The 114,258-nt window shown below is 67.2% G+C and carries 100 protein-coding genes and 1 tRNA gene (2 of these 101 cut by a window edge); 52 read left to right on the top strand and 49 right to left on the bottom strand.

Translation table 11 applies throughout. From position 1 onward, the window contains the following. The 6 genes from ybgC to A37E_RS0117905 form a co-directional block, all read left to right on the top strand. Positions 1–498 carry the 3' portion of a tol-pal system-associated acyl-CoA thioesterase gene (gene ybgC, locus A37E_RS0117930; protein WP_029557870.1) on the top strand. Its footprint begins 12 nt before the window's first position, so the window shows 498 of its 510 coding nt (coding positions 13–510); its start codon lies off the left edge, out of view; its stop codon occupies positions 496–498. Positions 499–796: 298 nt separating this feature from the next. Beyond that, positions 797–1,603 carry a protein TolQ gene (gene tolQ / locus A37E_RS0117925; protein ID WP_024279748.1) on the top strand — a complete coding sequence of 269 codons (807 nt, stop codon included), beginning with the start codon at positions 797–799 and terminating at the stop codon, positions 1,601–1,603. Positions 1,604–1,606: 3 nt separating this feature from the next. Further along, complete coding sequence (gene tolR / locus A37E_RS0117920) at positions 1,607–2,065, top strand: protein TolR (RefSeq protein WP_029557868.1); 459 nt, start codon at positions 1,607–1,609, stop codon at positions 2,063–2,065. 12 nt (positions 2,066–2,077) lie between these two features. Continuing rightward, the gene (locus A37E_RS0117915; protein ID WP_024279750.1) at positions 2,078–3,025 is read left to right on the top strand and encodes a hypothetical protein; all 948 of its coding nucleotides are present in this window, start codon (positions 2,078–2,080) and stop codon (positions 3,023–3,025) included. Between the two features lie 181 nt (positions 3,026–3,206). Next, positions 3,207–4,499: a Tol-Pal system beta propeller repeat protein TolB gene (gene tolB / locus A37E_RS0117910; RefSeq protein ID WP_029557867.1), complete on the top strand. Its 1,293-nt coding sequence runs from the start codon at positions 3,207–3,209 to the stop codon at positions 4,497–4,499. Between the two features lie 151 nt (positions 4,500–4,650). Then, a complete protein-coding gene (locus tag A37E_RS0117905; RefSeq protein ID WP_024279752.1) occupies positions 4,651–5,439 on the top strand; it encodes an inositol monophosphatase family protein in 789 nt (262 codons plus the stop codon). Between the two features lie 94 nt (positions 5,440–5,533). Here the strand turns inward: A37E_RS0117905 and A37E_RS26560 are convergent, their stop codons facing one another. After that, positions 5,534–5,854, bottom strand: coding sequence for a YciI family protein (locus A37E_RS26560; RefSeq protein WP_081837660.1), 321 nt, complete (start codon positions 5,852–5,854; stop codon positions 5,534–5,536). A 117-nt stretch (positions 5,855–5,971) separates the two neighbouring features. Here A37E_RS26560 and A37E_RS0117900 point away from each other — a divergent pair, with 117 nt between their 5' ends. After that, on the top strand, positions 5,972–6,580 hold the full coding sequence (locus A37E_RS0117900; protein WP_029557866.1) for a TetR/AcrR family transcriptional regulator: 609 nt from the start codon (positions 5,972–5,974) through the stop codon (positions 6,578–6,580). A gap of 66 nt (positions 6,581–6,646) precedes the next feature. Here the strand turns inward: A37E_RS0117900 and mutL are convergent, their stop codons facing one another. Beyond that, the gene (gene mutL, locus A37E_RS0117895; protein ID WP_029557865.1) at positions 6,647–8,494 is read right to left on the bottom strand and encodes a DNA mismatch repair endonuclease MutL; all 1,848 of its coding nucleotides are present in this window, start codon (positions 8,492–8,494) and stop codon (positions 6,647–6,649) included. 198 nt (positions 8,495–8,692) lie between these two features. Between mutL and map the strand changes: the two genes are divergently transcribed. Continuing rightward, complete coding sequence (map, locus tag A37E_RS0117890; RefSeq protein ID WP_024279754.1) at positions 8,693–9,520, top strand: type I methionyl aminopeptidase; 828 nt, start codon at positions 8,693–8,695, stop codon at positions 9,518–9,520. Between the two features lie 9 nt (positions 9,521–9,529). Next, complete coding sequence (gene radC / locus A37E_RS0117885) at positions 9,530–10,234, top strand: DNA repair protein RadC (RefSeq protein ID WP_024279755.1); 705 nt, start codon at positions 9,530–9,532, stop codon at positions 10,232–10,234. A 23-nt stretch (positions 10,235–10,257) separates the two neighbouring features. Here the strand turns inward: radC and A37E_RS0117880 are convergent, their stop codons facing one another. The 4 genes from A37E_RS0117880 to petA all read right to left on the bottom strand — a co-directional run bounded on the left by A37E_RS0117880 (position 10,258) and on the right by petA (position 13,670). Further along, a complete protein-coding gene (locus A37E_RS0117880) occupies positions 10,258–10,794 on the bottom strand; it encodes an adenine phosphoribosyltransferase (RefSeq protein ID WP_024279756.1) in 537 nt (178 codons plus the stop codon). Between the two features lie 170 nt (positions 10,795–10,964). Then, entirely contained in the window at positions 10,965–11,810 is an 846-nt protein-coding gene (locus A37E_RS0117875) for a cytochrome c1 (RefSeq protein WP_029557864.1), read from the bottom strand. 20 nt (positions 11,811–11,830) lie between these two features. After that, positions 11,831–13,105 (bottom strand): cytochrome b/b6, encoded by a 1,275-nt coding sequence (locus A37E_RS0117870; RefSeq protein WP_029557863.1) that lies wholly within the window; start codon positions 13,103–13,105, stop codon positions 11,831–11,833. A gap of 37 nt (positions 13,106–13,142) precedes the next feature. Then, complete coding sequence (gene petA / locus A37E_RS0117865; RefSeq protein WP_024279759.1) at positions 13,143–13,670, bottom strand: ubiquinol-cytochrome c reductase iron-sulfur subunit; 528 nt, start codon at positions 13,668–13,670, stop codon at positions 13,143–13,145. Between the two features lie 448 nt (positions 13,671–14,118). On the opposite strand from petA, the gene A37E_RS0117860 reads away from it, so the two are divergent. The 4 genes from A37E_RS0117860 (at position 14,119) to A37E_RS0117845 (ending at position 17,126) form a co-directional block, all read left to right on the top strand. Further along, a complete protein-coding gene (locus A37E_RS0117860; RefSeq protein WP_029557862.1) occupies positions 14,119–15,330 on the top strand; it encodes a beta-1,3-glucanase family protein in 1,212 nt (403 codons plus the stop codon). A 42-nt stretch (positions 15,331–15,372) separates the two neighbouring features. Continuing rightward, entirely contained in the window at positions 15,373–15,837 is a 465-nt protein-coding gene (locus A37E_RS0117855) for a tRNA (cytidine(34)-2'-O)-methyltransferase (RefSeq protein ID WP_029557861.1), read from the top strand. Positions 15,838–15,917: 80 nt separating this feature from the next. Beyond that, positions 15,918–16,844, top strand: coding sequence for an oxygen-dependent coproporphyrinogen oxidase (gene hemF / locus A37E_RS0117850; protein ID WP_029557860.1), 927 nt, complete (start codon positions 15,918–15,920; stop codon positions 16,842–16,844). Positions 16,845–16,916: 72 nt separating this feature from the next. Continuing rightward, the gene (locus A37E_RS0117845; RefSeq protein WP_024279764.1) at positions 16,917–17,126 is read left to right on the top strand and encodes a DUF2158 domain-containing protein; all 210 of its coding nucleotides are present in this window, start codon (positions 16,917–16,919) and stop codon (positions 17,124–17,126) included. A gap of 3 nt (positions 17,127–17,129) precedes the next feature. On the opposite strand, the gene A37E_RS0117840 is transcribed toward A37E_RS0117845, so the two are convergent. The 4 genes from A37E_RS0117840 to A37E_RS0117825 are packed head-to-tail and all read right to left on the bottom strand — an operon-like array spanning position 17,130 to position 19,880. Beyond that, positions 17,130–18,368 (bottom strand): CCA tRNA nucleotidyltransferase, encoded by a 1,239-nt coding sequence (locus A37E_RS0117840; RefSeq protein WP_029557859.1) that lies wholly within the window; start codon positions 18,366–18,368, stop codon positions 17,130–17,132. Then, positions 18,365–18,625, bottom strand: coding sequence for a DUF6111 family protein (locus A37E_RS0117835; protein WP_029557858.1), 261 nt, complete (start codon positions 18,623–18,625; stop codon positions 18,365–18,367). Before A37E_RS0117835 ends, A37E_RS0117840 begins: the two co-directional genes overlap by 4 nt. Then, complete coding sequence (locus A37E_RS0117830) at positions 18,625–19,302, bottom strand: CoA pyrophosphatase (RefSeq protein ID WP_029557857.1); 678 nt, start codon at positions 19,300–19,302, stop codon at positions 18,625–18,627. The genes A37E_RS0117835 and A37E_RS0117830 overlap by 1 nt, the downstream gene beginning before the upstream one ends. Next, positions 19,302–19,880, bottom strand: a complete 579-nt coding sequence (locus tag A37E_RS0117825; RefSeq protein ID WP_051679141.1) for a DUF1285 domain-containing protein — start codon at positions 19,878–19,880, stop codon at positions 19,302–19,304. Before A37E_RS0117825 ends, A37E_RS0117830 begins: the two co-directional genes overlap by 1 nt. 458 nt (positions 19,881–20,338) lie before the next feature. Here A37E_RS0117825 and A37E_RS0117820 point away from each other — a divergent pair, with 458 nt between their 5' ends. The 5 genes from A37E_RS0117820 to A37E_RS27650 all read left to right on the top strand — a co-directional run bounded on the left by A37E_RS0117820 (position 20,339) and on the right by A37E_RS27650 (position 27,487). Then, positions 20,339–21,340 (top strand): MoxR family ATPase, encoded by a 1,002-nt coding sequence (locus tag A37E_RS0117820; protein WP_024279769.1) that lies wholly within the window; start codon positions 20,339–20,341, stop codon positions 21,338–21,340. A gap of 20 nt (positions 21,341–21,360) precedes the next feature. Further along, entirely contained in the window at positions 21,361–22,338 is a 978-nt protein-coding gene (locus A37E_RS0117815) for a DUF58 domain-containing protein (RefSeq protein WP_029557855.1), read from the top strand. Then, the gene (locus A37E_RS0117810; RefSeq protein WP_029557854.1) at positions 22,338–25,169 is read left to right on the top strand and encodes a DUF4159 domain-containing protein; all 2,832 of its coding nucleotides are present in this window, start codon (positions 22,338–22,340) and stop codon (positions 25,167–25,169) included. Before A37E_RS0117815 ends, A37E_RS0117810 begins: the two co-directional genes overlap by 1 nt. 16 nt (positions 25,170–25,185) lie before the next feature. After that, on the top strand, positions 25,186–27,252 hold the full coding sequence (locus A37E_RS0117805; RefSeq protein ID WP_029557853.1) for a membrane protein: 2,067 nt from the start codon (positions 25,186–25,188) through the stop codon (positions 27,250–27,252). Positions 27,253–27,352: 100 nt separating this feature from the next. After that, the gene (locus A37E_RS27650) at positions 27,353–27,487 is read left to right on the top strand and encodes a hypothetical protein (RefSeq protein ID WP_280938448.1); all 135 of its coding nucleotides are present in this window, start codon (positions 27,353–27,355) and stop codon (positions 27,485–27,487) included. Positions 27,488–27,534: 47 nt separating this feature from the next. Here the strand turns inward: A37E_RS27650 and A37E_RS0117795 are convergent, their stop codons facing one another. From A37E_RS0117795 to A37E_RS0117785, 3 genes are read right to left on the bottom strand one after another with little or no spacing between them, the layout of a single operon-like run. After that, positions 27,535–28,350, bottom strand: a complete 816-nt coding sequence (locus A37E_RS0117795) for an ABC transporter permease (protein WP_024279773.1) — start codon at positions 28,348–28,350, stop codon at positions 27,535–27,537. Beyond that, complete coding sequence (locus tag A37E_RS0117790; protein ID WP_051679140.1) at positions 28,347–29,264, bottom strand: ABC transporter permease subunit; 918 nt, start codon at positions 29,262–29,264, stop codon at positions 28,347–28,349. Before A37E_RS0117790 ends, A37E_RS0117795 begins: the two co-directional genes overlap by 4 nt. A gap of 9 nt (positions 29,265–29,273) precedes the next feature. Continuing rightward, on the bottom strand, positions 29,274–30,440 hold the full coding sequence (locus A37E_RS0117785) for an ABC transporter ATP-binding protein (RefSeq protein ID WP_029557851.1): 1,167 nt from the start codon (positions 30,438–30,440) through the stop codon (positions 29,274–29,276). Between the two features lie 243 nt (positions 30,441–30,683). Between A37E_RS0117785 and A37E_RS0117780 the strand changes: the two genes are divergently transcribed. The 5 genes from A37E_RS0117780 to A37E_RS0117760 all read left to right on the top strand — a co-directional run bounded on the left by A37E_RS0117780 (position 30,684) and on the right by A37E_RS0117760 (position 35,092). After that, positions 30,684–30,758, top strand: a tRNA-Thr gene (locus tag A37E_RS0117780). A gap of 89 nt (positions 30,759–30,847) precedes the next feature. Then, on the top strand, positions 30,848–31,483 hold the full coding sequence (locus tag A37E_RS0117775) for a DUF6538 domain-containing protein (RefSeq protein WP_029557850.1): 636 nt from the start codon (positions 30,848–30,850) through the stop codon (positions 31,481–31,483). After that, entirely contained in the window at positions 31,480–31,824 is a 345-nt protein-coding gene (locus tag A37E_RS0117770; protein ID WP_029557849.1) for a hypothetical protein, read from the top strand. Before A37E_RS0117775 ends, A37E_RS0117770 begins: the two co-directional genes overlap by 4 nt. Next, complete coding sequence (locus A37E_RS0117765; protein ID WP_029557848.1) at positions 31,821–33,620, top strand: hypothetical protein; 1,800 nt, start codon at positions 31,821–31,823, stop codon at positions 33,618–33,620. Before A37E_RS0117770 ends, A37E_RS0117765 begins: the two co-directional genes overlap by 4 nt. Continuing rightward, positions 33,620–35,092 carry a DEAD/DEAH box helicase family protein gene (locus A37E_RS0117760; RefSeq protein WP_029557847.1) on the top strand — a complete coding sequence of 491 codons (1,473 nt, stop codon included), beginning with the start codon at positions 33,620–33,622 and terminating at the stop codon, positions 35,090–35,092. Before A37E_RS0117765 ends, A37E_RS0117760 begins: the two co-directional genes overlap by 1 nt. Before the next feature lie 69 nt (positions 35,093–35,161). Here the strand turns inward: A37E_RS0117760 and A37E_RS0117755 are convergent, their stop codons facing one another. The 4 genes from A37E_RS0117755 to A37E_RS0117740 all read right to left on the bottom strand — a co-directional run bounded on the left by A37E_RS0117755 (position 35,162) and on the right by A37E_RS0117740 (position 40,809). Then, positions 35,162–37,132, bottom strand: a complete 1,971-nt coding sequence (locus A37E_RS0117755) for an ABC transporter ATP-binding protein/permease (protein WP_029557846.1) — start codon at positions 37,130–37,132, stop codon at positions 35,162–35,164. Positions 37,133–37,405: 273 nt separating this feature from the next. Next, on the bottom strand, positions 37,406–37,717 hold the full coding sequence (locus A37E_RS0117750; RefSeq protein ID WP_029557845.1) for a 2Fe-2S iron-sulfur cluster-binding protein: 312 nt from the start codon (positions 37,715–37,717) through the stop codon (positions 37,406–37,408). A gap of 15 nt (positions 37,718–37,732) precedes the next feature. After that, positions 37,733–38,770 (bottom strand): NAD(P)/FAD-dependent oxidoreductase, encoded by a 1,038-nt coding sequence (locus A37E_RS0117745; RefSeq protein WP_029557844.1) that lies wholly within the window; start codon positions 38,768–38,770, stop codon positions 37,733–37,735. Then, positions 38,767–40,809 carry a molybdopterin-dependent oxidoreductase gene (locus A37E_RS0117740; protein ID WP_029557843.1) on the bottom strand — a complete coding sequence of 681 codons (2,043 nt, stop codon included), beginning with the start codon at positions 40,807–40,809 and terminating at the stop codon, positions 38,767–38,769. Before A37E_RS0117740 ends, A37E_RS0117745 begins: the two co-directional genes overlap by 4 nt. 210 nt (positions 40,810–41,019) lie before the next feature. Between A37E_RS0117740 and A37E_RS0117735 the strand changes: the two genes are divergently transcribed. From A37E_RS0117735 to A37E_RS0117705, 7 genes are all read left to right on the top strand, one after another. Continuing rightward, positions 41,020–41,904 carry a dihydrodipicolinate synthase family protein gene (locus A37E_RS0117735; protein ID WP_197023007.1) on the top strand — a complete coding sequence of 295 codons (885 nt, stop codon included), beginning with the start codon at positions 41,020–41,022 and terminating at the stop codon, positions 41,902–41,904. A gap of 92 nt (positions 41,905–41,996) precedes the next feature. Next, on the top strand, positions 41,997–43,304 hold the full coding sequence (locus tag A37E_RS0117730; protein ID WP_245279371.1) for an ABC transporter substrate-binding protein: 1,308 nt from the start codon (positions 41,997–41,999) through the stop codon (positions 43,302–43,304). Between the two features lie 23 nt (positions 43,305–43,327). Continuing rightward, entirely contained in the window at positions 43,328–44,206 is an 879-nt protein-coding gene (locus A37E_RS0117725; protein ID WP_029557840.1) for a branched-chain amino acid ABC transporter permease, read from the top strand. Continuing rightward, complete coding sequence (locus A37E_RS0117720) at positions 44,203–45,153, top strand: branched-chain amino acid ABC transporter permease (RefSeq protein ID WP_051679139.1); 951 nt, start codon at positions 44,203–44,205, stop codon at positions 45,151–45,153. Before A37E_RS0117725 ends, A37E_RS0117720 begins: the two co-directional genes overlap by 4 nt. Then, complete coding sequence (locus tag A37E_RS0117715; protein ID WP_029557838.1) at positions 45,150–45,923, top strand: ATP-binding cassette domain-containing protein; 774 nt, start codon at positions 45,150–45,152, stop codon at positions 45,921–45,923. Before A37E_RS0117720 ends, A37E_RS0117715 begins: the two co-directional genes overlap by 4 nt. Next, positions 45,910–46,620 (top strand): ATP-binding cassette domain-containing protein, encoded by a 711-nt coding sequence (locus tag A37E_RS0117710; RefSeq protein WP_029557837.1) that lies wholly within the window; start codon positions 45,910–45,912, stop codon positions 46,618–46,620. Before A37E_RS0117715 ends, A37E_RS0117710 begins: the two co-directional genes overlap by 14 nt. A 71-nt stretch (positions 46,621–46,691) precedes the next feature. Continuing rightward, positions 46,692–48,245: a PLP-dependent aminotransferase family protein gene (locus A37E_RS0117705; RefSeq protein WP_029557836.1), complete on the top strand. Its 1,554-nt coding sequence runs from the start codon at positions 46,692–46,694 to the stop codon at positions 48,243–48,245. Between the two features lie 64 nt (positions 48,246–48,309). Here the strand turns inward: A37E_RS0117705 and A37E_RS0117700 are convergent, their stop codons facing one another. The 7 genes from A37E_RS0117700 to A37E_RS0117670 form a co-directional block, all read right to left on the bottom strand. Further along, positions 48,310–49,488 (bottom strand): iron-containing alcohol dehydrogenase, encoded by a 1,179-nt coding sequence (locus A37E_RS0117700; protein WP_029557835.1) that lies wholly within the window; start codon positions 49,486–49,488, stop codon positions 48,310–48,312. A 10-nt stretch (positions 49,489–49,498) separates the two neighbouring features. After that, positions 49,499–50,968, bottom strand: coding sequence for an aldehyde dehydrogenase (locus tag A37E_RS0117695; RefSeq protein WP_029557834.1), 1,470 nt, complete (start codon positions 50,966–50,968; stop codon positions 49,499–49,501). A 5-nt stretch (positions 50,969–50,973) separates the two neighbouring features. After that, positions 50,974–51,843, bottom strand: a complete 870-nt coding sequence (locus A37E_RS0117690) for an alpha/beta fold hydrolase (RefSeq protein ID WP_029557833.1) — start codon at positions 51,841–51,843, stop codon at positions 50,974–50,976. After that, on the bottom strand, positions 51,836–52,423 hold the full coding sequence (locus A37E_RS0117685; RefSeq protein ID WP_029557832.1) for an amino acid synthesis family protein: 588 nt from the start codon (positions 52,421–52,423) through the stop codon (positions 51,836–51,838). The genes A37E_RS0117690 and A37E_RS0117685 overlap by 8 nt, the downstream gene beginning before the upstream one ends. A 74-nt stretch (positions 52,424–52,497) precedes the next feature. Then, the gene (locus A37E_RS0117680; RefSeq protein ID WP_029557831.1) at positions 52,498–53,226 is read right to left on the bottom strand and encodes an amino acid ABC transporter ATP-binding protein; all 729 of its coding nucleotides are present in this window, start codon (positions 53,224–53,226) and stop codon (positions 52,498–52,500) included. A 49-nt stretch (positions 53,227–53,275) separates the two neighbouring features. Next, positions 53,276–53,971 (bottom strand): amino acid ABC transporter permease, encoded by a 696-nt coding sequence (locus A37E_RS0117675; protein WP_024279790.1) that lies wholly within the window; start codon positions 53,969–53,971, stop codon positions 53,276–53,278. Between the two features lie 93 nt (positions 53,972–54,064). Further along, the gene (locus A37E_RS0117670; RefSeq protein ID WP_051679137.1) at positions 54,065–54,931 is read right to left on the bottom strand and encodes an ABC transporter substrate-binding protein; all 867 of its coding nucleotides are present in this window, start codon (positions 54,929–54,931) and stop codon (positions 54,065–54,067) included. 164 nt (positions 54,932–55,095) lie between these two features. Between A37E_RS0117670 and A37E_RS0117665 the strand changes: the two genes are divergently transcribed. After that, the gene (locus A37E_RS0117665) at positions 55,096–55,782 is read left to right on the top strand and encodes a GntR family transcriptional regulator (protein ID WP_029557829.1); all 687 of its coding nucleotides are present in this window, start codon (positions 55,096–55,098) and stop codon (positions 55,780–55,782) included. A gap of 261 nt (positions 55,783–56,043) precedes the next feature. On the opposite strand, the gene A37E_RS0117660 is transcribed toward A37E_RS0117665, so the two are convergent. After that, a complete protein-coding gene (locus tag A37E_RS0117660; protein ID WP_029557828.1) occupies positions 56,044–57,006 on the bottom strand; it encodes a LysR family transcriptional regulator in 963 nt (320 codons plus the stop codon). Between the two features lie 456 nt (positions 57,007–57,462). Between A37E_RS0117660 and glsA the strand changes: the two genes are divergently transcribed. The 15 genes from glsA (at position 57,463) to A37E_RS0117590 (ending at position 75,327) form a co-directional block, all read left to right on the top strand. Continuing rightward, on the top strand, positions 57,463–58,458 hold the full coding sequence (glsA, locus tag A37E_RS0117655) for a glutaminase A (protein ID WP_029557827.1): 996 nt from the start codon (positions 57,463–57,465) through the stop codon (positions 58,456–58,458). A gap of 41 nt (positions 58,459–58,499) precedes the next feature. Beyond that, complete coding sequence (locus tag A37E_RS0117650; RefSeq protein ID WP_156026370.1) at positions 58,500–60,155, top strand: MFS transporter; 1,656 nt, start codon at positions 58,500–58,502, stop codon at positions 60,153–60,155. A gap of 766 nt (positions 60,156–60,921) precedes the next feature. Then, positions 60,922–62,241, top strand: a complete 1,320-nt coding sequence (locus tag A37E_RS0117645) for a TROVE domain-containing protein (protein ID WP_029557825.1) — start codon at positions 60,922–60,924, stop codon at positions 62,239–62,241. Next, complete coding sequence (locus A37E_RS27015; RefSeq protein WP_156026369.1) at positions 62,238–62,441, top strand: helix-turn-helix transcriptional regulator; 204 nt, start codon at positions 62,238–62,240, stop codon at positions 62,439–62,441. The genes A37E_RS0117645 and A37E_RS27015 overlap by 4 nt, the downstream gene beginning before the upstream one ends. 788 nt (positions 62,442–63,229) lie before the next feature. Continuing rightward, positions 63,230–64,150: a LysR family transcriptional regulator gene (locus A37E_RS0117640; protein ID WP_024279796.1), complete on the top strand. Its 921-nt coding sequence runs from the start codon at positions 63,230–63,232 to the stop codon at positions 64,148–64,150. Positions 64,151–64,267: 117 nt separating this feature from the next. Further along, positions 64,268–65,074, top strand: coding sequence for a carbon-nitrogen hydrolase family protein (locus A37E_RS0117635; protein WP_029557823.1), 807 nt, complete (start codon positions 64,268–64,270; stop codon positions 65,072–65,074). A gap of 14 nt (positions 65,075–65,088) precedes the next feature. Next, on the top strand, positions 65,089–65,757 hold the full coding sequence (locus A37E_RS0117630; RefSeq protein ID WP_029557822.1) for an RraA family protein: 669 nt from the start codon (positions 65,089–65,091) through the stop codon (positions 65,755–65,757). A gap of 77 nt (positions 65,758–65,834) precedes the next feature. Then, entirely contained in the window at positions 65,835–66,881 is a 1,047-nt protein-coding gene (locus A37E_RS0117625) for an ABC transporter substrate-binding protein (protein WP_029557821.1), read from the top strand. A gap of 8 nt (positions 66,882–66,889) precedes the next feature. Continuing rightward, positions 66,890–67,984 (top strand): ABC transporter ATP-binding protein, encoded by a 1,095-nt coding sequence (locus A37E_RS0117620; protein ID WP_081837847.1) that lies wholly within the window; start codon positions 66,890–66,892, stop codon positions 67,982–67,984. Then, the gene (locus tag A37E_RS0117615) at positions 67,981–68,856 is read left to right on the top strand and encodes an ABC transporter permease (RefSeq protein WP_029557819.1); all 876 of its coding nucleotides are present in this window, start codon (positions 67,981–67,983) and stop codon (positions 68,854–68,856) included. Before A37E_RS0117620 ends, A37E_RS0117615 begins: the two co-directional genes overlap by 4 nt. An 11-nt stretch (positions 68,857–68,867) precedes the next feature. Then, positions 68,868–69,662 (top strand): ABC transporter permease, encoded by a 795-nt coding sequence (locus A37E_RS0117610; protein ID WP_024279802.1) that lies wholly within the window; start codon positions 68,868–68,870, stop codon positions 69,660–69,662. A 99-nt stretch (positions 69,663–69,761) separates the two neighbouring features. Next, positions 69,762–70,505: an aldolase/citrate lyase family protein gene (locus A37E_RS0117605; RefSeq protein WP_029557818.1), complete on the top strand. Its 744-nt coding sequence runs from the start codon at positions 69,762–69,764 to the stop codon at positions 70,503–70,505. A 32-nt stretch (positions 70,506–70,537) separates the two neighbouring features. Further along, positions 70,538–72,583, top strand: a complete 2,046-nt coding sequence (locus A37E_RS0117600) for a hydantoinase/oxoprolinase family protein (RefSeq protein ID WP_029557817.1) — start codon at positions 70,538–70,540, stop codon at positions 72,581–72,583. A gap of 21 nt (positions 72,584–72,604) precedes the next feature. Continuing rightward, the gene (locus A37E_RS0117595; RefSeq protein ID WP_038193314.1) at positions 72,605–74,299 is read left to right on the top strand and encodes a hydantoinase B/oxoprolinase family protein; all 1,695 of its coding nucleotides are present in this window, start codon (positions 72,605–72,607) and stop codon (positions 74,297–74,299) included. Next, entirely contained in the window at positions 74,296–75,327 is a 1,032-nt protein-coding gene (locus A37E_RS0117590) for an Ldh family oxidoreductase (RefSeq protein WP_245279370.1), read from the top strand. The genes A37E_RS0117595 and A37E_RS0117590 overlap by 4 nt, the downstream gene beginning before the upstream one ends. Positions 75,328–75,388: 61 nt before the next feature. Here the strand turns inward: A37E_RS0117590 and bktB are convergent, their stop codons facing one another. The 5 genes from bktB to A37E_RS0117565 form a co-directional block, all read right to left on the bottom strand. Further along, positions 75,389–76,573 carry a beta-ketothiolase BktB gene (bktB, locus tag A37E_RS0117585; RefSeq protein WP_029557814.1) on the bottom strand — a complete coding sequence of 395 codons (1,185 nt, stop codon included), beginning with the start codon at positions 76,571–76,573 and terminating at the stop codon, positions 75,389–75,391. A gap of 127 nt (positions 76,574–76,700) precedes the next feature. Then, on the bottom strand, positions 76,701–78,413 hold the full coding sequence (locus tag A37E_RS0117580; RefSeq protein ID WP_029557813.1) for a thiamine pyrophosphate-binding protein: 1,713 nt from the start codon (positions 78,411–78,413) through the stop codon (positions 76,701–76,703). 64 nt (positions 78,414–78,477) lie between these two features. Further along, positions 78,478–80,040 (bottom strand): AMP-binding protein, encoded by a 1,563-nt coding sequence (locus tag A37E_RS0117575; RefSeq protein ID WP_029557812.1) that lies wholly within the window; start codon positions 80,038–80,040, stop codon positions 78,478–78,480. A 37-nt stretch (positions 80,041–80,077) separates the two neighbouring features. Further along, complete coding sequence (locus tag A37E_RS0117570; RefSeq protein ID WP_029557811.1) at positions 80,078–81,937, bottom strand: TRAP transporter large permease subunit; 1,860 nt, start codon at positions 81,935–81,937, stop codon at positions 80,078–80,080. Positions 81,938–81,962: 25 nt separating this feature from the next. Next, positions 81,963–82,991, bottom strand: coding sequence for a TRAP transporter substrate-binding protein (locus A37E_RS0117565; protein WP_029557810.1), 1,029 nt, complete (start codon positions 82,989–82,991; stop codon positions 81,963–81,965). Between the two features lie 140 nt (positions 82,992–83,131). Here A37E_RS0117565 and A37E_RS0117560 point away from each other — a divergent pair, with 140 nt between their 5' ends. Further along, on the top strand, positions 83,132–83,860 hold the full coding sequence (locus A37E_RS0117560) for a GntR family transcriptional regulator (protein ID WP_029557809.1): 729 nt from the start codon (positions 83,132–83,134) through the stop codon (positions 83,858–83,860). Between the two features lie 66 nt (positions 83,861–83,926). Here the strand turns inward: A37E_RS0117560 and A37E_RS0117555 are convergent, their stop codons facing one another. The 5 genes from A37E_RS0117555 to A37E_RS0117535 all read right to left on the bottom strand — a co-directional run bounded on the left by A37E_RS0117555 (position 83,927) and on the right by A37E_RS0117535 (position 89,150). After that, a complete protein-coding gene (locus A37E_RS0117555) occupies positions 83,927–84,670 on the bottom strand; it encodes an enoyl-CoA hydratase/isomerase family protein (RefSeq protein ID WP_038193311.1) in 744 nt (247 codons plus the stop codon). Further along, positions 84,637–85,839, bottom strand: coding sequence for a CoA transferase (locus tag A37E_RS0117550; protein WP_029557807.1), 1,203 nt, complete (start codon positions 85,837–85,839; stop codon positions 84,637–84,639). Before A37E_RS0117550 ends, A37E_RS0117555 begins: the two co-directional genes overlap by 34 nt. Further along, on the bottom strand, positions 85,836–86,351 hold the full coding sequence (locus A37E_RS0117545; RefSeq protein WP_051679136.1) for a flavin reductase family protein: 516 nt from the start codon (positions 86,349–86,351) through the stop codon (positions 85,836–85,838). The genes A37E_RS0117550 and A37E_RS0117545 overlap by 4 nt, the downstream gene beginning before the upstream one ends. Positions 86,352–86,380: 29 nt before the next feature. Then, positions 86,381–87,544, bottom strand: a complete 1,164-nt coding sequence (locus tag A37E_RS0117540; protein WP_029557805.1) for an LLM class flavin-dependent oxidoreductase — start codon at positions 87,542–87,544, stop codon at positions 86,381–86,383. Positions 87,545–87,743: 199 nt separating this feature from the next. Beyond that, complete coding sequence (locus A37E_RS0117535; RefSeq protein ID WP_081837656.1) at positions 87,744–89,150, bottom strand: MFS transporter; 1,407 nt, start codon at positions 89,148–89,150, stop codon at positions 87,744–87,746. A 262-nt stretch (positions 89,151–89,412) separates the two neighbouring features. Between A37E_RS0117535 and A37E_RS0117530 the strand changes: the two genes are divergently transcribed. Continuing rightward, positions 89,413–90,315, top strand: a complete 903-nt coding sequence (locus tag A37E_RS0117530; protein WP_029557803.1) for a LysR family transcriptional regulator — start codon at positions 89,413–89,415, stop codon at positions 90,313–90,315. 255 nt (positions 90,316–90,570) lie between these two features. Beyond that, on the top strand, positions 90,571–90,987 hold the full coding sequence (gene rnk / locus A37E_RS0117525) for a nucleoside diphosphate kinase regulator (RefSeq protein ID WP_051679135.1): 417 nt from the start codon (positions 90,571–90,573) through the stop codon (positions 90,985–90,987). A gap of 82 nt (positions 90,988–91,069) precedes the next feature. Here rnk and A37E_RS25455 read toward each other — a convergent pair whose 3' ends face one another. Then, positions 91,070–91,483 carry a hypothetical protein gene (locus tag A37E_RS25455; RefSeq protein WP_038193309.1) on the bottom strand — a complete coding sequence of 138 codons (414 nt, stop codon included), beginning with the start codon at positions 91,481–91,483 and terminating at the stop codon, positions 91,070–91,072. A 267-nt stretch (positions 91,484–91,750) separates the two neighbouring features. Between A37E_RS25455 and A37E_RS0117515 the strand changes: the two genes are divergently transcribed. Together A37E_RS0117515 and A37E_RS0117510 are read left to right on the top strand one after the other, a co-directional pair. Further along, positions 91,751–93,568 (top strand): amidohydrolase, encoded by a 1,818-nt coding sequence (locus A37E_RS0117515; protein WP_029557800.1) that lies wholly within the window; start codon positions 91,751–91,753, stop codon positions 93,566–93,568. Between the two features lie 84 nt (positions 93,569–93,652). Next, complete coding sequence (locus A37E_RS0117510) at positions 93,653–93,955, top strand: hypothetical protein (RefSeq protein ID WP_245279369.1); 303 nt, start codon at positions 93,653–93,655, stop codon at positions 93,953–93,955. Positions 93,956–94,003: 48 nt separating this feature from the next. Here the strand turns inward: A37E_RS0117510 and A37E_RS0117505 are convergent, their stop codons facing one another. The 3 genes from A37E_RS0117505 to A37E_RS0117495 all read right to left on the bottom strand — a co-directional run bounded on the left by A37E_RS0117505 (position 94,004) and on the right by A37E_RS0117495 (position 96,804). Next, positions 94,004–95,158 (bottom strand): FUSC family protein, encoded by a 1,155-nt coding sequence (locus tag A37E_RS0117505; RefSeq protein WP_029557798.1) that lies wholly within the window; start codon positions 95,156–95,158, stop codon positions 94,004–94,006. Then, positions 95,155–95,628 (bottom strand): MarR family transcriptional regulator, encoded by a 474-nt coding sequence (locus tag A37E_RS0117500; protein ID WP_029557797.1) that lies wholly within the window; start codon positions 95,626–95,628, stop codon positions 95,155–95,157. Before A37E_RS0117500 ends, A37E_RS0117505 begins: the two co-directional genes overlap by 4 nt. 153 nt (positions 95,629–95,781) lie before the next feature. Then, entirely contained in the window at positions 95,782–96,804 is a 1,023-nt protein-coding gene (locus A37E_RS0117495; RefSeq protein ID WP_029557796.1) for an LLM class flavin-dependent oxidoreductase, read from the bottom strand. Positions 96,805–97,063: 259 nt separating this feature from the next. On the opposite strand from A37E_RS0117495, the gene A37E_RS0117490 reads away from it, so the two are divergent. Further along, entirely contained in the window at positions 97,064–99,013 is a 1,950-nt protein-coding gene (locus A37E_RS0117490) for a YgiQ family radical SAM protein (RefSeq protein ID WP_245279464.1), read from the top strand. A 6-nt stretch (positions 99,014–99,019) separates the two neighbouring features. Here A37E_RS0117490 and A37E_RS0117485 read toward each other — a convergent pair whose 3' ends face one another. The 10 genes from A37E_RS0117485 to nusG form a co-directional block, all read right to left on the bottom strand. After that, complete coding sequence (locus A37E_RS0117485) at positions 99,020–100,309, bottom strand: RsmB/NOP family class I SAM-dependent RNA methyltransferase (protein ID WP_245279368.1); 1,290 nt, start codon at positions 100,307–100,309, stop codon at positions 99,020–99,022. A gap of 109 nt (positions 100,310–100,418) precedes the next feature. Beyond that, entirely contained in the window at positions 100,419–100,904 is a 486-nt protein-coding gene (locus tag A37E_RS0117480) for a J domain-containing protein (RefSeq protein WP_029557793.1), read from the bottom strand. Between the two features lie 145 nt (positions 100,905–101,049). Beyond that, positions 101,050–102,396 (bottom strand): APC family permease, encoded by a 1,347-nt coding sequence (locus tag A37E_RS0117475; RefSeq protein ID WP_029557792.1) that lies wholly within the window; start codon positions 102,394–102,396, stop codon positions 101,050–101,052. Positions 102,397–102,569: 173 nt separating this feature from the next. Then, positions 102,570–106,754, bottom strand: a complete 4,185-nt coding sequence (gene rpoC / locus A37E_RS0117470; RefSeq protein ID WP_024279830.1) for a DNA-directed RNA polymerase subunit beta' — start codon at positions 106,752–106,754, stop codon at positions 102,570–102,572. Between the two features lie 102 nt (positions 106,755–106,856). After that, the gene (gene rpoB, locus A37E_RS0117465; RefSeq protein ID WP_029557791.1) at positions 106,857–110,933 is read right to left on the bottom strand and encodes a DNA-directed RNA polymerase subunit beta; all 4,077 of its coding nucleotides are present in this window, start codon (positions 110,931–110,933) and stop codon (positions 106,857–106,859) included. Between the two features lie 274 nt (positions 110,934–111,207). Further along, positions 111,208–111,582 (bottom strand): 50S ribosomal protein L7/L12, encoded by a 375-nt coding sequence (rplL, locus tag A37E_RS0117460; protein WP_029557790.1) that lies wholly within the window; start codon positions 111,580–111,582, stop codon positions 111,208–111,210. Positions 111,583–111,650: 68 nt separating this feature from the next. After that, positions 111,651–112,169: a 50S ribosomal protein L10 gene (gene rplJ, locus A37E_RS0117455; RefSeq protein ID WP_024279833.1), complete on the bottom strand. Its 519-nt coding sequence runs from the start codon at positions 112,167–112,169 to the stop codon at positions 111,651–111,653. A 735-nt stretch (positions 112,170–112,904) separates the two neighbouring features. Next, positions 112,905–113,603 (bottom strand): 50S ribosomal protein L1, encoded by a 699-nt coding sequence (gene rplA, locus A37E_RS0117450; protein WP_024279834.1) that lies wholly within the window; start codon positions 113,601–113,603, stop codon positions 112,905–112,907. A gap of 5 nt (positions 113,604–113,608) precedes the next feature. Next, positions 113,609–114,058, bottom strand: coding sequence for a 50S ribosomal protein L11 (rplK, locus tag A37E_RS0117445; RefSeq protein WP_024279835.1), 450 nt, complete (start codon positions 114,056–114,058; stop codon positions 113,609–113,611). Between the two features lie 179 nt (positions 114,059–114,237). Further along, positions 114,238–114,258, bottom strand: the 3' portion of a protein-coding gene (gene nusG, locus A37E_RS0117440; RefSeq protein WP_029557789.1) for a transcription termination/antitermination protein NusG. The gene runs 510 nt beyond the window's last position; 21 of the gene's 531 nt are visible here — the last part of the coding sequence; the start codon falls outside the window, past its right edge — the gene reads right to left on this strand; its stop codon occupies positions 114,238–114,240.

Genomic DNA, 114,258 nt, shown 5'->3' with positions numbered 1-114,258 from the left:
CCGACTCCCTCCCCGTCCGACAAGAACCTCCACCTCGCCGGCCGTCTCATTCCCGGCGGCCATGCGCTGGACGTGCGCGTCTATTACGAGGACACGGATTTCTCCGGCATCGTCTATCACGCCAACTATCTGCGCTTCATGGAGCGCGGCCGTTCCGACTACATGCGGCTTCTGGGCGTGGTGCAGGGCGAACTCTTCGCGCAGGCAGCGGAGGAAGCGCCCGGCTTCCATTTCGTCGTCCGCGCCATGCAGATCGACTTCCTGAAGCCCGCGCGCATCGACGACGTGCTCCAGATCGTCACCCTATCCAAAGATGTGGCCGGTGCCTCCATCACCCTGCTTCAGCAGGTGAAGCGCGGCGACGAGTTGCTGGTGTCTGCCACGGTGCGGGTGGCCTTCGTCTCCGAGGGTCGCGCCAAGCGCATCCCTGATTCCCTGCGCCAGGCGACCCTCGCGGATGCCCGTGAGGCGGAGGCGCTCGGCGAAATCCGCCGTTGACGCTTGGGAAGGCACGACTTTCGTTACCGTCACGGCGCTGCGCTAACGCAGCATTAAGCGTGTTCATGCACAGCTTCATCCGGCTGCGGCGCTTTCGCACCGCAGCGCAGACCGGCACGCCCGTCAAAGTTTGGACAGTTTCGCCCGGTCAAAGGGCCGCCAAACTTTGAATGCGACGTCCGGCGCTCGAAACCCGCGCGGCCTCAAGCCGGGGCGGGAGCCGGATGCTCCGGGCGGGCACGCCCCCTCCCGAGCGCAGAAGCGGTCCCTCCTCAAGGAGCGCACCGCGGAGCCGAGGATGATTGATGTGACGAGCCGCACCGGCACCGTTTCCCGCCTGACGCCGGCGATCGCCACGGCGGCGGGCCTCCTCCTTCTTGGCACCCTGCCCGCGCTCGCCCAGGATCCGATCGGCAGCGCCGTGGCGCCGCCCGCCGCGGACTTCTCCTTCCTCGGCCTGTTCCTGCAGGCCCACATCGTCGTCAAGCTGGTGATGATCGGCCTGATCGTGTCCTCGATCTGGGTCTGGGCCATCATCATCAACAAATGGATGCTGTTCTCCCGCAACAAGCGCGAGATGGACCGCTTCGAGCAGGTGTTCTGGTCCGGCCAGAGCCTCGAAGACCTCTACCGCACCCTCGCGGGTCGCTCCAACCACGGCATGGCCGCCATCTTCGTCGCCGCCATGCGCGAGTGGAAGCGCACCTATGAGGGGGGCGCGCGCTCCCTCGCCGGCCTCAACCAGCGGATCGACAAGGTGATGAACGTCACCATCGCCCGCGAGGTGGAGCGGCTGGAGACGGGTCTGCTGGTGCTGGCGACCGTGGGCTCGGCCGGCCCCTTCGTCGGCCTGTTCGGCACGGTCTGGGGCATCATGACCTCGTTCCAGTCCATCGCCGCATCCAAGAACACATCGCTCGCCGTGGTGGCGCCGGGCATTGCGGAGGCGCTGTTCGCGACCGCGATGGGCCTCATTGCCGCCATCCCCGCGACGATTTTCTACAACAAGTTCATTTCCCAGACCGGGCGTCAGGCCCAGCGGCTGGAGGGTTTCGCGGACGAGTTCTCCGCCATCCTCTCGCGCCAGATCGACGAGCGGGGCTGAACCATGGGCATGTCGGGCGGAGGGGCGGCAGGATGGCAGAGCCGGCGCTCGCGCCGGCGCGCCGCCCCGGTCATGGCCGAAATCAACGTGACGCCCATGGTGGACGTCATGCTGGTGCTGCTCATCATCTTCATGGTGGCGGCGCCGCTGCTGACGGTGGGCGTGCCCATCGACCTGCCGCAGACGCAGGCGAGCGCGGTGAACCAGGACAACAAGGAGCCGATCACCCTCTCGGTGCGGCCCAACGGCCAGATCTATCTCGGCGACAGCGAGATCAAGTACGAGGATCTGGTCTCGAAGTTGCAAGCGGTGACGCAGGCGCGCGGCGGTTTCGAGGAGCGCATCTTCGTCCGCGGCGACAAGAACGCCAATTACGGGCAGATCATGCGGGTCATGGGCCGCCTCTCGGGGGCGGGCTTCAAGAAGGTGGCGCTGGTCACCGAGGTCGAGCAGGGAGGCTGAGCCATCAATCCCATGCGCAGCAGCCTCGCGGCATCGACGGCGCTCCATGTGGGCGTTCTCGTCCTGACCCTGGTGAGTTTCTCCGGGGCGAAGCCGCTTGACCCGACGTTGCAGGACATCCCCGTCGACGTCATCACCTCCTCCGAGTACACCAAGCTCACCCGGGGCGCGCTGACGGGCAAAAAGACCGAAAAGCCGAAGCAGGTGGCCGAGAAGGTCGCCGACCCCACTCCCATCGAGGATCCCAAGCTCAAGGCCAGCGAGAAGCCGCCGGTGGAGGCGACCACCCCTCCCCCGCCGCCGCCTCCCCCGCCGCCGCAGAAGGCCGAGCAGCCGACCCAGCAGAAGGCCGAGCCTGCGCCGCCGCCCAAGGAAACGGCGGAAGTCGCGCTGAAGAACGAGCCGAAGAAGCAGGAGCAGCCGCAGGAACAGGCCAAGGCCGAGGCCGCCCCGCCCCTGCCGCCGCGCAAGCCGGCGCCGCCGCGTGAGCAGCCCAAGCCCATCGAGGCCAATGCGCAGTCGCGCGAGTTCAACACCGACCAGATCAAGGAACTGATCGACAAGCGCACCCCCACCCGGCAGGTGGCGAGCGCGGGCGAGATTTCGAACACCTCCTCCATCGGCGCGCCGAGCGGTCAGGCGGCGACCCTGAGCGTGAACGAGATCGACGCCTTCAAGCGCCGCCTGAAGACGTGCTGGGGCACCATGCCGGGCAACCTCACCGCGCCGCCGCCCGTCGACGTGGACATCTTCTTCAACAAGGACGGCACCCTTTCGGCGCAGCCGCGGATCGTTCCCGGACAGGCGAACGCCGGCAACCCGGCCTTCCAGGCGGTGGCGAGCATCGGCATCCGGGCCATCATCCAGTGCCAGCCCTACACGATGTTCCAACCCGAGAAATACGCCTCTTCGTGGAAGACGCTCGGCATCACCCTCAGCGACAAGCTCTTCACCCAATAGCAGGCCGGCGCCCGCGGCGGCACGCGCCGCCGGCCCCTCGGGCGCGGCGTGACCCGAAAGAACGAGGACGAAAATGACGCGGTCCGGACGCCCGGAAGCCTTCCAGCGCCCACACGATGATGGTCACGCCGGCTCGCCGGCGGGCGGGCCCGCGCAGGGCCTTGGCCGTCGCGCCTTCCTGATGACGGGCATGGCCGCCGGCGCCGCGGGGATCCTCCATGGCGGCCTCGGCGCGGCCCAAGCCCAGGCCGCGCGCATCGAGATCACCCCCGGCGCCTTCAAGCCGATCCCCATCGCCATCACCGACCTCCTGGGCGAGCCGGAACTCGGGCGCAACATTTCCGGGGTCATCACCTCGGACCTGCGCCGCTGCGGGCTGTTCGCGCCCATCGATCCGAAGGCGTTCGTCGAGCAGATCACAAATCCCGACACCCCGCGCTTCCAGGACTGGCGTGTTATCAACGCCCAGGCGCTGCTCACCGGCCGTGTGACGCGGCAGGCGGACGGGCGGGTGCAGGTGGTGTTCCGCCTGTGGGACGTGTTCGCCGGCCAGCAACTGGCCGCCCAGCAGTTCGTGGCTCAGCCGGAGAACTGGCGGCGCATCGCCCACATCGTCGCCGACGCCATCTATGAGAAGATGACCGGCGAGAAGGGCTATTTCGACACCCGCATCGTCTTCGTGGACGAGAGCGGGCCGAAGGAGCGCCGCATCAAGCGCCTCGCCATCATGGACCAGGACGGCGCCAATGTGAGCTATCTCACCCGCGGCGACAGCCTGGTGCTGACCCCGCGCTTCTCGCCCACCAGCCAGGAAATCACCTACATGTCCTACGGGCAGGGTGATCCCAAGGTGTTCCTGCTCAACATCGAGACCGGCCAGCGGGAGATCGTCGGCAATTTCCCCGGCATGAGCTTCGCGCCCCGCTTCGCGCCGGACGGCCAGAAGGTCATCATGAGCCTTCAGCAGGGCGGCAACTCGAACATCTTCGTCATGGACCTGCGCTCGCGCGCCACCACCCGCCTGACCGACACGGCGGCCATTGATACCGCCCCCTGCTATTCGCCGGACGGGCGGCAGATCTGCTTCGAGAGCGACCGTGGCGGTACCTCGCAGATCTATGTGATGAATGCGGACGGCTCCGGCGCCAAGCGCATCTCCTTCGGCAATGCCCGCTACTCGACGCCGGTGTGGTCGCCCAAGGGCGACTGGATCGCCTACACCCGGCAGGCGGAAGGCCGCTTCGCCATCGGCGTCATGCGCACCGATGGCTCGGGAGAGCGTGTGCTGACAGAGGGTTATCACAACGAGGGGCCGACCTTCTGCCCCAACGGCCGCGTGCTCATGTTCTTCCGCGATCCGGGCGGCGCCTCCGGCCCCTCCCTCTATACCGTGGACGTGACGGGCTACAACGAGCAGCGCCTGCCGACCCCGAGCTACGGCTCGGACCCGGCCTGGTCTCCGCTGCGGTCCTGAGCTTAGCTGGCTACCTCCCATTTCTGTTGGGGCGCGGCTGAACGCGCCTTGACGGGGGCAGCCAAGGCAGGCAAACGCAGGTTCAATCGCTTTCCCTGCCCGCTGCCCCGGCGCCGGGCGCGCCGGCTTTCGGCCACACGTCAGGTACTTCATGATCCGCTCGCCCCTCATCACCGTCATGGTCCAGGCTGTCCGCAAGGCTGGGCGCACGCTCGCCCGCGATTTCGGCGAGGTGGAGCAGCTTCAGGTCTCCATGAAAGGCCCCGGAGACTTCGTCTCTGCCGCCGACCGCAAGGCCGAGGACACCCTCTTCGCCGAGCTGTCCCGCGCCCGGCCGAACTACGGCTTCCTCATGGAGGAGCGCGGCGCGGTGGAAGGCACCGACCCCGCCAACACGTGGGTGGTGGACCCCCTCGACGGCACCACCAACTTCCTGCACGGCATCCCGATCTTCTCCATCTCGCTGGCGCTGGTGCGCAACGGCGTGCCGGTGGCGGGCGTCGTCTACAATCCGGTGAGCGACGAGCTCTATGTGGCCGAGAGCGGCCAGGGCGCCTATCTCAACGAGCGGCGCATCCGTGTCGCCGCACGGCGCAAGCTCGCCGAATGCGTCGTGTGCTGCGGCGTGCCCCACATGGGCCGCGGCGACCATGCCCAGTTCAACCGCGAGCTTGAACTCGTCCAGCCGCAGGTCTCGGGCATCCGCCGCACCGGCTCCGCCGCCATCGACCTCGCCTGGACCGCCGCCGGACGCTTCGACGCCTTCTGGGAGCGCAACCTCTCGCCCTGGGACATGGCGGCCGGCATCGTCCTCGTGCGCGAGGCGGGCGGCTATGTCTCCGACATGGACGATGGCGAGAAGATGCTGGAGCGCGGCCACATCATGGCCGGCAACGAACTGATCCGCCGCGACCTGCAGAAGCTGCTGAAGAAGGCCTGAGGCGGGCGGGCTGGAAATGATCGCTCCCAAAAAAGAGCTGGCCGCCCACGGGTGCCAGCTCATTGAGGGACCGCCTCACACGGCCTGCCTTTGACTATGCTTGGCTCGCAGAGCCGGTAGCCGCGCTGAACCAATGTTCAGCCCAGCCTTGGCGCTTGACGGGCTGGAATTCCGTGAATGTGAAGGTCGCAAGTTTGGCGACATGAAACGGCTCGCTGTCGAAGAATGCTTCCAGATCAGCCTTTGATTTTGCGCGCGCGAGCAGAAACCCACCTGTCGGTGGTTCTTTAGGCCCAGAACACAAAAACAGTCCGAGTTCGTAGCCTTTCTGAAGGAAGGCACGATGATGCGGTATTGTTTCTCTTATGTCCTCAAAGGGCACGAGATACTTCGCCTCGACAACGAAGTGCTTCATTTGCAACACTCCCCTTGATAGCGACCGAGCAGGTCTGCGACTTGAGCCGATCGCGCCGACCGTTTAATTTTGATACGAACCGGTCGGTCACATTGTCAAGTGTCAAGGAGGCATGCGATGCCCCGTTCTGGTAAACTTGAGGTTCCCGAGCGCAAGGCGCCGCGGGCGCGAGACAAGATTTTCGCGGTCGCGGCGGATCTGTTCTATCGGGAAGGAATCCGCGCTGTCGGCGTTGAAACCATCGTCAAGAAGGCGGGTGTCACCAAGATCAGTCTCTATCGGAGTTTTCCGTCGAAGGACGATCTCGTCGTCGCCTATCTCGAAGACCGAAGCCGGAGCTTCCTTGAGAACTGGGACGAGATGTTTGCCGCCTACCAAGATGACCCGCACGCTCAGCTCCGAGCCATCATGACCTATCTCTCCGACCGAACGACCTCGGAGGGGTACCGCGGCTGTCCCTTCATAAACTTCTGCGCCGAGTTTCCCGATCCTCAACATCCAGGGCGAAGGGTCGCGACAGCAACCAAGGCCGCGCTTCGAGAGCGCTTCCTGAGCATTGCCCAGGCGCTGGAAGTCCCAAGCCCGCAACAGCTCGCCGATGGCCTCCTGCTCTTGGTCGAAGGCGCTTATGCGATGAGCCAGACCTTCGGCGGCAAAAACGGTCCGGGCCAAGCTCTGGCCTTCGCTGCCGACGCGCTCGTCGCGTCTCAACTGCAGCGGGCATGACGCGCACCTCTGATATAAAAGCGCTGTTGCGGACATGTGGACAATCCGCACCACACGAGGGACGTACTACCGCCGCGCGAACAGCTTCTCCACGTCCTTCAATGAGAGCGTGACGAAGGTTGGCCGGCCGTGGTTGCACTCGCCGGCGTTGGGCGTCTGCTCCATCTCCCGCAGCAGGGCGTTCATCTCCTCCACCCTGAGCCGTCGTCCGGCCCGAACAGAGCCGTGGCAGGCCATGGTGGCGGCGACGTGCAGCAGGCGCCGCTCCAGCGGCAGCGCATCGTCCCATTCGGCGGCATGCTCGGCGAGGTCGGTGACGAGGCGGGTCACGTCCGCGTCCTTCAGCAGAGCCGGCACCTCGCGCACCAGCACCGCGCCAGGTCCGAAGGGCTCCAGGACGAGCCCCAGAGCGGCGAGGTCGGACGCCCGCTCGGTGAGTCGATCCGCATCGGCCGGATCGAGATCAACCACGGCCGGGATCAGCAGCCCCTGCCGCGCCACGCCATCCCGCTCCATGGCCGCCTTGAGCTTCTCGTAGACCAGCCGCTCATGGGCCGCGTGCTGGTCGATGAGGACCAGCCCCTCGCGGGTCTGGGCGACGATATAGGTCTCGTGCAGCTGCGCGCGGGCCGCCCCCAGAGGCCGGTCGAGATCGACGGCAGAGACCGGAGCGGCGTCGGCGCGGGCATCGGCCGAAGGCTCGGCGATCTCGAGACGCACCTGCTCCTCGCCCGACCGGAAGGGCTCGGGGCGCGTAGGCGACTGCCGCCAGTCGTAATCGAGCCGTGGCGCCGGGCGGAAGCCGGCGAAGGCGCCGCCGCGCTCCGGCTCCCCAAGGCCCGAAGAGGTGCGGGACGGAAGACTGGGCGTCTGCGCCAACGCCACGAGGCGATCCGCCATGCTGGCGGCGGTGGACGGGATGCGGGCGGCGAGCGCATCGGAAAGCGTGCGCACGATGAGCGCCCGCACATTGCCCCCGTCGCGGAAGCGCACCTCGGTCTTGGCGGGATGGACGTTCACGTCCACGTCGCGGGGATCAAGGGTGAAGAACAGCGCCAGCACGGGATAGCGATCGGACGGCAGAAGGTCCGCATAGGCCGCGCGCACCGCGCCCATCAGCAGCTTGTCGCGCACGGGACGGCCGTTCACGAACAGGTACTGGCTCAACGAATTGGCCTTGGAAAAGGTCGGCAGGCCGGCAAGGCCATCGAGCCGAACGCCTTCCCGGATGCCGGAGACGGCGATGACATTGCGCCCCGCATCGGCGCCCAGCACATCCGCGAGCCGCTGCGCCCGGCCGGCTTCATCGTCCGCTCGCGCGGGAAACGTGACCGGCGCGCGCTCGTCGGTGGCGAGGGTGAAGGCCACGTCCGGGCGGGCGAGCGCCAGACGGCGCACCACGTCCGCCGCGGCCGTGCCCTCCGCGCGGTCGGACTTCAGGAACTTGAGACGCGCGGGCGTCGCGTAGAAGAGATCGCGCACCTCCACCCGCGTTCCGCGCCCGAGCGCCGCCGGCCGGGGCGGCGTCACCACGCCGCCATCCACACGCACCTCGAAGGCATGGGCGGCCTCCGGCGGACGGCTGGCGATGGCAAGGTGCGCCACCGCGCCGATGGAGGGCAGCGCCTCGCCGCGAAAGCCGAGGGTGGCGATGGCGAGCAGGTCCTCGCCGGACAGCTTGGACGTGGCGTGGCGCTCCACGCACAAGGCAAGATCGTCCGGCCCCATGCCCGAGCCGTCGTCGCTCACGCGCACGAGGCGCCGGCCTCCGCCCTGAATCACCACCTCGATGGAGCGCGCGCCGGCGTCCAGCGCGTTCTCCACCAGCTCCTTCACCACGGCAGCCGGCCGCTCCACCACCTCGCCGGCGGCGATGCGGTCGATGAGCACGGGCGGTAGGCGGCGGATGGACATGGCACTCATCGCGATTCGGATGGGGCGATCTTATCGGCTCCCGCCAGCCGCACGAAATCGCCGCAAACCCGCCCAAGGCCGCGCTTCTACGAGGCCGGGATGACGACCAAGCTTGCTTTGACGCCGGCAAGGACTAATTGTGTAGATTGAATTCCGAGATTGAGGACGGCTCCGCGCGTCGTCCGTGAAGGCAGCGTCATGAACTATGTTGAGGCGGCAAACGCGCCGCTGCGCAAGACCGGCCATATCAAGCTCTACGGGCCGGAAGGCTTCGAGGGCATGCGGCGGGCCGGCGCGCTGACCGCCAAGGCGCTCGACGCCGTGGCGGAAATGATCGGGCCGGGGGTGACCACCACCGCCATCGACCAGCTCATCTTTGACTTCGCCATGGACCATGGCGCCTACCCCGCCACGCTGATGTACCGCGGCTACCGCTACTCGGTCTGTACTTCGGTGAACCACGTGGTGTGCCACGGCATGCCAAACGCCCGCCCTCTGCGCGATGGCGACATCGTGAACGTAGATGTCACCCTGGTGCTCGACGGCTGGTATGGCGATTCGAGCCGCATGTTTCCGGTGGGCGCCATTCCGCGCCGGGCGGAGCGGCTGCTGGACGTGACCTATGAGTCGATGATGCGGGGCATCCGCGCCATTCGTCCGGGCGCGCATGTGGGCGACATCGGCGCCGCCATCCAGGAGTTCGTGGAGCCGCAGCACATGAGCGTGGTGCGCGACTTCTGCGGCCACGGCGTTGGGCAGGTGTTCCACGACGAGCCGAATATCGTGCATGTGGGCCGCCGCGGCGAGGGGCCGAAGCTGGTGCCGGGCATGATCTTCACCGTGGAGCCGATGATCAACCTCGGCCGCCCGCATGTGAAGGTGCTGTCCGACGGCTGGACCGCGGTGACGCGGGACCGCTCGCTCTCCGCGCAGTTCGAGCATGCCGTTGGCGTGACGGAAACCGGCGTCGAGATCTTCACCCTGAGCCCCAAGGGCTATCACAAGCCGCCTTACATCACCGCCTGAGGGAGCCGGATGGCCGAAGCGCCGGAAGACGGCCTGAACGAGGCGCCCCACTTTCACGGGCATCGCGACCGGCTTCGCGCGCGCTTCCGCTCGGCCGGGTCGCAGGCGCTGGCCGACTACGAGCTGCTGGAGCTGGTGCTGTTCCGCGCCGTACCGCGGCGAGATGTGAAGCCGCTTGCCAAGGCGCTGGTTGACCGCTTCGGCTCCTTCGCCGAGGTGGTGGCCGCGCCGGTGCAGTTGCTGGCCGAGGTGCCCGGCGTCAAGGACGCCATCATCACCGAGCTGAAGGTGGTGGAGGCGGCCGCCCAGCGCCTCGCCAAGGGGCAGGTGAAGCGGCGGCCGGCGCTGTCGTCCTGGAGCGCGGTGATCGACTATTGCCGCACCGCCATGGCCTATGCCGACCGCGAGCAGGTGCGGGTGCTGTTCCTCGACAAGCGCAACCAGCTGATCGCCGACGAGGTGCTGCAGACGGGTACCGTGGACCACGCGCCGGTCTATCCCCGCGAGGTGGTGAAACGGGCGCTGGAGGTGTCCGCCTCCGCGCTCATCCTCTGCCACAACCACCCCTCGGGCGATCCCACCCCCTCGCGCGCCGACATCGACATGACCCGCCGCATCATCGATGTGGCGAAGCCGCTGGGCATCGAGGTCCACGACCACATCATTGTCGGCAAGGACGGGCACGCGAGCCTGAAGGGCCTGCGGCTGATCTGAAGGCTTCCGGGTCCTCCCCCGGATCAATGGCCCTCGAAGGCCACCAGCGTACGGACCGCCACGCCCATCCCCCGCAGCTTCTCGGAGCCCCCGAGGTCCGGCAGGTCGACGATGAAGCAGGCCGCCTCCACCACGGCGCCGCAGGTCTGAAGGAGCTTCACCGCGCCGGTGGCAGTGCCGCCGGTGGCGATCAGGTCATCCACCAGCAGCACCCTTTGGCCGGGGGTGATGGCGTCCACATGCATCTCGATCTCGTCCTCGCCGTATTCGAGGGCGTAGGCCATGCGCACGGTCTGGTGGGGCAGCTTGCCCTTCTTGCGGATGGGCACGAAGCCGGCGGAAAGCTGATGCGCCACCGCGCCGCCGAGGATGAAGCCCCGCGCCTCGATGCCGGCCACCTTGTCGATCTTCGCGCCGGCCCAGGGCTGCACCAGCTCGTCCACCGCCCGGCGGAAGGCGCGGGCGTCGCCGAGCAGGGTGGTGATGTCGCGAAACAGGATGCCGGGCTTGGGGTAATTCTCGATGGTACGGATGGAGGCGGCGAAATCGGCAGGGGTCATGACAGGCTCCGGTTTGGCGGAGAAGCTAAGGCGGCGGCAGCGCGGGGGAAAGCAGCACAGCGGCCAAAAGCGCCGATGCCGCGCAGTCGTGATCGGCGGGGAGCCCACATGAAAAAGGGCCCCTGACGGGGCCCTTGATCGTTCTGCGGACTTACGGTCAGCGCACCTGATCAGTGCGCCACGTTCGACCAGACCTTCTTCTTGGTGAAGTAGAGCAGGCCGCTGAGCACGATCAGGAAGATCATGACCTGAAACCCGATGCGCTTGCGCTGGTCGAGGTGCGGCTCTGCCACCCACATCATGAAGGCCGCCACATCCTGGGAATACTGGTCGACGGTCTGGGGCGAGCCGTCCGTGTATTCCACCTGGCCGTCGCTGAGGGGCTTCGGCATGGCGATCTGGTGACCGGGGAAATACTCGTTGTAGTTCAGACCCGGCTGCACATGGACACCGGCGGGGGCATCCTCATAGCCAGTGAGCAGAGCGTGGATGTAGTCCACGCCGTGCTCCTGATACTGGATGAAGGCGTCGGTGATGAAGCCGGGGAAGCCGACGTGGTAGGAGCGGGCCTTGGCCAGCACCGAGAAGTCCGGCGGCAGGGCGCCGCCGTTGGCGGCGCGGGCGGCGTTGTCGTTCGGGAACGGCGCCGGCCAGTGATCTGACAGGCGACCCGGACGCTGGAACATGTCGCCGGCGTCGTTGGGGCCGTCGGTGATCTGGTACTCGCCCGCAACCTGCTTGGCCTGCGCTTCAGTGAAGTGCGGGCCGCCTTCCTGGGCGAGGTTGCGGAAGTACAGGTAGTTGGCCGAGTGGCAGGCGGCGCAGACTTCCTTGAACACCTTGAAGCCGCGCTGCAGCTGCGCCGGATCATACATGCCGAAGGGACCCGCGAAGGACCACGACATGCGATGCGGACGCGGCTGGGCGTGCGCATCCTCGGCACGGGCGCCGGAGGCGCCCGCCGTCAGGAGCAGTGCCGCCGCGACGGCACCGAAGAGAGAGCTACGAATGGTCATTGCTGTTCTCTCCGCGCCGATCACTTGGTCTCGGGACCGGCCGCCCCGGCGACCACCACCGCTCCGCCCTTCGACTTCGCGAGCACGGCATCCGCGATGGAGGCCGGCACGGGCTTGGGGCGCTCGAACAGGCCGAGCAGCGGCAGGATGACGAGGAAGTGGATGAAATAGTAGGCCGTCAGGATGCGCGAGACGATGAGCGCGCCGCCCTCGGCGGGCTGGGAGCCCATGTAACCGAGGAGGACCGCCACCACCGCGAACACCCAGAAGAACTGGCGGAACAGCGGACGATACTTCGCCGAGCGCACCTTGGAGGTGTCGAGCCAGGGCAGGAAGGCCAGCACCGCGATCGCCGCGAACATGGCGAGCACGCCGCCGAGCTTGTCCGGGATGGAGCGCAGGATCGCGTAGAACGGCAGGAAGTACCATTCGGGCACGATATGCGCCGGCGTGGCGAGCGGGTTGGCCGGGATGTAGTTGTCCGAGTGGCCGAGATAGTTCGGAATGTAGAAGATGAACCAGGAGAAGAAGATCAGGAACACCACCATCGCGAACGTGTCCTTGATCGTCGCGTAGGGGGTGAAGGGCACCGTATCCTTCGCCACGCTCTTGATGTCCACGCCGTCCGGGTTGTTCTGGCCCACGTGGTGGAGCGCCCAGATGTGGAGGCCGACCACGCCGGCGATCATGAAGGGCAGCAGGTAGTGCAGCGAGAAGAAGCGGTTCAGCGTGGGATCACCCACCGAATAGCCGCCCCACAGCCACTGCACGATGGTGTTGCCGACCCACGGAATGGCCGAGAACAGGTTCGTGATGACGGTGGCGCCCCAGAACGACATCTGGCCCCAGGGGAGCACGTAGCCCATGAAGGCGGTGGCCATCATGAGGAGATAGATGATGACGCCGAGGATCCACAGCACCTCGCGGGGGGCCTTGTAGGACCCGTAGTACATGCCGCGGAAGATGTGGATGTACACCGCGATGAAGAACATCGAGGCGCCGTTGGCGTGGATGTAGCGGATCAGCCAGCCATAGTTCACGTCGCGCATGATGTGCTCGACGCGGGCGAACGAGACCGGGGCATAGGCCACGTAGTGCATGGCCAGAACCACGCCGGAGACGATCTGGCAGACGAGCATGAAGCTCAGGATCGCGCCGAAGGTCCACATGTAATTGAGATTCTTCGGCACCGGATAGGCGATGGCCGAGGAATGGATCAGCCCGACGATCGGCAAGCGGCTCTCGAACCACTGCGCGACCTTCCCCTTGGGCTGGTAGGTGGAATGTCCTTCCATGAGTCCAACCTTTTTGAAAGCGGCGACGATGCGCGCGTCAGCCGATCACGATCTTGGTGTCGGTGGTGAAGGCGTAGGGCGGCAATTCGAGATTGAGCGGCGCCGGTCCCTGCCGGATGCGGCCGGAGGTGTCGTACACCGAGCCGTGGCAGGGGCAGAACCAGCCGTTGTACTGGCCCTGGTGGCCAAGCGGCACGCAGCCGAGATGGGTGCAGATGCCGATCACCACCAGCCACTGGTCCTTGCCGGCCTTCACACGCGCCGAATCGGGCTGCGGGTCTTTCAGGTCAGACAGGGGGGTGTCCACCGCCGACTTGATCTCCGCCGGCGTGCGGTGGGAGATGAAGATCGGCTTGCCGCGCCACTGCACCGTGACGATCTGGCCTTCAGCGATGGGGGAGAGGTCCACCTCGGTGGTGGACAGCGCGAGCACGGACGCATCGGGCTGGAGCTGGGAGATGAAGGGCCACGCCATGGCGGCGGCACCGACGGCGCCCACGGCACCGGTTGCGATGTAGAGGAAGTCCCGACGCGTCGTCGTGTCCGACGTCTCCGTATGTGCCACGGCGCAGTCCCCGATAGTGTTGTCGTCCCGACGCACGTCCCGCAACCGCCGGCCGCGCGCAATGCTGCGGCCGCACGGACCTGCGAGCCGCCAATTTCAAGCGCCTCTAATTGCACCCTAGCCCCATCTTGTCCAGATCATGGCGATGCGGCACGCGGTCCTGCACTGCGACAGATCCATGTCGTTGCGCAAGGTCACGTGGGGAACGACGCCGGGCAGCCCGCCGGCCGGTCGCGCTCGGGGGTCGGCAGGCGGATATAAAGCGGCCCCGCCGCCCGACTTATGGCTAAGATCAAGCATTGCGCGACGTTCGGCCGACCGGTAGCTTGGCAGTGCTTTCCGTTTGCGCACTCTGCCTCGTCCCGCCCGCGTCGGCCCCACCCGCCCGGACCGCGAAAGCGAGTGTGCCCTGCGCACCGCACAACCATATGATCCGGGGGAGAAACTCATGACGAAACGTATTCTGGCTTGCCTCGCGGCAGTGGCCGGCATCGGCGCGGCGGGGGCCGCCCATGCCCAGACGGTCCCGGTGACGATCGTCAACAACACCGGCATTACCGGCAAGATGTACATCACGGTCTATGGCCAGGACCCGGCCAACCCGACCTCCTATTTGGTCAGCGACGCGACGGGAAAGACCAAGCCGCTGAACACCCAGAACAACACGCCGACCGACTATGGCTTCAATACTGCATCGACCAGCACATATACGTTCAACGTTCCGCGCCTGAATTCCGGGCGGATCTATATTTCCTTCTGCCAGCCCTCCTATCTCACGGTCACGCCGACGGGCAACGGCAGCGGCCCTCTGGCGCCCAATTCGCCGGCGCCCTGGAACACGTCCAGCAAGAACCACACCTCGGTGATCGACTTCGCCGAATACACCTGGGGGCCCGACAACAATTTCAACGTCAACACGACGCAGGTGGACTCGCTGGGCATCCCCATGAAGATGGTCCTGCAGAACGCGTCGCAGACGGTGACGGCCGGCTTCACGGACTCCAACTCGTCGCAAACGGTCGTCAAGACGCTCGTCGCCACCCCGCCATGGAGCACGCTTCTCATCACGGACAGCAAGGGGCGCCCGACCCAGGTGCTCAGCCCCAACCATGGCATGGAAGCAGGGTACAAATTCCCCACCAATTACTGGGACAGCTACGTCAACCTGGTCCTCGCCACCTATTCCAAGGCCGGGAAGAGCTTCACCCTGAACAACCAGATCGGGAGCGTCACGACCCCGTACACTGGAACGACCTCCGCCACCCAGATCACGCTGACGCCCACGGGGGGCACCAACAAGACGGTCTTCAACAAGCCGACGTCCAAGGACCTCTGGCAGAATGGTCCCACATTCGCCAGCGGCGATGCGGGGCCGGTTCCGAGCCTGCAGCGGTGGATGCAGGCGGCGTTCCTCCGCTCGACCTTCATCAACAGCACCAACAGCATCTCGAACTGCTCTGTGAAGCCGTACCAGGGGCTGCCGCAGAACCTCTATTCCCAGACCATCCACGCCGCATCGCTCAACGGAAAGGCCTATACCTTCCCTTATGACGATGTGTGCGAGCAGAGCAGCTACAACTCGGTCCCCGCGCCGACCAAGCTGACGCTCACCCTGTTCCCGCTCAATTCGACGTGGAACAAGATGACCTGCAGCAACTGACCTGACGACCCGCTCCGGCGGCGTCCCCGCCGGAGCCACTCCTTGACCCTGCGCATCGCCCTCTATTGCCCGGACATCGCGCAGAATGCCGGTGCCATCCTGCGCACCGGCGCCTGCCTCGGGGCAGAGGTGCATATCATCGAGCCCGCAGGCTTCCCGGTGGGCGACGCCGGCTTCCGGCGCGCGGGGATGGACTATATCGACCAGGTGGTCTGGCGGCGGCACGCCTCTTTCGCTGTCTTCGATGCGGAGCGGCGCGCCGAGGGCCGGCGCCTCGTCCTCCTCACCACCACCGGTGCCGAGCCGCTGTTCGGCTTTCCCTTCCAGAGCGACGACGTGATCCTGTTCGGCCGCGAGTCCGCCGGCGTGCCGCCCGAGGTTCATGCCGCGGCGGATGCGCGCGTGCGCATTCCCATGCGGCCGGGCGTGCGCTCGCTCAATGTCGCTGTCAGCGCCGGCATAGTCCTCGCCGAGGCGCTGCGGCAGACCGGCGGCCTGCCCGCCTGAGCTTTCTTCCGCCGCGGGGAGGCGATAGAAGCGCCGCCAGCCAGAAGAACATCGGAGGCGGAACGCCCATGGAAAACCCCGTGCCCCCCGTTTCCGCCCCCGCCGAGGCCGGCAACGCGCTCCTCGATGCCCGCCGTGCCGAGGCCCGCGCCTGGTTCGAGGACTTGCAGGGCCGCATCATCGCCGCCTTCGAGGCGCTGGAGGACGCCGCCGATCCCGCGCTCTACGGCCCCTCCCCTGCCCGCTTCGTCCGTACCCCCTGGGTGCGCACCGATCACACCGGCGCGCCGGGCGGCGGCGGCACCATGGCCCTCATGCGCGGGCGGCTGTTCGAGAAGGTGGGCGTGCATACCTCCACCGTATTCGGGGAGTTCGCCCCCGAGTTCCGCGCCCAGATCCCCGGCGCGGCGGAGGACCCGCGCTTCTGGGCCTCGGGCATTTCGCTCATCGCCCACATGGCGAACCCGCACGTGCCGGCCGTGCACATGAACACGCGCTTTGTCGTCACCACCAAGGCGTGGTTCGGCGGCGGGGCGGACCTGACCCCGGTGCTCGCCCGCCGGCGCACGCAGCAGGATGAAGACACCATCGCCTTCCACAAGGCCATGGAAGCGGCGTGTACCGCCCACAAGGTGGCGGACTATGCCCGCTACAAGGCTTGGTGCGACGACTATTTCTTCCTCAAGCATCGCAACGAGATGCGCGGCATCGGCGGCATCTTCTACGATTATCTCGATTCCGCCGCCGCCGGCACCGGCCGCTGGGAGGACGATCTCGCCTTCACCCGCGACGTGGGCCTCGCCTTCCTCGACGTCTATCCCCGCCTCGTGCGCGCCAACATGGCGACACCGTGGACTGAGGAGGACCGCGAGGAGCAGCTCATCCGCCGCGGGCGGTACGTGGAATTCAACCTGCTCTACGACCGCGGCACCATCTTCGGCCTCCGCACGGGCGGCAATGTGGATTCGATCCTCTCCTCCATGCCACCGGTGGTGAAGTGGCCGTGATCCGCCCGTCATGAATGCGCATTAAGGCTGCTGCTGCGCTGGCCCCTTCGCGGCCGGCCCGGAGAAACAGCCATGGCGTTCGCCCCCGGAGATATCGTCCAGCTCAAGTCCGGCAGCCCCGCCCTTACCGTCGTCACCGCCTCCGAGACGGAGATTTCGGTGGTGTGGTTCGCCGAGGACGTGAGCGAGTTCCGCAAGGACACCCTTCCCGCCATCGCGGTTGAGAAGCTCGAGATCGCCGATTTCGAGGAAGAGGACGAGGAAGAAGACGACGAGGACTGAGCCTCACGAAGGCCCTTCATCCACGGCGATCGCCGCCCGCAGCAGGGCGGCGATGAGGCCGGGCTCCTCGGGGAAGCCGGCGTCGATCCAGTCCGCCTCCGCCCGCCGCAGGGCGGCCCCGAGCGCCCGTCCCGGCTTGAGGCCCAGCGCCATCAGGTCAGCCGAACCGAACGGCGGACGCGGCACCGCCCATTCAGCTGCGAGCCGGCCGATCCGTTCCATACCCGACCGTCCGTGCGCCGCCGCCAGCAGCGCGCGGTCGCGCGCCGCTTCCGCCCCTGTCCGGTAGATGAAGGCCTGCGCCGCCGCGTCGTCGGCAATGTCCGGCACAGGGCCGGCCATGAGGGCGAGGCGCCGCCCCTCAGCATTGGACAGGCGCAGCTTTCCGCGCAGCCGCTCGGCATCGTCCGGCACCCGCACCGCAAGGACGGCGAGACGGCGGATGGCATCGGCCGGCACGTCCCAGCCCTCCGCGCGCCACAGCGCCTCGATCTCCACCAGCCGCGCGAACGCCCGGGCATCGGCGATGCCGCCGATCAGCGGCTGGATCAGGCCCGCGTCGCTCATGACGGCAAGGGTCGCCGCCGCGCCCGGCGCGAGGAGCAGCTTCAGCAGTTCCGCCCGCACCCGTTCGTGGGAAAGGGCGAGCAGGCCCTGACGCAGACGCACGGCACCGGAGAATGCCGCCTTGTCCACCGCGCCGGTGCCATAGGCCGCGTGAAAGCGGAACAGACGCAGGATGCGCAGGTAATCCTCGCGGATGCGCGCGTCCGGCGAGCCAATGAAGCGGATTTTCCGCGCCTCAAGGTCCGCAAGGCCGCCCACGAGGTCCACCACCGTGCCGTCTGGCGCCGCATAGAGCGCGTTCAGGGTGAAGTCCCGCCGCTCGGCATCGTGCTGCCAGCTCCGGCCGAAGCGCACCACCGCCCGCCTGCCGTCCGTCTCCACGTCCTCGCGCAGGGTGGTGACCTCGTATCCGTGATGGCCGGACACCACGGTGACAGTGCCATGCTCGATACCGGTGGGCACTGCCTTGAGGCCGGCGCGGGTGGCGCGGGCGGCGACCTCCTGCGGCAAGGCGGTGGTCGCGATGTCCACGTCGATCACCGGCAGGCCGAGGAGGGCGTTGCGCACCGCACCTCCAACCACCCGCGCCTCCTCCCCGCCGCCATTCAGCACGGCGAGCAGGGGCGAAAGGCCCGGTGTGGTCCAGAACGGCGCGCCGGCAACGCTGACAGTCATTCGAAATGCCCCGGCACGAACGCGCCATCCTTGGTCTGGGCGGGAACGTAGTGGGCGCCCGGCGGGGCCACGCGATCATGCTCGAATAGGAACAGGCCCAGCGCCACCAGCCCGACAGCCGCGACCGCGGCCACCGCAAGGGCGCGCGGCGACCAGTTGGCCGGCACGACCGACCCCTTGGTCGCGAGCAGCAGGGCGCCGTAGAGCAGAAACGGCGTGAGAAAGAGAGCGAGTTCGATGAGCAGGCTGCGCGCCATCAGGCGTAGACCTTCTCGTAGAGATTGCGCAGCATGCCCGCGGTTGCGCCCCAGATGTTATGCCCCTCGAACGGCATCACATAGAAGTGCCGCAGCGTGCCCTTCCATTCCCGCGACTGGCGCTCGTGGTTGCGCGGGCTCATGAGAAAGCCGAGCGGCACCTCGAACGCCTCGTCCACCTCGGCGGGATTGAGCGTGAGCGTGTAGGCCGGGTCCACCAGCCCCACCACCGGAACGATCCAGAAGCCGGTACCGGAGAGGTAGCCGTCCAGAAATCCCAGGGGCCGCACCAGCGCCGAATCGAGCCCCACCTCCTCGCGCGCCTCCCGCAGGGCCGCGTCGATCTCGTCCTTGTCACCGGGGTCGATACGCCCGCCGGGAAAGGCCACCTGCCCCGCATGCTGTGAGAGGTGCGACGATCTGAGCGTGAGCAGGATGGTCGGCTCCGGCCGGGCGATGACCGGCACGAGGACGGCGGCGTGCCGCGGGCGATCCTGCGGAATGAGGCTCACCTTCTCCGGCTGCAAGGCATGGTCGCCGTTCAGCGCGAGAAAGTCGCTTTCCGAATAGAAGGGAGGCGGCTCCCGCGACAGGCGCTCACCCGCACGGCGCAGGAAATCGGCGAGGCTGTCACCGGCGCTGTTGGCCTCGGAAAATGCATCATCGGACACCCGCATCAGTCCAGTCCCAGTTCGGCTGCCGGAAGAATGGGGAAGAAGAGCCCGCCCGACGCCACGCCGAACATGGGGACGCCGCCCTCCTCCCGCACCTCCCCGAGATCCATGAGGTCGAGATGGACGGCGCGCGACAACCGCGCCTCCAGCCCCCGCCGGACATGCAGGTAGGGGACCACCTCGCCCACCCCGTCGCCGCGGGCGAACCGCAGCTCGTGGCCCGGCCCGCAGCGCACCACGTCGTCCAGATTGGTGCGGAAGACGAGGGTGCGATTCGGGTCGCGGCCCCCGGCCGCATCCGGCTCTGGCGCCGATTCCACCGCCAGATCCACGGCAAGAAACGGAGCATCCTCGACCCGAATGCCCACCTTCTCCACCGGCGTCTTCAGCACGAAGCGCTCGCCCTCCCGTGCCAGCACGGAGGCGAACAGCTTCACCAGCGCCGGGCGGGTGATGGGGGTGCCCATGTAGGTCCAGCTTCCATCGGCGCGGATCACCATGTCCATGCCGCCGCAATCGGGCGGGTTCCACAGCTCCACCGGGGCCGGACCTTTCCCGCCGCCGGCGCGCGCAGCCGCCATCAGCGCCTCCAGCCGGCCCGACGCAGATGGCGCCTCGGAAGTGGAGGGCGTGAGAGCTGGCGTGTCTGGCGTTGGGGCAGGCATCTGGTCTCCTTGGACCCTGTCACGCCGCAAAAGGCGGAAGCCTCGCGATGACGTGAGTGCGCCGCACCCCCACCACCTCCGCGGGGGCTCGACGGGCGCGCATCATATCGTAAGCTCTCTGTCCGGGTGGCGCGACGTTTGCAAGACTTCGCGAGACGGGCGTGTTCCGCTCCGTCCCAGACCGACGCGTGGACCGGCCCGCCCGATGCCCGTTAAACAGGCAAAGGGTGGATCAGACCAGCGGATGGGAGCTGGAGGCGTTTTGTTGCCGCTTTTGGCAGCAAGCTTGCGGTGCGTGTCCGGCGTGCAGGCAATTATGGCGTGCGGTTCGTGTTTGGCGTGCGGTTCGTACTTGGCGTGTAGGAGATGAGCATATGTCGGCTGCCGGCGAGACCTTTGACCTCGACCAGATGATCATCCGCAATGCGGAAGCCGCCGCCGCCCATGTGAAGGCTGCCCGCGCGGCCATCTCGAACGTCATCTTCGGCCAGGAAACGGTGGTGGAGCGCGCGCTCATCACCATCCTCGCCGGCGGCCATGCGCTGCTCGTCGGCGTGCCGGGCCTCGCCAAGACCAAGCTCGTGGACACCATGGGCACCGTGCTGGGCCTCGATGCCCGCCGCGTGCAGTTCACGCCGGACCTTATGCCCTCCGACATCCTCGGCGCCGAAGTGCTGGAGGAATCGGCCGGCGGCCGCCGCGCTTTCCGCTTCATCAAGGGGCCGATCTTCGCCCAGCTCCTGATGGCGGACGAGATCAACCGCGCCTCGCCGCGCACCCAGTCGGCCTTGCTGCAGGCCATGCAGGAATACCATGTCACCGTCGCCGGCGAGCGGCACGATCTGCCCAAGCCCTTCCATGTGCTCGCGACCCAGAACCCGCTGGAGCAGGAAGGCACCTATCCCCTCCCCGAGGCGCAGCTCGACCGCTTCCTGATGGAAATCGACGTCGATTATCCCGATCGCGACGCCGAGCGGCGCATCCTGTTCGAGACCACCTCGGCGGAGGAGCAGAAGCCTCGCGCCGCCATGACGGTGGACGATCTCGTGGCCGCCCAGCGCCTCGTCCGCCGCCTGCCCGTCGGCGAATCGGTGGTGGAAGCCATCCTCACCCTCGTCCGCTCGGCCCGTCCCGGCGCCGAAGGGCCGGAGCAGGCCTATATCGCATGGGGCCCCGGCCCGCGCGCCAGCCAGGCGCTGATGCTGGCGGTGCGCGCCCGCGCCCTGCTGGACGGGCGCTATGCCCCCTCCCTCGACGACGTGGTGGCCCTCGCCGAGCCGGTGCTGAAGCACCGCATGGCGCTGACCTTCGCCGCCCGCGCCGAGCGCCAGAGCGTCACCGGTATCATCCGCCGCCTCACCGAGCGGCTCGGGTGAGCGCGGACCGGCCCGCGCCCATGGCCGCTCCCATGGCCAACGCCCCACAAAAAGGCGCGCCCGAGGACGCGCAGCGTCACGCCGTAGAGACGTCCGCCCTCGCCGCCGCAGACCTCGCGGCAGCCATGCCGCGCCTCGTCCTGGAGGCGCGCCGCATCGCCATGAGCGTGCAGCACGGCCTGCACGGGCGTCGGCGCTCGGGCACGGGTGAGAATTTCTGGCAGTACCGCCGTTTCGTGGACGGCGAGCCGGCCAATCGCGTGGACTGGCGCCGCTCCGCCCGCGACGATCATCTTTATGTCCGCGAGCGCGAGTGGGAGGCGAGCCACACGGTGTGGATCTGGCCGGATCTCTCGGCGTCCATGGACTATGCCTCCCGCGGACAGCCGCCGAAGCGCGAGCGGGCGCTGGTGGTGGCGTTCGCCCTCGCGGAGCTTCTGGTGAAGGGCGGCGAGCGCGTGGGCATTCCCGAATTGATGCGCCCCTCCGCCAACCGCCGCATCGTCGAGCGGATGGCCGAGGCCGTGGTGCTGGCGCCGCGCCTGCCTGCGAGCCTGCCGCCCGAGTTCGGCCCCTCGCCGCTCTCCGAGATCGTGCTGCTGAGCGATTTCTGGAGCCCGGCCGAAGAGGTCTCGGCCCGGCTTCACATGCTGGCCGCCTCGGGCGCCCACGGCCATCTGGTGCAGATCGTGGACCCGGCGGAGGAGACGTTTCCCTTCTCCGGCCGCATCGAGTTTCGCGAACCGGAGGGCGGCGACCGTCTCACCGTCGGCCGGGCCGAGAGCTGGAAGGCAGACTATGACGTGAAGCTGGCGGACCACCGTGCCCGTCTCCGCGCCGCCGCGGAACGGCTCGGCTGGAGCTTCGCCATCCACCGCACCGACCGGCCGGCGAGCGAAATGCTGCTTGCCCTGCACCAGCGCATGAGTGTGGGGGGCGGCCCGTCCGCCTTCCCCAAGGACGGCGGCCATGCCTTCGTCTCTGGAGGACCGGCCTGATGTTCGGTCTTCCCCTCGCCTTTTCCGCGCCGCTGCTGCTCACCGCCTTCCTGGCGCTGCCGCTGCTGTGGTTCCTGCTGCGCGTGGTGCCGCCGAAGCCGCGCGAGGTCAGCTTTCCCCCGTTGCGCCTGCTCCTGGGCATCACGCCCAAGGAGGAGAGCGCGGCGCGCACGCCGTGGTGGCTCACCGCGCTGCGGATGCTGCTGGCGGCCCTCGTCATCCTCGCCGCCGCCGGCCCCATCTGGAACCCACCAGCGACGGCGCCGACCGGCTCGGGGCCGCTTCTCATCGTCATCGATCAGGGCTGGCCCGCCGCCGCGAGCTGGGAGGCCCGCCGGAGCGCCGCGGCCGCCCTCATCGACGAGGCGGAGACCAACGGACGCGGGGTCGCCCTCATTCCCACCGGCGACGTGCCGCGCGAGGCGACCCTCTCCACTCCCGCAGCCGCGCGTGACCACCTGCGCTCGCTGGAGCCGGTGCCCTATGCGCCCGCCCGCAAGGAGGCGCTGGCGCTGGCCGGGCGCCTCCTCGGCACCGAGCCCAGCGCCGGCATCGTCTACATTTCCGATGGCGTGGACCTTGGCGCCGATCCCGACACCGCCCGCGCCTTCACCGATCTCGGCGCCGGCGCACGCCTGCTCGTGGTGGGCGGCGGCGTCGCCGCGCCGCTTGCCTTGGCCGGCGCGGAAAACGCTGCCGAGGCGCTCACGGTGAAGGTGCTGCGGCCGGCCTCCGGCGCCCCGCGCTCCGGCCGGGTGACGGCCCGCGACATGCGCGGCCTCGTGCTCGCCGAAGCCCCCTTCACCCTGCCCGAGGGCGCGAGCGAGGTGGACGCCCGCTTCGACCTGCCGGTGGAATTGCGCAACGAGGTGGCACGGCTGGAGATTGCCGGCGAGCACTCGGCCGGCGCCGTGCAGCTTCTCGACAAGCGCTGGCGGCGGCGCTCCGTGGGCGTCGTCTCCGGCACCTCCACCGACACCGGGCAGCCGCTCCTTGCGCCGACCTATTACCTCTCCCGCGCCCTCGGCCCGTTCGCCGACCTGCGCGTGGCGGAGACGGGATCGGCCACCGAGAACATCAACCGCTTCCTCGACCAGCGCCTGCCCGTGCTGGCGCTAACGGACGTGGGCACCATCCCGCCCGCCACCCGCAACCGCCTCGCCAAGTTCGTGGAAGACGGCGGCGTGCTGATCCGCTTCGCCGGGCCGCGCCTCGCCAATGCGCAGGACGATCTCCTGCCGGTGCGCCTGCGCCGGGGCGGCCGTGTGCTCGGCGGCTCCCTCTCGTGGGAAACGCCGCAGAAGCTCGGCTCCCTCACGCCGGAAGGTCCCTTCCGCGACATCAAGCCCGCCGACGACGTGACAGTGAACCGGCAGGTGCTCGCCGAGCCGGACGGCACGCTGGGCGACCGCACCTGGGCGACGCTCGCCGACGGCACACCCCTCGTCACCGGCACCCGTCGGGGCAAGGGCGCGCTGGTGCTGTTCCATGTCACCGGCGACACATCCTGGTCGAACCTCCCCCTTTCCGGCACATTCGTTGAGATGCTGCGCCACGTGGTTGCCCTGTCCGATGCCCCGCCCCCGCCCGAGACGGCGCCGGCGGACACCGCCATTCATCCCGCCGGCCGGCCGGATGTGGCGGCGCTGCCGCCCGCCCGCGTCCTCGACGGCTTCGGCGCCTTCCGCCCCGCCGGCCCCACCGCCCGCGCTTTGCCCGCCGACTATCGCGGCCGTTCCACTGCCGACCATCCGCCCGGCTTCTACGGCCCGCCGGACGGCCTCGTGGCGGTCAACACCCTGCTCCCCGCCGACCGGCCCAAGGCCCTCGACCTCGCGGCGCTGGGCGGGCGCACGGAGCCGTTGCAGGAGAGCGCGCCGCGCGACATGCGCGGGCCTATCCTCATCGGCGCCATGCTGCTGCTGCTGCTCGACGCTCTGGCGGTTCTGTTCCTCGCCGGCGGGCTCTCCCGCATGGGCGGAACGCGGCCGCGCCCAGGGGCCGCCGCCATCCTGCTCGCCGCCGTGATGCTGGGCGCCGCCGCCGGCGCCTTCCTGCCCGTCCCGGCTCGGGCCGACGACAGCTTCGCCTTGAAGGCCACCACGCAGACCCGCTTCGCCTATGTGGTGACGGGCGACAGCGAGGTGGACGACATTTCCCGCGCCGGCCTCGACGGGCTCGCCACCTTTCTCGCCCAGCGCACCGCGCTGCAGGCCGGCGAAGCCATGGGGGTGGATATCGCAAAGGACGAGCTCGCCTTCTTTCCCGTGCTCTACTGGCCCATCCTCGCCAATACGCCGGTGCCCGCGCAGCCGGTTCTGGCGCGCATCGACGCCTACATGAAGCAGGGCGGCACGGTGATCTTCGATACCCGCGACGCCATCGAATCCCCCGGCGGGCCCGGCGCGCCGCTCACCCCGGCGCAGGCGCGGCTGAAGGAGATTCTCTCCCGCCTCGACATCCCCGAGCTGGAGCCGGTGCCGCGCGACCACGTGCTCACCAAGGCCTTCTATCTGTTGAAGGACTTCCCCGGCCGCTTCACCGGCGGCACCACCTGGGTGGAGGCGCTCCCCGCCGCCCGCGACGATGCCGACCGCCCCGCCCGCGCCGGCGACGGCGTGTCCCCCGTCATCATCACCTCGAACGATCTGGCCGGCGCCTGGGCCGTCTCGCGTTCCGGCGAGCCCATGCTGCCGCTCACCCCCGGTGAGCCGCGCCAGCGCGAGATCGCCTTCCGGGCCGGCGCCAACATGGTGATGTACGTGTTGACCGGCAACTACAAGGCGGATCAGGTGCACGTGCCGGCGCTTCTGGAACGGCTGGGGCAGTGAGGAAGACATCCATCCGATGAGCTACGGCCTCACCTTCTCCCCCTTCCTGCCGCTGCCGGCGCTGATCGCGGTGGCGATCACTGCTGCTGTGCTGGCGGGGCTGCTGGTCTATTCCCGCACGCGTGGCTCGGTGTTCCGGGCGCTGGCGCTGGCGGTGGGCCTGCTGGCGCTCGCCAACCCCTCCTTCACCCGCGAGGAGCGCGAGCCGCTGTCTTCCGTTGTGGCGCTGGTGGTGGACAAGAGCCAGTCCCAATCCTTCGGCGAACGCACCCAGCAGACCGAGGCCGCCCGCGCCCAGCTCGCCGAGCGCCTGGGCAAGCTCTCCGGCGTCGAGGTGCGCACCATCGAGGCCGACGCGGGCGACGGTTCGGTGGACGGCACGCGCCTGTTCTCCGCCCTCTCGGCCGGCCTTGCCGATGTGCCGCCGGAGCGGGTGGCCGGCGCCATCATGATCACCGACGGGCGGGTTCACGACACGCCGGAGAATGCCGGCGCGCTGGGCTTTTCTGCCCCCGTCCACGCCCTCATCACCGGCCGCGCCGGCGAGCGGGACCGCCGCGTGGCGCTGGAGAAGACGCCGCGCTTCGGCATCGTCGGCCAGAAGCAGACCATCACCTTCAAGGTGACGGACGAAGGCGCGCCGGCCGGCGCCCGCGTGCCCGTCACCATCCGCCGCGACGGCGAAGTCATCGGCCGCCCCACCGTCACCACCGGGCGCAGCGCCAGCATCGACGTGGATATCACCCACGCCGGCCCCAACATCGTCGAGTTCGAGGTGCCCCCGCTCGAGGGCGAGCTGACGCAGGTGAACAACCGCACCGCCGTCGCCATCGACGGCGTGCGCGACAAGCTGCGCGTGCTCCTCGTCTCCGGTGAGCCGAACGTGGGCGAGCGCACCTGGCGCAACCTGCTCAAGAGCGACGCCAATGTGGACCTCGTCCACTTCACCATCCTGCGCCCGCCGGAGAAGCAGGACGGCACGCCCATCAACGAGCTCTCGCTGATCGCCTTTCCGACCCGCGAGCTGTTCCAGACCAAGATCAAGGATTTCGACCTCATCATCTTCGATCGCTACGCCCAGCAGGGCGTGCTGCCGCAGATCTATTTCGACAACATCGTGCGCTACGTGCGCGCCGGCGGCGCCGTGCTGGTGGCCGCGGGCACGGACTTCCTCGACACCGGCTCGCTCTACAACACGCCTCTGGAGGAAATCCTTCCCGGCATACCGCGCGGCGAGGCCACCGACGCGCCCTATCACGCCAAGCTCACCGACCCCGGCAAGCGCCATCCCGTCACCCGCAACCTGCCGGGATCGGAGAGCGACCCGCCCCACTGGAGCCGCTTCTTCCGTGTGATCGACGCGCAGGCGCGCTCCGGCACCAGCCTCATGTCCGCGCCCGGCGACAAGCCGGTGCTGCTTGTGGACCGGGTGGGCGAGGGCCGCGTCGCCCTCCTCCTCTCCGACCACATCTGGCTGTGGGCGCGCGGCTACGAGGGCGGCGGCCCGCACATCGACCTGCTCCGCCGTCTCTCCCACTGGCTGATGAAGGAGCCGGACCTGGAGGAGGAGCGCCTCAAGCTCACGGTTTCCGGCCGCGACCTGGTGGTGGAGCGCCAGACCATGGCGGACCAGGTGCCGCCCGCCACCGTCACCACGCCCTCCGGCGCGCTGCGCACCCTCACCCTCGCCCAGGTCGAGCCCGGCCTGTGGCAGGCCAAGACGCCGGCGGACGAACTGGGCCTGTGGCGGGCACAGAACGGCACGCTGAACGCCCTCGCCAATATCGGCCCCCTGAACCCGAAGGAGTTCGCCGAGGTGACGAGCACCCGCGACGTGCTCGCCCCCATCGCGGCGGCCACGGGCGGCGGCGTGTGGCGGCTCGCCGATCTCAACGGGCAGGTGCCGCGCCTCGTGCAGGTCTCCGCCTCGGACCGGCTCGCCGGCGAGGACTGGATGGGGCTGAAGACGCGGGACGTCTCGGTGGTGCGCGGCATCGGCCTGTTCCCGATGTTCGCGGGTCTCTCGGGCCTGCTCCTGCTGCTCGGCGTCATCACCGCCGCCTGGGTGCGCGAGGGCCGCTGAGGCTGCCTTCCGGGCGCGGGCCTGGGATGCCGATACTTAAGGTTATGGTTAACGATTTGCTGCCACGCTCCCGGAAACTCGCACACTTGGAGCGTGTTGCATGGCGTCCGCCGCCTCCGTATCCGCCGACCGCAACCGTGGGATCGCGCTGCTGATGGGCGGAGCGATGCTGGCTGGCGGCCTGCTGCTCATGGTCCAGATCGTGACCGCCTTCAGCGCCTTTGCCGCCGTCTGAACGGACAGCACCGGGAATGGGCGCGCTGCGCGCCCTCGCGATGCCCCCTATTGCAGCGCCGCCCGCTCCTCGGCCTCACGCTGGCTCTCGGCCCGCTTTGTGACGATGGAGGCAATGATGACCACCACCGTCACAATGGCGATGAGGATGGTGCAGACCGCGTTGATCTCCGGCGTCACGCCGAGGCGCACCTGCGAATAGATGCGCATGGGCAGCGTGGTGGCGCCGGGTCCGGTGGTGAAGCTCGCGATCACCAGATCATCCAGCGACAGGGTGAAGGCCAGCATGAAGCCGGACACCACCGCCGGCAGGATGAGCGGCAGGGTGATCTTGAAGAAGGTCTGGAACGGCGGGCAGCCGAGATCCAGCGCCGCTTCCTCCAGCGTGCGATCGAAGGTGACGAGGCGCGACTGCACCACAACGGCCACGAAGCACATGGTGAAGGTGATGTGGGCGAGCAGCACGGTCCAGAAGCCGCGGTCGAAATTCACCGCCACGAACAGCAGCAGCAGCGACAGGCCGGTGATGACCTCGGGCATGACGAGGGGCGCGTAGATCATGCCCGAGAACAGCGTGCGCCCGCCGAATCGCCCATAGCGGGTGAGCGCCAGCGCCGCCATGGTGCCGAGCACGGTTGCGGCCAGCGAGGAGAAGAAGGCGATGCGCAACGTCACCCAGGCAGCATCAATGAGCTGCTCGTTCTCCAGCAAAGACCAGTACCATTGGGTGGAGAAACCGGCCCAGACGGTGACAAGTCTTGACGCGTTGAAAGAGTAGATCACCAACAGAATGATTGGAATGTAGAGGAAGGCGAAGCCCAGCACGATGGACGTGACGTTGAACCAGGTGAGGCCTTTTCTCATTTGCCTGCCTCCAGTTCGCGCTGCTGGATGTTCTGGTAGATCACGATGGGGATCACCAGCACGAGCAGCAGCAGCACCGCCACCGCCGAGGAGACGGTCCAGGAGCGGTTCACAGTGAATTCGGTCCACAGCGACTTGCCGATCATCAGCGTGTCGGAGCCGCCAAGAAGATCAGGGATCACGAACTCGCCCACCGCCGGGATGAAGCACAGCAGCGCGCCGGCGGCGACGCCGGGAAGGGAGAGCGGGAAGGTGATCTTCCAGAAGGCCTTCACCGGCGGGCAGCCGAGATCGGCCGCGGCTTCGAGAAGTGTGAGGTCGAGCTTCTCCAGCGCCGAATAGAGCGGCAGCACCATGAACGGCAGGTAGGAATAGACGATGCCGATATAGACCGCGAGATTGGTATTCAGGATCTCCAGCGGCGTGTCGATGACCCCCAGCGACATCAGCCCCTGATTGAGCAGACCCTCCGGCGAGAGGATGCCGATCCATGCGTAGACGCGGATGAGGAACGAGGTCCAGAAGGGCAGGATCACCAGCATCAGCAGCGTCGGCTGAATGGAGCGCGGCGCCCGCGCCATGGCGTAGGCGATGGGGTATCCAACCAGCAGCAGCAGGATCGTCGAGATGGAGGCGATGATGAGGCTGGAGCCGTAGGCGGCGAGGAATTCGTTCGAGAAATCCAGCACGTAGCCGTAATTGGCGAGGGAAAGCTGCGACAGGAAGTCGGTCAGGCCCGAAAGGCCGTTGGAGAGATCGAGTTGCGGCGCATAGGGCGGCTGGGCCACCACGTCCTGCGACAGCGAGATCTTGAAGACGATGAGGAAGGGCGCCAGGAACAGCGCCAGAAGCCACAGATAGGGAACCGCGATCACGAACCAGCGGCCCCGTCCCTTTTCTCCCGCCATGGCCATGACTGCCTCCTAACGGGTCAGAAGGACGCCGGCGTCGGGATCAAACGTGACCCACACCTTGTCCTCCCAGGAAATGGGCCGCGCCACCCGGCGCGACAGGTTCGGCTGGGACACCTTGAGGCGCTGACCGCAGGCGAGCTCCACGTGATAGATGGAGAGATCGCCCAGATAGCCGATGTCCCAGATTTCCCCGGCGAAGACGTTCTCCGTCCCCTCAGGCGGCGGATCGAGCGAAATGCGCAGCTTTTCCGGCCGAATGGCGATGCAGGCCTTGCCGCCGGGCCCGGCCTCGCAGGGATGCGCCACGGTCAGCGGCGACGGCGTCACCTCGGAGGTGAGGCGCGTGGTCTCGCCCTCGCATGCGGTCACGGTCGATTCGATCAGGTTCACCTCGCCGATGAAGTCGGCGATGTAGCGCGTGGCCGGCTGCTCGTAGATTTCCGCCGGCGGGGCCACCTGCACCAGCACGCCGTGATTCATCACCGCGATGCGGTCGGCCACGGTCATGGCCTCCTCCTGGTCGTGGGTCACGATCAGGAAGGTCATGCCGAGGGACATCTGCAGGTCCATCAGCTCGAACTGGGTCTCCTCGCGCAGCTTCTTGTCGAGGGCACCGAGCGGCTCATCCAGCAGCAGCACCTTGGGGCGCTTGGCGAGCGAACGGGCGAGTGCGACGCGCTGGCGCTGGCCGCCGGAAAGCTGGTGCGGCTTGCGCTTGGCGAACTGCTCAAGCTTCACCAGTTCCAGCATCTCGGCAACGCGGGCGTCGATGTCGGCCTTCGGCATCTTGTCCTGCTTCAGGCCGAAGGCGATGTTGTCCGCCACGTTCATGTGCGGGAACAGCGCGTAGGACTGGAACATCATGTTCACCGGCCGCCGGTAAGGCGGCACCCCCGCAAGATCTTCACCCGCGAGCGTCAGGCGGCCGGAGGTCGGTTCCTCGAAGCCGGCGAGCATCCGCATGAGGGTGGTCTTGCCGCAGCCCGAGGGGCCGAGCAGAGCGAAGAACTCCCGCTCATAGATGTCCAGGCTGACATTGTTGACCGCAGTGAAATCGCCGAACCGCTTGACGACATTCTCGAAGCGGATGAGCGGCGTCTGGGTTGGATCCTTCCATGGGGCAAACGTGCGCCGGACGGCGCCGATGGTTTCCTTGCGCGCCTTGTCCGCTGCCATGACTTCCCCCATCCAGGCCTCGTAGCTGGAGGCTAGCTGCGCAGAAGGAATCGCTCAAGCCGCAAGCAGGCGCATTTTTTCAGCGCCCGTAGCCTGCCGAGCGCCCAACCGTGTCTGCCTGGCATGTCATCCACTGCCATCGGCGCCGAGCCCCTTGCACCGCAGCGCCGCATGTACTAGAGGAGCGCTCCTGACGACGGCACACCCGTCTCCGCGGTCCCCTCCTGGTGCGGCCGCCGGCACGCTGCGGTAGCTCAGTGGTAGAGCACTCCCTTGGTAAGGGAGAGGTCGAGAGTTCAATCCTCTCTCGCAGCACCATCCCAACCCATTGAAATCCCAAAACGATGGGCAAGATCAAAGGCTTGAAACGGCATTTGCTACAGTCTCCTGCTACAGTCGGAGACGAAATGAGCAAGCCCCAGAGGCTGTTTTGCCGTGGCGGTCGGTGGACCTTTCGAGCGTATGTGCCGGAGGAACTCCGGCCGATCATCGGCAAGCGGGAAATCTGGAAGAGCCTGGGCACCATCAGCCACCGCGAGGCAGTCCGCCTTTCACACATCGAGTCGGTGAAGGCAGACACGCTATTCGCCGAGGCCCGGGCCAAGCTCACCGGCGTCGACACCGGCATCGGGCATGACGAGCCTGCGGGCGTCTCGGATGCCGATCTCCAGCAGTTGGCTAGGTCCTATCTCTACAGTTTGGAACGCCAGACGCCGCCGGTGCCCTTCTCTCAGGAGGAGCGGGAAGCTCGGCGAGATGCAGCAGACGATCAGGCCGCAGCCATTGCGCAAGGCATCGACGACGCCGGCCTGCAGAGCCTTGCCAAGGCAGCAGCCCAGGAGAGAAGGCTGCGCCTCATCGACGGACGCGACATCCTGCGGGCGACGGAAGCCCTGCAACGGGCTTTGCTAGAGCACTACGCGAGAGACGCAGATGGGGCCGAGTTGAAGGAAGAGCGCGTCCGCGAAGGGCGGCGTCGATCGCCTGCATCGCCCGCGCGGCCTATGCCGCACTCGTCGAGGCGAAGCGCAACGTCGACTTGAAGATAGACGAGCAGCTCCATTCCGACGCGTTGCCTGAGCTCATCGCCGAGCATCGCGATGCCGCGCTGGAAACTGACCTCGACGCCCTGCGCGCAGCAACCCGCATGGATAAATACCTCACGAGCTTCGTACAGGACGTGCTCGAATGGATTCGTTCCAATGGGGCGCTGGACGGCATCTCCCGGGTCCTCGAGACCCGCGAACGCGACCTGAAGGGGGAACGGGCATACCTGATCAACGCTAAGCGGCGCGCGGACTGGCGCAAAGGTGTCGCAACACCTCTCGACTACCGGTGGCCGGTGGTGCAGGAGATGATCATCCGGCTCGGAGCGGCCAAATGAGCTTCGACCCGGGCAGCCGCATCTCAGTCTTCGGCGCACTGCGCCCCGACGCTGGGCAATCCATCTCGCGAGCGGTCATCGCCACCTACTCGCTCGATCTCGTCGCGCTACTCGGACTCGTCCTGGTGCTTGGCGGAGACGCCGAGGCCGAGTTCGAGAACTCTCCGCTCGGCCTCGTGAAGGCCTTCGACGGCGTGCGCGGCAGGCTCCGCGTACTGCATCAGGTCGGTCGCATAATCGCACCCCGAGCGCACAGGTCGATCCTGCCACTGCTCGACACGATGGTCGAGGCGATCCCGGCCAACGAGCGCCGCCAGAGCTGGCATCCGAAGGTCGCCCTCGTTCGATACAATGGCGATCCCGTCCAATGGCGCTTCTGGATCGGCAGCCGGAACTTGACTGGCTCGCGCGACCTCGACGCCGGCCTCCTCCTTGCGTCGTCGCACGACATGGCGGCGCGTCCGGTTCGGGACATTGCCAAACTGGCGCGTGGCCTCCTGATCGAAGGCGAATTCACTGCGTCTGAACTCGAAGAGCTGCGCGCTGCGCGCTGGCTGGCTCCCGCCGGCACGGCCGTCCGGCGATTGCTGTGGCGTAGGCCGGGTGGAGGCACACCCTTCATCTCCGCGCCGTTGCTGGATGGGGCGGAGATGGCCAGCGCGATCAGCCCCTTCATCGATGTGACCGGACTGCGCCAACTGTTACGCGCAGGCTCGCCCTCCGTTACCCTGCTGACCAATGACGTGTCGGCTGGCAGCTGTGCGCCACTATCGGGGATCGTCTTTCGAACACGTTCGGCACCCGAGCCGGAAACGACGGTCTCGGTGGAGCAGCAGGCGGTTGACAGGACCGCCGAGTTTATTGAGCCGGTATCGGCTGGCGTCCACGCCAAGATGATCGCCGTCACCAAGGGGAAGCGATCGACCATCATGCTCGGCAGCGCGAACCTGACGAAGCGCGGACTGCTAGGTCCAAACGCCGAGGCGGTCGCCATCCTCGACGTCACGGACACGGCGCTGGCCGGTTCGCTTCATAGCTTCGTGCAATCTGGCTTCGAGTTCGACCCTTCCCGGGTGGACGAGGACCTCGCAGAGCTCGAGGAGAGCGAGCGACAGCTGGACGAGCGGATAGCTCTTCTTCTCGAATGCAAGCTCGGCCTCGAATATGAGGTCGGCGGGCTGACGCTTACAGTTGGCGAGGGCGCGGACGCGGCACTCCAGACCGCGCGGTTCGAGGCTGCACCATTCCTCGCCCCCGACGCCTGGGTCCGGATCGAGACAGGGATGCGGAGCGTCCGGCTTCTGCGCGGAAATATCGTGCTGAGCGAGCAGACGTCGCTTGTCTCGTTCCGCGCGACCAGCCTGACGGACCCCACTGTCCAACGATGCTGGGTGCTGTCGCTACCAGTCACAGGTCTCGACCATGACCGGCGCGACCGAGCGCTCCTGACCCGATATGTTGGGGCCAGCAGGTTCCGGGACTGGTTACGCTCGCAGCTCGAAGGCCTCGACGGCACAGCGGGCGAGAGGTGGTCCGATGGGCTACAGAAGACCCATGAGCGCAAGATCTCTAGGATCTCAGAGATGTTCACCCTAGAGACGATGCTCTCCGCCTGGGCCCGCGATCCTCGGGGCTTCGAGCGACGCACCGCCGGCATGATAGCGATGCTCGATTCCTTCCAGGAGACCTTCAAGGAGCCGCCTGACGAGGAGGAGAAGCGTGCTGCACTCGCGGACCTCTCCGACGTTCGGCCGTTCCTGCAGGCCGTCCACGACGCAATCCACGGGGGCGCCTGATGGAGCTGGCACCATTCCAGTCCCGCACCGTCCAGGTGGCGAGCGAGGTCCTCAAGGCCAACGGCCCGCGACGCTTCCTCGTCGCCGACGAGGTTGGACTGGGCAAGACCCTCATCGCTCGGTCGATCGCCCAGCAGCTGCAGAAGGGAAGCAGGCGGCTGAACGTGATGTATCTCTGTCCGAGCCTCGAGATCGCCGGTCAGAACCGGCCGAAGTTCATCTCGCTGACCGGGATCGACCCCGAGAAGTACGATCCCGGCGGGGACCGGCTCGCGCTGGTCCCCGGCTGGCTGCCCGAGGAGGGGAACGGGTTCCGGGTGTTCACCTTCACTCCGGAGACGAGCCTGCCCGGATGGAAGCCGGGCCCGAGAACCGGCCGAAAGGCGGAGCGCGAACTGATACTCTCGGCGCTGGAGCGGTTCCCAGCATTGTTGTCCGCTGTGAAACAGCTCGACCGCGAGCGCGCTGCGGGCGGTCGGCTTTTGCTCTCCGACCGGGGCGACCTGAAGGGCTTCAACGCCATCGGGGTCGAGCGGGCAATGCGGGACATCTTTGACTGCCAGTCGGGGAGCATCGAGAAGTCCGTGTTGGGATGGCTCGAGGGTGATGGTGTCGACGTCGTCGAGTTCATCGGGCGCTTCAGGTCGGTCCTCGCGCTGGCGGCGCTGCGGCTCAAGACGGTCAAGCCCGACCTGGTAGTTCTCGACGAGTTCCACCGATATGCGGATTTGATCGTTCCAAAGGCCGATACTCCTAACGTTCGGCTCAAGCAGGAACGAGCGCGGATTCATCGGCTCCTCGTGGAGGCGCTTCTCGGCGGCGACGAGCGACCGGCGGTGCTTCTGCTCTCAGCGACACCCTACAGGCTGCGACGCCTCGGGGGCGACGAGATCCACGAGGTCGACCACTACCGATCGCTCATCGCTCTCGCCGGCTTCCTCGCCGACGACGAAGGATGCCGGGTCGCAGTTGAGCAGGCGATGCGCGACTACCACTGTGCCTTGAAGACGACCGGGACGAGGGACGCGATCCGCGCGTCGGTCCTGGGCGCCAAGGAGAGGCTCGAGGTGCTTCTCCGGCCTCTGATGGCTCGGACGGAACGCGCTCTGGTGCACAAGGAGGATCTGTTCGAGCGCGATAACCCGCAGGTCTCCGTCGAGACCCAGGACCTTGTCGTGTTCAAGCACTTCGCGGAGTCTGCCGGACCGGAGTTTGCCGGCTGGGCGCCAGCGATGTGGACGTCTATCCCATACCCCGCGCAGACGATGCACGGCTATAAGATCTGGAAGTCCCTCCAGGCGGCCAGGCCCGCTCCGATCGAGGCAGGAAGCGGTAAGGGCACGGGGCACCGCTTTTTTCGTACGCATCGGCGTGCCGAAGGAGCTTCGGGAGATCGTCAGCAAGCGAGCTTCAAGGGGCCCTGGGCGCCAGACATGGGCATCCTAAGGCGTGTCGCATGGACTCGGCGTTAGTCAGCGGTGCAACTCGTTGCACCACGGCGCGGACGATGAGGCCGACAACGCCCCCGTGATTTCGGGCGACTAGGCTTGGCTCGATGGCCGTCGCCGCCGCAGCAATTGCCCCAATAGCCGCGGCTTTCCCTTTCGCGGAATAAGGTCGATGTCAGTCACCAGCTTCGCCCCGCCCTTGCGCCGCTCCAGCACGATCTTGCGGCTGTGGAAGGCCTCCAGTTCGGCACGGTGGGCGACGCTGACGATTGTCGCGTCCGGCAGCTCGGTGGTCACAAGCTCCATCATCCTGTCCTGGCTCTTTTCGTCGAGGGCGGAAGTGGCCTCGTCGAGCACGATGATGTCGGGGCGATGCAGCAGCAGGCGCGCGAAGGCCAGACGCTGCTTCTCGCCACCGGACAGCGTCTGGTCCCAGGGCGCCTCCTCCTCGATCTTCTCCTTCAGATGCTCAAGCCCGACCGCCTGGAGCGCGGCGCAGATCTCCTCGGCCGACCAGTCCTCGGCACCGCCCGGATAGGCCGCCGCCCGCCGCAGGGTGCCCGATGGCACATAGGGCTTCTGGGGCAGCATGAAGAGGCGCGCATCGGGATGGAAATTGATGCTGCCGCCGCCCCAGGGCCACAACCCCGCGATGGCCCTGACCAGCGTGCTCTTGCCGCTTCCGGAAGCACCCGAAACGAACAGCCGCTCCCCCGGCTCGATCACCACCTCCGCCTGCTCCACCACCGCCGTGCCGTCATCCAGCGACACGGAAAGGTCGTTCAGGGTGAGCATGGCCTGCCCATCCGTCTCGCCCCGCTGGATGCGCCCAACGCCATCGCCGTTTTCGGCCCGCTCCAGCGCGTCGAGGGACATCATCAGCGAGGCGATGCGGCGTGCGCATGCGTTCCAGTCGGCAAGCCGGGGATAGTTGTCGACCAGCCAGCCGAAGGCCGTCTGCACGATGGTGAAGGCAGAGGCGGCCTGCATCACCTCGCCGAGTGACATCTGGCCTTCGAGAAATTTCGGCGCACACAGCAGCAGCGGCACGACCGGAGCGATGAGGCTGGATCCTTGCGACACGAGCGTCGTGCGCATGTATTGGCCGGCGAGGCGCGACCATTGCCGGAGGACGCCGGAGAAGGTGGAATTGATACCATCCCGCTCCTCCTGCTCTCCGCCCAGCAAGGCGATGCTTTCGCCATTCTCGCGAACGCGGGTCAGCACATAGCGGTAGTCGGCCTCCGACTGGTTCTTCTCCTCCGACACCTCCACGAAGCGCCGCCCGATGAACAGGATCGATCCGGACGCGATGAGCGCATAGATCACGGCTGCCACGACGAGGAAGCCGGGAATGGTGATGGCCGTGCCGCCCAACGTCACGGTCAGCGCACCGCCAATGGTCCACAGCACGACGATGAAGGTGGCCGCAGAGAGGAACGCCGATGTGACACCGGCGAGGAAGTCCACGGGGGCTTCGGTCGCCACCCTCAGGTCTTCGGCGATGCGGTATTCCGGGTTCTTGTGATCGCCGCTGACCAGATTGAGCTGATAGTAGCGGCCCCCCGTCAGCCATCGCGAGACGACCGCATTGGTCAGCCACGCCCGCCAGCGCCGCTGCATGCCCATGCGCGCATAGACCTGGGCGACGCCCAGCGCCACGCTGCCCACGGCCAGCGGGAAGAAGACGGCCGTGAGGAAGAAGACGGTGGAGGCCTCGCGCTTCTCGATGCCGTCGAAGATCGACCGGTTCCAGACGTTGATGGCGTACTGAAACCCCACGTTGGTAACGATCAGCAACAGAAGGCCAATGGTGAAGACCCATGCCAGCTTGTCGCCCTTGGCGCCCCAGTATCCGCGCGCGCTGATCCAGAAGCGCTTCAGCAGATACGATTTGCGGAGCCGTTCGACCTCTTCCGAGGAGAGGGAGGGGTCAGGCTCGATGGCCTCGGGCGGAGGCGGCTCGACCACCTTTCCGTTCTCCGCGATCACGCTGTCCAGTTCGGACTCTGCGGTCGCATCTGGCTTTTCGGTCGGTCGAGCGGGGGCTTCGGCGGTCGTCATGGCGCGATAACTCGCCGAGATTTCGAATGTTCCTGAGACGCCCCAGCTTACGCAGCGCGAACATCGAGAATGGTATCCAACTCGTGGGGAGCAATCTCCCGCCGAACAAGCGTGTTGGGCACGCCTCCAGCGACCGGGGAGAACATGCCGCCCGGATCGATCTCTCGCGTTCCGATTGACGCCCGTCTGCAGCCGCTGTTTTGGCTGTGAGTGGCGCTGCCCTGGTCGGCGCCTCTTCAGCGGGTCGAACTCTTCGCGGGAAAGATCCCTGTGTCAGGCATGCGGCATGGCGAGTTCCAGGCCGTCCAGTTCCGGCCCCACGCGCAACTGGCAGGAAAGACGCGATCCGGCGCGCGTGTTGAAGGCGCAGTCCAGCATGTCCGCCTCCGCGTCCTCAGGCTCGGGGAGGCGCGCGAGCCAGGCGGCATCCACCCACACGTGGCAGGACGCGCAGGCGGCTGAGCCCTCGCACTCTCCTGCGATGCCGATGCCGAGCGGGCGCAGCACTTCCATGACGGAGAGGCCGTCCTGCGCCTCCACGTCGTGGCGGCTGCCGTCGCGGGCGGTGACGATGAGACGTGTCATGGGCCGAAGGGCTCCTCAGGAGTTTGCAGCGCGCGCGGCCGGGTCGCCACGGCTGGTGGAATGCTCGAAGTGGCGCGCCGCGGCCGGGCGCAGCAGGGCGAGCGTGCTGTGGGCGGCTCGAGCGGCCTCCGCGAAGCCGGTGAGGATCAGCTTCAGCTTGCCGGGATAGTCGGCGACGTCCCCTACGGCGAATACGCCGGGGCGCATGGTCTCCATGCTGGCGGGAGCGACCGGGACGCCGGCGGTGCCCGCGGCGATGCCGAAGCCGGCGAGCGCCGAGAGATCCTTGGCGAGGCCGTAGAAGCACAGGAGCGCATCGGCCGCCACCTCTTCCTGCCCACCCGCGCCATCGGCGAGATGCACGGCCTCGATCCGCGCGCCGGTTCCAGACACGCCCGCAAGGGTACGGGGCGCGCAGATGCGGATGCGCCCCTCCTGCACGAGGCGCTCGATCGCGGCGAGCGTCGCAGGCGCGGCCCGGAAGACGGGCCGCCGATGCACAAGCACCACCTGAGCGGCGATGCCGGCGAGGATCACCGCCCAATCGGCTGCCGAGTCTCCGCCGCCTGCGATCACCACCATCCGGCCGCGAAACCGCGCGGGGTCGTCCACCGCGTAGAAAAGGCTTGTCCCCTCGAAGCCGGCGAGATTGGGGATCGGCGGACGGTTGGGGCCAAACGCCCCGGCGCCCGCCGCCACCACAACGGCACGGGCGCCCACCTCGCTCCCGTCGGAGAGGGTGATGCGGAACTGTTCCTCCTCCTGCCTGAGGCCGATGGCGCGGCGGCTGAGGAGATAGAGGGGGTCATAGGGCGCCGCCTGTCCCACCAGATCGGCGACCAGTGCACCCGCCGTCACGGAGGGCCGGCCGGGAATGTCATAGATGGGCTTTTCCGGGTAAAGCGCCGCGCACTGGCCGCCGGGTACGTCGAGCGCGTCCACCACCACGGCGTCGAGCCCCGCCTGGCCGAGGGCGAAGAGGGTGAACAAGCCCACGGGCCCCGCGCCGATGACCGCCACGTCCCGCACGGCGGCCATCCGCAATGGGCTCATTGCGCGGCCTCCGCGCGTATCAGGCGCGCCTCCGTACCGTGGACGGTGGTGCTCTCGGCGATGTCGCTCTTGTGGCCCGGCACCAAGGCGTTGACGTTGGCATCGCCCGGCGAGAGGCTCGGCCAGCGTCCCTTGTGCATCAGGACGACGCCCGGAAGGGTGCGGTCCGAGATGGCGACCGTGACCGGCACGCGGCCCTCGCCATTGGCAAGCACCACCTGATCGCCCTCCGCGAGGCCTTCGCGCGCCGCGTCGTCCGGATGGAGCGCCACGGTCGGCGGTCCGAGCCGGCGCCGGATCACCGGATCATTGCCGTAGCTCGAGTTCATCTGCCATTGGGAGGCGGGAGAAAGGATGCGCATCCTGCCATCCGCAGGCGGCGCGTCGACGTGGGCCATGGGCAGGCGCGGCAGGCCGAGGGCGGCCGCCTGCCCGCTCGCAAGCTCAATTCGTCCCGACGGCGTACCGAAGGCGAGGCCTTCGAACTGCACCTTCGGCTCGGGGAAGACGGTGGCCGTACCCACCGCGGCCAAGTCGGCGAAGGTGCCTTCAAAGGGCGTCTGGGCGAGGAGCCGCGCGATGAGGTCGGCATCGGTCTCGAACAGCTCGGGCTCGGCAAAGCCCATAGCCGCCGCGAGCCGGCGGAAAATTTCCGAATTCGGCAGCGCGGTGCCGGGGGGATCGCCCGCCTTCACCTGCGCCGAGACGGTGAGGTCAAAATAGGACAGCACCAGGTCGTCGCACTCGAGAAAGCTCGCCGCCGGCAGCACGATGTCCGCATAGGCGGTGGTGTCGGTGTGAAACAGGTCCACCGCCACGTGGAACAGGTCCTCGCGCTTCAGCGCCCGGCGCAGGCGGGCCTGCTCCGGCGAGGAGGCCGCGGGATTGTTGTTCCAGTTCACGAAGGCGCGCGCGCGCTGCGGATCCTCCAGCGTGGCGGCGAGGTCCATGTGGCTTATGGCGGGCGGCGCGTTCGTCGCAAGCGCGGGGCAGGTCAGCGTCGCCATGTCGATGCCGCGCCCGCCGGGGCCGTTCATGTAGAGAAACCCGGCGCCGGACTTGCCGAGATTGCCGGAGAACGCCACCAGCGCCGCCAGCGCACGGAAGGCGTTGCCGCCATACGGCTGCCGCTGCACGCCCTGTCCGAGCCACAGGAGCGAGGGGCCCGCTCCATAGGCGCGCGCGGCCTCCTCGATCAGCTCCGCCGGCACGCCGCAAAGCGTCGCCGCGCGCTCAGGGCTCATGGCGGCGATGGTTGGGGCAAGGTCCTCCGCCCCCAGAACGTGGGAGCCCAGGAAATCCCGGTCGTCGAGCCCGTCGCGCCGCAGCACATGGATGAAGGCGAAGGCGAGCGCCGCATCACTGCCGGGCCGCAGTTGCAGATGCAGGTCCGCGGCGCGCGCCGTGTCGTGGGCGACGGGATCGACGGCGATGATGCGCGTGCCCGCGGCCTGCGCATCCGCGAGCCAGCCCTTGTTCTGGTGCGGCGCCGAGAAGGAGGGATTGGCGCCCCACACCAGGATGGTGCGGGCATCGCGCGCGGTGCGCGGGTCGAAGCCTTCGAGGGAGTTGCCGAAGGTCATTTCCAGCGCGACATGCCCCGCCTTGTTGCAGACGGTGTCGGGATCGACCTCCGTGGCACCGAGGCGGTTGAAGAAGCGGATGGGATACCAGCCGCCCACCAGCCCCACCGTGCCGGTGTAATGGGTGTGGAGGATCGTGCGGGCCTCGCCTTCGGCGCTGAGCGCGCCGAAACGCTCGGCGATCAGCGCCAGCGCCTCGTCCCAGCCGATGGGCTCGAACGTCCCTTCGCCCTTGGCCCCCACGCGCTTGAGCGGCGTCGCCAGCCTGAAATCCGGCGCGCGCCAGCTGCCGTTGTAGGCGATGGCGCACTTGCCGCAGAGGGCGCCCCGGGTGACGGCGTGGTCGGGATCTCCGAGAACCTTCCGGATCATGCCGTCGCGGCGGCCCACGACGATCCCGCAGGCGTCGTAGCAGTCCCTCGGGCAAGTGGTCTTGATGAAGTCCGCGTCCGCCATGGCGCTGGTCGGCCTCGTTCTGGTGAAGGGAAGAGCGGTCGCGGCCGCCCACATCGGCCGGCTCGCATGGAAAACTTATGCGAAGGGCCTCCCGCCCCGAAGCCCTCCCTGAGCTGGTCCTATCGATTTTTCCCAAAGCGGAACCATCGCACGCCTTGTGAACCGGACATCCCGGGCTCAGGCTTCATAGTGAAGACGGGGAGCCGAGGCATGACCAGAATGAATATCGAGGGTGTTGTTCTGTTTTCAGTGACGCCGGTCGCGGCGGATGGCTCCATCGACTACACACGGTGGAAGAAACATCTTGATGATGCACTCGCGGCCGGCATCCACAGCGTCACCCTGTTCGGAAGCACGGGCGCGAACGGCTACTTCACCGAAGCCGAGAAGATGAAGGCGCTGGAAGAGGTCGCCACGCATCTGGGCGGCCGGGTGCCGGTGATGACGGGTATCGGCGCCATGACCACGGCGGAAAGCGTCCGCCTTGCAAAGCACGCGGCCGACCATGGCGCGGATGCGGTGCTGGTGGTGCCGCTCAACTACTGGAAGCCGACCGAGCGGGAGATCATCGCCCATTACGAGACGGTCGCCGCGGCCAGCGACCTGCCCCTGTGGCTCTACAACAACCCGCCACTCGCCGGCATCGACCTCACCCCGGCGCTGGTGAAGACGCTCTCCTCCATCCCGACGCTGGTGGGCATGAAGGACTCCTCCGGCGACCTGTCGCGCGCCTTCATGGTGCCCAAGATCACCGGCGGAAAGGTTCAGGTGGGCATCGGCCAGGATACGCTGATCCTGGAGCCGACGCTGGCCATCGCGCCGGCCTGGTTCACCGGCCTTGCCAACATTTGTCCGGCCGAGTGCGTCGCCTTCTGGAACGCAGCCAAGGCCGGCGACGTGGCGGCGGCCTATGCCGCCGCGGCCCGTCTCTTTCCCCTGAGCGAGATCGGCGGTCGTTACGGCATCATCCGCGTCGCCCACGAGGGGTTGGCGCTGATGGGCAAGAGCGCGGGGTATCCGCGCCCGCCGCTTCTGCCGCTGGAGGCAGCGGCCGCCGCCGAGGTGAAGGCGGCTCTCGATGCGTTGGCCGCCTGAGGCGGACCGGCAAGGCCATTCATAGGCAAGGCCCATTCATAAAAGCATAGAGCGCCAAAGGCGCCGCTTCTCCAAACCTTCCGGAGATCGACATGGACCCGAAATCAGGTATGGACCCGAAATCAGGTATCGACCGTCGTGGTGTCCTCAAGGGCATGGCGGGGCTGGCGGCTGGAAGCGCCGTCGGCGCCTTTCCCATGCCCGCCCTCGCCCAGAATACGCCGTTGAAGGTCGGCATCATCGCGCCACGCGCCGGCACCGCGGCCTACATCGGCGCCAACGGCCTGCGCGCGGTGGAGTGGAGCACCGAGAAGATCAACGCGTCCGGCGGCATCGCCGGCCGCAAGGTTGAACTGGTGGTGGAGGAGGAGACCAACGCCAAGGAGACGCTGGAGCGGGCGCGGCGCCTCGTGCTCCAGGAGAAAGTGGACTGCATCCAGGGCGGCTATTCCACGGGTGTGACGCTGCCGATGGCGCCGACGCTGGAGGACATGCAGGTTCTCACCATCTTCTGGGACGGCACCACCCAGGACGGCGTGAAGGAGACGATGCCGTCGCCGAAATACGTGTTCAAGAGCACCGACAACGAGTGCGAAGCGGTGATGGCCTCGCTGATCGCGCTCAAGCATCTGAAGGGCCAGTTCAAGCGCATCGCCGCCATCAGCCCGGACTATACCTACGGGCGCAATGTGTGGACCGCCTTCAAGGCGCTCAACAAGAAGTTCGGCATCGACGCCGAGGTGGTCTCGGAGCAGTGGTCGAGCTTCAGCCAGCTGGATTTCACGGCCAACGTGGCGGCGCTGAAGGCGGCCAAGCCCGATCTCATCTATTGCGTGCTGGGCAATGCGGACCTGCCCATCTTCATGCGCGCGGCCACCAGCGCCGGCCTCACGGATACCGCCCGCATGGTGCTGGTGCAGGCCGGCCACCAGCACGGCCAGCTGAAGAAGCCCTTCACGCCGGTCGGCACGCTGCTGTGCTACAACACCATGTATTTCGCGCGGCCCAATCCCTCTGCGGCGCAGAAGGAATTCGTCGAATACTACATGGACAAGTACAAGGACTATCCCCACTGGGAGAGCGACCGCGCCTTCTTCGCCATGAACGTCTACAAGGCGGGCGTGGAGAAGGCGATGGCCGCGAAAGGCGGCTCCTGGCCGAAGCCGGAGGAGATCGCCCAGGCGATCGAGGGCATCAAGGTGGAATCGTTCGGGGGGCCGGCCGGAATGCGCAAGGATCATATCGCCGAGGAGATGTTCTACGGCGGCTTCGCCACCCACGACAATCCCTATGACGTGTGCACCCTGAAGGACACCTACAGCTACGACGCCTCCGTGCTCCAGAAGCCGCCGGGCGCCGATTTCTGGGGCTGGCTCGAAACGGCCAATTTCCCGGTCTGACCGGCCGGGAGCAGAGACGCGACATGGCCACGGTCGACCTTCTGTTCGCCGCGCTGTTCAACGCCGCGGTCCTGTTCCTCGTCACCGCGGGACTGCAGCTCATCTTCGGTGTCCAGCGCATCGTCAATCTGACCGCCGGCTCGCTCTATGCCCTCGGGGCCTATTTCGGGGCCTCGGTGTTCGAGTGGTTCTCGGCGCAGGGCGGCTCTCCCGTCCTGCTCCTGCCGGTGCTCATCCTGTCCGGCCTCCTGGCGGGACAGGTGGGCTTCATCGTCGAGCGGGTGCTGCGCACGGTCTACGGCCGCGACGAAGCCTTCCAGCTGCTCATGACGTTCGCCTTCGTGCTGATGTTCCAGGATGTCCTGCGCTACGTCTGGGGCGCTCAGCCGCGGCTGCTCGGCGATCTGCCATCGGTCTACGGCACACTCGTGGTCGGCGAATTCACCTTCCCGGTCTACAATTTGCTCGTGATGACGAGCGCGCTGGTGGTGGCCGGCCTGCTCTACTGGCTCATCGAATGGACCAGCCTCGGCCATGTGGTGCGGGCCACCGCCGAGAACGGCCGCATGGCGGAGGCGCTGGGCGCCAACACCCGGCGCATCAACATGCTGGTGTTCGTGCTCGGCTCCATGCTCGGCACGGTGGGCGGCGCGCTGGTCATTCCCACCACGGCGGCCTCGCTGGAGATGCCCATCGCGCTCATCGTCGAAGCCTTCGCGGTGGTGGTGATCGGCGGGCTGGGCAGCATCCGCGGCGCCTTCCTCGGCGCCATCATCGTCGGCGTGCTCAGGGCGCTCTCGCTCACCTATTTCCCGGAGCTGGAGGTGATGTCCATCTATCTTGTGGTGATCGTCGTCCTCGTGGCGCGGCCCTACGGACTGTTCGGGAAGGCCGAGGCATGAAGACCATCCTCGCCTTCCTCGCGGTGCTCGCGGCCTTCGTCGCCGCCCCGTTCGCGCTGGGGCCCTACTACACCACACTCATCATCCCGATCCTCGCCTACGCCATCGCTTTGACCGGCCTCAACCTCCTGTTCGGCTACGGCGGGCTCCTGTCCTTCGGCCACGCCATGTTCCTCGCCATCGGCGCCTATGCGAGCGCGGTGATGGGGGCGAAGCTCGGGGTTCGCGCGTTCGAGGCGCAGCTCATCGTGGCGATGCTCGCGAGCGGCACGGTGGCGGCCCTCATCGGCCTCCTGTGCCTGCGCTATACGACCATCTTCTTCTCCATGCTGACGCTCGCCTTCGGCATGATCTTCCATTCCTTCCTGTTCAAGTTCTACGACCTGACCGGCGGAGAATCCGGCATCTCCGTGCCGCGCCCCAGCCTGTTCGGCGCCAGCTTCGCCTCCATGAGCAAGACCGCCTTCCTGGTGGGGCCGTTCTACTGGTACGCGCTCGGGCTGTTCTCGGTCATGTTCCTCCTCATGGCGCTGATCGTCTCCTCGCCCCTGGGGCTCGCGCTCAAGGCGGGGCGGGACAACGAGCGCAAGACGTCGTTTCTCGGGGTACCGGTGTTCAAGGTGCGCTACGTGGCGTTCATCCTGTCCGGTATCTATTGCGCGGTGGGCGGCGCGGTGCTGGCGGTCAGCATCGGTGCCGCCGATCCGGAGCTGTCCTACTGGACACAGTCCGGCAACATGATCTTCATCATCATCCTCGGAGGGCTCGGGCAATTGTTCGGCCCGATCGTCGGGGCCGTGTCCTTCACCCTGCTGCAGGACACGCTGATGGCCAATACCGAGTACTGGCGTTTTGCCCTCGGCGCGATTCTCGCGCTCATCATCATCTTCGCCCCGCGCGGTATTCTCGGCCTCATCACGCGTGCACTGGAATGGAGGCGGCGATGATCGAGATGCTGCTGCGCGCGTTGAACATCACCAAGCGCTACGGTGCCTTCACCGCGCTCGCGGGGGTGTCGTTCGATATCTCGAAGGGGGAGGTGGTGGCGGTGGTCGGCCCCAATGGCGCCGGCAAGACCACGCTGGTGAACACGCTCTCCGGGCTGTTCATGCCCGACGAGGGCGGCGTGATGTTCGAGGGGCGCCCGGTGGCGGGGCTCGGGGCCAGCGCGCTCGCGTTGCGTGGGCTGGCCCGCTCCTTCCAGCTCGTCACCATCTATCCGAGCTTCACCGTGGCCGAGATGATCTCGGTCGGCGCCTTCGCTCGCGCCGGGCAGACCTTTCGCCTGCTGAGGCCGTCCGCCACCTGCCGGCGCGAACAGGCGCAGGTCCGCGAGGTGGCGGCGGCCTTCGGCCTGGAGCACCGGCTTGAAACCACCTGCTCCGCCTTGTCCCAGGGCGAGAAGAAGCTGGTGGATATCGCGAGCGCGCTCACCTTGCGTCCGCGCCTGATGCTGCTGGACGAGCCGACCAGCGGCATCTCGAGCGCCGACAAGGACCGCATCATGGAGACTCTGCTCGCGGCGGCCCAGCGGCTCGGCGTCGAGAGCCTCGTCCTTGTGGAGCACGACATGGAATTGATCGCGCGCTACGCCACCCGGGTGATCGGCCTGAAGGCCGGCAGTCTCGTCGCCGACATGCCACCTGATGCCTTCTTCCGGGACCCGGCGGTGATCGAGACCCTCGTCGGCAAGGTGCCTCACAATGCTCTCGGTTGAACGCCTCAGCGTCGACATCGCCGGAACGTCGATCCTGCGCGCCATCTCGCTGGACGTGGCGGCCGGTGAGATCGTCTGCCTGGTCGGCCGCAACGGGGCCGGAAAGACAACGTTGCTCCGCGCACTCATGGGGCAGCTCGCGCCCCGCGCCGGCACCGTCCTGTGGCACGGGAACGCGCTGGCCGGGCTTCCGCCGCACGAGGTCGCCCGGCGCGGCATCGGCTTCTCGCCCGAGGAAAGCGAGGTGTTCGCAAGCCTCTCCGTGGCCCAGAACATCGCCTTCGGCACCTGGACGCGGCCATCGCGGGAGCGTCCTGCGGCCGATCGCATCGCCTTCGCCTATGAAGTCTTTCCCAAGCTCCTCACCTACATGACGCGCGGCGGTGCTGAACTCTCCGGCGGCGAGCGCAAGATGGTGTCCATCGCCCGCGCGCTGGCCCTCGATCCGGACCTGCTGCTGCTCGACGAGCCATTCGAGGGCCTCTCGCCCGCCATCATTCCCACCATCGCCGCCGGCATCGCCTCCATCCGCGCCTCGGGCCGGGCGGTCCTGATGGCGGAATCCAACGTCCAGCATATTCCCGACTATGTTTCGCGCATCTATGTGATCGAGCGGGGGGAGGTCATCTTCCACGGCAGCCTGGAGGCGGCGCGGGCGGATCCCCTGGTCCGGCAGGTGGCTTCGGGCCTCGCCTGACGGGGATCTGGAGGCGTTGGATGGCACGTGAATTGCTTTGCTCACCCTTGGGGCAAGGATCGAGCAGGCACATGATTCCACTGCATCTGGACCCGGCCGCGGGCGTCACGCTCCAGGAGCAGGTCTACGACCAGGTCCGTGCGGCCATTCTCGCCCGCACCCTGCCGCCGGGGGCGGCACTGCATTCGACCCGGGAACTGGCCCGCACGCTCAAGGTGTCGCGCAACACCATCGTGCTTGCGTTCGAGCGCCTCGCCAAGGAAGGCTACCTTGTGATGCGCCCGGGCGCCGGCACCTTCGTGTGCGAGGTGCTGCCGGAAGCCTGCGTCGGCCTGTCGGGATCGCCCAATCCTGAGGCATCGAGCCCCTCGCCGCGCCGGCCTGAGCCCACAGTCGTGCACCCGCCGGTGCTGCTGCGTGCAGCGCCGCTGCGCATGGTGCAGACCGGCCCCACCCGCATGCAGGTCGATTTCTGGTACGGCAGCGCCAACAGCCGGAATTTTCCGATCCGTGAATGGCGCCAATTGCTGCTGGAGAACCTTTCCCGCGCGTCCGGCAACCTGTCCGGGTACGGTCCGCCGGAAGGCGCGATCGAGCTGCGCCGCGCCATCGCCAGCCATGTCTCGGCAAACCGCGCCATTCCGGCCGAGCCGGATCAGGTCATCATCACCGCCGGCGCGCAGGAGGGCTTCAACCTCATTAGCCGCCTGTTCGTGCAGCCGGGGGTGAAGATCGCGATCGAAGACCCCTGCTATGCCGGCGCGGCGCATGTCTTCTCCAGCTTCGGCGGCGCGCTGGTCCCGGTGCCGGTGGATGCGCAGGGTCTGTGCACCGAGTATCTGGCGGGCTGCGGCGCATCGCTCGCCTACGTCACGCCCTCCCACCAGTTCCCCACCGGCGTCACCATGTCATTCGGGCGCCGCCGTGAACTTCTGGCCTGGGCCCGCAGCAGCGGCGCCTATGTGGTGGAGGACGATTACGACAGCGACTTCCGATATGACGGTGCCCCGCTCGCCGCGCTGGCGGGCCTCGATGCCAACACCTCGGTGATCTATCTCGGCACCTTCTCCAAGTCCGTTGGCGCCGGCATACGCACCGGCTACATGGTGGTGCCGAAGCAGCTGGTCGGGCCCGTGCGGCAGGCCAAGAGCCTTGCCAACTACGGCCATCCCTGGCTCGACCAGATCGTGCTCGCGGACTTCATCGACCAGGGCCGCTTCGCCCGGCACGTGCGGCGCATCCGCCAGACCTACAGCGAGGCGCGCCAAGCGTTGGTGGAAAGCCTGAACAGCCATTTCGGGCCCACGCGCATCTCCGGTGCCGATGCCGGCATGCACGTGATGTGGACGCTGCCGGACCACCTCCCGCCGGTGCGCGAGGTGGCGCGGATCGCGGCCGATGCGGGCGTCGGGATCTACACGCTGGAGGCGGCGGGCGCCCACGAGATCGTCCCGTTCCGCTACCCCCGCGCCGTGGTGCTGGGATATGCGGCGCTGACGCCGGAGGCGATCCGCAAGGGCATCGCCCGGCTTGCATCCGCCTTGTCCCGGGAGGGCGTTGACCTCTCCCCCCGCCTCGTGCGGCAGCGGCCGAGCGTACTGGCGGCGCCGGGACCGCAGCGATAGCGCGTCAAAGCTGCTCCCGCCCGTCCAGACGGTGACCGGGTGCAACGCAAATGTTGCCCCCCCATCACCCGTCGATGGCTCCACCGTCCCAGGCAATCTCGTAGAGACGGACGATCTCGTCTTCGGACGGAATGCGCGGATTATTCCCCGGGGTGCCGGAGGCGAGGGCCTGGCGGGCCATCTCCGGCCGCAGGCGGAAATAGGCCTCCTCATCCAGGCCATAGGCCTTGGGGGTCGGAACCTCGAGGCGTGCGTTGAGATCCCGGAAGCCCCTCACCAGGGCATGCCCGGCCTCTCCATCCCCCATGGTCGCCAGCGCCCAGCCAAGCGCGCGGGCGGCCGCGGCGTAACCGGCGGGCGCAGCGGAAAGGGAATATTCCGTCACGAGCGGCAGGAGCATGGCGTTGGAGAGGCCGTGCGGCACATGGAAGAAGGCGCCGATGGGCCGGCTCAGCCCATGAATAAGGGCGGTGGACGTGTTGGACACCGCAAGCCCCGCATGGGTTGCACCCAGCATCATGGCCTCGCGCGCGGCGCGATTCGACGGTTCGCGCGCGACCGTCTCCAGATTCGCGCCGATCAGCCTGAGCGCTGAGAGCGCCAGCGCTTCAGCGTGGGCATTGCCGTTGCGATTGATGAGGGCTTCCAGCGCATGGGTCAGGGCATCGAGGCCCGTGTCCACGGTGACCCGGAACGGGCAGGAGAGGGTCAGTTCGTAGTCAACGATGGCTGCGGCCGGAAGGGCCGCGGTACCGAGGATCAGCATCTTCTCCTGCGCAGCCGTGTCGGACACGACGCAGGCGCGGGTGACTTCGCTGCCGGTGCCGGCGGTCGTGGGGATGGCCACCAGCGGCATCACCTGAAGATCCACGATGCGCGGCACTTTCAGGGCATGCACGTCCTCGCCCGTGCTCGCGAGGATCGCCGCCGCTTTCGCCGTGTCGATGGCGCTGCCGCCGCCGAAGCCGATGACGCCATCATGGGAGCCGGAGCGGATCTCGTCGGCCGCCGCGATCACGCTGGTGTCGGTCGGATCTTCCACCACGGCGGAGAACACGCCGAGGCCCAGCCCCGCCTCCCGCATGGCGGCGATGGCCGTATCGGCGATGCCGAGCCTGAGGATGGTGGGGTCGACGACCAGCATGGGCCGTCTCACGCCGAGGCGGCCCAGCAAAGGCACGAGCTGGGAGAGGCTGCCGCCGCCGATCAGAAGCTCGCGCGGGGTCAGGATGCGGTTGATCATGCGGCGGTCCTCAGCGCATCACGAAGGGATCGGGGATCGGGGCATCGGACGTGTTGATCCACACCGATTTTGTGCGCGTGTAGTCGCGGATGGAATCCATGCCCGCCTCGCGGCCGAGACCGGACATGCCATATCCGCCGAACGGCACCATGGGCGAGACGGCGCGATAGGTGTTCACCCAGACGATGCCGGCATGGATCTTCGCCGTCATGCGGTGGGCACGGGCGAGATTGGTGGTGAAGACACCGCTGGCGAGGCCGAAGACGGTGTCGTTCGCCTTGGCGACCGCCTCCTCCTCCGTGTCGAACACGGTGGCGCTCAGGACCGGACCGAAGAATTCCTCGCGGAAGCAGGGCAAGTCGGTGTCGTGGGAAAAGAGGATGGTGGGGGAGACGTAATAGCCCTGGGACAGGCCCCGGGGCCGGCTGCCGCCCGTGATGCACTCGGCCCCCTGCACGATGCTGGCGGCCACCGTGCGCTCCATGTGGGCCACCTGCCGCGCGGTCGCGAGCGGGCCCATCTCCGTCTCCATCCGCTGCGGGTTGCCGATGCGGATGGCGCGAGCCTTGTCTGCCAGCAGTTTCAGGAAGGGCTGCGCGACCTTCCGCTCCACCAGCAGCCGCGAACCCGCCGTGCAGCTCTGCCCGCTGGCGGCGAAGATGCCTGCAACCACGGCGTTGGCGGCGCTTTCGAGATCGGCGTCGTTGAACACCACGACGGGAGACTTGCCGCCCAGTTCAAGGGTCGTGAAGGCGAGGTTCTCCGCGCTGTTGCGCACGATATGCCGCGCCGTCGCCGGCCCGCCGGTGAACGCGATGCGGGACACGAGCGGATGGGTGGTCAGCGCTTTCCCGCACTCGGGCCCGAAGCCGGTCAGGATATTGACCACGCCCGGCGGGAAGCCGGCCTGATGCACGAGCTTGGCGAAAGCGAGAAGCGGCGCCGGGCCATCCTCGGACGCCTTCAGCACCACAGCGCAGCCGGCGGCAAGCGCGGGCGCGAGCTTCACCGCGGACAGGAAGAGCTGCGAGTTCCAGGGTACGATGGCCGCGACCACGCCGATGGGCTCGGGACGCAGCGTGACGTCGAGGTCCGGCTTGTCGATGGGCACGACGGCGCCCTGGTGCTTGTCCGCAAGGCCGGCGAAGTAACGGTAGTAAGCCGCCACATAGCCGATCTGCGCCTTGGTCTCGCGGATGATCTTGCCGGTGTCGCGGGTTTCCAGCTTGGCAATCTCGGCCGCGTTCTCCGCCACGAGGTCGCCGAGCTTGTAAAGCAGCCGCCCGCGCTCGGTGGCGGTCATGCGCGCCCAGGGCCCTTCATGCATGGCACGATGGGCGGCGGTGACGGCGCGGTCCACGTCCGCCGCGTCGGCCTGGGGCATCAGCGCCCACGCCGCCTCGGTGGACGGGTCCACGCTCTCGAAACGCTCGGTGGGATAGGAGAAGACACCGTCGATATAGTGCTCGAATGTCTGCAAGGCGTTCACGGCTCGGCCCTCGCAAGGCTCGCGGCAGGCGCCTGCGCTTCGGCCAGGAAGGCGAGCAGGCTGCGGTTGACGGCATCGGGATGGGTGAGGGCCATCATATGGCGCGCGCCGGCGAGAATTTCCGCCCGGCCACCGGGAGCGCGGGCTGCCATCTCCAGCGACATGGCCGGGGAGGAATTGGCGTCGTGCTCGGCCGTGAAGAACAGAGCCGGCGGGACGAGTTGCCGGAGCGCCTCGGCAAACACCGCATCGGAACTGGCGAACAGCCGGTAGGTCAACCGATAGCCTTCGGGCCGCACCTGCTCCAGCGCCGCGCGGGTCAGGGCCGAGGCCTCGACGAGACCGTCCGGCACGGGATCGCCGAACCAGCGGGCCAGGGTCGGATCGATGGAGGCGGCGACACCCTTTTGGTCCAGTTCGTCGGCGCGGGCCTCAACGGCGCGCTTCAGTTCCGGTGGACGGCAGAAGACCGCGTTCATCGCCACCAGCCGGGTGACGCGCGCGGGATGGCGCAAGGCCACCTGCATCGCCACCAGGGCCCCCATGGAATGCCCCACCAGGGCCGCCCGCTGGATGCCCAGCGCATCAAGCAGCCCGACGACCGCCTCGCCATAGTCCTCAAGGCGCGCCGGGTCCGGCGGCAAGGTGCTTTCGCCGTGACCGGGCATGTCCATCGAGATGACGTCGTGATGCGCGGCGAGGACACGGACCTGCGGTCTCCAGACGTCGGCATTCATGCCGACGCCATGGATCAGCACCACGGGCGCGCCCTGACCCGCCCGAAGATAGGCGACCGAGCCCTCCACGGCGCCACCGCGCAGCCGGACGGTGGCGTGGCGGCGACCTGCGTCTGCGACCTCAGCCATGGAGGTCCTTCAGGGTCTCGAGGTCCTTGTAGCGGTCGCCGATGCGATGATGCGGTCGCCCACCGATGGAAGCGCCGAGCGCAATCACCAGTTCGTCCGGCGCGGGAGCGTCGGAGATGGCGAAGTGGACCGTCAGGTAGTGCGAGCGCCGGCCCTCGTCCTGCTTGTCCATCAGCGGAATCATGATGGGGCAGCCCGGCCCGCCACGGACGTTGGTGAAAGCGAGATAGGTCTTCGCCCCCACCGCACGGCGGAAGTGATTGCCGAAATGCAGGGTATGGATGAGCGCGGAGGCGTGCTCGATTTCGCCGGAGGTACCGCACAGAGCGGCCTTGCCGTAGCCCTCCACCGCGTCGCCGGAGCCGACGCGGCGCAGGATCTCGTCAGTCAGGAGCGCACCGAGTTCCGGCGCGATGGCCATGATCTCCGGCTTGAGGTCGTCGACGAAGCCGCGGCCGGCCCAGGGATTGGCGATCACCGCCGCCGCACCGAACAGATGGAGGGGGGTCGGCGCCGCCTTGCCACCCTCGATAAGCACCTTCTCGTCGTAGCCGACGATCTTGCGAAGCTTCAGCATGATCTCTTTTCCAAATTCCGGATTACGGCATGCCAGGACAGGAGGCGCGCAGGGGCATGGCACCGCCCCCGGCAGCCTCAGTGAGACAGGATCTTGGAGAGGAACGCCTTCGCCCGATCGCTCTGCGGATCTTCGAAGAAGCGCGCCTTCGGCGTGTCCTCGACGATCTCGCCGCGATCCATGAAGACGACACGATCCGCGACCTTTCGCGCGAAGCCCATCTCGTGGGTCACGACCATCATCGTCATCCCCTCCTGGGCGAGGGAGACCATCACGTCGAGCACCTCGGTGATCATCTCCGGATCAAGCGCCGAGGTCGGCTCGTCGAACAGCATCGCGATGGGGTCCATGGCGAGCGCGCGGGCGATGGCGATGCGCTGCTGCTGGCCGCCCGAGAGCTGGAGCGGATACTTGCCCGCATGGGCCGTCATGCCGACGCGCGCGAGCAGGCCCATGGCCTTGTCGCGGGCCTGCTCGCTCTTGCGCTTCAGCACCTTCTCCTGGCCGATGCACAGATTCTCCAGCACGCTCATGTGCGGGAACAACTCGAAGTGCTGGAAGACCATGCCGACGCGGGCGCGCAGCTTCGACAGGCTGGCCTTGCCGTCGGTGATGGAGGTCCCCTCGATGAGGACGTCGCCCGTGTTCACTGGCTCCAGTGCGTTCACGCACTTGATGAGGGTGGACTTGCCCGAGCCGGAGGGCCCGCACACCACCACCACCTCGCCGCGCGCCACCGAGAGCGAGCAGCCTTTCAACACCTGGAAGGTGCTGTACCATTTGTCGACACCGCGGATTTCGACCACGGGTGTGGTGGCGCGGGCGGATGTGCCGTCAGCTGCATTCATGGCGCCCTCACCTCTGCTCGACCAGGCCGGCCTGGGGATCGTAGGCCCGGCCGAAGCGGCGCTCGATGCGGCGCTGGATGAACTCCCAGGCGGTGGTCATGATGAGGTAGTAGATCGCCGCAACCACGAAGAGTTCGAGCACCAGGAACCGCTCCTGAATGAGCACCTGCGTGCGCCGGAGCAGCTCCTCCATGGAGATGATGGAGGCGATGGAGGTGGTTTTCAGCACCCCATTCACCGAGTTGCCGAGCGGCGGGATGATGATGCGGAAGGCCTGCGGCGCCACCACGTAGCGCATCACCTGGAACGGCGTCATGCCGATCGCGCGCGCTGCGTTCACCTGGCCCCGGGACACCGCGGCGATGCCGGCGCGCACGATTTCCGAGAGGTAGGCCGCCTCGTTCAGCGTAAGTCCGATGAGGGTGGATTCCACCACGGTGAACTTGATGCCGAGCTGCGGCAGGCCCGTGTAGATGATGATGAGCTGCACCAGAAGGGGCGTGCCCCGCATGATCCAGGTGTAGAAATACGCGGGCGCAGACAGTAATTTGTAGCTCGACATGCGCATCACTGCGATGACGAAGCCCAGGATGAGCCCGAAAAATATGGAGAAGACGGTGAGCCCGAGGGTCACCAGCGCACCCTCTATGAGGTAGCCGTTGGTGAGATACTCGAAGAAGCCGTCCCAATGCCAACCCTTCACGTCAGCCTCGCGGGAATGAGAGAGGTCTCGGGCTGCGCGGGGCGCCCAGCGAGGCGGCGGGGACCAAATGCCCCGGCCGCAATGAGGAAGACGTCATGTATTGGGGCCGAGAACGCGCACCCCGCCCTCGGCCCGGCCGACGCCGTATTCGCCGAGCAGCTTGTCGAGATAGCCGTCCTTCTCCATGTCCTTCATCACCTCGGCGACGGCGTCCGCCACCACCTTGTCGCCGAAGGCCAGAGACCCGGGAGTGGGGTACAGACGCGACAAGGCGTGGGTGAACTCGCCGCGGTCCTGGTACTGCTTCGCCACAGGATCGATGGACACCGCGGCATCCACCTGCCCGGCGCGCAGCGCCTGATAGACGGTGGCGTAGCCATCGAAGAGATTGATGGTCATGGGCTTCAGGCCCCGCGCCTCGAAATCCTTGTTGAGGTCGCGCATCTTCTTCTCGGCATAGCCGCCGATGTCGGTGCTCACGGCCTTGCCGGAGAGGTCGTCGAGCTTGGTGATGGGCGCGCCCGACTTCACCGCCGTCGAGATGGAGATGGCGAGGTTTTCATACGGGATCATGTAGAGAATCTTGGTGCGCTCGGGCGTCACGAAGAGGCCGGCGTTGATCATGTCCCAGCGCTTGCCCTGGAGACCGGGAATCATCGCCGCATATTCGGCGCTGATGTATTCGGGCTTCAGGCAGAGGCGCTTGGCCACCTCATAACCGAGTTCGATCCTGAGCCCTTTCAGCACGCCTTTCTGGTCGGCATAGGCCATGGGCGGCAGGGTCGGGCTCGTCGCCATCACGAACGTGCCAGGCTTGACGAGATGACTGTCGGCGATCTTCGGCTGACAGGTCTCCGCGCGGGCGAGCCCGGCCGTGAGGCAGACTGCGGCCGCCGCCGCGAGGGTGGCCGCACGGCGCGCGGACCGGGACAGCGAGGTCGGAAGCGTGATGGGGGCCATGAGTTCACCCTGAGGAATATTATTGTATGCCGTACTATGGCATACCATAATCTGGCGTCAATCGGCCTCAGCCAGCGACGATTGGTTTTCTGAGATGGCGCTGGGTTGAGTTGAATATTCGGCGCGGCTGCGGCACCAGTGCCGGCAAGAGGGAATGCGAGAAGATGAACGCTGCCACTGAACCCCTAAGGGTTGATCGCCCCGCCAAGACGCTTCGCGAGCTGACGCTTGAAAAGATGCGCGAGGCCATCTTCTCGCAGCATTTCCGGCCGGGCGACCGGCTGGTGGAGCGCGACCTGTGCGAGCGTCTGGGGGTGAGCCGCACCATCGTACGCGAGGTTCTGCGGCATCTGGAGACGGAGGGCCTGGTCTCCAATCTTCCGGCGCGTGGTCCCATCGTCTCGCGCACCACGGCGGCGGAGGCCTTGCAGATCTACGAGATCCGGGGGGCGCTTGAGGCCATAGCCGCGCGCGCCTGCGCCGAGGCCCGGCAACCCGCGACGATCGCGGCCCTCGACGCCTGCCTCGCCCGCATCCTCGCCGGCTACGCCCGGGGCAACTCAACGTTGGTCCTGGAGGCCACCTCGGACTTCTACCGCACCCTGTTCGCCAGCTCCGGCAAGGAGGTCGCCTGGAACATCGTCAACGCCCTGACGATGCGCATCAACCACCTCCGCTCGATGACGATCAAGACGCCAGGCCGAGAGGTGGAAGGCCCCAGGCAGATGCAGCGCATCGTGGAGGCGATCCGCGCGGGCAAGGGGGAGGAAGCACATGCCGCCGCTCTGCAGCACGTTGCGAGTGCCTCGGCCATTGCCCAGCGCCTGTTGCAGGAGCGGGAAGCCGGGTGATTGAGATTGGGTGCAGGCACCCCGGGAGCCCGTAGGGAAATCGGCGGACTGAACCACCCCTGGATTCACAGGCGCTTTCTTCCCTGGGGGGCCGGACCCTAGCGCCCGGCTGACGGGCGCTCCGTGCCGCTCTTAGCCTCCAGCGAAGCGCTCACCACGTTCCTCGCCGGACCATGACCAAGCCACTGAAGGGCAGATGACCTATGACGCCACCAAATGGCGGCATCTTACCAAGCTCGCGCCACCTCAATTCCTCTTCAATTAATCTTCTAGACCCGCCACATCTTCAAGATGCTTCAACAGCCATTTCAAGCCAGCATCTCGGTTACCCCGCTGATGCCAGATCGCTTCGACTACGGCTTCTTGCGGAGCGTGAGGGAGAGACAGCATCACATGGTGCCCCGCTTCAACCAGGCGACGGGCGAAGCGCTCGGGCAAGGTGGCCACCATGTCCGTACGCGACAAGATGTCCGCTACGGAGGCATAGTGCGGCAGTGAAACCGCGATATGAGCTACGGCCGCGTCATCTTCGTCCGCCTCCATGAGCAGGCGATCGATCCACACCCTCCGCCAAACTCCGCGCTCATCGAGGAACCCGTCGGCGGACTGATCGCCTGAGCCGGTCAGTTCCACCACAACGAACGGGTAAGAGAATAACCGCTCCCGGGTCACTGCGCTTCCTTCCAGTGGATGACCGCGCCGGGCCACGAGCGCCTCTTTGTCTTTGAGCAGCGGCGACCGGAGGATGCGTTCAGGGAGCTCCGAAAACCAGCCTATTACCAAGTCGAGTCGCCCTTCGTCCAAATGCTGGACGACGTCGATGCGGCTGTAGGGAAAAATTCGGAGTTCAAGCTGGGGAGCCAGTTCCGCGATGCGCTGGACGAGGCCCGGAAGGATGATGCTGCTGCTATACTCGCTGGCGGCGACGCGGAAGGTTCGCACGGCTTGGCACGGTGAAAACGGCGTCGCCGAAATCGCCTCATCGAGGCGCCCGAGACCGTCGCGAACCATGGGGGCGAGTTCGCGCGCCCGCGCCGTCGGAACCATGCCGTCATCACCATAGATGAACAGATCGTCCCCAACCGCGAGGCGAAGGCGTGCCAGCGCATGGCTGACGGCAGATGCCGTCACGCCCAGTTCCCTGCTGGCGCCGCTCACGCTGCCGGTGAGCATGATCGCATCGAAGACGCGGAACAGGTTGAGATCAACGCGCTTCAGAGACATTCGCCACCCTGTGATTGAAATTCATTGCTGCACTGAAGCAAATTCAGCGTTTACGGCCCCGCTTCACATTGGCATGGTTCGCTCGCGAGAAAAATGGCGGTAGCAGCGTGCGAGAATCGAGTGGCCGGCCCATAAATCGTGAGGCGGACGTCCTGAACATCGGCCCCGCATCAAGGTGATCCGCGATATCAGCAACGCCCCTCGCATGAAACCCCCGCTGCAGCACAGTATAAGTACGCCGCGATGCAATATATGTCTGAAATCATTATCATTCAAAAAAGAATGGCGGGTTGAGACTCTCTGCCTCCGGGCATAAGCTTCGGTTTGACGATTGGCATCTGACCTGCCCGTCGTTCGCGTTTTTGCTTTTGTTTGAAGGAGAATCGCAGCGCGCCGTCTCGGCGAGGCCCGATCAGGCTTCATCAAAACACGCCCAAGAAAAACGAGGAAACGCTCATGTTCAGAGACGACGAACTGCCTTCGCCCGCCTACATTTCCACGGGTCACCTACCTGAGGCAGACGAGGTCGAGCGCCTTGTGCGGCGGGCTCACGCGCGTTTCAAGGACAATGACGAGGGGGAGAACTCCAAGGTCTATCCGGCGCTGGAGCGGGTGCCTCGGGATCTGTTCGGCATCTGCGTCGCAGGAACGAGCGGGCGCATCTATGCCGCTGGTGACGTCGAGCACGAATTCACCATCATGAGCGTGTCGAAGCCGTTCATCTTCGCCCTCATCTGCGAACTCATCGGCCCGTCGCAGGCGCGTGCGAAGCTTGGCGCCAATGCCACCGGCCGCGCCTTCAACTCGCTCGCGGCGATCGAAGCCATGCCGGGCGGCATCACCAATCCCATGGTCAATCCGGGCGCCATCGCCGCCACAAGCCTGGTTCCCGGCGCGACCAGCGCGGAGAAGTGGGCGTTCATCCACGGCGGGCTCTCACGCTTTGCCGGCCGCGCGCTTCCTTTGAACGAAGAGGTGTACGCCTCCGCTATCGCGACCAACTTCCGCAATCGCTCCATCGCCCGCATGCTTCAAAGCGTCGGCGCCATCTACAGCGATCCGGACGAGGCGACGGAGCTGTACACGCGCCAATGCTCCCTCAATGTGAGCGCGCGCGACCTCGCGGTGATGGGCGCGACGCTGGCCGACGGCGGCGTCAACCCCATCACCAAGGAGCGCGTGGTGGAACCGGACGTGTGCCACTACGCCCTCGCCGTGATGGCGACCGCCGGCCTCTACGAGACCTCCGGCGACTGGCTCTACGAGATCGGACTACCGGGAAAAAGCGGCATCGGCGGCGGAATTCTCACGGTCTCGCCAGGCAAGGGCGGCCTCGGCACCTTCGCCCCGCCGCTGGATGCGGCCGGCAACAGCGTGAAAGGGCAATTGGCCGCGCGCTACCTCTCCCAGCACCTCGGCATGGATCTGTTCGTCTCGCGCCCCGAAGAGTGACGGCGCCGCGGACCAACACCAAATTTCGGAAGGAAAAGCCCATGACAGGTTCGACCCCGGCGCAATCGCTGGCGGGCCAGCCGGCCGGCCAGGACGCCAAGGAGAGCTGGGTGCCGATGATCGCCATCGCGCTCGGCCAGGTGATCATGTCTTTCAACGTCGCCTCGCTGCCTGTCGCGATGGGCGGCATGGTGAAGAGCTTCAACGTGCCGCCCACCACGATCGCCACGGGCATCGTGATGTATTCCATGCTGGTGGCCGGCTTCGTGATGCTCGGCGCCAAGCTCAATCAGCGGTTCGGCGCGGTCAATGTCTTCCGTGCCACGGTGGTCCTGTTTGGCTGCGCCCAGGTGCTGATGACCTTCAGCCCCAACGCGACGATCATGATCACCGCGCAGGGCCTGTCAGGCGCGGCTGCGGCGGCCATCGTGCCCTCGCTGGTGGCGCTGATCGCGGAAAACTATCGCGGCACCCAGCAGGCGACGGCGCTCGGCGCGCTGGGCTCGGCCCGCGCGGCGGCCGGTGTCGCCGCCTTCCTCATCGGCGGCGTTCTCGGCACCTTCATCGGCTGGCGCCCCGCATTCGGCATCCTCATCGTTCTTTCAGCCGTGGTGTTCGTCCTGAGCTTCCGTCTCAAGGCGGATCATGGCCGGCCGGAGGTGCAGATCGATCTGGTGGGCGTGGTGCTGGCGGCTGCCGCCATCGTGCTGATCTCGTTCGGCTTCAACAACCTCAACCGCTGGGGCCTCGCGGTGGCGACGCCGGCCGCGCCCTTCACCATCGCCGGTCTTTCGCCCGCGCCGGTCTTCATCGTGGTCGGCATCGTGCTGGGACAGTTGTTCGTGCGCTGGACCCGGCGCCGGCAGGAAGCCGGGAAGACGCCGCTGCTGGCTCTGGAGGTCATCACCTCCGGCCAGGAACGCGCGGCGGTGATGGCCATGTTCGCGGTGGTGGCGCTGGAGGCGATGCTGAACTTCTCCGTGCCGCTCTACATCCAGATCGTGCAGGGACGCTCTCCCCTCGCCACCGCCATCGCCATGATGCCGTTCAACCTCACGGTGTTCTTCTCGGCGATGCTGATCGTGCGCTTCTACGACAAGCTCACCCCGCGCCAGATCGGCCGCTACGGCTTCATGCTCTGCACAGTGGCCCTTGTCTGGCTCGCCTTCGTCGTGCGCAACGACTGGAGCGCGGTTCCGGTGCTGTTCGGCCTCGTCGTCTTCGGGATCGGCCAGGGATCGCTGGTGACGCTGGTGTTCAACGTTCTCGTCACGGCCTCGCCGAAGGAACTGGCCGGAGATGTCGGCTCGTTGCGCGGCACCACCAACAACCTTGCCGCCGCCGTCGGGACGGCCGTGGCGGGAGCGCTGCTCGTCGGGCTGCTCTCCACCATCGTGCTGGGCCGCGTCGCGGCGACGCCAGAACTGACCCCAGAGGTTCAGGCCATGGTGAATCTCGACAGCATCAACTTCGTTTCAAATGATCGCCTGAGGACGACACTGGAAACCGCCGGCGCGACGCCAGAGCAAGTCACGGCCGCTGTCGTGGTGAACGCAGAATCTAGGCTGAGGGCCCTGAAGATCGGCTTGCTCCTGATGGCCGCTATTGCGCTCCTCAGCATCATTCCCGCCGGACGCCTGCCGGACTACAAGCCCGGGGAAATACCCGATCCAGACACGACGCCGCCCGCCAAGTAGGGCAGAGTCTGCCGAGGTGCGCCCTGCCTATTCAACAGCACCTCGGCAGGCCCAGGAAAGGCGACGGCTCTTCATGGGTATATTGGCCCAACAGAGTGGCCTCGGTCGGCAAAGCCCCCCAGGCGCCTCCTCGGCATCTTGGATTTGATACCTAGACGGTCGTCGCAAAGCGCAAAGGGCAGAAGGCCCCAACCCTGTGGCAGGGTCGAAGCAATCCTTTGGTCGCTTGGTTTTGGCTAGCGCGAAGGGAACTTCAATCCTCTCTCGCAGCACCATCCCAAGCCTTATCCGGCCTCAGCTTGTTGAAGATTGGGAGTTTTCGGGTCGCTTAGCCTGCCCGAATCGAGTGGTCCAGCTTGAGGCCTTTGTGCGCCACCACGGGATCGGCTGGCGAACATCCACGGCTGGAGGCCGCCGAGGCTCGGATGGGGTCGGACGTTGTTGTAGTCGATCCGCCGAAGCTTGAGTGGTGAGCCCCAAGATAAATGTTGCGCTACGCAACAAGTCTGCTATGGTGATGATGCCGATGGTGAAGGGTGCAGGTACTTCACTCGAAATGAAAGACCCCTGCACCCGCCTGTTCCTCGGCGCCTTGATAGTCCGTGGCGCGGTGAAGAGAACGGTTACTTCGCATGTACAGCGGGAGGTCACGGGTTCAAATCCCGTCAGGGTGAAAGCCCTGTAGCTCAGTCCGGTAGAGCGCCTACGTCACCGCCTCTCCTGTTCCCGCCCCAGGCTATCATCGGCGCCCAATGATGGTGCCAACATGAAAATCAATGTCGCCCGTTCTGCTCCCCCTACCCTCACCCATGAAGGTGCGCGAGCCGCAACCGTTTCCCCCTATCAGGCGCTGCGCCGCTCTGTCCTTTCCTGCCTCCTCTGGGAGAAGGGTTTCTACGAAACTGGGCAGGATATCGCAGCCCGGGTCGAAGACCTTGTCGCGCAGGTAGACGCCGCGAAAGTCCGTGCCCTGATCGTGGAGGCCCGCAAGCAGCACGGCCTTCGTCATGTGCCGCTCCTGATGATCTGTGCTCTCCTCAGAGCCGGAAAGCCCGAAGGTGTCGCCGACCTGATCGAAGAGGCGATCACGCGCGCTGACGAACTTGCAGAACTGGTGGCGCTCTACTGGAGGGGCGGAAAGAAGCCCCTTCCGGCGCAAATGAAGAAAGGGCTCGCGCGCGCTTTCCTCAAGTTCGATGCCTATGCGCTCGCCAAGTACAACCGCGATGGGGCGATCAAGTTGCGTGACGTGCTGTTCATGACGCACGCCAAGCCCAAGGACGACGTGCAGGCCGCGCTCTGGCGCTCTCTTGTCGATGGCACTCTGGAGAGCCCCGATACGTGGGAAGTTGCCCTTTCTGGTGGAGCGGACAAGCGCGAGACGTTCACCCGCCTCATCACGGAAGGGAAAATCGGCTACCTCGCATTGCTCCGAAATCTGCGGAACATGGAGCAGGCGGGCGTCGACACCGGTTTGGTGCGTGACGCCATCATTGCGCGGAAAGGCGCCAAGTTCGTGCTGCCGTTCCGCTATGTGGCCGCTGCTCGTGCGGCGCCGCAGTTCGAGCCGGCCATCGATCAGGCACTTTCCGAGGCCGTGTCCGAGATCGGCATCCTTGCGGGGCGCACTATTGTCCTCGTGGACGTGTCCGGTTCAATGAATGCGAAACTGTCCGCGAAGTCCGATCTGACCCGCATGGATGCGGCCGCAACGCTCGCATCGGTCCTGCATGGAGACCGCCGAGTGTTCACGTTCTCTGACCAGCTTGTCGAAGTCCCTCCTCGACACGGCATCGCCGGTGTGGACGCGATCATCCGGTCTCAGGTTCACGGGGGAACGGAACTGATCGGCGCCGTAGCATACATCAACACGATGCCTGCGGACCGCCTGATTGTCATCACGGATGAGCAGGCGGCTCAGGACACCATGTACGGGCGCTTGCCGGCGCCGACTCCGAAGCGCGCCTACATGATCAACGTGGCGAGTGATAAGCACGGAATCGGCTATGGGAATGGGTGGACGCACATTGACGGGTTTTCCGAATCCGTCATGCGCTACATCTTCGAGGTCGAAGCCGAAGAATGACCGGCGAAGAGTTCCGATCACTGGCGGTCGAGCTGTTCGGCGCCGAGCGTGGCTGGCAATCCAGAATTGCCACGGCGCTCGGCGTTGAGCGTTCCGCAATTACACGCTGGCTGAACGGAACCCGGATACCCGGACCGGTTGTTGCGGCCATGGAGTGCTGGGCGAAGAATGGCGCCCCAACTCCCCCTGCACCCCAATGAAATGGGGCGGCGTCGTGGGCATTGTTCACAGTCTGCATATTGTTTGGCCACCGTGCCAGTCGCACTGCCACTCGACCACACATCGCCAGCACCGCCGTCATCGCCTCGGTCGCCAAACGGTCCACGTCCGGGAAGCGAATTACCTCGGCCCGCGCGCCGGTCGCGCCCTGAGATGCTCAACGAGGCGTTGGGCAAAGGACGTCAAAGCACCTTTACCTCCTCCCTCGGCGACGTCATCGAAACATCAAGCTCGGCAGGCTCATCGCTTCGATCGCAATATTGCAACCTGTTGTACCGGCACGTTGTGAATCGTGGCCGGACCGGAAATCGCCCAGCTACGCCGTTCCCGCTGAGACCCGCGGGAGGAGCTCGCCCCTACGGTCGCGGTGGGACGGCGATGAGCCGCAGCATCAGAAGGAGCTTGTGGTACGTGCGAGGCGTGATGCGTAGAACGGTCGCGAACGCCCCCTGGGGATCACCGGCCTTCAATCAGGAACGCTGCCTGACTGCGGTCCTTTCTGGATTTGAGGCTGGTCGGCCCCCACCTGGCGACGATCCGCGACGATGAGCTTGTAGATCGCGAAGCGCTCCGGCCGCGGCACAGCGCGTGCCTGTTTGTGAGCCTCCGCGTGGCTCGTGCGCGCGCACTCTCCGGCCCGCCACGACAGGCATGCCAGCCGCCTCTCCGTACGGCACCCAGGGTTCGCGCCCGGAAAGGCGGAGGTTGCAGTTCTGGCGGCAAGGGGCATGATCGCGCCCCTCGGTCGCGGCGGGAGCCTTCAGGGCGCATGAACATAAGGTTCCTCGAAACCTTCCTCTGGGTCGCCCGGCTGCGCAGCTTCTCCAGCGCGGCGGACCGGCTCTGCACCACGCAGGCGGCCGTCTCCAATCGCATCGCGACGCTGGAGAAAGACCTCGGCGTGCGGCTGTTCGACCGCGACCTGCGCAACGTCAGCCTCACGCCGGCCGGCGAGCGGGCGCTGGCCCAGGCGGAGACCATCGTGCGACTCGCGGCCGATCTCAGACTCGGCGTGGGCGACCCCCAGCGGCTGCGCGGGCGGGTGGCCATCGGCACCATCGATACCGTCGTCTATGCGTGGCTGCCGCGTCTCGTGGAGCATGTGAAATCCATCTATCCCGAGGTGGACCTGGACCTCACCGTGGACAACAGCCTCACGGTGGCGCGCATGCTGCTCGAGGGCCAGGTGGACCTTGCGCTCATCGCGGGGCCGGTGCTGGCACCAGGCTGCCGCAACATCGAACTGTGCAGCTACGGCTGCGTCTGGGTCGCCTCCCCGCGCCTCGCCCTGCACGGCCGCCGGCTGTTGCTGGAGGACATCGTGACCCAGCCCATCTTCGCCTTCTCGCGCGGGTCGCAACCGCACCAGAACGTGCAGAAGCTGGTGGAATCCTCCGGCCTCGACCCGCACCTCGTCCGCATCCTCAACTCCAACTCGCTGGCCACCATCACCCGCCTCGTCCGCGACGGCATGGGCGTCGCGGTTCTGCCGGATGTGGTCGTCGCCGAGATGCTGGAGCGGGAGGAACTCGTTCTGCTGGAGGTGGATGCGCGCATTCCCCCGCTGAACCTGCACGCCATTTTCCGTGATGAACCCGGCAGCCCCCTGCCCGGCCTAATCGCCCACATGGCCGCCGCGATCGCCGCGGGCGATCCTCTCGATGGGCATGCTGCACTGCACACGGAATAAGCAGCCCCCGCCTATGCCGCTCTCATAAGCATTGCTTGTCACGGCGGACAATTATTTCGCGTTTGTCGGACCTTGGTGGCTCTGCTCTGCTTGCCTCACCAGCAAGGAGGCAGGTGCGTGAAGGTTTCGCTCATCCAGATGAACAGCCAGGGCGACAAGGCGGCGAACCTCAGCGCCGCCAAGGCCCTGATCGAGGAAGCGGTCGCTCTCGAACGTCCCGACCTCGTGGTCCTGCCGGAATATTACGCCTGCCTCGGCGATACGCCCGAGGAGACTCAGGCCTCCGCCGAGACCTTCCCCGAGGGAGAGTCCTACCAGCTCATGTCCGGCCTCGCCCGGCGCCTGAAGGTGGCAATCCATGCCGGCAGCGTCGCCGAAAAAGACGGCAACGCCTTCTACAACACCACCCTGGTGTTCGGCCCAGACGGCAGCGAGATCGCGCGCTACCGCAAGATCCACCTGTTCGACGTGGAAATCACCGGCGGCACGGTCTACCGCGAATCCGACACGGTCAGCCGCGGCGACGAGGTGGTGACGTACAGGATCGGCGACACCACCGTCGGCTGCGCCATCTGCTACGACATCCGCTTCCCCGAACTGTTCCGCAAGCTGGCCGACAAGGGCGCCGATGTGATCGTGCTGCCCGCCGCCTTCACCCTCATGACCGGCAAGGATCATTGGGAAGTTCTGGCCCGCGCCCGCGCCATCGAGACCCAGACGTGGTTCCTCGCGGTGGGCCAGACCGGCTCGCATGCCGGTGGCAGGAAGTGGTGCTGGGGCCATTCCATGGTCATCGACCCCTGGGGCCACATCGCCGCCCAGTGCTCGGATGGGGTGGGCTTCACCTCCGCCCGCCTCGACTTTTCCTACACCGGCAAGGTGCGCGCCAACGTTCCCGTTGCCCGCCACCACGTCCTCGCCTGAGCGGAGCCTGCCCCATGTTCATCGTCAACCCCATGCCGGAGCAGATCGCGCCGGACCTCGTCGCCGAGCTTGAGAAGTGCGAAGTGGCAACCATCGGCCACGTGCTGCATTCCGGCTTCGTCGACCCTGACATCCGCGCCGTTCTGCCGGGCAAGCGGGTGGCCGGCACCGCGGTAACCCTGCGCATTCCCCATGCCGATTCCACCCTGCTGCACTATCTCACCGCCTATGTGCGCCCCGGCGACGTGGTGGTGATCGAGCGCTGCGGCGACGCCCGGCACGCCTGCTGGGGCGGCGTCATCACCAATGCCATGAAGATGGCCGGGGTGACGGCCGGCGTCATCGACGGCCCGGCCACCGACTTCTCCGAGATCGTGCGCGTTGACATGCCCATGTGGTGCCGTGGCCCCTCGCCCATCACCACCAAGCTGCTCGGCCTCGAAGGCGCGCTGAACGTGCCGGTGAACGTGGGCGGCCAGACCGTTTCGCCCGGCGACGCCGTGCTCTGCGACGAAAGCGGCGTGGTGGTGCTGAAGCCGGCCGAGGCGCCGGCGGTCGCGGCCCGCGCCATCGCCATGCAGGAGGCGGAGGTCGTCCTCCTGTCGCGCCTCGCGGCCGGCGAGAAGCTTCCCGACATTTCCGGCGCCCGCGCCATGGTGGAGGCGAAACTCCTGTCCGCCTGAGCCCGCCCAGCCGCTGATTCAACACTTCACGAGAGGCCGCCCGAGCGGCCCGGTCACCTTTCCAGAGGGACAACGAGATGAACGCAGCACACAAGTTCGGAACCCTGTGCCTCCTCGCCGCCGGCCTCATGGCTGGTCCGGCCGCGGCGGAAACCAACCTGACGGTGATGGCCTATTCCGGCCTGTTCCAGGAGCGCTACACGAAGGCCGTGATCGAGCCTTTCATGAAGGCGCATCCGGACATCAAGGTCACCTTCTTCCCCCTGCCCTCCTCCGCCGCCATGCTGGGCAATCTGCGCGCCCAGAAGGCCGCGCCGCAGGCGGACGTGGTGATCATGGACGTGTCCGTCTCCAAGGCCGGCACGGATGAAGGCCTCTTCACCAAGATCGACGAGACCAACATCCCCAACGTGAAGGATCTCTACCCCAACGCCCGCATCCCCAGCGTGGCCGGCGTGGGCGTGACCTTCGACAACCTCGTGCTGCTCTACAATGCGGAGCAGGTGAAGGAGGCTCCCAAGTCCTGGATGGAGATGGCCAAGGCGCCCTACAAGGGCAAGGTGGTGATCCCCGGCGTGCCTGATATCCAGGGCCTCGGCCTTGTGCTGATCCTCAACAAGGCCAATGGCGGCACCGATTATCTCGCCAACGTGGACAAGGGCCTCGCCGCCGTGGCCGAGATCGCGCCCAACGTGCAGACGTGGGAGCCCAAGCCCGAGGTCTACGCCCCCATCATCACCGGGCAGGCGGCCCTCGGCGTCGGCTACAATGCCCGCGCCCAGGTGAACAGCGAGCTGTCCGGCGGGAAGATCAAGGCGACCATCCCGCAGGAAGGCACCATCTTCCAGATCAACACCATCAATCTGGTGGCGGGCGCCCCCGCGGCCGATGCGGCGAAGACCTTCGTGAACTATGCGCTCTCCCCCGAAGCGCAGAAGAGCTTCACCGAGACCATGTTCTACGCCCCCACCAATTCCAAGGCCGAGATCACCGGCGCCGCGCTCGACCGCACCGCCGTGAAGAACCTCGACAAGGTGATGTCGGTGGACTGGATCGCCCTCGCGCAGGTGCGCGACAAGATCGCGGAGCAGTGGCGCCGCCGCGTCCTGCCGGCGAGCCGGTGAGGGCAGCCATGATCCACGCCGAGCCCGCCGAGATGACGCGCCTGGCGCAGGGACAGGGCTTCCTGTCCCTGCGGGGCCTCACCCGCCGCTATGATCATTTCACCGCGGTGGACGACCTCAATCTCGATGTGGCCAAGGGCGAACTCGTCGCCTTCCTCGGCCCGTCGGGCTGCGGCAAGACCACGTCGCTGCGCATGATCGCCGGGCTGGTCCCGGCCTCCTCCGGCCATATCGTCGTGAACGGCCGGGACCTCACCGGCGTGGCGCCCTACAAGCGGGACATGGGGCTGGTGTTCCAGTCCTATGCCCTGTTCCCGCACATGGATATCGCCCGCAACGTGGCCTTCGGGCTGGAGATGCGGAAGGTGCCGAAGGCGGAGGCGGCGCAGCGGGTGAAGGAGGCCATCGCCATGGTCCGCCTCACCGGCCGCGAGCACCATCGCCCGGCCCAGCTTTCCGGCGGCCAGCAGCAGCGCGTGGCGCTGGCCCGCGCGCTGGTGGTGCGCCCCTCCATCCTGCTGCTGGACGAGCCCCTCTCCAACCTCGACGCCAAGCTGCGCGACGAGATGCGCACCGAGATCCGCGACATCCAGAAGCGCCTCGGCATCACCGCCATCTTCGTCACCCACGACCAGATGGAAGCCCTCACCATCTGCGACAAGGTGGTGGTGATGAACCACGGCCGGCTGGAACAGGTCGGCACGCCCCACGAGATCTACGAGCATCCCAAGACCGCCTTCGTGGCCGGCTTCGTCGGCCGCATCAATCGCCTGCCCGGCCGGGCCTCCGGCGGGCTGGCGCAGGTGGCGGGGATCACGGTTTCCGCCCCCGGCTTCGACGGCGATGTGGACGTGATGGTGCGGCCCCATCGCATGATCCTCTCCACCGGCCCAGCGCCGGCCGACGCGGGGCTGCACCAGCTTTCCGGCACCGTGACCCGTGCCACGTTCGCCGGCGACATCCTCGAATATGAGGTGGAGGCCGCCGGCACCCTTCTGAAGACCGAGGCATCCACCCGCGGCGGCGAGGCCCTGCTCGCCCCCGGCACGCCCGTCACCCTGTCCTGGCGCCCCCAGGATACGTTCGTGTACCCCGCGTCATGACGAGCCTCGCCCTCTCCCACACGGAGCCGCGACGGCTCGGCCCCCTCGGCACGGCCAGCGCCCTGCTGCTGCCTATCGCCGTGGTGAATGCCATCGGCTTCCTGTGGCCGGTGGTGAACCTGCTGAAGATGTCGTTCCGCGAGGCGCAGGCCTCCGGCGCGCTCGGCGCGGGCTACAATCTGGACACCTGGACCAACGCCCTCACCGACAGCTTCACCCTGGAGCTCATCACCAACAGCGTGGGCGTCAGCCTCCTCATCACGGTGCTGACGCTGATCGCCTCCTATCCCATCGCGCTCTACCTGCACCGCTCCACCGGCACATGGCGCACGGTGCTGATGGTGCTGGTGGTGGCGCCACTCCTCACCTCCGCCGTGGTGCGCACCTATGGCTGGATCGCCATCCTCTCCGACCGGGGACTGGTGGCCAACGCGCTGATGGCCCTCGGCATCGCGGAGCCGCCGCGCCTGATGTTCAACCTCACCGGCGTCGTCATCGGCCTCACCGAGATCCTGATGCCCTACATGATCCTCGCGCTGCTCTCCGGCTTCGGCCGGCTCGATCCGCGGCTGGAGGAGGCGGCGCTGACGCTGGGCGCTTCGCCCCTCAAGACCTTCTGGCGGGTGGTGCTGCCGCTCACGGCGCCAGGCATGGCGCTGGGCGGGCTCCTGTGCTTCGTGCTCGCCATTTCCTCCTTCGTCACGCCGAAGCTGCTCGGCGGCGGGCGCGTGTTCCTGCTCGCCACCGAGATCTACGACCAGGCCATCGTGACCCTCAACTGGCCGCTCGCCGCCGCGCTGTCCATGATCGTACTCGTGGTGTTCGGCATTTCCCTCACGCTCTACGCCCGCGCCCTGCGGCGCATCGCCTGAGGAGGAGAGACATGGACGAACGCCCCGTCTCCCCGGCCCTGAAGATCGCGGCCGGACTGATGTTCCTGTTCCTGCTGGCGCCGCTGCTGGTGGTGCTTCCCATCTCCTTCAGCGGCGACGACTTCATGGCCTTCCCGCCCTCCAGCTGGAGCGTGAAGTGGTATGGCGCCATCTTCGCCAATTCGGTGATGATGAACGCCTTCTGGATCAGCCTCGCGCTGGCCTTCGTGGTCACCGTCCTGTCGCTCGGCATCGGCCTGCCGGCGGCCTATGCGCTGGTGCGCCTCAAGCCGCCCGGTGCGGAAGCCCTCGCCAACCTGTTCTCGGCGCCGCTACTCCTGCCCACCATCGTGCTCGGCCTCGCCTTGCTGCTGGTGTTCGCGCCCATGGGCCTCATCGGCTCCTTCCAGGGTCTGGTGGCCGCCCATCTGATCGTCACGCTGCCCTATGCGGTGCGGGTGCTCTCGACGGCGCTGGCCAACCTGCCGCTCACGGTGGAGGAGGCGGCCGGAATGCTCGGCGCGCGGCCGCTCACCGTGTTCTTCCGCGTCACCCTGCCCATGATGCGCTCGGGGCTCGTCTCCACCACGGCCCTGTGCTTCCTCGTCTCCTTCGACGAGGTGGTGCTCTCCCTGTTCATGACCGGCCCGCGCCTGCAGACGCTGCCGGTGGCCATGTACAACCACGTGGATCAGCAGGCGGACCCCATGGCGGCCGCCATCTCGGTGCTGCTCGTGGTGCTGACCCTCGCCGTCGTGCTGGTCGTGGACCGTACCGCCGGCCTCACACGGACCTTCGTGAAATGACATCGGCCGGCGGCTGACGCCGGCCCCTCCCCACCGCTTTGCCGCCGACCCGCCTTGCGCGGGAACGGGAGAGCCTTGCCTGACGCCTGGAGCCCTGACGTGACCTCTTCCCTCGCCTCCTTCGCCTTCTGGCTCACCGCCCCCGTCTTCCCGCACATCGAGATCGCGCGGGACGCCGGCTTCACCGCGGTGGTGCTCGACATCGAGCACGGCACCTTCAACCTCGACGACCTTGACCGGGTGATCCCCTTCTGCCGGGCGCTGGGCATCAAGGTCTACGCCAAGGTGCTCGGCCCGCTCACCGAGCCGATCCAGCAGGCGCTCGATTTCGGCGCCGATGCGGTCATCATTCCCCACATCGCCGGCGTGGACCACGCGCGGCAGGTGACGGCATCGGCCAAGTATCCCCCGCTCGGGGTTCGCTCCTACGCCGGTGGCCGCACGGTGATGTACGGCCCCGCCTCGCCCACCTACGCCTCGGACGAGAACGCCCGGGTCAAGTGCTGGCCGATGATCGAGAGCCGGGAATCCCTCGCCGACGTGGAGGCCATCGCGGCCCTGCCGACGGTGGACGGCCTGTTCGCCGGCCCCACGGACCTCGCCATGGCGGCGGGCAACGAGCGCTACACTTTCTCCGACGCCGACAAGGCCGACATCGCCCGCATCGCCGCTGCCGCGAAGGCGGCCGGCAAGCCCTGGGTGATGCCGTGCTGGACCCAGCCGGAGCGCGCCTTCGCCAAGGCGCACGACGTCTCCGTCACCGTGGTGGGCGCCCAGTTCTACATGGTGCGCGCGGCCTTCGCGTCCCTGGTGGATGGCCTTTCCGCCGAAGGCCTCATCTGACCCACCCCTTCATTCAGACATCGAGTGACCCCATGAGCACCCCCTCCATCCGCATCGCCGTGGACATCGGCGGCACCTTCACCGACATCGAGATCCTCGACGGGCGCACCGGAGAGATCCATCAGATGAAGACGCCAAGCACGCCGTCCGATCCGTCCATCGGCCTGCTCACCGGCATCAAGCAGGCGAGCCAGCGCTTCGGCTTCTCCCTGGATGAGGTGCAATACCTGCTGCACGGCACCACCATCGCCACCAACGCGGTGCTGGAGCGCAAACTGCCCCTCGGCGCAGTCGTGACCACCGCCGGCTTCGAGGACGTGATGCAGATCGGCCGCCACGGCCGCACCGACGTCTACGCCATCACCGCCTCGCCCCAGCCAGCGCTGGTGAAACGGCGCTTCTGCTACGGCCTAAAGGAACGCATCGGCGCAGACGGGCGCGTCATCACCGCCCTCGACGCGGCCGAAGTGCGGGCGCTGGCGGGCCAGCTGAAGCAGGCCGGCGTAAAGTCCGTTGCCGTCTGCTTCCTCAACGCCTACGCCAATCCCGCGCATGAGCAGCAGGCCGGCACCATCCTGCGCGACCTTCTGCCGGGCATCGAGATCTCGCTCTCCTCCGACATCTCCCCCGAGCTGCGCGAATACGAGCGCATGTCCACCACCACGCTGAACGCGCTGCTGGTGCCGGTGGTGAAGACCTACACCGACCGCCTCGCCGGCAAGCTGAAGGAAGAGGTGCCGCAGACGCAGGTCTATCTCGTCCAGTCCAACGGCGGCGTGGCGGGCCTTGCCAAGGCCGGACGCGAGCCGGCCCGGCTGCTGCTGTCCGGCCCCTCCGGCGGCGCAGCGGCGGCCAAGCGCCTGTCGGTGGCGCTCGACGAACCGAACCTCGTCGCAGTGGACATGGGCGGAACCAGCTTCGACGTGTCCGTGGTGCACGAGGGCAATGTCTCCATGGTCAACGAGGGCGAGGTGGACGGGCTGCCCGTGCGCCTGCCCATGATCGAGATGCGCACCATCGGCGCCGGCGGCGGCTCCATCGCCTGGGTGGATGACGGCGGACGCCTGCGCATCGGCCCCCACAGCGCGGGCGCCGAGCCCGGCCCGGCCTGCTACGGCCGCGGCGGAAAGCGCCTCACCGTCACCGATGCCAATCTGCTGCTCGGCCGTCTCGACGGATCGAGCTTCATGGGCGGCGGCATGGGCCTTGATCGCGCAGCGGCCGCGCGGGCGGCGGACGAGGTGTCCGGCAAGCTGAAGCTCTCGGCCGAGGAGACGGCGGCGGGCGTCATCGCCGTCACCAATTCCAGCCTCGCCACCGCCATCCGCCTGTCCCTGTTCGAGAAGGGCATGGACCCGGAGGATTTCGCGCTGCTCTCCTTCGGCGGCGCCGGTGGCGTCCATGCCTGCGAGGTGGCCGAGGAGCTGGGCATGAACAAGGTGATCTTCCCCGCCCATGCCTCCACGCTTTCGGCGTGGGGCATCCTGTGGTCGGACATCACCCACGACCTCTCCTCCACGCAGATCGGGCTGCTCGCGGACCTCGGCGACAGCCTCGCCCAGCGTGCCGTCCAGCTGGCGCAGGATGGCGACCGGCTCTTGGCGGAAGATGGCGTCGCGGCCGAAAATCGCGGCTTCGAATGGGCTCTGGACCTGCGCTACCAGGGCCAGGCCTTCGACCTGCGCGTGCCGCTGGAGGAGGCCGATTTTTCGGCCGACGGCATCGCCCGCGCCACGGCTGCCTTCCACGCGCTGCACCGCCAGCGCTTCTCCTATGACGAGCCCGCCGTGCCGGTGGAGGTGGTGGCGCTGCGGCTCTCCGCCATCGGCCGCCTCGCCAAGCCCACGCCGGCTCCGGCGGTGGCGGGCGTCGCCGCCGCGGACAAGTCCCGCTCCGTCTATGGCCGGGGCGGCTTCGTGGATACCCGCGTGGTGGCCCGCGAGGCGGTGACCGCCGAGGGCATCGCCGGCCCCGCCGTGGTGGAGGAGGTCTACACCGCCACTTACCTGCCCGCCGGCTGGACCATCCGCTCCCATGCCACCGGCGCGCTCGTGGCCGAGCGCACCCAGCGCCACTGATACCTTGAGGACACTCAAATCATGACAACCATCGATCCCGTCCGCCTCGAGGTGATCCGCAATGCGCTGGTCGCGGCCTCCGAGGAAATGAGCCTCACCATCTGGCGCACCAGCCGCTCCACCGTGGTGCGCGAGATCCTCGACTTCTCCACCGCCGTGTTCGATGCCGAGGGCCGCAACATCGCCCAGTCGGCCCGCATCCCGGTGCATCTCAATTCCATGTCCGACTGTCTGAAGGCCGTGCTGGAGAAGTTCATTCCGCTCGAAAGCTGGAATGAGGGCGACGTCATCGTCACCAACGATCCCTATGCCGGGGGCCAGCATCTGCCGGATATCCAGACGTTCCGCCCGGTGTTCGTGGACGGCAAGCGCGTCGCCATCGTCGGCACGCTCTGCCACCATGTGGACGTGGGCGGCGGCGCGGCCGGTTCCTATTACGCGGCGGCCACCGAGATCTTCCACGAAGGCATCCGCATTCCCCCGCTGCGCCTCGTGGAGAAGGGCACGCTCAACACCGGCGTGTTCGAGATGCTGCTCTACAACGTGCGACAGGCGGAGGAGACGCGCGGCGACCTTAACGCCCAGATCGCGGCGTTGGGCATCGGCGCCAAGGCGGTGGCGCGCATCGCCCGCAAGTATGGCGCCGACACGCTGTCCGCCGCCATGTCAGCCATTCTCGATGGCTCCGAGCGCATGATGCGCGCGGCCATCGCCGCGCTGCCGGACGGCACCGCCTCCTTCGTGGAGACGGTGGACGACGACGGCCAGTCGGAGGAGCCCATCCGCCTTGAGGTGACCATCACCAAGGCGGGCGATGCCATCACCCTCGACTTCGCCGGCTCCAGCCCGCAGGTGCGCGGCCCGGTGAACAACACCCCGGCCATGACCTGCTCGGCGGTCTATTACGCGCTGCTCGCCGCCCTCGGCTCGGACATCCCCGCCAATTCCGGCTGCTACCGGCCGGTGACGGTGGCCCTGCCCGAAGGCAGCGTGGTGAACGCGCAATTCCCCGCCCCCGTGGCCGGGCGCATGGTGGTGAACCACCGCATCGCCACCGCTGTGTTCGGGGCCCTCGCCCAGATCGCGCCGGAGCGCATCCCGGCAGCCTATTACGCCATTTCCTACGTCTATGCGGTCTCGCTGGTGCGGCCGAATGCCAAGCGGCAGGTCTATTTCGACATCGAGGTGGGCGGCTGGGGCGGCCATGCGGGCGGAGACGGCGCGAGCGCTTTGTCCTGCGGCCTCCACAACAACACCAACGCGCCCATCGAGATGGTGGAGGCGAAATATCCCGTGGTCTTCACCCGCTACGGCCTCCTGCCGGACAGCGGCGGCGCGGGCGAGAACCGCGGCGGGCTCGGCCTCGTGCGCGAATTCCGGCTTGAAGCGCCGCAGGGCTCCCTCTCCACCAATTTCGAGCGCTTCCGCTTCCCGCCCTACGGCATCAAGGGCGGAAAGCCGGGCTCCCTCTCCTCCACCACCGTGACGCGGGCGGACGGCTCCACCGTGAGCCTCAATTCCAAGGTTTCGGGCATTCCGCTGCAGGCCGGGGACACGGTGACCATCAAGACCTCCGGCGGCGGCGGCTTCGGCAACCCGGCGGATCGCGATCCGGCACGCATCGCCGAAGACATCGCCGAGGGTCTCGTGACGGAGGACGCCGCCCGCACCCTCTATGGCTACGCCCGTGCGGCGGAAAAGGGAGAAGCGGCGTGAGCGCCGCGTCTTCCGTGCCCATGGCCTGCCTCAGCCTCAAGGAGGTGGAGGACCTGACCTTCCGGGCGCTGACCGCTTGTGGTGTCAGCCCCGCCAATGCCCTCTCGGTCACCGCCTCGGTGGTGGCCGCCGAGGCCGAGGGCGTCCACAGCCACGGCCTCGCCCGCCTGCCCACCTACTGCGCCCATGCCAAGGTCGGCAAGATCGACGGCAAGGCCATGCCGGAACTGACCCGCCCCCGGCCGGGCCTTGTCCGCGTGGACGCGCGGGACGGCTTCGCCCATCCCGCCATCGACCTCGGCCTGCCGGCCCTGTTCGAAGCGGCCAAGACGCAGGGCATCGCCGCGTTGGCCGTGACCAATTCCTACAATTGCGGCGTCGTGGGCTACCATGTGGAGCGCGTCGCCAAAGCCGGCCTGATGGCGCTCGGCTTCGTGAATGCGCCGGCCTCCATCGCCCCGGTGGGCGGAACGAAGCCGGTGTTCGGCACCAATCCGGTCGCTTTCGCGGTGCCCCGCAGCGGCGAAGATCCGCTGGTGCTGGACCAGTCGTCCAGCGTCATCGCCAAGAGCGAAATCGTTGTGCATCAGCAGCGGGGCCAGAAGATTCCGCTGGGCTGGGCGCTGGATCGGAACGGCAATCCCACGGACGATCCCGCTGCCGCTTTGGACGGCGGCACCATGGTTCCCTCCGGCGGTCACAAGGGCGCGGGGCTGGCGCTGATCGTGGAGCTGTTCGCAGCCTGGATTACGGGGGCGAACCTCTCCATCGACGCCTCCTCCTTCGCCGACAATGCCGGCGGCTCGCCGCGCACCGGGCAGTTCTTCATCGCCGTGGACCCCGGCCCGCTGGCCGGCCCGAACGCGGCGGCGCGGCTCGCCCACCTGTTCGCGGCCATCGTGGAGCAGGAGGGCGCACGGCTGCCGGGCTCCCGCCGCGCCGCCGCCCGGCGCCAGACGGCAGATGCCGGGGTGCGCATTCCGGCAATCTTGAAGGACCGGCTCGACACCATCGCGGCCGGCGCCTGAGGGACAAGCGTGTGGGCGCGCGGCGTTGCCCCGCCCACCCGCTCAAGGTGCCGAGGATGCCTCAGGCTGCCTCGACCACCATGGCGATGCCCTGCCCGCCGCCGATGCACATGGTGACAAGCCCGTACTTGCCGCCAATGCGCTTGAGCTCATGGACGATCTTGACGGTCAGGATGGCCCCGGTCGCCCCAACGGGATGGCCGAGGGCGATCGCCCCTCCATTGGGGTTGACCTTGGCCGGGTCGAAACCGAGCGCCGCTCCGACCGCGCACGACTGAGCGGCGAAAGCCTCATTGGATTCGATCACGTCGAGGTCGGCGACACCAATGCCCGCGCGTGCGAGCGCAGTGCGCACGGCCGGCACCGGGCCCATCCCCATCTCGGCGGGATCGACGCCCGCGAGCCCCCAGGAGACGAGGCGCGCCAGCGGCGTCAGGCCACGCTTGGCGACCGCCTCCCGCGAGGCGAGGACGACCGCGCCCGCGCCGTCGTTGATGCCGGACGAATTGCCGGCGGTGACGGTTCCCCCCTTCGCGAAAACCGGGCGCAGCCGCGTGAAATCCTCAAGGCTCGCCTCCCGCCGGACATGCTCATCGGTGTCGAAAATGACGGTGCCCTTCCGGCCGGAGAGCTCGAAGGGGGCGATCTGGTCCTTGAAATAGCCCGCCGAGATGGCGTGCGCCGCCCGCCTGTGGCTTTCGAGCGCGGCGGCGTCCTGCGCGTCCCGGCTGACATCGTAACGCTGCGACACGGTTTCGGCGGTCACGCCCATGTGGCCGTGGCCGAACGGATCGGTGAGCACCCCCACCATCATGTCCGCCGCCTGCGCATTGCCCATGCGCTGACCCCAGCGGGCGCCGGGCAGCAGATAGCCGGCACGGCTCATGCTCTCGGCACCGCCCGCGAGCGCGGTCTCCGCATCGCCAAGCATGATCGCATGGGCGGCGGTGAGGATCGCCTGGAGGCCGGAGCCGCACAGGCGGTTCACCGTGAGCGCTGGCGCCTCCTTCGGCACGCCCGCCTCCATGGCCACCACGCGGGAGATGTACATGTCGCGCGGCTCGCCATGGATGACATTGCCCACCACGGTCTGGCCGATCTCCTCGGCCGCAAGGCCGGACCGGGATATGGCGGCACGCGCCGCATGCGCGCCGAGGGCCGTTGCCGGCACGTCCTTCAGACTTCCCCCGAAATCGCCGATGGCCGTACGCGCTGCTGAAACGAAAAAGACTTCGGCGCCACTCATGGGAACGTCCTTCGGTGTGCGGTCATTCGATGCGGGATCCAAATATCAGCGAATTGGAAGCCGGCCTATAACGACGACAGAGCGCCGTATTGACGGCGGCGCCGCTCTGCGGTGAGCGGCGCTGGCTTCACCCCTGCCGCCATGCCCGCTCGGCCTCGTCCCAGGCCGCGAGCGGCTGGAGATCGGGCACCCAGGCGAGACCCGATTTGCCATCGGAGGATACCGCGTCCGACGTCACGACCACATCCAGCAATGCCGGCCGGTTGGCCAGCGCGCGGGCGATGGCGGGGGCGAGATCCTCCTCGCGCTCCACGCGCTCGCCGTGCATGCCGAAGGCCCGCGCCATCATGGCGTGGTCGGAATGCTGGAGGCGCGTGCCCACCACCTTGCCGTGGGTCTCCTGCTGGTCGTGGACCTCGATCTGCCATGCCCCGTTGTTGGCGACGACAATGAGCACCGGCGCCTTGTGGCGGACCGCCGTGTCGATCTCGATGGCATTGAAGCCGAAGGCGCCGTCGCCGGTGGCCACCAGCACCGGCTTGTCGGGATATTCGAGGCTGGCGGCAATGCCATAGGGCACCCCCACGCCGATGCATCCGAACGGCCCGGGATCGAGCATGGCATCGGCACTGAGGCCAACGCGCCCAAAGGCGAGGAAATCGCCGCCGTCATTGATCACCACGGCGTCGCGGCCGACCGCATCCTGCAAGGCGGCGAGCAGGCGATTGGGGTGGAGCCGGCCATCGGCGCCGGCGGGCGCGGCCGCCATGGACTGGCGCAGCTTCGCCGCGCGCGCCCGGTGCCCCTCGCGCAGCTTGCCCGCCCAGTCCGGATCAATGGCGGACGCGCGATTGCCGGCGGCCTCGACCAGCGCATCGAGCGTGGCCGCCACGTCCGCGACGATCTCCACCGCACCGCGCCGGTTGTCGCGGACCTCGGCAGCGGCATCGCTGATGCGCACGAACTGCGCGGCGCCGAATACGGCCGGCGAGCCGAAACCGAGCTGGAAGTCGAGCTTGCGTCCCACCGTCAGCACCACGTCGGCGTCGCCCATGGCCGCGCCGCGCATGGCGCCGATGACGGCCGGATGGTCATCCGGGATCACGCCCCGGCTCTCGCCGGTGTCGAGATAGACCGCGCCAAGCCGGTCGAGAAATGCGGAAAGCTCGGGCCCCGCCTGCCGCGCGCCACGGCCGGAAATGACGAGCACCCGGCGTGCGCTCCACAGGAGATCCGCCGCCGCGGCGATACGGTCCGGATCAGGCAGCGCGCGCACACGCGGCTTGGCGGTCATGTGCTCCGCCATCCGGAGCGCCTCGGGGACCGAAGCGCGCAGGGTGTCCACCGGGAAGTCGATGAAGGCGGGGCCGGGCACGCCGCCCTCGCCCAGGGCGCAGGAGATCGCCTCATCCAGCTCGGCAAGCGCCAGCGAAGGCTCGCGCACGGTTCGGGCATAGCGGGTGATGGGGCGCAGCAGCTGGCTCTGGTCCATGTCCTGAAGGCCGCCGCGGTTCTCCTGCGGGCGGGGCGAGGCCCCGGACAGGATCAGCACCGGCGCCCGCGAGACATTGGCATTGGCGATGCCGGTGATGGCATTGGTCACGCCCGGCCCGGCCGTCACCAGGGCGACGCCCAGGTCGCCCGTCAGCTCCGCATGCGCCTGCGCCATATGTACCGCCGCGCGCTCGTCGCGGACATCGATGATGGCGATGCCTTCGGCGTCGAGACGCATCCACAGCGGCATGATGTGCCCGCCGCACAGGGCGAACACGCGCTTCACGCCGCGTTGCTTCAACACCTTGGCCACCATGGCTGCGACGCTGTCGGCAGAAACCTTCATGGACGTTCTCCCTGGCGCCTGCGCAGCCGCGCGGCGCTGTTCTGATGCGGCGAACCTTGGAGGATCAGACCTTCTCGCGGGCGAAGCGGGTCTTCAGCTCGCGGTAGAGCACCTTGCCGGTGGCGTTGCGCGGAATGTCCTCATGGCGGACGAAATCGAAGGAGCGCGGGCGCTTGTAGCCGGCGAGCCCATCCTTCACCCATTCCGCGAGCGCCGCTTCGGAGAGCGAGGCGCCGTTCTCGGTGACGATGACGGCGTGGACGCGCTCGCCCCATTTGCCGTCCGGCACGCCGATGACCGCCACGTCGCGCACCTGCGGATGGGAGGCGAGCACCTGCTCCACCTCGGAGGGATAGACGTTCTCCCCGCCGGAGATGATCATGTTGCTCTTGCGGTCGACGAGATGGATGTATCCGTCCGTATCCCGCCGGGCCATGTCACCTACCGAGCAATAGTCGCCGCGGAAGGCCTCACGGGTCTTTTCCGGCAGCCGCCAGTAGCCATCGAAGGTGTAGGGCGTGCGCGAGAAGAGTTCGCCCACGCCGCCGTCCGGCACCTCGTTTCCGTCCTCGTCCAGGAGGCGGATCGGCGCCGAGCCGATGCACTCGCGCCCCACCGAGCCGAGCTTGGAGAACTGCTCGTGGGGGTGCAGGAAAGTCACCCAGCCGGTCTCTGTCGCGCCGTAGAGCTCGAACAGGCCGGAATTGGGGAACATCTCCATCACCGCGCGCTTGGTGTCCGGCCGTGCGGGGGCGGAGGACACCATGAGTTTGGTCACCGAGCCGAGGTCGTAGCGCGCCCGCTCGGCACCGGAGAGGCCGAGCATCAGCACGTAGTGGGTGGGCACCAGCGAGGTGAAGCTCGCGCCGCTTTCCGCCAAAGTGCGCACGCAATGCTCGGGATCGAAGTTCGCCCGCGAGTAGATGTTGATGGTGCCGCCGCAATAGGCGAAGGCGCCGAAGAAGTAGAGCGAATTGGCATGGCACATGGGCATCACCAGCAAGGCGCCGTCCTTACGGTGGATACCCAGCTCGATCTCAGTGGTGAGCGCGAGCAGCGCGCTGCCGCGATGGCTACGGATGGCCCCCTTCGGGTTGCCGGTGGTGCCGGACGTGTACATGAGCGTCCAGGGATCATGTTCCAGCACCACCTGCCCGGGCTCGCGCGCCGAGGCTGCAGCGAGCAGCGCCTCGTAATCGCGAAAGCCCGCGGGCGCCGGCCCGGAACCGAAATGGATGATGCGGTCGTCGCCGATGGGCAGGTCCGCGCGCACCTCTTCCACCACGCCCGCCAACGCATCTTGCACGATGAGGGCGGCGACGTCGGCATTCTCGGCGATGAAGCGCACTTCCCGTCCGGTGAGGCGGAAGTTGATGGGCACCGCCACCAGGCCGGCCTTGGCGGTGGCGGCGTAGATTTCCACCCACTCGATGCAATTGTAGGCGAGCACCGCGACACGGTCGCCCTTGACGAGGCCAAGCCCGAGCAGGGCATTGGCGAGGCGGCAGGCCCGCGCGTTCCACAGCGCGAAGCTCATCTCCCGCTCCAGGTCGCGGGCACCGATCCGCTCGGGAGACAGGCGCGCGTGGGCGGCGAGCATCTGCCCGAAATTCAGCACGTCAGTCATGATGCGATCTCCGAATGCGGCGCTCGGGGCCGCGCAATCAACGGATGAAGCCGGTCGAAATCCACGGCACGGCGGCAACGATGAGCGTGCCGATGAAGAGCGCCGCGATGTAGCCGATCATGGGCCGCATGCCCTCGTCCGGCCGGATGCGGCTGATGGCGGAGGCCGCGTAGTAGCCGACCCCGAACGGAGGGGCGAAGAGGCCGATGCCCATGGCGAGGATCACCACCATGGAATAGTGCACCTCGTTCACCCCGACCTGCCGGGCGATGGGAAACAGGAGCGGCCCGAAGAGCACGATGGCCGGGATGCCTTCCAGCAGGCTGCCGAGCACGATGAAGGCAACGAGAGACACCAGCATGAACCCCACGGCGCCGCCCGGCAGGCTCGTCATCATGTGCGCCAGCGCAGCGGAGAAGCCGGACTGGGTGAGCGCCCAGGCCATGCCCGTGGCAGCGCCGATGATGAGGAGGATCGCCCCCGAAAGTGCCGCCGTATCCACCAGCATGGGATAGAGCCGCCGCCAGTCGAACCGGCGATAGATGAGGAGCCCGGCCAGCACCGCATAGGCGATGCCGATGGTGGACACCTCGGTTGCGGTGGCCACACCCTCGATCACCGCGGCCCGGATGATGAACGGCAGCGCGATGGCCGGCAGCGCCACCACGAGGGCTTTCGCGACCTCGCCGAAGCTGGCCCGGCGCACGCCGGAGAGGTCATCCTTGCGGCTGCGCAGCCACACCACGCAGCACAGCAGCGCACCCACCACCAAAGCCGGCATGAGGCCGCCCGCGAACAGCGCCGCGATGGACACGCCGGTGACGGAGCCGATGGTGATCAGCACGAGGGAGGGCGGAATGGTCTCTGTCTGCGCACCGGTGGCGGCGAGCAGGGCGAGCAGCTCGCCGCGATCCGCCCCGCGCTTCTCCATCTCGGGCAGCAGCACCGGGGCGATGGCGGCCATGTCCGCGGCCTTGGAGCCGGAGATGCCGGAGACGAGATACATCGCCCCGACCAGCACATATTGCAGGCCGCCGCGCACGTGGCCGAGCAGGCTGGCAAGAAAGGCCAGCATGGCCCGCGCCATCCCGGTCATCTCGATGAGCACGCCGAGGAAGACGAACAGCGGCACCGAGAGCAGGACGAAGTGGCTCATGCCCTCGTCCATCCGTCCGATCACCACCGAGTGCGGCAGGCGGGTGGTGAGCGCGATGTAGCCGAAGGTGGCCGTGGCGAAGGCGAACGCGATGGGAATGCCGGCCAGAACCATCGCCCCCACCAGCCCCACGAAGAAGATGAGCAGGTTGAGGTTACCAAGCCCGGTGAAGGACGGGCGCAGGGCGGCGAAGACCGCCGCCGCCACCACCACGAGCGCCACGGCGGCGAGCGTCACCCGCCAGTCCGTCCGTTCGATGAGGCGCAGCACCGCGAGAACGAGCATGAGCGCGAAGCCCACCGGCAGCGCCGCCACGCGCCAGCCGGCGGATATGTCGAGGGCGGGGGTCGAGACGATGATCTCGTCCACCGCGAACTCGTAGGCCGCGCCGAGGGCGAGCGAGAGGAAGAGCAGCGGAACCGCGATGGCCAGAGCATCGAAGAAGCCGCGGTACGGCTGGCTGAGGCCGCCCACGAAGGCACTCATCCTCATGTGCTCGCCGCGCTCGAACGCGACCACGGCCCCGAGCATGGCGAGCCACAGAAACAGGATGCTCGCCAGCTCGTCCGACCAGATCAGCGGCGCGTGGAACACGTAGCGCGCCAGCACGCCGGCGAACAGCACGAGAATTTCGGCCACCACGAGAACCGCAACTGCGGCGCCCGTCACGTGGCGGATAACGGCGCCGATGCGCGCCGGAAGTCCGGCCGCCGCAATGGCCGGTGCGGGGGCGATGCCCATCTCGAGCTGCACGTCGGCCTCCCGTTCAACCGACGGGGCCGGCGAACTTCTGAAGCAGATTCCAGGCGTCGTCGCCGAACTTCGCACGGGCGTCCTTGTAGAAGGACGTCTTGGCCAGCGCCTGCTGGAAGACTTCGGCATTGGTGGTGTTGAAAACGAGGCCCTTCGCCTCGAGATCGGCCTGCAGCGTCTGGTTGGCCTTCACGATATCCGCCCGCTGCTTGATGGCGGCGGCATTGAAGTGCTTGGCCATCACCTGCTTCAGGTCATCCGGCACGCTCTTCCAGACCTTGCCGCTGGCGAGCAGCCAGAATCCGTCCCAGGCATGGTTGGTGAGCGAGCAATACTTCTGCACTTCGAAGAACTTGGCGGTGTAGATGAGCGCCAGCGGGTTTTCCTGCCCATCGGCGATCTTCGTCTGGAGCGCGGAATAGGCTTCGGCGAGCGGGATCGACACCGGCGATGCGCCGAAGGCCGAGAACATGGAAACCCACAGCGGAACCAGCGGCACGCGGATCTTGAATCCGGCGAGGTCGCCCGGCTCCCGGATCGGCCGGGTGGAGCTGGTGATCTGGCGGAAGCCGTTGTCCCACACCTTGTCGAAGCCGACGAGGTTGGCCTTCACGAGGTTGGACCGGATGAGGTCGCCCACCGCCCCGTCCATGGCCGCCCACACCTTGTCATAGCTGGTGAAGGCGAAGCCGACACCGGTGAGGGCCGTGATGGGCAGGATGGTGGAGAGCACCGTGCCCGGCATGGTCGCGAGCTCGAGGGCGCCTGAGCGCAGCTGGCTCATCATGTCCGGATCGCTGCCCAGCTGGTTGTTGGGGAACAGCGAGATGTCGAGCGCGCCATCGGTCTCCGCCGAGATGGCGGCGATGGCCTCGCGCAGGCGCACGTTCACGGAATGGCTGTCCGGCAGGTCGTTGCCGAACTTCAGCTTCAGCGGCTCGGGCTTGGCGAACACGGCAGGCGCCGCGAGCGAAACACCGCCCGCGGCAGCGCCGCAAGCGGCGGTGAACTGAAGGAACGAGCGTCGATTGAAGGTGGTCATCTGGCGTTTCTCCCAGGGCAGCGTGCCGGACTGAATGTCCAGTCTGAATTCGAATTCAGAATACGAATTCAGAAATCAAATGCAAGCCCTATCCAGAATCCGCCCGTAAGGGGTATATTCGTCGCGTGAAGAGGGGACCGATGCGCGCGCTTGCCAGCCAGCCCAGCCTTGTCGACCAGGTGGTTGAGGCCATAACCGCGGAGATCGTCCGGGGTGATCTTCCGTCCAACTCACGCCTGATCCAGGACGAGTTGGCGCGCGCCTATGGCGTGTCGCGCCAGCCGGTCCAGCAGGCGCTGCTTCTGTTGCGCAGTCGTGGACTGGTGAAGGAGGCGGAAGGCAGGGGCCTGATCGTCGCGCCGCTCGACGTGGACTTCATCCGCAACCTCTACCAGATCCGCGCGGCCATCGAAGGGCTTGCGGCCAACCTCGCCGCGCGCAACGGCAGCGCGCGGGCGAAGGCGGAAGGCGGGCGCTATATCGAGCTGGGGCTGGAGGCGGTGAAGAGCGGCTCGCTCGACAGGCAGATCGAGGCGGACGTCGCCTTCCATGCCTTTCTCGGCGACATCTCCGGAAATCCGCTCCTCAACGAGACGACGGTGCCGCATTGGCCCGCGCTCCGCCGCGTGATGGGCGAAGTTCTGAGAGAAGACGTGGGAATGCCCAGTAACATCTGGGATGAGCACTCCGCGATCATGGCCGCGGTCGTCGCGGGCGACGGGGAGACGGCCGAGCGGCTCGGCCGCGAACACATCCTGCGTGCGGCGGACGTCTTCGTCGCGCGGCTGAAAGCCCAGCAGAAGCTGCAGAGCCGCGCCTCGACCAGCCGTCGCATCCGGCTCAGTCCGCGCGCGGTGGCGGCGGACTGAGCCGTCCCCGCAAGGAAGGTCCAGCGTCAGGCCTGGCCTTCGGCGTGCCCACCGGCGCAGGTGCGCTCAGCGCGTCTTGCCCGCGAGATAGGACGCAATTCGCGCCCTCAGCCCCGGCGCGGCCAGCGAGCGGACGAGATCGGCGAGGTCGGCGTCGTTCGTGTCGTGTCCGGTCAGCCCCAGGATGCGGGCGGTCGCCGGCGGCGTCAGTCCACTCTGCGCGGCGACGAGACGTTCGGCGCTCGGCAGCAGATCGTCCTCTTCGACGAGGTGCGTGAGAAGGCCAATGGCAAGGGCCTCCTCGGCACCGACAGTGGCGTCCGCCAACAGGATGGCACGGGCGCGATCCGTGCCGACGATGGCCGCGAGCCGCCGCGTGCCCAGAGCGACGCCGAAGCGGAATCCGGGAAAGCGGAAGCGCGCCCGCCGGGTGCCGATCCGGTAGGTGCACGCCACGGCGAGATCCGCGCCCGCCCCGATGGCCGCCCCTCCAATGAGGGCGAAGGACGGCACGGATGCCCGGCTCACGGACTGCAGCAACATTTCGAGCCGCACGAAGCGCAGCAGCAGGTCGCCTTCGCTCTGCTGCTCGAAGCCGCCAAGGTCGAAGCCGCCGCAAAACACCCGGCCACCCGCCAGCGCGAACGGCCGCCCTTCCTCCGCTGCTTGCTGGACGAACGCGCCCAGCCCGGCGACCAGCGCCGGATCGAGGGCATTGGCCTGCTCGGGACGCGCCAGCGTGGCGATCCTGAGCACCCCGGCCTCGCTGAAGCCGATCACTGCGCTGCTTTCAGGGGTGGCGCGGTCCATTCCTCGAACACCTCGTCATTGTGCTCGCCGAGCAGGGGCGGTCGCCGGCTGATCTCGAATGTGAAGTCCGACAGGCCGACAGGAAAGCTCACCGTGTCCGCCACCGCGCCATTGGGCATGGTGATGGGCAGCACCCAGCCCCTGTCCTGCACATGCGGATCGGACAGGATTTCGGCGAAGTCGTTGATGGGCGCGCAGGGGACCCCCAGCCCATCGAACGCAGCCAGCCAGTCCGCCGCTGGCCGGGTGGCGAAGATGGGCTGGAGGATCGCCGCCAGTTCCTGCTGGTTGCGCGCCCGCAGGGACTGGGTGGCGAAGCGGGGGTCGTCGGCGAGGTCGGGCCGGCCGACGATATCGCAGGTGTCGCGCCAGAGCTTGTCGTTGCCGGCGGCGATGGTGAAGGGCTTGTCCGCCGCATCGAACCCGGCATAGGGCGCATTGCGCGGGTGGGCCGAGCCGAGCCGCCGGGGCGGCGTGCCGGTGCCGAAATATTCGCTCGTCTGCAGCGCGGATATGCCCAGCAGCGCCCCGAGGATGGAGCAATCCACATAGGCGCCCTGCCCTGTCTCGCGCGCCCGCATCACCGCGGCGAGCGTGACGAAGGCGGCATAGAGGCCGGTGGCGAAATCTCCCACCGGAACGCCGCACTTCACCGGCGGGCCGTCCGGCTCGCCGGTCACGCTCATCACGCCGCTCATGGCCTGCACGGTGACGTCGAAAGCGCCCTTCTGGGCATAGGGGCCGGACTGGCCGTAGCCGGTGATGGAGCAATAGACCAGGCGCGGATTGCGCGCCTGGAGCTGCTGATAGCCGAGCCCGGCCCGGATGAGCGCACCGGGGCGGAAGTTCTCGATGAACACGTCGGCGGATTCGATCAGCGTAAGCAGCCGCTCGCGGTCCGCCGGCGACTTGATGTCGAGGGCGATGGAGCGCTTGTTGCGGTTGAGCGAGGTGAAGTTGCCGCTGAACACCCCCTCCCCTGCCTCCGGTCCGTCATGGAGCGGCGGCCAGCCGCGCATGCCGTCGCCGCCATCGGGACGTTCCACCTTCACCACGTCCGCGCCGAGATCGGCGAGAAGGCTGCCGGTGAAGGGGCCGGCCGCGATCTGCGCGAATTCCAGGACGCGCACGCCGGCCAGCGGCTTTGGGGTGCTGGATGGCGCGCTCATGCCACCTTCCTCTCGGCTTCGAGGGCCGTGTAGCCGCCCCGGTGATAGAGCAGCGGCTCGCCCCCGAACACGTGGGTGCGCTGCACCTCGCCGATGACAATCATGTGGTCGCCGATGGTGCAGATTTCCGACAGCCGGCATTCCGCGGCCGCCAGCACGCCACGGAGGAGCGGGCTCCCGCTCTCGCCGACGATGTGCTCCACGCCCGCGAACTTGTCCTCCTGCTTGGAGGCGAAGACGCGGGAAATCTCGGACTGGCTCCGATCGAGGAAATGCACCGCGAAGTGGCCGCTTTCCTTGAGCGCCTTGAGCGTGTTCGAGCGGTGATCGAGACAGACCAGATAGAGCGGCGGATCGAGCGACAGGGACGTCACCGCATTGAGCGTGAGGCCGTGCAGAGCGCCGTCGGGATGGGCGGTGGTGACCACCGCCACGCCGGTCGCGAAATGCCCGGCGAAGGCCCGCAATTCGGTGGCGGAGACGGCTGAGGGGGCAGACGTGGTTTCGGACATGGCTGTGTAGCCTCTGGAAAGAAGGAAAGTCAGGCTGCGGTGGCGAGGGGCTGGTCGAGGCGCAGGCCCGCTTCGTGCATGATTGGCAGCACCCGCTCGCCGAAGAACTTCAGGTCGGGCAGGAAGTCGTAGAAGTTCACCTGCACGCCGTCGCAGCCGGCGGCCTTGAGGCGCTGGAAACCCTCCACAACCTGGGTCGGGGTGCCGACGATGTGGACGTTGCCGCCGATGGTCCATTCCTCGCGCGTCGCCGCCTTCCAGGAGGATTGGTCGCCGCCGGTGAAGGTGCGGTAGAAGTTCTCGGCTGCCACCGGATCCTGATGGCGCAGGATGGCGTCGTATTGCGCCCAGGCCTCCGCCTCCGTCTCGCGGCAGATGACGTGCGGATTGATGAGGGTGCGCACATCCCGCCCCTGCGCCGCCGCCGCCTGCTTGATCCGCGCCGTGTGGGGCGGGAGCGCGGCGCACGCGCGGTCGAGGTTAGCGCCGGCAGGGCTGGTGACGAAGATCAAGTCTGAGTGCTTCACCGCATAGTCGAGCCCCGCGCCGGACGACGAGGCATTGACCAGAACGCATTTTCCGCCCGCGGGCTTCGGCGCGATGAAGGCCTCCTTCATCTTCCAGAAGCGGCCATCGACGGTGATGTTCTCATCCTCCGACCACAGGCGCTTCATCATGGTCACGAACTCATCGGCCATCACATAGCGGTGGTCATGCTCGATCTGCTCCAGACCGAACATCTCGAACTCGCTCCTCTTGTAGCCGGTGACCATGTTGAGGCCCCAGCGCCCGCCGCTCATCTCCGAGATGGTAGCGCCGAATTTGGCGAGATGCAGCGGATGCCAGCCGTAGAGGATATGCACGGTGGACACGAGCAGGATGCGCCGGGTGATCCCTGCGAGGCCGGCGGTCACGAGCAGCGGGTCAGTCGCCATCTCGCGGAACTTCATCTCTCCGCCATAGCCGCCCTTGCCCATCCACTGCGCCAGCCCGAACACAAGGTCGAAGCCCAGCTCTTCCGCCATCACGGTGCAGCGGGCATTGTAATCAAAAGTCCAAGACGTATCCCGCGGAGCTGTCGAGGGACTCCAGGCGCCGGACTGGATGGGCAGGAACAATCCCAGCATCAACGGATTGGCCTTGGCTTGTTCCAGCGGAGAGAGCGCCGGCTTTTGCCCTGAAATCTTGACCATGACTTTCCTCCCGTTTCGGGTCCCGCCAGATCCGGGATCAGGCCCCGCAACGAGCCCCTCCTCTTCTTGTCTGGCATCAGAATTATGGAGATTGTATTTGAACGGAAAAAGCGATTGTTTTCGATCTATTTCGATCGTGAATTTCGATGCTTCGGCGCGGGAGTGAACGACACGATCGCCCTCCCGCGCCGCACTCGGCCTATTCGCTCGGTGACGAGGCGGCCCGGGGCGCCATCGGGGCTGCGCCCGGATGGACGGCCACGGTCGCTTCATCGCGCACCCAGCCGGCATTGCTGGTGTAGTCGTCGTGCGACCTGTCACGCAGGAAGAGGGTCGAGACGAAGCTGATCGCGGCGATGAAGGCGATGTAGGCGCTGATCGCCGCCGACGTGCCGTAGGTATGCAGCAGGAAGGCTGCGATGATCGGCGCCGGGCCGCCCGAGGTGATGGAGGCGAGCTGGTAGCCGATCGAGGAGCCGGAATACCTCACGCTTGGCGGGAAGCTCTCGGCGATGAACGCCGCCTGCGGCGCGTACTGCATGTCGTGGATGGGCAGCGACACCAGGATGGCGAGGACGATGAGGGCAGGAACCCCGGTATCGAGCAGCCAGAAATAGGGGAAGGCGAACGCCATCATGGTGAAGGCGCCGATCAGGTACATCCGCTTGCGGCCGATGCGATCCGACAGGTAGCCGAAGAACGGGGTGGTGAAGAGCGAAAGTGTCGCCGCCACCAGCACGCAGTTGAACAGGAACGACTTCTGCAAGCCGAGCTGCGAGGTCCCGTACGACAGGAGGAACGTCGTGAAGATCACGAACGGCGCCTGCTGTCCCGTCCGCATCAGGCAGGTGAGGAGGATTTCCTTCCAGAACCCGCGCACCGCCTCGATCACCGGAGCCTGGGCGATCTCCTTCTTCTCCTGCATGCGCTGGAACACCGGTGTTTCAAGAACCCCGAGCCGGATGTACAGGCCGACCACGATCAGAAGGGCGCTGACCAGGAAGGGAATGCGCCAGCCGATGGTTTCGAACCACTCGGTGGTTCCGAACTGCAGGGTCAGTGTCAGCATGCCCACGGCGAGGAGCATCCCGAGGGGCGAACCGAACTGCGGCCAACTGGCTGCGAGACCACGGCTCTTGTTGAACTTGGACCACTCGGTCGCGACGGCGATTGCACCGCCCCATTCGCCACCGACGCCGATGCCCTGCAGGACGCGCAGAACGGTAAGGGCGACCGCACCCCAGATGCCGATGTGCTCGTAGGTCGGCACCAGGCCGATGAAGACGGTGCTGATGCCCATGAGCATGAGCGTCGCCACCAATGTGCCCTTGCGGCCGATGCGATCCCCGAAATGGCCGAAGATGATCGCGCCTACGGGCCGCGCGACGAAGCCCAGGAAGAAGGTCGAGAACGCCAGCAGCGTCGCGGCGTAAGGGTCCTGCGACGGGAAGTAGAGCTTGCCGAAGACGATCGCGGCGACGAGGCCGTACAGATAGAAATCGTACCACTCGATCATGGTGCCGACGGTCGAGGCCAGCACGGCGCGTTTCGCATGGCGTGACAGATCGGCGTCGCTCATGGGCGACGTCTGCGGGTTCGGGGCCATTTATTCCTCCCAGACGCTTCCGTGACGGAGCGCATTTTTTCTGCTTGTCCCGCCCGGACGCGCGCTGCGAGCCCGCCGGGCGATCCGGCATGTGCGCCGGGCCTGGCGGACTCTTGCAGACGGCTTCGCCTGCACGGGGCTGTGTTTCGGCAAGGAGTCTCCCCCCAGCCGATATCAGCGTACCCATGTGGGTTAAGCGCAAAAAGCGATTGTTTTCGATTGAGATGCGACGGAATAATCGATCGGCGGGAGGAAAACAAAAATGAATTTCCGGCAATTACAAACCTTTCTGGAGATCATCCGCCTCGGAAGCTTCGCAGCTGCAGCAAACAATCTGAATGCAACGCAATCGACCGTCTCGGCCCGCATCCAGGAACTTGAGGGCGAGCTCGGCGTCGCCCTGTTCGACCGCAGCCAGAGGAAGATCGCGGTGACCTCGAAAGGGCGCGAGCTCATCAGCTACGCCGAGCGCGCCCTGGAGCTGCACGACGAAATCCTCCACAACATCACCCCGCGCCAGATGCTCTCCGGCATCGTGCGCGTCGGTGTCGCGGAACTGGTGGCGATGACCTGGCTTCCCGCGTTCGTCGCCACCGTGCACGCGCGCTACCCCCACATCTCGCTGGAGCTGGACATTTCCCTCACCGCGCCGCTGCGCGCACGCATGCTCGCCGGAGACCTGGATGTGGTCCTGCTGCCGGGCGAGATCGCAGACCCCGCGCTGGTGGTCCATCCGCTCGGCCTGGTGACGTTCCGGTGGATGGCCGGCGCCGGCATGGATCTGCCGGACCATGTTCTGTCTGCCCAGGACCTGACGCGCCTGAGGGTCCTGTCCCTCGGCGAGAACTCGGTGCACTACAGCACGATCCTGTCGCTGCTGGGCAGCGGCGGCTCGGCTCAGCGCCCCGATCTGTGCAACAGCATGACGGTGATCGCCACGCTCATGATCGCCAATACCGGCATCAGCGTGCTGCCGCCCGCCTGCTACGGAGACGACATCGCCGCCGGCCGGCTGCGCGTGCTGCGGACGACGTGTGATCCCGCCCCGGTTCCCTTCGTGGCGGCGTACCGGAAGCGGCGTCTGTCCGGCCTCCACGACCTGATCGCCGCCACGGCGGCCGAGGTCAGCACCTTCGCGACAGCCGAGGACTGCGCCTCCGGCTGACTTGACATAACGCAAGGTCAGAGGCCTCATGGACTCATGAGCGGTTTGCGATATCACCACTGCCGTCCCTGCCCCATCGCAGGACAGTAGCCCCGCGTCCGGCGTTTGCGCCCCGGATGCCGGGGTGATGCGACGTCGTGCCCGTATCGCGCGCGGCGACCAGCGATAGCGCAGACCAACCCCAATCCCGTCTTGAGCCGGCAGCCGCTGCACCGACAGCGGCGCCGGTGCGCGCCTGTGTGAAAGTCCATTCCAATGACCATGAAGTCCCGTCGCGAGCGCCTGCCGGCGCTCGTCCTCAACCGCGCAGATCACGAGCGCCTCACCAGCCTGGCCACCGCCGCCCTAGACAGGATTCCTGATGTGGCGGAGGAGTTGCTGTCCGAGCTGGATCGGGCGCGGCTGGTGTCACCGGACCGCGCACCGCCAAACTCGGTGCAGATGGGCACCACCGTCACCTACCGGTCGGCGGACAGCACACGCACGGTCCGGCTCGTCTATCCCGAAGACGCGGATATCGCGGACGGCAAGGTGTCCGTCATGACCCCCATCGGCGCCGCGCTGATCGGGCTGTCCGAAAACCAGTCCATTTCCTGGACCGCCCGGGACGGACGGCGCCACAAGCTGGAAATCGTCGCCGTCGTGCCCGCCACGGCACAGGTTCCGGGCTGATCTTCCCGAGCCGCCGGCAACCGGCCGGGTGATACGGCGGCTCCGGCACGGCTCCGGCCCACACCAGCGCCGTGCCGTCGCGTCACGCGTTCACGTCGAACGCCGGCACCAGCCGCAGCGCGGCGCTTGCGCCGCCGCGCGGGGGCGAGCCGCCCCTCGTCCTCCACCGCCCTTTCCGCCACGGCGGAAAGAACGGCCGCTGGCGCCGCTCCATGGCGGTCCAGCCGTCGGGCTGGTCGAGCACCGACGGTTCGGCGGGAAGCGCCGCCAGGGCCGCGAGAATGTCGTCGACGGGAACGACCGCGCCACTGTCGAGGCGCCGCAAGGCCGGCGCATTCTCGACCGCATGGCGATCCGACGCCCAGGACGACAGCAGCTCCCGCTTCTCCTCGGCACTCATGGACGGGTGATCGAGCACCTGGTCCGGATGGACCAGAGCAGCCTTTGATTGAAGGGACGGCGGCGCCTGCGGCCGCTCGCCTCGCGTGGTTCTCATAGCCACATCCTCCTTCGAGCAACATGGGTACAAGCACCTCGCACGCAGGGTGCGATGCCTCTGCCGGCCAGGGGCCGGCAGACTTGATTTGGGTGCGCCCGCGCGCGCGTCAAGACACCGGCCCCGCTCTGCTGGGAGCCGTCTCAATTCACGAAAAGAAGTCGCTTTTACCGTCACGAGATCGCGTTACCCTATGGAAGGCGAGTGATTTGCAGACGCTCCATGCCCGCGCAAATCAGCATTTCGCCGCGTATGGGAGGGGACGGCATGTGCATCGCGTGTGAATGGGCACCCTATTTCGAGGCGTTCGGCCGGGCGAGTGGCCTGAACCGCCGGTCGGTCCTCGGCGCCGGCATGGCGATGACGGCAGCGGCAGCCATGGCGCCCGTCTTCCGCGCGACCGAGGTGAAGGCACAGGATGCCCGCGCCGCCACGAGCGGCCCGGCCGATTTCGTGTTCCACAACGGGCTGGTCTACACCGTCTCCGCTGCCCAGCCCTGGGCGAAGGCGGTCGCGGTGCGCGGCAAGACCATCATCCATGTGGGCGACGAGGCCGGAGCCATGGCACTCGCCGGCCCGAAGACGCAGGTGATCGACCTCAAGGGCCGGCTGCTCATGCCGGGCTTCGTGGAGGGGCACACCCATCCCCTGCTGGGCGCCTTCCTCTCCTCCGGCATCGACCTCCAGCTGCCGACCATGAAGGACGCCCTCGCCGCCATCGCGCAATATGCCAAGGAGAACCCCACCGGCCCCATTCGCGGCTTCGGCTGGCGCGTGGACATGTTCCCGCCGGAAGGTCCGACCCGCGCCGACCTCGACCGCATCCTGCCCGACCGGCCGGCCTTCTTCTTCGCCATCGACGGCCACAGCCTGTGGGTGAATTCCAAGGCGCTGGAGATGGCCGGCGTGACCCGCGATACGCCGGACCCCATCCCGCGCTTCAGCTATTACGCCCGCGACGAGAAGGGCGAGCCCACCGGCTATGTCCTCGAAGTCAACGCCGTGCTCGCCCTCGTCAATGCGGTGGAGCCGATCACCGCCGCCAACCTGGGCAAGCTGCTGGATGGCTGGCTGCCCAAGGCCGCAGCGGCCGGCATCACCACGCTGTTCGACGCCGGCGTGCCGCCCATCGGCTCGGATCAGGCCGCCGTCATCAACATTTATGTGGACGCGGAGAAGCGCGATGCCCTGCCGTTCCGGGTGTCGGCCTCCTATTCGGTGAAGAGCCCGCCCATCGACAACGTGGTCGAACAATTCAGGGACGTCCGCGGCCGGGTGTCGAGCGAGCTGGTGCACGTGGACGTCGTGAAGATCATCGGCGACGGCTCGCAGGGCGGGTACACCGCGTGGCTGATCGAGCCCTATGCGGACATGCCCAATTCCATCGGCGCCTCGCCCTTCACCGAGGCCCAGTGGCACCAGCTCGTCGGGGCGGTGGACGCGGCCGGCTACGACGTCCACGTCCATGCCTGCGGCGAGCGTACGGCCCGTGTGGCGCTGGATGCCATGGAGAAGGCCATCGCCACCAATCCCAAGCGCGACCGCCGCAATGCCATCGCCCATCTCGTCTATGTGGAGGACAGCGACGCCCCGCGCTTCGCCAAGATGAACGTGACGGCGCAGTTCTCCGCCAACTGGTCGTCGGCTGATCCGGACACGACGATCAACATGCTGGCCCGCTACGGGCAGCCCCGCGCCAGCAAGATGTACCGCACCAAGACCATCCTCCGGGAGGGCGGCCGTGTGTCGCTCGGCACCGACTGGCCGGCGGCGGGCTATTTCTCCACCTACAAGCCGCTCGATTCCATCGAGGTGGGCGTGACCCGCCGGTTGATCGGAAAGCCGGACGCCGCCGTGCTCGCGCCGGCCGACGAGCGGCTGACGGTGGCCGAGGCGATCCACGCCAACACGATGGGCGCCGCCTACCAGCTCCGCATGGACGACAGGATCGGATCGCTGGAGGTGGGCAAGTTCGCCGACCTCATCGTCCTCGACCGCAACATCCTCGAGGGCGATCCCCGCGACATCCACAAGGCCAAGGTCGAGCTGACCATGATGAATGGTAAGATCCGCCACAAGGCCTGATTGCGCGCGATCCGGGCGGCGGGATGCCCGCCGCCCCAAGGACCAGGAACGGTGGATCTCATGAAACGGCCTATGGGATTGCTGATGCTCCTCGCGGCGCTGGGCGGCGTTTCCGCCCAGGCTCAGCCGGTGCCCGAAATCTGCTCCAAGAAGCGATCCTGCTTCATGACCTTCGACGGTCCAGACCGCGGCTTCTGCCAGGCGTATGTCGAGGGAAAATCATGCTTCATGTCGTTCAACGACGCTTCCGATCGCGGCTGGTGCCAGCACCTGCGCGAGGGCAAGTCGTGCTTCATGGCGCTTGATGGTGATGCCCGGCGCGCCTGCGAGGCCGGTCGCATCCCGCGCGAGCACCGCCACTGGATGCGGCTCTGCAGCGACTGGTAGGCCGGCGCGGCGGGTGAAGCGCGCAAACGCTTCACCCGTTCCCGAGCCCTAGCGGCTCCGGCGATCCGCGCGCGCCGCATGGTGGTGGGCGAGATAGATCCGGTCGTCCACCGTCGAGCAGACCACCGCCAGCACGATGCCGATGATGGCGCCGACCAGCGTGTCGAACACCCGTTCCGGCGCCATGGCCGTCCCCGCGGCGCCGGGGGCCGCGAGGTAGCTCATCAACAGAGCCATGGGCGTGACCAGGATCTGCCCGAGGGCGTAGTTCGCGCCGATGATCATCTCGGTGGCGAACTGAAGGAAAATGAGCAGAGCGACCACGCTCCACACCGATGGCTCCTGCGAGAGGATGAGCCAGACAAGGCCCGCGCCGACCACCGTCCCGGACATGCGCTGCATGGCGCGGCTCATGCTGATGTGCAGGTGCGTCCCCTGCATCACCGCGACCGTGCCCATGGCCGCCCAGCCGGGATGCGCCGCGCCGGCGGCATAGGCGGCAAACGCCGCGATCGCAGAGCCGAGGGTGATGCGCGCCGCCGCGACGAGGCGGTGGTCCAGGGGCCGAACCGGCTCCACCGGAAAGGGGGCCTCGGGCGTTTCCTGCTGGCGGAAGGTTTCCGTTCCCACACAGATCAGCCACGTCAGTCCCGCCGCCAGCGCCGTCGCGGTCGCGCGCTCGACCACCTCCTGCCAGGACGACACATGGCCCATGGCGGCGCCGGCGGCGAACACGAAGATGAGCGCGCCCGGCGGGCCATACTGCCCGGTGTTGGCGACGAAGAAGAACAAGCCGCAGGCGAGCGCCAGGAGGGCCAGCTGGAGGAGATAGGGCGCGCCCAGCCAAGCCGCTGTCGACATGGCGAGCACAGCCAAGGTCAGCCACATGGCGCAGATGAGGACGATGCGGCCACGCCCCGCCTGCGGAGCGAAGCGGCCGAACAGGGCTGCGAGGGTTCCCAGCGAGGCGAAGCCCACAAGGTGCGGCCAGGGCGAGACGAGGGCCAGAGGCAGGGCGATCGCCGCCGCGAGCGACGCCTGCAGGCCGGCCAGCACGGCGTTGCGCTGCCACGGCTGCGCTGCAAGGGCCCAGCTCTCGCGGATCTGATGCGGCTTGAGCAGATGGCGCGCGGCGTCGAGGCGACGGGTCGCGAGGGTAGCTGAATCGGCAGATGCCGCGTGCGGCGGTTCGGACAGGCTCATGGGGCGGTCTTTTCCCGGCGCGGGACCTGAAGGCTTTGCAACCGCTGCTCGATCCGCTCGAAATGCGCGAGCATGGTCGCGACATCGGCGTCCGAAAGGTCCGCCAGCATCTCCGCCTCCCCCTTGGACAGCTCGCGCCGGATCTCGGCGACCCGCGCCCTGCCCGCTTCGGTGAGGTGGACCAGCCGGGCGCGTCCATCGGAGGCGTCAACCCGCCGTTCCACGAGCCCCTGCCGGCTCAGGATATCGAGCAGGCGCACGAGGCTCGACCCGTCGATGCCCACCAGCGCGGCGAGTTCCTTCTGGGTGATGCCGCCGCCGGATTCCTGGAGATGGACCAGCGGCACCCATGTGGCGTCCGACAGCCCCGCCTCGGCGAGGCGGGCGTCCAGCGCCCGCCGCCAGCGACGGGCAAGCAGCGCGAAGCGCACGCCGAAGCGGGCGCGGGGAGAGGCGGGATCGAGCGTCATGGGGGCATGAAAAGCAGAATATAATTTGCATTGCAATGCAAATTATATGGGTACTCCGCCATCCGGTTTGTCGTCCCCGCCGCGGAAGGCCTCTTCAGCGCATCCGGCGGGGAGCTTCGGGGGCGCTCCCCGGAGGTAGCGCCCCTCTTGCTCTCAGCGCCAGCCCATGGCCGGCGCGACGTGGGTCAGGATCGCCTCGATGACGTGGGCGTTGTAGTCGACGCCCAGCTGGTTCGGCACGGTGAGGAGCAGCGTGTCGGCCTCGGCGATGGCTTCGTCCTCGGCAAGCTGCTTGATGAGCGCGTCCGGCTCGGCGGCGTAGCTGCGGCCGAAGATGGCGCGGGTCTTCTCATCGATGAAGCCGATGGAATCCTCCTCCTTGCCGCCCCCGCCGAAATAGGCGCGGTCGCGGTCGTCCACGAGGGCGAAGATGGAGCGGCTCACCGAGACGCGTGGCGTCCGGGTGTGGCCGGCCTCGGCCCAGGCGGCGCGGTAGGCGCGGATCTGCGCGGCCTGCTGCACGTGGAAGGGCTCGCCCGTCTCGTCATCCTTCAGGGTGGAGCTTTGGAGGTTCAGCCCGAGCTTGGCCGCCCACACGGCGGTGGCGTTGGAGGTGGCGCCCCACCAGATGCGCTCGCGCAGGCCCTCGGAGTGCGGCTCCAGCCGCAGCATACCGGGCGGGTTGGGGAACATGGGCCGGGGATTGGGTTGGGCGAAGCCCTCGCCCTTCAGCACCTCGAGGAACACCTCGGCATGACGGCGGGCCATGTCGGCGGCGGTCTGGCCTTCCGGCGGGCCGTAGCCGAAATAGCGCCAGCCATCGATCACCTGCTCCGGCGATCCCCGGCTGATGCCAAGCTGCAGCCGTCCGCCGGCGATGAGATCGGCCGCGCCGGCATCCTCCGCCATGTAGAGCGGGTTCTCGTAGCGCATGTCGATGACGGCGGTGCCGATCTCGATGCGCTTGGTGCGCGCGCCTACTGCCGCCAGAAGCGGGAACGGAGCCGCAAGCTGGCGGGCAAAGTGGTGGACGCGGAAATAGGCGCCGTCCGCGCCCAGCTCCTCCGCCGCCACGGCAAGGTCGATGGATTGCAGCAGCGCATCCGCCGCCGAGCGGGTCTGCGACTGGGACGAGGGCGTCCAGTGGCCGAACGAGAGAAAGCCGATCTTCTTCAAGGCAGACACTTCTGGGCTGTGAAAATCTGGTGCCAACCTAGCCCGCTCCGCCGGCCCGCGCATCTTTCGTGTCCGCAAGCTGGCTTTGCACGAGAACCGGCCGCACGAGGAGATGTGTTCCCGCACGGGCACCGGATCGGTTGAATTTGCGGCCTTTGATCCCTATTCGTCACCCATGGACACACAGGTCTGCCCCACGACACCTTTGCCTTTCCTGCCCTGGCCCGCCCCGGCCAGCCGGCCGGCCCCCTTCCTGCCCATGAGCCGCGCCGAGATGGCGGCGCTCGGATGGGATCAGTGCGACGTCGTTCTGGTCACGGGCGATGCCTATGTGGACCACCCGAGCTTCGGCATGGCCATCATCGGCCGGCTCCTGGAGGCGCAGGGCTTTCGCGTCGGCATCATCTCCCAGCCCGACTGGCAGTCGGCGGAGCCGTTCAAGGCGCTGGGCAAGCCGCGCCTGTTCTTCGGCGTCACCGGCGGCAACATGGATTCCATGGTCAACCGCTACACGGCGGACCGACGGCTGCGGCATGACGATGCCTACACGCCCGACGGTGCCGGAGGCCGGCGGCCGGACCGCTCCACCATCGTCTACACGCAGCGCTGCCGCGAGGCGTACAAGGACGTGCCGATCATCCTCGGTGGCATCGAGGCCTCGCTGCGCCGGATCGCCCATTTCGACTACTGGTCCGACAAGGTGCGCCGCTCCATCCTGGCCGACGCCAAGGCGGACCTCCTCCTCTACGGCAACGCCGAGCGCGCCGTGGTGGAGGTGGCGAACCGCATCGCCGCCGGCGAGGCGCCGCGCGACATCGACGACGTGCGCGGCGTCGCCTTGTTCCGCAAGGTGCCCGAGCACTACACCGAGCTTCACGCCGACGATCTCGACGCCTCGGACGAAGGCGCCGCCCGCCGCCCCGGCGACGTGGTTATCCGCCTGCCGTCCTGCGAGCAGGTGGAACAGGACAAGGAGGCCTATGCCCGGGCCTCCCGCGTGCTGCACCGGGAAAGCAACCCCGGCAACGCCCGCCCGCTGGTGCAGCGCCACGGCGACCGCGATCTGTGGCTGAACCCGCCGCCCATCCCCCTCACGACCGAGGAGATGGACGCGGTCTACGACCTGCCTTACGCCCGCGCGCCGCATCCCTCCTATGGCGAAGCGAAGATCCCGGCGTGGGACATGATCCGCTTCTCGGTGACGATCATGCGCGGCTGCTTCGGCGGCTGCACCTTCTGCTCCATCACCGAGCATGAGGGGCGCATCATCCAGAACCGCTCGGAAGGCTCGATCCTGCGCGAGATCGAGCTGATCCGCGACAAGACGCCGGGCTTCACCGGCGTCATCTCCGACATTGGCGGCCCCACCGCCAACATGTACCGGATGGCCTGCAAGGACACGAAGATCGAGGCCGCCTGCCGGCGCCCCTCCTGCGTCTTCCCGGACATCTGCCCCAACCTCAACACCTCCCACGACGACCTCATCCGCCTCTATCGCAAGGTGCGCGAGGTTGAGGGGGTGAAGAAGGTGATGGTCGCCTCCGGCGTGCGCTACGACCTTGCCGTGAAGAGCCCCGAATATATCCAGGAGCTGGTCACCCACCATGTGGGCGGCTACCTGAAGATCGCCCCGGAGCATACCGAGCGCGGCCCGCTCGACAAGATGATGAAGCCGGGCATCGGCACCTATGACCGCTTCAAGGAGATGTTCGACGCCGCGGTGAAGCGGGCCGGAAAGAAATACTATCTGATCCCCTATTTCATCGCCGCGCATCCGGGCACGACCGACGAGGACATGATGAACCTCGCGCTCTGGCTCAAGAAGAATCGCTATCGCGCTGATCAGGTGCAGACCTTCCTGCCCTCGCCCATGGCCACCGCCACCGCCATGTACCACACCGGCGTCAACCCGCTGCGCGCCGTGCGACGCGGCGGCAGCGAGCGGGTGACGGCCGTCACGGGGCTGCGCCAGCGCCGGCTGCACAAGGCCTTCCTGCGCTACCACGATCCCGACAACTGGCCGCTGCTGCGCGAGGCGCTGAAAGCCATGGGCCGCGCCGATCTCATCGGCCCGCGCCCGGACCAGCTCGTGCCGGCGCACCAGCCGCCAGGCACCGGCAAGGCCGCCGGGACCCGCCGCCCCGTACGCCTGGCTCCCGCCGGGGCACAGCGCTTCACCACCAAGGGCGTGCCGCTGCGCAAGACGTGAGGCGACCTACTCGGCGGCTGCGTCCGTCTCGATCGCAGCCGCCTCGCGCTGAAGCACGGCGGCGAAGAAGCCGTCCGTGTCGTGGCGCGCGGGAGTCAGCGCCAGATAATCGGGATGGGCCGAGCTGGTAATCTCAGGCGCCACCTCGCTCAGGGGAACGACGTGGAACGCCGGGTGCGCCGCGAGGAAGGCGGCCACCTGCGCCTCATTTTCCTCGGCCAGCAGCGAGCAGGTGGCATAGACCAGCCGCCCGCCCGGCTTCACCAGCCGCGCCGCGCTGGCGAGAATGCGGGCCTGAAGCGGCAGCAGCGCCTCAAGCCCCGGCCCCAGCACGCGCCAGCGGGCATCGGGATTGCGCCGCCAGGTGCCGGTGCCGCTGCAGGGCGCATCCACCAGCACCCGGTCGAAGCCGCCCTTGTGGCGCTTCACCCAGCGGTCCGTCTCGCTGGCCAGCGGTCGCGTCTCGATATTGTGCAGGCCGGCCCGGCGGAACCGCTCGGCGGCGCGCTTCAGGCGGCCGTCCAGCACGTCGCAGGCGATGACGTGGCCCTTGTTCTTCATCTGCGCGGCAATGGCCAGCGTCTTGCCACCGGCGCCGGCGCAGAAATCCACCACCCGGTCGCCGGGCTTGGCATCCACCACGACAGCCACCATCTGGGAGCCTTCGTCCTGGATCTCCACCTCGCCCGTCTTCAGCATGGGCAGGCGGTTGAGCGCCGGGCGTTCGCTGACGCGGATGCCATAGGGAGACAAAGGCGAAAGCTCGGCCGGCAGGCCGAGGGCGCGCAGGGCGGCGAGCATCTCCGCGCGGTCGGCCTTGATGGGATTGACGCGCAGGTCGAGCGGGGCCGGTGTGAGCATGGCCGCCATTTCGGGCGCGAAGGCATCGCCGAACCGGCGGTGCAGGCCGTCCGCCGCCCAGTCCGGGCATTCGTAGCGCACATCGTCCGGCATAGTGGGATGATCGACGCGCGCGCCCTGCAGCTTGATGAGCAGCGCCCGCTCCTGATCGGTGAGGGGCGCCGGGGCGAACTTGGCGCCGGAGAACAGCGCCTGCACCTGATCCCGCGTCTTGCCGCCGCCGAGCATCAGCCAAGCCAGCAGCCGGTTGCGGGGCGTATCCGGGCGGCCGTGCCGCTTTAGCCACCAGCCGAGCCGGGCGTGGTGGCGCAGCAGGGCATAGAGCAGCACGGAAATCGGGCCGCGATGCGCCGTCGGGATGTCGCGCCGGGCGCGGAAGAAGTCGGAGACGACAGCATCGGCCGGACGCGCGACGGCGTCGACCTCCTCGGTCAAATCGAGGGTTTCTTGCAGAATGGCGGCGAAGGTCACTGAGACACGATCAGGCTGAAAACGGGGCCGCACCATAGGCGATGGCGCCAGCCTTGGCCATCATGGCTGCCCCTCACGCATCCGCCAGCATCTCCAGCAGGGCGTCGCGGGCCTCGGCGATGCGGCGGTAATCGGCATCGCTGCCGCCGGCATCGGGATGGGCGGTCTTGGCGCGGCGGCGGAAGGCGGCATTGATCTCGGCCGCATCCAGCCGGCCGTCCGGGGGCAGGCCGAGGGCCTCGCGGTGGGGGCTGTCGTCTTCCCCGTCAAACATGGCCATCAGCTTGCGGCGGGCCTTCTGCGCCGCCATGCGCAGCTCCACCTGATCCTCCTGCCAGCGGCGGCGGGACATGACGAAGCAGGCGCCGAAGGCGATGCGTCCCGTCTGCTCCAGTTCGTCCAGGCTGAACGGGCCGACGATGCCGTAGGGCGTATCAAGCCATGCCTGCCGCCCGCCCGCGTCAGCCTCGACACGGCCGATGCTGACCATGTCGAGCACGCCCTGCGAGCCGTTCCAGACGACCCATTGCTCCGCCCCGGAGAAACCTGTGTCGGTCATGCGACGCGCCCTGTGCCTGCTCGCGCATGTGTCTGACACGAGCCGATCCCGGGACACGCATCCGCCGCCCGTTCCTGTCGGAAAGGCGCCGCCGTTTGCACATCCCAAGGGTGGCCATGCAGGACTGAAGCCAGATCGGCGGATCTTAAGGCTCGGCGTCCCGGACACCGGGGCGCAGCGTCGCCAGCGCGGCGCCAAGCGCGATCCAGGCGCCGACCACATAGGGCCAGAGGTTCCCAGGGAAGGCCGGCACGGGATAGATCGAATTGTAGAGCGGCCAGAGCATCGCCAGCGTTCCGAGCAAACCCAGCGCCAGCCACACCATGCTCTTCTCCTTCACCGCATGGGTGACGGCGGCCAGCGTGACGCCGAGATAGGCTACGATCAGCGCCAGCACACCGATGGTGCCCACATTGTCGTAATAATCCGCCGGGCCGATGAACGGCGCCCAGGCGAGGAGGCCGGCGAGCATCAGCAGGCCCACCACCGGCACGGACACCGACGGGGTGCCGTGGACGGGATGCACCCGCGCCGCCGCCTCCGACAGGCCGGCGCGGCCAAGCACGAACAGCATGCGCCCGGCGGCGGAGAGCGTGCCGAGCACGGCGGATATCGCCGACACGGCGGCGGCGATGTCCAGCGCGGTGGCCATGCGCACGGTGCCGTATTTCAGCGCCAGCGTGTTCAGCGGAGCATCGTCGGCGGCGAGCGCCTTCATGTTGTCGACGCCGAACCCGACAACCTGGATGTAGGAGGCGAACACGAAGAACAGGCCGGCGAGGACCACCGAGCCGAGCAGCGCGACGGGAATGGCGCGGCCGGGCTGGCCCGTCTCCTCGGCCAGCGTCGCCGCCGCCTCGAAGCCCGCGAAGGAGAGCACGGCGAACACCACGGCATAGCCCACCCCCCACCAGCCCATGGCCGGGTCCGGCCGGAACGGCGCGGCCGTGAGGCCGCCAGTGGCGCTGACGGCGGTGAGGATCTTCACGCCGAGATAGACGATGACGCAGATGGAGCCGAGTTCCAGCAGCAGCATGAGTCGCGCGGCGACCGCCATGTCGCGGTAGGCGAAGAGCGTGCCGATGATGAGCGCCAGCACCCCGATCACCAGCCACCAGCCGCCGATGTGGATGCCATGGTCGGCGAAGGCGGCCCGCAGGAAGTCGCCCACCAGCGCCGCGCTGCCCGATCCGCCGGCGATGTAGAGCAGCAGCATGCACCAGCCGGCGATGAAGCCGGCGCGCGGGCCAAAGGTCTGGCCGATATAGGAATAGGCTGAGCCGGCGCGTGTCGTCTTCCGGGCGAAGAAGACGAAGGAGAAGCCGACGATGGCCACCAGCAGGGTGCCCACGGCGAACCCCAGGGGCGCGGCGATCCCGGCGGCGCCCACCGCCAGCGTCACGTTGAGCGCCATGGACATGGTCGGCGCCATGACCGAGACCGAAAGCCCCACCGCCTCGACCGGCCCGAGGTTACGCTTCAGCTTGACCATGATCCGCGCCCCGATTGCCCCAGAATTCCGCGGGCAGTGTCAGCTCGGTACCATTGTCGGGGCAATGCCGGAGATCGGCCCGATCTGCTCCGCTTCAGCCAGCGGAACCCGGCAAAAGAAAAGGCCGCCCCGAGGGGCGGCCTTTCCAATGGATGCGGGCGCGTGGCCCGGGATCACTCCGCTGCGTCGGCGGGGCCTTCCACGAGGGACTGGCCTTCGCCCTGCTCGTCGCGGGTCGCGACGATGAGGTCGTCGCGGTTGGTCGCGATGGTGCGCAGGCGAGACATCTGGGCGCCCGTGCCGGCCGGGATCAGGCGGCCGACGATGACGTTCTCCTTGAGGCCTTCCAGCGGGTCGATCTTTCCGTTGACCGCCGCTTCCGTGAGGACGCGGGTGGTCTCCTGGAAGGAGGCCGCCGAGAAGAAGGAGCGCGTCTGCAGCGACGCCTTGGTGATGCCCAGGAGCACGGGATGGCCGGTGGCGGGCTTCTTGCCCTCCTCGGCGGCCTTCTCGTTCGCCTCGAGGAACTCGAGCCGGTCGACCTGCTCGTTGTCGAGGAAGTCGGTCTCGCCCGAGTCGTCGATCTCCACCTTCTGGAGCATGTTCCGGACAATCACCTCGATGTGCTTGTCGTTGATGTGCACGCCCTGGAGCCGGTAAACCTCCTGGATCTCGTTCACGAGGAAGGCCGCAAGCTCTTCCACGCCCTTGATCGCCAGGATGTCGTGCGGCGCGGGGTTGCCGTCGACGATGAAGTCGCCCTTCTCCACCACGTCGCCGTCCTGGAGATGGATATGCTTGCCCTTCGGGATCAGGTACTCCACCGGATCCCCGCCGTCGGTCGGCTCGATGGAGAGCCGGCGCTTGTTCTTGTAGTCACGGCCGAACCGGATGGAGCCCGAGATCTCCGCGATGATGGCCGCGTCCTTCGGACGACGCGCCTCGAACAGCTCCGCCACGCGCGGCAGACCGCCCGTGATGTCGCGCGTCTTGGCGCTTTCCATGGGCACGCGGGCCACCGCGTCGCCGGCCTTGAGGGTCTGGTTGGGGTCCACCGAAATGATGGCCTCCACCGGCAGCGCGTAGCGGGCGTCGCCGCCGCGCGGCAGCTTGATGATCTTGCCGTCCTTGCCCTTGATCAGGATGGCGGGGCGCAGCTCCGGTCCACGGCCGGACCGCGAATCCGTCACCACGCGCTTGGCGATGCCGGTCGACTCGTCGACCTGCTCGTTCATCGAGGAGCCTTCCATCAGGTCCTCGAAGGCCACCGTGCCGTCCACCTCGGAGAGGATGGGGCGGGTGTAGGGATCCCACTCAGCAATGCGCTGGCCGCGCTTGATAGTGTCGCCCTCGTCCACCTTGAGGCGGGCGCCGTACTGCACGCGGTTGACCGCGCGTTCGGTGCCGTCATGGTCGACAATGACCACCGCCAGGTTGCGGGCCATCACCACCAGGTCGCCGTCCGAATTCCGCGCCACGTTGCGATTGCGGATGCGGACGGTGCCCTCGAAGTTGCTTTCCACGAAGGACGAGTCGGCGAGGGTCGCCGCGCCGCCGATGTGGAAGGTGCGCATGGTGAGCTGGGTGCCCGGCTCGCCGATGGACTGGGCGGCGATGACGCCCACCGCTTCACCCATGTTGACGGGCGTGCCGCGGGCGAGGTCGCGCCCGTAGCAGGTGCCGCACACGCCGTTGCGGGTCTCGCAGGTCAGCACCGACCGGATCTTGATTTCCTGGATGCCCGACTTGTTGATCCGCTCGACGTGCGGCTCCTCGATCATCTGGCCCTTGGGCACGATGACGTCGCCGGTCGCCGGCTCCACGATGTCTTCCGCCGCGGTGCGGCCGAGGACGCGCGAGGCGAGCGAGGCCACGATCTGGCCCGCGTCGATGATGGCGCGCATGTGGATTCCCTTCTCCGAGCCGCAATCGCGCTCGGTGATGATGGAATCCTGCGCCACGTCGACGAGACGTCGGGTGAGGTAGCCCGAGTTCGCCGTCTTCAGAGCGGTGTCGGCAAGGCCCTTACGCGCGCCGTGGGTGGAGTTGAAGTACTCCATCACGGTCAGGCCTTCCTTGAAGTTCGAGATGATCGGGCTCTCGATAATCTCGCCCGACGGCTTGGCCATGAGGCCACGCATGCCGGCGAGCTGCTTCATCTGAGCGGGCGACCCACGCGCTCCGGAGTGGCTCATCATGTAGATCGAGTTGATCTGCTTCTCGCGGCCGGTCTTCGGGTCCTTCTTGACCGAAGAGATTTCCTTCATCATCTCCTCGGCGACGCGATCGGAGCACTTGCCCCAGGCGTCAACGACCTTGTTGTACTTCTCGCCCTGGGTGATCAGGCCGTCGTTGTACTGCTGCTCGTATTCCTTGGTGAGGGCGCGGGTCTCCTCGACCAGTTCCCACTTCTTCTTCGGCACCACCATGTCGTCCTTGCCGAACGAGATGCCGGCGCGGAACGCGTTGTAGAAGCCGAGCGCCATGATGCGGTCGCAGAAGATCACGCTCTCCTTCTGACCGCAGTGCCGGTACACGGCATCGATCATGTTGGAGATTTCCTTCTTCGTCATCAGCTTGTTGACGACGTCGTAGGAGAGCTTCGGGTCCTTCGGCAGCAGCTCGCCGATCTTCATGCGACCGGGGGTGGTCTCATAGATCTTGGAATACTGCTTGCCGTCCGGTCCGATGCCGATGTAGCGGCCCTTGATCTTGGTGGCGAGGGTGATCGCCTTGGCGTTCAGCGCGTGGTCGATCTCCGCCATGTTGGCGAACATCATGCCCTCGCCGGGCTCCTTCTCCTTCATGATGGAGAGGTAGTAGAGGCCCAGAACGATGTCCTGCGACGGCACGATGATGGGCTGGCCGTTCGCCGGGTGCAGGATGTTGTTGGTGGACATCATCAGCACGCGCGCTTCCAGCTGGGCTTCCAGCGAGAGCGGAACGTGCACGGCCATCTGGTCGCCGTCGAAGTCGGCGTTGAACGCCGAGCAGACGAGCGGGTGCAGCTGGATGGCCTTGCCCTCGATGAGCACCGGCTCGAACGCCTGGATGCCGAGGCGGTGGAGCGTCGGCGCGCGGTTCAGCATCACCGGGTGCTCGCGGATCACCTCGTCGAGGATGTCCCAAACCTCGGGACGCTCCTTCTCCACCAGCTTCTTCGCCTGCTTGACGGTCGCCGAATGGCCCTTCGCGTCGAGGCGCGAATAGATGAAGGGCTTGAACAGCTCCAGCGCCATCTTCTTCGGCAGACCGCACTGGTGGAGCTTCAGCTCCGGACCCACCACGATGACCGAGCGGCCGGAATAGTCCACGCGCTTGCCGAGCAGGTTCTGGCGGAACCGGCCCTGCTTGCCCTTCAGCATGTCGGCGAGCGACTTCAGCGGACGCTTGTTGGCGCCGGTGATGACGCGGCCGCGGCGGCCGTTGTCGAACAGCGCGTCAACCGCCTCCTGAAGCATGCGCTTCTCGTTGCGGATGATGATGTCCGGCGCGCGCAGCTCGATCAGCCGCTTCAGGCGGTTGTTGCGGTTGATGACGCGGCGGTACAGGTCGTTCAGGTCGGAGGTCGCGAACCGGCCGCCGTCCAGAGGGACGAGCGGGCGCAGGTCCGGCGGGATCACCGGCACGTGGGTGAGGATCATCCACTCCGGCTTGTTGCCGGAGAGCTGGAAGGCCTCGACGATCTTCAGGCGCTTGGCGAGCTTCTTGGGCTTGAGCTCGGTGGTCGCCTCGGCGATCTCCTGGCGCAGGTCCGCGGCGATCTTCTCGAGGTCCATGGAGCGCAGCAGCTCACGGATCGCCTCGGCGCCGATCATGGCGGTGAAGCTCGAATCGCCGAACTCGTCCTGGGCGCGCAGGTAGTCGTCCTCGGAGAGGAGCTGACGGTACTTGAGCTTGGTGATGCCCGGCTCGATGACGACGAAATACTCGAAGTACAGGATGCGCTCGAGGTCCTTGAGCGTCATGTCGAGCAGCAGGCCGATGCGGCTCGGCAGCGACTTCAGGAACCAGATGTGCGCCACCGGCGCGGCGAGCTCGATGTGGCCCATGCGCTCGCGCCGCACGCGCGACAGGGTGACCTCGACGCCGCACTTCTCGCAGATGATGCCCTTGTACTTCATCCGCTTGTACTTGCCGCACAGGCACTCGTAGTCCTTGATGGGACCGAAGATGCGCGCGCAGAACAGGCCGTCACGCTCGGGCTTGAACGTGCGATAATTGATGGTTTCCGGCTTCTTGATCTCGCCGTAGGACCAAGACTTGATCTTCTCCGGGCTCGCGATCGAGATGCGGATCTGATTGAAGCTCGGGGCCGGAACGGTCGGATTGAAGACGTTCAGGATTTCCTGATTCATGAGCTGGCTCCCAAACGAAGTGGGCCTTTAACTTGAGGCCCGGCCGGCAGAAGCGCCGGTCGGGCAATCCGCTTTGCGCGGGGTGACGGGCTCGGACGCCCGTCAGGTGTTCTCGAGATCGACGTTGAGGCCGAGCGAGCGCATTTCCTTCACGAGCACGTTGAAGCTCTCGGGAATGCCGCTCTCGAACGTGTCCTCGCCACGCACGATGGCCTCGTAGACCTTGGTGCGGCCGGCCACGTCGTCCGACTTCACGGTGAGCATCTCCTGCAGCGTGTAGGCGGCGCCGTAGGCTTCGAGCGCCCACACCTCCATTTCGCCGAAGCGCTGGCCGCCGAACTGCGCCTTGCCGCCCAGCGGCTGCTGGGTGACGAGCGAGTAGGGACCGATCGACCGGGCGTGGATCTTGTCGTCGACCAGGTGATGCAGCTTCAGCATGTAGATGTAGCCGACCGTCACCTTACGATCGAACGGCTCGCCGGTGCGCCCGTCGAACAGCGTGGACTGGCCCGAACGGTCGAGACCCGCCCGCTCCAGCTCCTGCTCGATGTCCGCCTCGTGGGCGCCGTCGAAGACCGGGGTGGCCATCGGCACGCCCTTGCGCAGGTTCTCGCCGAGCTCGGGCAGCTCGCTGTCCTTGATCTGCTCGATCTCTTCCTTGCCGTAGATGATCTCGAGCCGGTCACGCAGGGGCTTCAGGTCCTGCTTGGCGTAATAGGCTTCCGCCGCAGCGGCCACCTGCCGGCCGAGGCCAGCGCAGGCCCAGCCGAGATGCGTCTCGAGGATCTGCCCGACGTTCATGCGCGAGGGCACGCCCAGCGGGTTCAGCACGATGTCGACGTTGGTGCCGTCCTCGAGGAACGGCATGTCCTCCACGGGCACGATGCGCGAGACCACGCCCTTGTTGCCGTGGCGGCCGGCCATCTTGTCGCCGGGCTGGATCTTGCGCTTCACCGCGACGAAGACCTTGACCATCTTCATCACGCCGGGGGGCAGCTCGTCGCCGCGCTGCAGCTTCTCGACCTTGTCGAGGAAGCGCTGCTCAAGCCGCTTCTTCGAGTCGTCGTACTGGGCGCGGATCGCCTCCAGCTCGGCCATGATGGCGTCGTCGGCGACGGCGAACAGCCACCACTGCGAGCGGGGATACTCGCCGAGGGTCTCGCGGGTGACGGCGGTTTCCTTCTTGAAGCCCTTCGGCCCCGCGATGGCGACCTTGCCGTCCAGGATCTCGGTCAGGCGGCCGTAGACGTTGCGATCGAGGATCGCCTGCTCGTCGTCACGGTCCTTGGCGAGACGCTCGATCTCCTCGCGCTCGATGGCGAGCGCGCGCTCGTCCTTGTCGACGCCGTGGCGGTTGAACACGCGCACCTCGACGATGGTGCCCGTGGTGCCGGGCGGCAGGCGCAGCGAGGTGTCGCGCACGTCGGCGGCCTTCTCGCCGAAGATGGCGCGGAGGAGCTTCTCCTCCGGCGTCATCGGGCTTTCGCCCTTCGGCGTGATCTTGCCGACGAGGATGTCGCCCGCGCGGACTTCGGCACCGATATAGACGATGCCGGCCTCGTCGAGATTCTTCAGCGCCTCTTCCGAGACGTTGGGAATGTCGCGGGTGATTTCCTCAGGCCCGAGCTTGGTGTCGCGGGCCATGCACTCGAATTCCTCGATGTGGATCGAGGTGAACACGTCTTCCTTGACGATGTTCTCCGAGAGGAGGATCGAGTCTTCGAAGTTGTAGCCGTTCCACGGCATGAAGGCGACGAGCACGTTGCGGCCGAGCGCGAGCTCGCCCAGCTCCGTGGACGGGCCGTCGGCGATGATGTCGCCCTTGCGCACCTGATCGCCCACGCGCACCAGCGGACGCTGGTTGATGCAGGTAGACTGGTTGGAACGCTGGAACTTCATCAGCCGGTAGATGTCGACGCCCGACTTGGAGGGGTCGGCCTCTTCCGTGGCCCGGATGACGATACGGGTGGCGTCCACCTGATCGATCACACCGGTGCGGCGGGCGGCGATGGCAGCGCCGGAGTCACGGGCGACCACGGCCTCCATACCGGTGCCGACCAGCGGCGCCTGCGAGCGCACCAGCGGAACCGCCTGACGCTGCATGTTGGAGCCCATGAGCGCGCGGTTGGCGTCGTCGTTCTCAAGGAACGGGATGAGCGCCGCGGCCACCGAAACGAGCTGCTTCGGCGACACGTCCATGAAGTCCACGCGGTCGGGGCTCACGAGGAGCACGTCGCCCGCATGGCGGCAGACGATGAGGTCTTCCTCGAAGCGACCGTCCTTGTCGAGCGGGATGTTGGCCTGCGCGACGTAGTACTTCCCCTCCTCCATGGCGGAGAGATAGACCACCTCGTCGGTGACCTTCGACTCCACCACGCGGCGGTAGGGCGCCTCGATGAAGCCGTACTTGTTCACGCGGGCGAAGGTCGCCAGCGAGTTGATGAGGCCGATGTTCGGGCCTTCCGGCGTCTCAATCGGGCAGATGCGGCCGTAGTGCGTCGGGTGCACGTCGCGCACCTCGAAGCCGGCGCGCTCGCGGGTCAGACCGCCCGGGCCGAGGGCCGAGAGACGCCGTTTGTGCGTGATCTCGGAGAGCGGGTTGGTCTGGTCCATGAACTGCGACAGCTGCGAGGAGCCGAAGAACTCGCGCACCGCGGCCGCCACCGGCTTCGCGTTGATGAGGTCCTGCGGCATCACGGTGTCGATGTCGACGGACGACATGCGTTCCTTGATGGCGCGCTCCATGCGCAGCAGGCCGACGCGGTACTGGTTCTCCATGAGCTCGCCGACCGAGCGGACGCGGCGGTTGCCCAGGTGGTCGATGTCGTCGATCTCGCCCTTGCCGTCGCGCAGCTCCACCAGCGTCTTGATGACGGAGAGGATGTCGTCGCGACGCAGCACCCGCACGGTGTCGGGGCAGTCGAGGTCGAGGCGCATGTTCATCTTCACGCGGCCGACCGCGGAGAGGTCGTAGCGCTCGGGATCGAAGAACAGCGAGTGGAACATGGCCTGCGCCGAATCGAGCGTCGGCGGCTCGCCCGGGCGCATCACGCGATAGATGTCGAAGAGCGCGTCCTCGCGGGTCACGTTCTTGTCGGCCGCCAGCGTGTTGCGGATGTAGGCGCCGGTGTTGACGTGGTCGATGTCGAGGATCGGAATCTCGTTGTAGCCGGCTTCCTCGAGCAGCTTCAGCGTCTTCTCGGTGATCTCGTCACCGGCCTCGGCGTGGATCTCGCCGGACGCGAGGTCCACGAGGTCCTCGGCGATGTACTGGCCGACCATCTCCTCGTCGGAGATGCGCAGGGCCTTGAGACCCTTCTCGGCGAGCTGGCGGGCAGCGCGCACGGTCAGCTTCTTGCCGGCCTCGAGCACGACCTCGCCGGTGTCGGCGTCGATCAGGTCGGCGACGGCCTTGTAGCCCTTCATCCGCTTGGGATCGAACGGCATGCGCCAGCCGCCCTTGGCGCGCTCGTAGGGCACCTTCTCGTAGAAGGTCGAGAGGATTTCCTCGTTGTCGAGGCCCAGCGCGTACAGCAGGCTCGTCACCGGAATCTTGCGGCGACGGTCGATGCGCGCATAGACGATGTCCTTGGCGTCGAATTCGATGTCGAGCCAGGACCCGCGATAGGGAATGATGCGCGCCGCGAACAGGAGCTTGCCCGAGGAGTGGGTCTTGCCCTTGTCGTGGTCGAAGAAGACGCCCGGCGAACGGTGCATCTGGGAGACGATGACGCGCTCGGTCCCGTTGACGATGAACGTGCCGTTCATGGTCATCAGCGGGATGTCGCCGGTGTAGACGTCCTGCTCCTTGATGTCCTTCACGGACTTGGCGCCGGTGTCCGGGTCCACATCGAACACGATGAGGCGGAGCGTCACCTTGAGCGGGGCAGCGAACGTCATGCCGCGCTGGCGGCACTCGTCCACGTCATACTTCGGCGGCTCGAACTCGTAGCGCACGAACTCCAGCATGGCCGCGCCGGAGAAGTCGGAGATGGGGAATACCGACTTGAACACCGCCTGCAGGCCGTCGTCGTCGCGTCCGCCCTTGGGCTCCTCGATCTGGAGGAACTGGTCGTAAGACGCCTTCTGAACCTCGATGAGGTTCGGCATCTCGGCCACTTCCTTGATCTTGCCGAAGAACTTGCGGATCCGCTTACGACCGGTGAACGTTTGCGCCATCTCGATCCTCGTCCGTCCTGGTCTCTCGGGCCGGCCCCTGTCCTCCCGAAGGAGGCGGGCTCGCCGCGCCGGCACCGGAACCTCTGTCAGCCATCGTGCCTTCAAGGGTTGGGGGCGAAGCGCCATCCCCTTTCAGCACCATGACGGCTCTCCCGGCAGCCCCCGAACCTCGTCCGGATCGGCTGCCGGGAGAACCGTCTCTCTCCCTGTCCGGCCTTCCGGCCGGCTATGGAACGGGTCCCGGCACGAGGCCGGGACCCGAAACGTCAAAGGCTCACTTGAGCTCGACCTTGGCGCCAGCCTTCTCGAGCTGGGCCTTGAGCTTCTCGGCCTCGTCCTTGGCCACGCCTTCCTTGACGGGCTTCGGAGCGCCTTCCACCAGATCCTTGGCTTCCTTGAGGCCGAGGCCGGTGATGGCGCGCACTTCCTTGATGACTTCGATCTTCTTGTCGCCGGCGGCGGCAAGCATCACGGTGAACTCGGTCTGCTCTTCCACCGCGGCGGCGGCAGCGCCGGCCGGGGCAGCGGCCACGGCAACGGCGGCGGCGGCGGAAACGCCCCACTTCTCCTCGAGGAGCTTCGCCAGCTCGGCGGCCTCGAGCACGGTGAGGGAGGACAGCTCGTCGACGAGCTTGGTCAGGTCAGCCATGGGATATTCCTTAAGATGGGTTCGGATTTTGGAATTGCGAGATCAGGCCGCCAATGGCGGCCGCGGCCTCACGCTGCTTCGTCCTGCTTGGCATAGGCCCCGAACACGCGGGCGAGCTTGGCCGCCGGTGCCGTGGTGAGCTGCGCGATCTTGGTCGCCGGGGCCTGAATGAGGCCGACGAGCTTGGCACGCAGTTCGTCCAGGGACGGGAGTGTGGCAAGCGCCTTCACACCGTCCACGTTAAGGGCCGTCTTGCCCATCGCGCCGCCGAGGATAACGAACTTGTCGTTGGCCTTGGCGAACTCGACGGCAACCTTCGGCGCCGCCACCGGATCGTCCGAATAGGCGATCACGGTGGGTCCCTTCAGCAGGGACGCCACATGGGCGACGTCGGAGCCTTCCAGAGCGATTTTGGCGAGGCGGTTCTTGGCCACCTTCACGGTCGCACCCTCGGCCTTCATCTGTCGACGGAGCTTCGACATCTGGGCCACGGTGAGGCCGGAATAGTGGGCGACCACGACGACGGACGTGCTCTTGAACACATCCGTGAGCGTCGTGACGAGCTCTTGTTTTTCCGCTCGATCCACGTCTGGCTCTCTTTAAGCCTTGGCAGCACCATCCACCTCCCGAAGGAGGCATCCGGTCCCGCCGGTTGCGCCTTGCCGCGTCCTGCGGCCAACCTGTCTGACGACATGGAAGGCCGCGATCCGCGACGCTCACATGCCCTGTCCCCTATTGCCCGGGCACGGAAAACCGTGTCGCGAAGCGCAAGGCGCTGGTTCCGAACCGATCTTCATCTCCGCCGGCGCTGGCCGCTCGGAGGGCAAATTCCGGTCTTCCCCGTCTATGCTGGCTCCCCATTAACCGCCCGTTAGGGCGGATGTCGGGAATTAAGCCTTGATCCTCGACCCGATTGAGCGAACATCCCTTGCGGGGCGCATCTCCATCAGGCCTCCATCGAGGCACCGGCAGTCTCGGACAGGACTTTGCCTGCTGGTTCGCCCGAAGGCTCCAAGGAGCCACCCGAACGCCTGACAGACGACAAGGCCGGGCGGGCGAACCCTCCCAGCCCTTCCACCCGGTCAAGGGCGAAAGCCACAATACCTGATCCGGGCGGCACGCCACCCGGAAACAGCCCATATAAAGGCTGGCGCCAGCCTTGTCACGTCCCGATCATCGTCCTTGCGCACTTTTTGCATACGGCACCCGCCGGCCTGCCATGCGCCAGCGGAAGGGCCGCGCGGACCTCGCCAAAACGTGACATTCAAACGAAAAGGCCGGACCCACCGGCCCGGCCTTTCCAGAAGCTTGATCTCGACCGATCAGGCGGTGAGCACGGTGGAGGGCTCCACCTTGATGCCCGGGCCCATGGTGGAGGAAACCGCCACGCGCTGCAGGTAGGTGCCCTTGGCGCCGGCCGGCTTGGCCTTCACCACCGCGTCCACGAAGGCGCGGATGTTCTCGGCCAGCTTGTCGGCCGGGAAGGAAGCCTTGCCGATGCCGCCGTGGATGATGCCGGCCTTCTCGACGCGGAACTCCACCGCGCCGCCCTTGGCGGCGGCGACGGCGCCCTTCACGTCCATGGTCACGGTGCCGACCTTCGGGTTCGGCATCAGGCCACGCGGGCCAAGCACCTTGCCGAGACGGCCGACGAGCGGCATCAGGTCCGGGGTCGCGATGCAGCGATCGAACTCGATGGTACCGCCCTGGATGGTCTCCAGTAGGTCCTCGGCCCCCACGATGTCGGCACCCGCCGCCTTGGCCTCGTCGGCCTTGGCGCCACGGGCGAACACCGCAACGCGCACGGTACGGCCGGAGCCGTTCGGCAGGTTGCACACGCCGCGAACCATCTGGTCGGCATGGCGGGGATCAACGCCCAGGTTCAACGCGACCTCGATGGTCTCGTCGAACTTGGCGGTGGTGCGCTCCTTGAGGAGCTTGAGGGCGTCGTCGAGGCCGTACAGCTTGTTACGGTCGATGCCCTCGTTGATGGCGCGGATGCGCTTGCCTTCCTTCGCCATGGCGCTCACCCCTGAACCTGCAGGCCCATGGAACGGGCCGAACCTTCGATCATCTGGACGGCGGCCTCAACGGTGTCGCAGTTCAGATCCTTCATCTTCTTCTCGGCGATCTCCGCGAGCTGGGCGCGCGTGACCTTGCCGACGAAGGTGCCCTTGCCGGGCGTCTTCGAGCCCGAGCCGGGCTTCTTCTTCGTCTCGAGGCCGGCGGCCTTCTTGAGGAAGTAGGAGACCGGGGGGGTCTTCAGCTCGAAGGTGAAGGAGCGGTCCTGATAGGCCGTGATCACCACCGGGATCGGCATGCCCTTTTCGAGCTGCGCGGTCTGGGCGTTGAACGCCTTGCAGAATTCCATGATGTTCAGGCCGCGCTGACCGAGCGCGGGACCAATCGGCGGGGCCGGATTGGCGCTGCCGGCAGGCACCTGCAGCTTGACGTAACCGGTAATTTTCTTCGCCATTTCAACAACTCCCAAAAATCGCCGCCGTCCGGTGAGGGAGCGGCGGGCGGGATTGCGTGGTGCGGGTCAAAAGGGCGCTTGGCGAGACGCCCCCTCCCCTCCCACGCCGGCACACTGCCCTTTAAGCAATGCGCCAGACTTCGGACCATTGCCCCCGAGGAGGCGACGGCCCGCTCCGGTCAGACCTTCTCAACCTGACC

This window comes from Xanthobacter sp. 91, from assembly GCF_000702385.1.
GTDB lineage: Bacteria > Pseudomonadota > Alphaproteobacteria > Rhizobiales > Xanthobacteraceae > Xanthobacter > Xanthobacter aminoxidans.
Note: the sequence above shows the minus strand (reverse complement) of the source record. Positions and strands in the feature narration are given on the sequence as shown.

Bases quoted from the DNA above. Each gene is read 5' to 3' on its own strand.
- rplA (WP_024279834.1), bottom strand. From the start codon at position 113,603: ATGGCGAAGGAAGGCAAGCGCATCCGCGCCATCAACGAGGGCATCGAC.
- A37E_RS0117545 (WP_051679136.1), bottom strand. From the start codon at position 86,351: ATGTCCGAAACCACGTCTGCCCCCTCAGCCGTCTCCGCCACCGAATTG.
- bktB (WP_029557814.1), bottom strand. From the start codon at position 76,573: ATGAGTGGCGCCGAAGTCTTTTTCGTTTCAGCAGCGCGTACGGCCATC.
- A37E_RS0117760 (WP_029557847.1), top strand. From the start codon at position 33,620: ATGGAGCTGGCACCATTCCAGTCCCGCACCGTCCAGGTGGCGAGCGAG.
- A37E_RS0117730 (WP_245279371.1), top strand. From the start codon at position 41,997: ATGGACCCGAAATCAGGTATGGACCCGAAATCAGGTATCGACCGTCGT.
- A37E_RS26560 (WP_081837660.1), bottom strand. From the start codon at position 5,854: ATGAAGCACTTCGTTGTCGAGGCGAAGTATCTCGTGCCCTTTGAGGAC.
- A37E_RS0117660 (WP_029557828.1), bottom strand. From the start codon at position 57,006: ATGTCTCTGAAGCGCGTTGATCTCAACCTGTTCCGCGTCTTCGATGCG.
- map (WP_024279754.1), top strand. From the start codon at position 8,693: ATGAACTATGTTGAGGCGGCAAACGCGCCGCTGCGCAAGACCGGCCAT.
- A37E_RS0117670 (WP_051679137.1), bottom strand. From the start codon at position 54,931: ATGGCCCCCATCACGCTTCCGACCTCGCTGTCCCGGTCCGCGCGCCGT.
- A37E_RS0117875 (WP_029557864.1), bottom strand. From the start codon at position 11,810: ATGACCATTCGTAGCTCTCTCTTCGGTGCCGTCGCGGCGGCACTGCTC.
- A37E_RS0117475 (WP_029557792.1), bottom strand. From the start codon at position 102,396: ATGGTCAAGCTGAAGCGTAACCTCGGGCCGGTCGAGGCGGTGGGGCTT.
- A37E_RS0117830 (WP_029557857.1), bottom strand. From the start codon at position 19,302: ATGCGGGTGTCCGATGATGCATTTTCCGAGGCCAACAGCGCCGGTGAC.
- A37E_RS0117620 (WP_081837847.1), top strand. From the start codon at position 66,890: ATGATCCACGCCGAGCCCGCCGAGATGACGCGCCTGGCGCAGGGACAG.
- A37E_RS0117550 (WP_029557807.1), bottom strand. From the start codon at position 85,839: ATGAGCGCGCCATCCAGCACCCCAAAGCCGCTGGCCGGCGTGCGCGTC.
- tolQ (WP_024279748.1), top strand. From the start codon at position 797: ATGATTGATGTGACGAGCCGCACCGGCACCGTTTCCCGCCTGACGCCG.
- A37E_RS0117575 (WP_029557812.1), bottom strand. From the start codon at position 80,040: ATGACTGACGTGCTGAATTTCGGGCAGATGCTCGCCGCCCACGCGCGC.
- A37E_RS0117560 (WP_029557809.1), top strand. From the start codon at position 83,132: ATGCGCGCGCTTGCCAGCCAGCCCAGCCTTGTCGACCAGGTGGTTGAG.
- rnk (WP_051679135.1), top strand. From the start codon at position 90,571: ATGACCATGAAGTCCCGTCGCGAGCGCCTGCCGGCGCTCGTCCTCAAC.
- mutL (WP_029557865.1), bottom strand. From the start codon at position 8,494: ATGTCCATCCGCCGCCTACCGCCCGTGCTCATCGACCGCATCGCCGCC.
- A37E_RS0117905 (WP_024279752.1), top strand. From the start codon at position 4,651: ATGATCCGCTCGCCCCTCATCACCGTCATGGTCCAGGCTGTCCGCAAG.
- A37E_RS0117580 (WP_029557813.1), bottom strand. From the start codon at position 78,413: ATGAAGGTTTCTGCCGACAGCGTCGCAGCCATGGTGGCCAAGGTGTTG.
- A37E_RS0117840 (WP_029557859.1), bottom strand. From the start codon at position 18,368: ATGACTGTCAGCGTTGCCGGCGCGCCGTTCTGGACCACACCGGGCCTT.
- A37E_RS0117490 (WP_245279464.1), top strand. From the start codon at position 97,064: ATGAGCCGCGCCGAGATGGCGGCGCTCGGATGGGATCAGTGCGACGTC.
- A37E_RS0117815 (WP_029557855.1), top strand. From the start codon at position 21,361: ATGGCCGCTCCCATGGCCAACGCCCCACAAAAAGGCGCGCCCGAGGAC.
- A37E_RS0117615 (WP_029557819.1), top strand. From the start codon at position 67,981: ATGACGAGCCTCGCCCTCTCCCACACGGAGCCGCGACGGCTCGGCCCC.
- A37E_RS0117745 (WP_029557844.1), bottom strand. From the start codon at position 38,770: ATGAGCCCATTGCGGATGGCCGCCGTGCGGGACGTGGCGGTCATCGGC.
- A37E_RS0117570 (WP_029557811.1), bottom strand. From the start codon at position 81,937: ATGGGCATCGCCCCCGCACCGGCCATTGCGGCGGCCGGACTTCCGGCG.
- A37E_RS0117650 (WP_156026370.1), top strand. From the start codon at position 58,500: ATGACAGGTTCGACCCCGGCGCAATCGCTGGCGGGCCAGCCGGCCGGC.
- A37E_RS0117480 (WP_029557793.1), bottom strand. From the start codon at position 100,904: ATGACCGACACAGGTTTCTCCGGGGCGGAGCAATGGGTCGTCTGGAAC.
- A37E_RS0117845 (WP_024279764.1), top strand. From the start codon at position 16,917: ATGGCGTTCGCCCCCGGAGATATCGTCCAGCTCAAGTCCGGCAGCCCC.
- A37E_RS0117665 (WP_029557829.1), top strand. From the start codon at position 55,096: ATGAACGCTGCCACTGAACCCCTAAGGGTTGATCGCCCCGCCAAGACG.
- A37E_RS0117700 (WP_029557835.1), bottom strand. From the start codon at position 49,488: ATGATCAACCGCATCCTGACCCCGCGCGAGCTTCTGATCGGCGGCGGC.
- A37E_RS0117880 (WP_024279756.1), bottom strand. From the start codon at position 10,794: ATGACCCCTGCCGATTTCGCCGCCTCCATCCGTACCATCGAGAATTAC.
- A37E_RS0117630 (WP_029557822.1), top strand. From the start codon at position 65,089: ATGTTCATCGTCAACCCCATGCCGGAGCAGATCGCGCCGGACCTCGTC.
- A37E_RS0117785 (WP_029557851.1), bottom strand. From the start codon at position 30,440: ATGGCAGCGGACAAGGCGCGCAAGGAAACCATCGGCGCCGTCCGGCGC.
- A37E_RS0117790 (WP_051679140.1), bottom strand. From the start codon at position 29,264: ATGGCCATGGCGGGAGAAAAGGGACGGGGCCGCTGGTTCGTGATCGCG.
- A37E_RS0117645 (WP_029557825.1), top strand. From the start codon at position 60,922: ATGAAAATCAATGTCGCCCGTTCTGCTCCCCCTACCCTCACCCATGAA.
- A37E_RS0117860 (WP_029557862.1), top strand. From the start codon at position 14,119: ATGACGAAACGTATTCTGGCTTGCCTCGCGGCAGTGGCCGGCATCGGC.
- A37E_RS0117725 (WP_029557840.1), top strand. From the start codon at position 43,328: ATGGCCACGGTCGACCTTCTGTTCGCCGCGCTGTTCAACGCCGCGGTC.
- A37E_RS0117610 (WP_024279802.1), top strand. From the start codon at position 68,868: ATGGACGAACGCCCCGTCTCCCCGGCCCTGAAGATCGCGGCCGGACTG.
- A37E_RS0117705 (WP_029557836.1), top strand. From the start codon at position 46,692: ATGATTCCACTGCATCTGGACCCGGCCGCGGGCGTCACGCTCCAGGAG.
- A37E_RS0117710 (WP_029557837.1), top strand. From the start codon at position 45,910: ATGCTCTCGGTTGAACGCCTCAGCGTCGACATCGCCGGAACGTCGATC.
- rpoC (WP_024279830.1), bottom strand. From the start codon at position 106,754: ATGAATCAGGAAATCCTGAACGTCTTCAATCCGACCGTTCCGGCCCCG.
- A37E_RS0117805 (WP_029557853.1), top strand. From the start codon at position 25,186: ATGAGCTACGGCCTCACCTTCTCCCCCTTCCTGCCGCTGCCGGCGCTG.
- tolB (WP_029557867.1), top strand. From the start codon at position 3,207: ATGACGGGCATGGCCGCCGGCGCCGCGGGGATCCTCCATGGCGGCCTC.
- A37E_RS0117750 (WP_029557845.1), bottom strand. From the start codon at position 37,717: ATGACACGTCTCATCGTCACCGCCCGCGACGGCAGCCGCCACGACGTG.
- A37E_RS0117565 (WP_029557810.1), bottom strand. From the start codon at position 82,991: ATGACCACCTTCAATCGACGCTCGTTCCTTCAGTTCACCGCCGCTTGC.
- A37E_RS0117740 (WP_029557843.1), bottom strand. From the start codon at position 40,809: ATGGCGGACGCGGACTTCATCAAGACCACTTGCCCGAGGGACTGCTAC.
- A37E_RS0117765 (WP_029557848.1), top strand. From the start codon at position 31,821: ATGAGCTTCGACCCGGGCAGCCGCATCTCAGTCTTCGGCGCACTGCGC.
- A37E_RS0117900 (WP_029557866.1), top strand. From the start codon at position 5,972: ATGCCCCGTTCTGGTAAACTTGAGGTTCCCGAGCGCAAGGCGCCGCGG.
- A37E_RS0117600 (WP_029557817.1), top strand. From the start codon at position 70,538: ATGAGCACCCCCTCCATCCGCATCGCCGTGGACATCGGCGGCACCTTC.
- A37E_RS0117825 (WP_051679141.1), bottom strand. From the start codon at position 19,880: ATGGCGGCTGCGCGCGCCGGCGGCGGGAAAGGTCCGGCCCCGGTGGAG.
- A37E_RS0117715 (WP_029557838.1), top strand. From the start codon at position 45,150: ATGATCGAGATGCTGCTGCGCGCGTTGAACATCACCAAGCGCTACGGT.
- A37E_RS0117810 (WP_029557854.1), top strand. From the start codon at position 22,338: ATGTTCGGTCTTCCCCTCGCCTTTTCCGCGCCGCTGCTGCTCACCGCC.
- A37E_RS0117755 (WP_029557846.1), bottom strand. From the start codon at position 37,132: ATGACGACCGCCGAAGCCCCCGCTCGACCGACCGAAAAGCCAGATGCG.
- tolR (WP_029557868.1), top strand. From the start codon at position 1,607: ATGGGCATGTCGGGCGGAGGGGCGGCAGGATGGCAGAGCCGGCGCTCG.
- A37E_RS0117510 (WP_245279369.1), top strand. From the start codon at position 93,653: ATGCTCCTCGCGGCGCTGGGCGGCGTTTCCGCCCAGGCTCAGCCGGTG.
- rplL (WP_029557790.1), bottom strand. From the start codon at position 111,582: ATGGCTGACCTGACCAAGCTCGTCGACGAGCTGTCCTCCCTCACCGTG.
- A37E_RS27015 (WP_156026369.1), top strand. From the start codon at position 62,238: ATGACCGGCGAAGAGTTCCGATCACTGGCGGTCGAGCTGTTCGGCGCC.
- A37E_RS0117820 (WP_024279769.1), top strand. From the start codon at position 20,339: ATGTCGGCTGCCGGCGAGACCTTTGACCTCGACCAGATGATCATCCGC.
- A37E_RS0117870 (WP_029557863.1), bottom strand. From the start codon at position 13,105: ATGGAAGGACATTCCACCTACCAGCCCAAGGGGAAGGTCGCGCAGTGG.
- A37E_RS0117915 (WP_024279750.1), top strand. From the start codon at position 2,078: ATGCGCAGCAGCCTCGCGGCATCGACGGCGCTCCATGTGGGCGTTCTC.
- radC (WP_024279755.1), top strand. From the start codon at position 9,530: ATGGCCGAAGCGCCGGAAGACGGCCTGAACGAGGCGCCCCACTTTCAC.
- rpoB (WP_029557791.1), bottom strand. From the start codon at position 110,933: ATGGCGCAAACGTTCACCGGTCGTAAGCGGATCCGCAAGTTCTTCGGC.
- A37E_RS0117540 (WP_029557805.1), bottom strand. From the start codon at position 87,544: ATGGTCAAGATTTCAGGGCAAAAGCCGGCGCTCTCTCCGCTGGAACAA.
- A37E_RS0117835 (WP_029557858.1), bottom strand. From the start codon at position 18,625: ATGGCGCGCAGCCTGCTCATCGAACTCGCTCTCTTTCTCACGCCGTTT.
- A37E_RS0117795 (WP_024279773.1), bottom strand. From the start codon at position 28,350: ATGAGAAAAGGCCTCACCTGGTTCAACGTCACGTCCATCGTGCTGGGC.
- A37E_RS25455 (WP_038193309.1), bottom strand. From the start codon at position 91,483: ATGAGAACCACGCGAGGCGAGCGGCCGCAGGCGCCGCCGTCCCTTCAA.
- A37E_RS0117735 (WP_197023007.1), top strand. From the start codon at position 41,020: ATGACCAGAATGAATATCGAGGGTGTTGTTCTGTTTTCAGTGACGCCG.
- A37E_RS0117505 (WP_029557798.1), bottom strand. From the start codon at position 95,158: ATGAGCCTGTCCGAACCGCCGCACGCGGCATCTGCCGATTCAGCTACC.
- A37E_RS0117640 (WP_024279796.1), top strand. From the start codon at position 63,230: ATGAACATAAGGTTCCTCGAAACCTTCCTCTGGGTCGCCCGGCTGCGC.
- A37E_RS0117515 (WP_029557800.1), top strand. From the start codon at position 91,751: ATGTGCATCGCGTGTGAATGGGCACCCTATTTCGAGGCGTTCGGCCGG.
- A37E_RS0117530 (WP_029557803.1), top strand. From the start codon at position 89,413: ATGAATTTCCGGCAATTACAAACCTTTCTGGAGATCATCCGCCTCGGA.
- A37E_RS0117535 (WP_081837656.1), bottom strand. From the start codon at position 89,150: ATGGCCCCGAACCCGCAGACGTCGCCCATGAGCGACGCCGATCTGTCA.
- A37E_RS0117555 (WP_038193311.1), bottom strand. From the start codon at position 84,670: ATGGACCGCGCCACCCCTGAAAGCAGCGCAGTGATCGGCTTCAGCGAG.
- A37E_RS0117775 (WP_029557850.1), top strand. From the start codon at position 30,848: ATGAGCAAGCCCCAGAGGCTGTTTTGCCGTGGCGGTCGGTGGACCTTT.
- glsA (WP_029557827.1), top strand. From the start codon at position 57,463: ATGTTCAGAGACGACGAACTGCCTTCGCCCGCCTACATTTCCACGGGT.
- A37E_RS0117690 (WP_029557833.1), bottom strand. From the start codon at position 51,843: ATGGCTGAGGTCGCAGACGCAGGTCGCCGCCACGCCACCGTCCGGCTG.
- A37E_RS0117720 (WP_051679139.1), top strand. From the start codon at position 44,203: ATGAAGACCATCCTCGCCTTCCTCGCGGTGCTCGCGGCCTTCGTCGCC.
- A37E_RS0117625 (WP_029557821.1), top strand. From the start codon at position 65,835: ATGAACGCAGCACACAAGTTCGGAACCCTGTGCCTCCTCGCCGCCGGC.
- A37E_RS0117595 (WP_038193314.1), top strand. From the start codon at position 72,605: ATGACAACCATCGATCCCGTCCGCCTCGAGGTGATCCGCAATGCGCTG.
- A37E_RS0117500 (WP_029557797.1), bottom strand. From the start codon at position 95,628: ATGACGCTCGATCCCGCCTCTCCCCGCGCCCGCTTCGGCGTGCGCTTC.
- A37E_RS27650 (WP_280938448.1), top strand. From the start codon at position 27,353: ATGGCGTCCGCCGCCTCCGTATCCGCCGACCGCAACCGTGGGATCGCG.
- rplK (WP_024279835.1), bottom strand. From the start codon at position 114,058: ATGGCGAAGAAAATTACCGGTTACGTCAAGCTGCAGGTGCCTGCCGGC.